The sequence below is a fragment of the Pseudomonas lyxosi genome (assembly GCF_047758685.1).
GTDB classification, from domain to species: Bacteria; Pseudomonadota; Gammaproteobacteria; order Pseudomonadales; family Pseudomonadaceae; genus Aquipseudomonas; species Aquipseudomonas lyxosi.
The window spans coordinates 1,820,689-1,936,031 of record NZ_CP180481.1; the positions used below are offsets into that span (position 1 = coordinate 1,820,689).

99 protein-coding genes and 2 pseudogenes (2 of these 101 only partly in view) are annotated in these 115,343 nt (G+C 60.3%); 50 read left to right on the plus strand and 51 right to left on the minus strand.

Annotated elements, in window-relative coordinates:
• From ACMXYI_RS08590 to ACMXYI_RS08610, 5 genes are all read left to right on the plus strand, one after another.
• Positions 1-1,241, plus strand: the 3' portion of a protein-coding gene (locus tag ACMXYI_RS08590) for a glycogen/starch/alpha-glucan phosphorylase (RefSeq protein ID WP_415772803.1). It extends 1,210 nt beyond the left edge of the window; only the last 1,241 of its 2,451 coding nucleotides appear in the window; its start codon lies off the left edge, out of view; its stop codon occupies positions 1,239-1,241.
• 222 nt (positions 1,242-1,463) lie between these two features.
• Positions 1,464-5,036, plus strand: a complete 3,573-nt coding sequence (locus ACMXYI_RS08595; protein WP_415772804.1) for a DUF2339 domain-containing protein — start codon at positions 1,464-1,466, stop codon at positions 5,034-5,036.
• On the plus strand, positions 5,033-6,406 hold the full coding sequence (locus tag ACMXYI_RS08600) for a DUF3999 domain-containing protein (RefSeq protein WP_415772806.1): 1,374 nt from the start codon (positions 5,033-5,035) through the stop codon (positions 6,404-6,406). The genes ACMXYI_RS08595 and ACMXYI_RS08600 overlap by 4 nt, the downstream gene beginning before the upstream one ends.
• Before the next feature lie 160 nt (positions 6,407-6,566).
• On the plus strand, positions 6,567-7,577 hold the full coding sequence (locus ACMXYI_RS08605) for a class 1 fructose-bisphosphatase (protein ID WP_415772808.1): 1,011 nt from the start codon (positions 6,567-6,569) through the stop codon (positions 7,575-7,577).
• A gap of 3 nt (positions 7,578-7,580) precedes the next feature.
• Positions 7,581-8,183 carry a DUF924 family protein gene (locus tag ACMXYI_RS08610; protein ID WP_415772810.1) on the plus strand — a complete coding sequence of 201 codons (603 nt, stop codon included), beginning with the start codon at positions 7,581-7,583 and terminating at the stop codon, positions 8,181-8,183.
• 125 nt (positions 8,184-8,308) lie between these two features.
• Here the strand turns inward: ACMXYI_RS08610 and ACMXYI_RS08615 are convergent.
• Together ACMXYI_RS08615 and ACMXYI_RS08620 are read right to left on the minus strand one after the other, a co-directional pair.
• A pseudogene (locus ACMXYI_RS08615) lies at positions 8,309-10,200 on the minus strand (methyl-accepting chemotaxis protein).
• Positions 10,201-10,278: 78 nt separating this feature from the next.
• The gene (locus tag ACMXYI_RS08620; protein ID WP_415772812.1) at positions 10,279-10,431 is read right to left on the minus strand and encodes a hypothetical protein; all 153 of its coding nucleotides are present in this window, start codon (positions 10,429-10,431) and stop codon (positions 10,279-10,281) included.
• 30 nt (positions 10,432-10,461) lie between these two features.
• On the opposite strand from ACMXYI_RS08620, the gene ACMXYI_RS08625 reads away from it, so the two are divergent.
• Positions 10,462-10,716, plus strand: coding sequence for a lipoprotein (locus tag ACMXYI_RS08625; protein WP_033055306.1), 255 nt, complete (start codon positions 10,462-10,464; stop codon positions 10,714-10,716).
• 33 nt (positions 10,717-10,749) lie between these two features.
• Positions 10,750-11,319, plus strand: coding sequence for a lipocalin family protein (locus ACMXYI_RS08630; RefSeq protein WP_008149464.1), 570 nt, complete (start codon positions 10,750-10,752; stop codon positions 11,317-11,319).
• A 131-nt stretch (positions 11,320-11,450) separates the two neighbouring features.
• Here ACMXYI_RS08630 and ACMXYI_RS08635 read toward each other — a convergent pair whose 3' ends face one another.
• Complete coding sequence (locus tag ACMXYI_RS08635) at positions 11,451-12,815, minus strand: formimidoylglutamate deiminase (protein ID WP_309675691.1); 1,365 nt, start codon at positions 12,813-12,815, stop codon at positions 11,451-11,453.
• A 200-nt stretch (positions 12,816-13,015) separates the two neighbouring features.
• On the opposite strand from ACMXYI_RS08635, the gene hutC reads away from it, so the two are divergent.
• The 21 genes from hutC to ACMXYI_RS08740 all read left to right on the plus strand — a co-directional run bounded on the left by hutC (position 13,016) and on the right by ACMXYI_RS08740 (position 38,935).
• Positions 13,016-13,684 carry a histidine utilization repressor gene (hutC, locus tag ACMXYI_RS08640; protein WP_236713266.1) on the plus strand — a complete coding sequence of 223 codons (669 nt, stop codon included), beginning with the start codon at positions 13,016-13,018 and terminating at the stop codon, positions 13,682-13,684.
• On the plus strand, positions 13,681-14,250 hold the full coding sequence (locus tag ACMXYI_RS08645) for a HutD/Ves family protein (RefSeq protein WP_415772814.1): 570 nt from the start codon (positions 13,681-13,683) through the stop codon (positions 14,248-14,250). Before hutC ends, ACMXYI_RS08645 begins: the two co-directional genes overlap by 4 nt.
• 451 nt (positions 14,251-14,701) lie before the next feature.
• On the plus strand, positions 14,702-16,390 hold the full coding sequence (gene hutU, locus ACMXYI_RS08650) for a urocanate hydratase (protein WP_033055312.1): 1,689 nt from the start codon (positions 14,702-14,704) through the stop codon (positions 16,388-16,390).
• Positions 16,391-16,522: 132 nt separating this feature from the next.
• Positions 16,523-17,995 (plus strand): purine-cytosine permease family protein, encoded by a 1,473-nt coding sequence (locus tag ACMXYI_RS08655; RefSeq protein WP_415772816.1) that lies wholly within the window; start codon positions 16,523-16,525, stop codon positions 17,993-17,995.
• Positions 17,996-18,064: 69 nt separating this feature from the next.
• Complete coding sequence (locus ACMXYI_RS08660) at positions 18,065-19,033, plus strand: ABC transporter substrate-binding protein (RefSeq protein ID WP_415772817.1); 969 nt, start codon at positions 18,065-18,067, stop codon at positions 19,031-19,033.
• A gap of 70 nt (positions 19,034-19,103) precedes the next feature.
• Positions 19,104-19,955, plus strand: a complete 852-nt coding sequence (locus tag ACMXYI_RS08665; protein ID WP_415772819.1) for an ABC transporter permease — start codon at positions 19,104-19,106, stop codon at positions 19,953-19,955.
• Positions 19,952-20,782, plus strand: coding sequence for a quaternary amine ABC transporter ATP-binding protein (locus tag ACMXYI_RS08670; protein ID WP_008149478.1), 831 nt, complete (start codon positions 19,952-19,954; stop codon positions 20,780-20,782). Before ACMXYI_RS08665 ends, ACMXYI_RS08670 begins: the two co-directional genes overlap by 4 nt.
• A 170-nt stretch (positions 20,783-20,952) precedes the next feature.
• Entirely contained in the window at positions 20,953-22,476 is a 1,524-nt protein-coding gene (gene hutH, locus ACMXYI_RS08675; protein WP_415772821.1) for a histidine ammonia-lyase, read from the plus strand.
• A 114-nt stretch (positions 22,477-22,590) separates the two neighbouring features.
• The gene (gene hutH / locus ACMXYI_RS08680; protein ID WP_415772823.1) at positions 22,591-24,123 is read left to right on the plus strand and encodes a histidine ammonia-lyase; all 1,533 of its coding nucleotides are present in this window, start codon (positions 22,591-22,593) and stop codon (positions 24,121-24,123) included.
• Positions 24,124-24,264: 141 nt separating this feature from the next.
• The gene (locus ACMXYI_RS08685) at positions 24,265-25,674 is read left to right on the plus strand and encodes an amino acid permease (RefSeq protein ID WP_415772825.1); all 1,410 of its coding nucleotides are present in this window, start codon (positions 24,265-24,267) and stop codon (positions 25,672-25,674) included.
• A gap of 17 nt (positions 25,675-25,691) precedes the next feature.
• Complete coding sequence (hutI, locus tag ACMXYI_RS08690; protein WP_415772826.1) at positions 25,692-26,897, plus strand: imidazolonepropionase; 1,206 nt, start codon at positions 25,692-25,694, stop codon at positions 26,895-26,897.
• Positions 26,898-26,907: 10 nt separating this feature from the next.
• A complete protein-coding gene (gene hutG / locus ACMXYI_RS08695) occupies positions 26,908-27,708 on the plus strand; it encodes an N-formylglutamate deformylase (protein ID WP_415772828.1) in 801 nt (266 codons plus the stop codon).
• Positions 27,709-27,947: 239 nt separating this feature from the next.
• Positions 27,948-28,895 carry a choline ABC transporter substrate-binding protein gene (locus ACMXYI_RS08700; protein ID WP_415772829.1) on the plus strand — a complete coding sequence of 316 codons (948 nt, stop codon included), beginning with the start codon at positions 27,948-27,950 and terminating at the stop codon, positions 28,893-28,895.
• On the plus strand, positions 28,895-29,815 hold the full coding sequence (locus tag ACMXYI_RS08705) for an alpha/beta hydrolase (RefSeq protein ID WP_415772831.1): 921 nt from the start codon (positions 28,895-28,897) through the stop codon (positions 29,813-29,815). The genes ACMXYI_RS08700 and ACMXYI_RS08705 overlap by 1 nt, the downstream gene beginning before the upstream one ends.
• Before the next feature lie 113 nt (positions 29,816-29,928).
• Positions 29,929-30,900, plus strand: a complete 972-nt coding sequence (gene pip, locus ACMXYI_RS08710; RefSeq protein WP_415772833.1) for a prolyl aminopeptidase — start codon at positions 29,929-29,931, stop codon at positions 30,898-30,900.
• Positions 30,897-31,334 (plus strand): D-aminoacyl-tRNA deacylase, encoded by a 438-nt coding sequence (gene dtd / locus ACMXYI_RS08715; protein WP_415772835.1) that lies wholly within the window; start codon positions 30,897-30,899, stop codon positions 31,332-31,334. Before pip ends, dtd begins: the two co-directional genes overlap by 4 nt.
• A 321-nt stretch (positions 31,335-31,655) precedes the next feature.
• Positions 31,656-33,506, plus strand: coding sequence for a glucan biosynthesis protein G (locus ACMXYI_RS08720; RefSeq protein ID WP_415772837.1), 1,851 nt, complete (start codon positions 31,656-31,658; stop codon positions 33,504-33,506).
• Positions 33,499-36,069, plus strand: a complete 2,571-nt coding sequence (gene mdoH / locus ACMXYI_RS08725; protein ID WP_415772839.1) for a glucans biosynthesis glucosyltransferase MdoH — start codon at positions 33,499-33,501, stop codon at positions 36,067-36,069. The genes ACMXYI_RS08720 and mdoH overlap by 8 nt, the downstream gene beginning before the upstream one ends.
• A gap of 208 nt (positions 36,070-36,277) precedes the next feature.
• Positions 36,278-37,075, plus strand: coding sequence for a transporter substrate-binding domain-containing protein (locus ACMXYI_RS08730; protein ID WP_415772840.1), 798 nt, complete (start codon positions 36,278-36,280; stop codon positions 37,073-37,075).
• Between the two features lie 173 nt (positions 37,076-37,248).
• The gene (locus ACMXYI_RS08735) at positions 37,249-38,208 is read left to right on the plus strand and encodes an amino acid ABC transporter permease (protein WP_415772841.1); all 960 of its coding nucleotides are present in this window, start codon (positions 37,249-37,251) and stop codon (positions 38,206-38,208) included.
• The gene (locus ACMXYI_RS08740) at positions 38,201-38,935 is read left to right on the plus strand and encodes an amino acid ABC transporter ATP-binding protein (protein ID WP_046045596.1); all 735 of its coding nucleotides are present in this window, start codon (positions 38,201-38,203) and stop codon (positions 38,933-38,935) included. The genes ACMXYI_RS08735 and ACMXYI_RS08740 overlap by 8 nt, the downstream gene beginning before the upstream one ends.
• Positions 38,936-39,092: 157 nt before the next feature.
• Here the strand turns inward: ACMXYI_RS08740 and ACMXYI_RS08745 are convergent, their stop codons facing one another.
• The 11 genes and pseudogenes from ACMXYI_RS08745 to ubiE all read right to left on the minus strand — a co-directional run bounded on the left by ACMXYI_RS08745 (position 39,093) and on the right by ubiE (position 47,183).
• Positions 39,093-39,956 (minus strand): methyl-accepting chemotaxis protein, encoded by an 864-nt coding sequence (locus ACMXYI_RS08745; protein WP_415773875.1) that lies wholly within the window; start codon positions 39,954-39,956, stop codon positions 39,093-39,095.
• Positions 39,948-41,009 (minus strand): annotated as a pseudogene (locus tag ACMXYI_RS08750) (methyl-accepting chemotaxis protein); the annotation flags it as partial. The pseudogene ACMXYI_RS08750 and the gene ACMXYI_RS08745, both read right to left, overlap by 9 nt.
• Before the next feature lie 107 nt (positions 41,010-41,116).
• Positions 41,117-41,824 (minus strand): 16S rRNA (uracil(1498)-N(3))-methyltransferase, encoded by a 708-nt coding sequence (locus ACMXYI_RS08755; RefSeq protein ID WP_415772842.1) that lies wholly within the window; start codon positions 41,822-41,824, stop codon positions 41,117-41,119.
• Complete coding sequence (gene tatC, locus ACMXYI_RS08760) at positions 41,821-42,615, minus strand: twin-arginine translocase subunit TatC (protein ID WP_415772843.1); 795 nt, start codon at positions 42,613-42,615, stop codon at positions 41,821-41,823. The genes ACMXYI_RS08755 and tatC overlap by 4 nt, the downstream gene beginning before the upstream one ends.
• Complete coding sequence (tatB, locus tag ACMXYI_RS08765; protein WP_415772845.1) at positions 42,612-43,073, minus strand: Sec-independent protein translocase protein TatB; 462 nt, start codon at positions 43,071-43,073, stop codon at positions 42,612-42,614. Before tatB ends, tatC begins: the two co-directional genes overlap by 4 nt.
• Positions 43,074-43,083: 10 nt before the next feature.
• Positions 43,084-43,356: a twin-arginine translocase TatA/TatE family subunit gene (locus tag ACMXYI_RS08770; protein ID WP_415772847.1), complete on the minus strand. Its 273-nt coding sequence runs from the start codon at positions 43,354-43,356 to the stop codon at positions 43,084-43,086.
• Positions 43,357-43,381: 25 nt separating this feature from the next.
• Entirely contained in the window at positions 43,382-43,714 is a 333-nt protein-coding gene (locus ACMXYI_RS08775; protein ID WP_007899279.1) for a phosphoribosyl-ATP diphosphatase, read from the minus strand.
• On the minus strand, positions 43,707-44,108 hold the full coding sequence (gene hisI / locus ACMXYI_RS08780) for a phosphoribosyl-AMP cyclohydrolase (RefSeq protein WP_007899278.1): 402 nt from the start codon (positions 44,106-44,108) through the stop codon (positions 43,707-43,709). Before hisI ends, ACMXYI_RS08775 begins: the two co-directional genes overlap by 8 nt.
• Before the next feature lie 80 nt (positions 44,109-44,188).
• A complete protein-coding gene (ubiB, locus tag ACMXYI_RS08785; RefSeq protein ID WP_415772849.1) occupies positions 44,189-45,793 on the minus strand; it encodes a ubiquinone biosynthesis regulatory protein kinase UbiB in 1,605 nt (534 codons plus the stop codon).
• Positions 45,790-46,413: a ubiquinone biosynthesis accessory factor UbiJ gene (locus ACMXYI_RS08790; protein ID WP_111449382.1), complete on the minus strand. Its 624-nt coding sequence runs from the start codon at positions 46,411-46,413 to the stop codon at positions 45,790-45,792. Before ACMXYI_RS08790 ends, ubiB begins: the two co-directional genes overlap by 4 nt.
• Positions 46,413-47,183 (minus strand): bifunctional demethylmenaquinone methyltransferase/2-methoxy-6-polyprenyl-1,4-benzoquinol methylase UbiE, encoded by a 771-nt coding sequence (gene ubiE, locus ACMXYI_RS08795; protein WP_007948968.1) that lies wholly within the window; start codon positions 47,181-47,183, stop codon positions 46,413-46,415. Before ubiE ends, ACMXYI_RS08790 begins: the two co-directional genes overlap by 1 nt.
• A 155-nt stretch (positions 47,184-47,338) precedes the next feature.
• On the opposite strand from ubiE, the gene ACMXYI_RS08800 reads away from it, so the two are divergent.
• The 3 genes from ACMXYI_RS08800 (at position 47,339) to ACMXYI_RS08810 (ending at position 49,114) form a co-directional block, all read left to right on the plus strand.
• Positions 47,339-47,614 (plus strand): polyhydroxyalkanoic acid system family protein, encoded by a 276-nt coding sequence (locus ACMXYI_RS08800; RefSeq protein WP_415772851.1) that lies wholly within the window; start codon positions 47,339-47,341, stop codon positions 47,612-47,614.
• 248 nt (positions 47,615-47,862) lie between these two features.
• Positions 47,863-48,285 carry a phasin family protein gene (locus tag ACMXYI_RS08805; protein ID WP_415772852.1) on the plus strand — a complete coding sequence of 141 codons (423 nt, stop codon included), beginning with the start codon at positions 47,863-47,865 and terminating at the stop codon, positions 48,283-48,285.
• A 10-nt stretch (positions 48,286-48,295) separates the two neighbouring features.
• Positions 48,296-49,114 (plus strand): phasin family protein, encoded by an 819-nt coding sequence (locus tag ACMXYI_RS08810; RefSeq protein WP_415772853.1) that lies wholly within the window; start codon positions 48,296-48,298, stop codon positions 49,112-49,114.
• Positions 49,115-49,293: 179 nt separating this feature from the next.
• Here ACMXYI_RS08810 and ACMXYI_RS08815 read toward each other — a convergent pair whose 3' ends face one another.
• From ACMXYI_RS08815 to ACMXYI_RS08860, 10 genes are all read right to left on the minus strand, one after another.
• Positions 49,294-49,914 (minus strand): TetR/AcrR family transcriptional regulator, encoded by a 621-nt coding sequence (locus ACMXYI_RS08815; RefSeq protein ID WP_415772855.1) that lies wholly within the window; start codon positions 49,912-49,914, stop codon positions 49,294-49,296.
• Positions 49,915-49,973: 59 nt separating this feature from the next.
• Entirely contained in the window at positions 49,974-51,656 is a 1,683-nt protein-coding gene (gene phaC / locus ACMXYI_RS08820) for a class II poly(R)-hydroxyalkanoic acid synthase (protein WP_415772856.1), read from the minus strand.
• 129 nt (positions 51,657-51,785) lie between these two features.
• Positions 51,786-52,640, minus strand: coding sequence for a poly(3-hydroxyalkanoate) depolymerase (phaZ, locus tag ACMXYI_RS08825; protein WP_046052139.1), 855 nt, complete (start codon positions 52,638-52,640; stop codon positions 51,786-51,788).
• Between the two features lie 62 nt (positions 52,641-52,702).
• Entirely contained in the window at positions 52,703-54,382 is a 1,680-nt protein-coding gene (gene phaC / locus ACMXYI_RS08830) for a class II poly(R)-hydroxyalkanoic acid synthase (RefSeq protein ID WP_415772859.1), read from the minus strand.
• Positions 54,383-54,639: 257 nt separating this feature from the next.
• Positions 54,640-55,020 (minus strand): gamma-butyrobetaine hydroxylase-like domain-containing protein, encoded by a 381-nt coding sequence (locus tag ACMXYI_RS08835; protein ID WP_033055352.1) that lies wholly within the window; start codon positions 55,018-55,020, stop codon positions 54,640-54,642.
• 45 nt (positions 55,021-55,065) lie between these two features.
• Positions 55,066-56,406, minus strand: coding sequence for an ATP-dependent protease ATPase subunit HslU (gene hslU, locus ACMXYI_RS08840; protein WP_415772861.1), 1,341 nt, complete (start codon positions 56,404-56,406; stop codon positions 55,066-55,068).
• A gap of 55 nt (positions 56,407-56,461) precedes the next feature.
• The gene (gene hslV, locus ACMXYI_RS08845; protein ID WP_007899242.1) at positions 56,462-56,992 is read right to left on the minus strand and encodes an ATP-dependent protease subunit HslV; all 531 of its coding nucleotides are present in this window, start codon (positions 56,990-56,992) and stop codon (positions 56,462-56,464) included.
• Positions 56,993-57,212: 220 nt separating this feature from the next.
• On the minus strand, positions 57,213-57,917 hold the full coding sequence (locus tag ACMXYI_RS08850; protein WP_033055354.1) for an SPOR domain-containing protein: 705 nt from the start codon (positions 57,915-57,917) through the stop codon (positions 57,213-57,215).
• A gap of 1 nt (position 57,918) precedes the next feature.
• A complete protein-coding gene (argS, locus tag ACMXYI_RS08855) occupies positions 57,919-59,655 on the minus strand; it encodes an arginine--tRNA ligase (RefSeq protein WP_415772863.1) in 1,737 nt (578 codons plus the stop codon).
• A 210-nt stretch (positions 59,656-59,865) separates the two neighbouring features.
• Positions 59,866-62,085: a primosomal protein N' gene (locus tag ACMXYI_RS08860; protein ID WP_415772865.1), complete on the minus strand. Its 2,220-nt coding sequence runs from the start codon at positions 62,083-62,085 to the stop codon at positions 59,866-59,868.
• Positions 62,086-62,375: 290 nt separating this feature from the next.
• Between ACMXYI_RS08860 and rpmE the strand changes: the two genes are divergently transcribed.
• The 3 genes from rpmE (at position 62,376) to ACMXYI_RS08875 (ending at position 64,873) form a co-directional block, all read left to right on the plus strand.
• The gene (gene rpmE, locus ACMXYI_RS08865; RefSeq protein WP_008080648.1) at positions 62,376-62,606 is read left to right on the plus strand and encodes a 50S ribosomal protein L31; all 231 of its coding nucleotides are present in this window, start codon (positions 62,376-62,378) and stop codon (positions 62,604-62,606) included.
• 14 nt (positions 62,607-62,620) lie between these two features.
• Positions 62,621-63,421, plus strand: a complete 801-nt coding sequence (locus tag ACMXYI_RS08870; protein WP_415772867.1) for a thermonuclease family protein — start codon at positions 62,621-62,623, stop codon at positions 63,419-63,421.
• Positions 63,422-63,604: 183 nt separating this feature from the next.
• The gene (locus ACMXYI_RS08875; protein WP_223431115.1) at positions 63,605-64,873 is read left to right on the plus strand and encodes a malic enzyme-like NAD(P)-binding protein; all 1,269 of its coding nucleotides are present in this window, start codon (positions 63,605-63,607) and stop codon (positions 64,871-64,873) included.
• A gap of 242 nt (positions 64,874-65,115) precedes the next feature.
• Here the strand turns inward: ACMXYI_RS08875 and ACMXYI_RS08880 are convergent, their stop codons facing one another.
• Complete coding sequence (locus tag ACMXYI_RS08880; RefSeq protein ID WP_415773876.1) at positions 65,116-67,557, minus strand: penicillin-binding protein 1A; 2,442 nt, start codon at positions 67,555-67,557, stop codon at positions 65,116-65,118.
• Between the two features lie 218 nt (positions 67,558-67,775).
• Between ACMXYI_RS08880 and ACMXYI_RS08885 the strand changes: the two genes are divergently transcribed.
• The 11 genes from ACMXYI_RS08885 to hemE all read left to right on the plus strand — a co-directional run bounded on the left by ACMXYI_RS08885 (position 67,776) and on the right by hemE (position 83,599).
• On the plus strand, positions 67,776-68,840 hold the full coding sequence (locus ACMXYI_RS08885; protein ID WP_415772869.1) for a pilus assembly protein PilM: 1,065 nt from the start codon (positions 67,776-67,778) through the stop codon (positions 68,838-68,840).
• Positions 68,840-69,406, plus strand: a complete 567-nt coding sequence (locus ACMXYI_RS08890) for a PilN domain-containing protein (RefSeq protein WP_415772870.1) — start codon at positions 68,840-68,842, stop codon at positions 69,404-69,406. The genes ACMXYI_RS08885 and ACMXYI_RS08890 overlap by 1 nt, the downstream gene beginning before the upstream one ends.
• Positions 69,403-70,026, plus strand: coding sequence for a type 4a pilus biogenesis protein PilO (pilO, locus tag ACMXYI_RS08895; RefSeq protein WP_415772872.1), 624 nt, complete (start codon positions 69,403-69,405; stop codon positions 70,024-70,026). The genes ACMXYI_RS08890 and pilO overlap by 4 nt, the downstream gene beginning before the upstream one ends.
• On the plus strand, positions 70,023-70,550 hold the full coding sequence (locus ACMXYI_RS08900; protein WP_415772874.1) for a pilus assembly protein PilP: 528 nt from the start codon (positions 70,023-70,025) through the stop codon (positions 70,548-70,550). The genes pilO and ACMXYI_RS08900 overlap by 4 nt, the downstream gene beginning before the upstream one ends.
• A 13-nt stretch (positions 70,551-70,563) precedes the next feature.
• A complete protein-coding gene (gene pilQ, locus ACMXYI_RS08905; RefSeq protein ID WP_415772876.1) occupies positions 70,564-72,654 on the plus strand; it encodes a type IV pilus secretin PilQ in 2,091 nt (696 codons plus the stop codon).
• A gap of 4 nt (positions 72,655-72,658) precedes the next feature.
• Complete coding sequence (gene aroK, locus ACMXYI_RS08910; protein WP_010464421.1) at positions 72,659-73,177, plus strand: shikimate kinase AroK; 519 nt, start codon at positions 72,659-72,661, stop codon at positions 73,175-73,177.
• A 151-nt stretch (positions 73,178-73,328) separates the two neighbouring features.
• Positions 73,329-74,429 (plus strand): 3-dehydroquinate synthase, encoded by a 1,101-nt coding sequence (gene aroB / locus ACMXYI_RS08915; RefSeq protein WP_123366938.1) that lies wholly within the window; start codon positions 73,329-73,331, stop codon positions 74,427-74,429.
• 10 nt (positions 74,430-74,439) lie between these two features.
• Positions 74,440-76,035: an AAA family ATPase gene (locus ACMXYI_RS08920; protein ID WP_415772878.1), complete on the plus strand. Its 1,596-nt coding sequence runs from the start codon at positions 74,440-74,442 to the stop codon at positions 76,033-76,035.
• A 350-nt stretch (positions 76,036-76,385) separates the two neighbouring features.
• Positions 76,386-80,831, plus strand: a complete 4,446-nt coding sequence (gene gltB / locus ACMXYI_RS08925; protein ID WP_415772880.1) for a glutamate synthase large subunit — start codon at positions 76,386-76,388, stop codon at positions 80,829-80,831.
• A 33-nt stretch (positions 80,832-80,864) separates the two neighbouring features.
• Entirely contained in the window at positions 80,865-82,283 is a 1,419-nt protein-coding gene (locus ACMXYI_RS08930) for an FAD-dependent oxidoreductase (protein ID WP_415772882.1), read from the plus strand.
• 248 nt (positions 82,284-82,531) lie between these two features.
• Positions 82,532-83,599, plus strand: a complete 1,068-nt coding sequence (gene hemE, locus ACMXYI_RS08935; protein WP_095078029.1) for a uroporphyrinogen decarboxylase — start codon at positions 82,532-82,534, stop codon at positions 83,597-83,599.
• 47 nt (positions 83,600-83,646) lie between these two features.
• Here the strand turns inward: hemE and ACMXYI_RS08940 are convergent, their stop codons facing one another.
• On the minus strand, positions 83,647-84,873 hold the full coding sequence (locus ACMXYI_RS08940; protein ID WP_415773877.1) for an MFS transporter: 1,227 nt from the start codon (positions 84,871-84,873) through the stop codon (positions 83,647-83,649).
• 166 nt (positions 84,874-85,039) lie between these two features.
• On the opposite strand from ACMXYI_RS08940, the gene ACMXYI_RS08945 reads away from it, so the two are divergent.
• Both ACMXYI_RS08945 and ACMXYI_RS08950 read left to right on the plus strand, forming a co-directional pair.
• On the plus strand, positions 85,040-85,942 hold the full coding sequence (locus tag ACMXYI_RS08945; protein WP_201183980.1) for a LysR family transcriptional regulator: 903 nt from the start codon (positions 85,040-85,042) through the stop codon (positions 85,940-85,942).
• 515 nt (positions 85,943-86,457) lie between these two features.
• Positions 86,458-86,715 (plus strand): DUF6124 family protein, encoded by a 258-nt coding sequence (locus ACMXYI_RS08950; protein ID WP_415772885.1) that lies wholly within the window; start codon positions 86,458-86,460, stop codon positions 86,713-86,715.
• 141 nt (positions 86,716-86,856) lie between these two features.
• Here ACMXYI_RS08950 and ACMXYI_RS08955 read toward each other — a convergent pair whose 3' ends face one another.
• The 20 genes from ACMXYI_RS08955 to ACMXYI_RS09050 form a co-directional block, all read right to left on the minus strand.
• Positions 86,857-88,083, minus strand: coding sequence for a beta-ketoacyl-ACP synthase (locus tag ACMXYI_RS08955; RefSeq protein ID WP_123366929.1), 1,227 nt, complete (start codon positions 88,081-88,083; stop codon positions 86,857-86,859).
• Complete coding sequence (fabG, locus tag ACMXYI_RS08960; RefSeq protein WP_134419685.1) at positions 88,083-88,811, minus strand: 3-oxoacyl-ACP reductase FabG; 729 nt, start codon at positions 88,809-88,811, stop codon at positions 88,083-88,085. The genes ACMXYI_RS08955 and fabG overlap by 1 nt, the downstream gene beginning before the upstream one ends.
• The gene (locus ACMXYI_RS08965) at positions 88,808-89,269 is read right to left on the minus strand and encodes a hotdog family protein (protein WP_008149597.1); all 462 of its coding nucleotides are present in this window, start codon (positions 89,267-89,269) and stop codon (positions 88,808-88,810) included. The genes fabG and ACMXYI_RS08965 overlap by 4 nt, the downstream gene beginning before the upstream one ends.
• Positions 89,266-90,462 carry a beta-ketoacyl-[acyl-carrier-protein] synthase family protein gene (locus tag ACMXYI_RS08970; protein WP_415772886.1) on the minus strand — a complete coding sequence of 399 codons (1,197 nt, stop codon included), beginning with the start codon at positions 90,460-90,462 and terminating at the stop codon, positions 89,266-89,268. The genes ACMXYI_RS08965 and ACMXYI_RS08970 overlap by 4 nt, the downstream gene beginning before the upstream one ends.
• Positions 90,459-90,941, minus strand: coding sequence for a hypothetical protein (locus ACMXYI_RS08975; protein ID WP_415772888.1), 483 nt, complete (start codon positions 90,939-90,941; stop codon positions 90,459-90,461). Before ACMXYI_RS08975 ends, ACMXYI_RS08970 begins: the two co-directional genes overlap by 4 nt.
• Positions 90,941-91,666, minus strand: a complete 726-nt coding sequence (locus tag ACMXYI_RS08980) for a class I SAM-dependent methyltransferase (protein WP_415772890.1) — start codon at positions 91,664-91,666, stop codon at positions 90,941-90,943. The genes ACMXYI_RS08975 and ACMXYI_RS08980 overlap by 1 nt, the downstream gene beginning before the upstream one ends.
• Positions 91,663-92,910: an NAD(P)/FAD-dependent oxidoreductase gene (locus ACMXYI_RS08985; protein WP_415772892.1), complete on the minus strand. Its 1,248-nt coding sequence runs from the start codon at positions 92,908-92,910 to the stop codon at positions 91,663-91,665. The genes ACMXYI_RS08980 and ACMXYI_RS08985 overlap by 4 nt, the downstream gene beginning before the upstream one ends.
• Positions 92,897-94,057, minus strand: coding sequence for a sodium:proton antiporter (locus ACMXYI_RS08990; protein WP_415772894.1), 1,161 nt, complete (start codon positions 94,055-94,057; stop codon positions 92,897-92,899). The genes ACMXYI_RS08985 and ACMXYI_RS08990 overlap by 14 nt, the downstream gene beginning before the upstream one ends.
• The gene (locus ACMXYI_RS08995) at positions 94,054-96,393 is read right to left on the minus strand and encodes an MMPL family transporter (RefSeq protein ID WP_415772896.1); all 2,340 of its coding nucleotides are present in this window, start codon (positions 96,391-96,393) and stop codon (positions 94,054-94,056) included. Before ACMXYI_RS08995 ends, ACMXYI_RS08990 begins: the two co-directional genes overlap by 4 nt.
• Positions 96,377-96,943, minus strand: a complete 567-nt coding sequence (locus ACMXYI_RS09000) for an outer membrane lipoprotein carrier protein LolA (RefSeq protein WP_415773878.1) — start codon at positions 96,941-96,943, stop codon at positions 96,377-96,379. The genes ACMXYI_RS08995 and ACMXYI_RS09000 overlap by 17 nt, the downstream gene beginning before the upstream one ends.
• 170 nt (positions 96,944-97,113) lie before the next feature.
• Entirely contained in the window at positions 97,114-97,539 is a 426-nt protein-coding gene (locus ACMXYI_RS09005) for an acyl-CoA thioesterase (protein WP_033055401.1), read from the minus strand.
• Positions 97,532-99,076, minus strand: coding sequence for an HAL/PAL/TAL family ammonia-lyase (locus ACMXYI_RS09010; protein ID WP_415772898.1), 1,545 nt, complete (start codon positions 99,074-99,076; stop codon positions 97,532-97,534). Before ACMXYI_RS09010 ends, ACMXYI_RS09005 begins: the two co-directional genes overlap by 8 nt.
• Complete coding sequence (locus ACMXYI_RS09015) at positions 99,057-100,004, minus strand: glycosyl transferase (protein ID WP_415772900.1); 948 nt, start codon at positions 100,002-100,004, stop codon at positions 99,057-99,059. The genes ACMXYI_RS09010 and ACMXYI_RS09015 overlap by 20 nt, the downstream gene beginning before the upstream one ends.
• Positions 100,001-100,735 (minus strand): glycosyltransferase family 2 protein, encoded by a 735-nt coding sequence (locus ACMXYI_RS09020; protein ID WP_415772902.1) that lies wholly within the window; start codon positions 100,733-100,735, stop codon positions 100,001-100,003. The genes ACMXYI_RS09015 and ACMXYI_RS09020 overlap by 4 nt, the downstream gene beginning before the upstream one ends.
• Before the next feature lie 163 nt (positions 100,736-100,898).
• A complete protein-coding gene (locus tag ACMXYI_RS09025) occupies positions 100,899-102,578 on the minus strand; it encodes an AMP-binding protein (protein WP_415772903.1) in 1,680 nt (559 codons plus the stop codon).
• The gene (locus tag ACMXYI_RS09030; RefSeq protein WP_415772905.1) at positions 102,575-103,120 is read right to left on the minus strand and encodes a hypothetical protein; all 546 of its coding nucleotides are present in this window, start codon (positions 103,118-103,120) and stop codon (positions 102,575-102,577) included. Before ACMXYI_RS09030 ends, ACMXYI_RS09025 begins: the two co-directional genes overlap by 4 nt.
• Positions 103,117-103,371 (minus strand): acyl carrier protein, encoded by a 255-nt coding sequence (locus ACMXYI_RS09035; RefSeq protein ID WP_007992314.1) that lies wholly within the window; start codon positions 103,369-103,371, stop codon positions 103,117-103,119. The genes ACMXYI_RS09030 and ACMXYI_RS09035 overlap by 4 nt, the downstream gene beginning before the upstream one ends.
• 9 nt (positions 103,372-103,380) lie before the next feature.
• Positions 103,381-103,641 carry a phosphopantetheine-binding protein gene (locus ACMXYI_RS09040; RefSeq protein WP_008149626.1) on the minus strand — a complete coding sequence of 87 codons (261 nt, stop codon included), beginning with the start codon at positions 103,639-103,641 and terminating at the stop codon, positions 103,381-103,383.
• Positions 103,622-104,431 carry a lysophospholipid acyltransferase family protein gene (locus ACMXYI_RS09045; RefSeq protein WP_415772907.1) on the minus strand — a complete coding sequence of 270 codons (810 nt, stop codon included), beginning with the start codon at positions 104,429-104,431 and terminating at the stop codon, positions 103,622-103,624. The genes ACMXYI_RS09040 and ACMXYI_RS09045 overlap by 20 nt, the downstream gene beginning before the upstream one ends.
• The gene (locus tag ACMXYI_RS09050; protein ID WP_415772908.1) at positions 104,407-105,132 is read right to left on the minus strand and encodes a beta-ketoacyl synthase chain length factor; all 726 of its coding nucleotides are present in this window, start codon (positions 105,130-105,132) and stop codon (positions 104,407-104,409) included. The genes ACMXYI_RS09045 and ACMXYI_RS09050 overlap by 25 nt, the downstream gene beginning before the upstream one ends.
• Positions 105,133-105,486: 354 nt before the next feature.
• Between ACMXYI_RS09050 and ACMXYI_RS09055 the strand changes: the two genes are divergently transcribed.
• Positions 105,487-106,257 (plus strand): ParA family protein, encoded by a 771-nt coding sequence (locus ACMXYI_RS09055; protein WP_415772910.1) that lies wholly within the window; start codon positions 105,487-105,489, stop codon positions 106,255-106,257.
• A gap of 10 nt (positions 106,258-106,267) precedes the next feature.
• On the opposite strand, the gene trxC is transcribed toward ACMXYI_RS09055, so the two are convergent.
• The gene (gene trxC, locus ACMXYI_RS09060; RefSeq protein WP_056741233.1) at positions 106,268-106,702 is read right to left on the minus strand and encodes a thioredoxin TrxC; all 435 of its coding nucleotides are present in this window, start codon (positions 106,700-106,702) and stop codon (positions 106,268-106,270) included.
• Positions 106,703-106,921: 219 nt separating this feature from the next.
• Between trxC and ACMXYI_RS09065 the strand changes: the two genes are divergently transcribed.
• On the plus strand, positions 106,922-107,194 hold the full coding sequence (locus ACMXYI_RS09065; protein WP_415773879.1) for a type II toxin-antitoxin system HigB family toxin: 273 nt from the start codon (positions 106,922-106,924) through the stop codon (positions 107,192-107,194).
• Positions 107,191-107,592: a helix-turn-helix domain-containing protein gene (locus tag ACMXYI_RS09070; RefSeq protein ID WP_415772912.1), complete on the plus strand. Its 402-nt coding sequence runs from the start codon at positions 107,191-107,193 to the stop codon at positions 107,590-107,592. The genes ACMXYI_RS09065 and ACMXYI_RS09070 overlap by 4 nt, the downstream gene beginning before the upstream one ends.
• A 6-nt stretch (positions 107,593-107,598) precedes the next feature.
• Here ACMXYI_RS09070 and selO read toward each other — a convergent pair whose 3' ends face one another.
• The 4 genes from selO to ACMXYI_RS09090 all read right to left on the minus strand — a co-directional run.
• Positions 107,599-109,062: a protein adenylyltransferase SelO gene (gene selO, locus ACMXYI_RS09075; RefSeq protein WP_415772914.1), complete on the minus strand. Its 1,464-nt coding sequence runs from the start codon at positions 109,060-109,062 to the stop codon at positions 107,599-107,601.
• 48 nt (positions 109,063-109,110) lie between these two features.
• Positions 109,111-112,461 (minus strand): mechanosensitive channel MscK, encoded by a 3,351-nt coding sequence (mscK, locus tag ACMXYI_RS09080; RefSeq protein ID WP_415772916.1) that lies wholly within the window; start codon positions 112,459-112,461, stop codon positions 109,111-109,113.
• A 34-nt stretch (positions 112,462-112,495) separates the two neighbouring features.
• A complete protein-coding gene (locus tag ACMXYI_RS09085) occupies positions 112,496-114,238 on the minus strand; it encodes a potassium/proton antiporter (RefSeq protein WP_415772918.1) in 1,743 nt (580 codons plus the stop codon).
• A gap of 286 nt (positions 114,239-114,524) precedes the next feature.
• Positions 114,525-115,343 carry the 3' portion of a methyl-accepting chemotaxis protein gene (locus ACMXYI_RS09090; protein WP_371925560.1) on the minus strand. 54 nt of this gene lie beyond the right edge of the window, so only the last 819 of its 873 coding nucleotides appear in the window; its start codon lies beyond the right edge, outside the window; its stop codon occupies positions 114,525-114,527.

The window sequence follows — 115,343 nt, forward strand, 5'->3', positions numbered from 1 at the left end:
TCCATGACTTCGAGGTCCTGCGCGCGGTATCGCTGATCGAGGAAGACAACGGTCGCCGCGTGCGCATGGGCAACCTCGCGTTCCTTGGCTCCCACAGCGTCAACGGCGTGTCCGGCCTGCACACGCAGCTGATGCGCAAAACGGTGTTCTCCGAACTGCACAAGCTCTACCCGGACCGGATCAACAACAAGACCAACGGCATCACCTTCCGCCGCTGGCTCTACCAGGCCAACCCGGAGTTGACCTCGATGATGGTCGACGCCCTCGGCCCGGATTTGCTGGACAACCCGGAAGAACGTTTGCTCGGCCTGGAACCGTTTGCCGAGAAAGCCGCGTTCCGCAAGGCGTTCGCCGAACAGCGCCTGCACAGCAAGAAAGCCCTGGCGTACATCATTCATGAGCGACTTGGCGTTGCGGTCAACCCGGCCGCGATGTTCGACGTGCAGGTCAAACGGATCCACGAATACAAACGTCAGTTGCTGAACCTGTTGCACACCGTTGCGCTGTATCAGGCGATTCGTGCCGAGCCGGAAATCGATTGGGTGCCGCGGGTGAAGATCTTCGCCGGCAAGGCAGCGGCCAGTTATCACCAGGCCAAGTTGATCATCAAACTGACCAACGACATCGCCCGGGTGGTGAACAACGACCCGACCGTGCGCGGTTTACTGAAAGTGGTGTTCTTGCCCAACTACAACGTCAGTCTGGCGGAGAGCATCATTCCGGCAGCGGATTTGTCGGAGCAGATTTCCACCGCAGGCTTCGAAGCCTCGGGCACCAGCAACATGAAGTTCGGCCTCAACGGCGCGCTGACCATCGGCACCCTGGACGGGGCCAACGTGGAAATGTGCGAACGCATCGGCGCCGAACACATGTTCATCTTCGGCCTCAGCGCTCAGCAGGTTGAAGCGCGCAAGCAGAGCCATGAGTTCAACGCGACGCCGGATATTGCCGCATCCCACCGGCTGAATGACGTGCTGCAAGCGATTCGCGGCGGGGTGTTCTCGCCGGATGATCCTTCCCGTTACACAGGATTGATCGATTCGCTGATCGACTACGATCGCTTCCTGGTTTGCGCCGATTTCGACTCTTACTGGGACGCGCAGATGCGCGTTGAAGCCCATTGGCACGATTCGAAGGAATGGTGGCGTTCGGCGGTGTTGAGCACCTCCCGGATGGGTTGGTTCTCGTCCGACCGGACCATTCGCGAGTACGCCACGGATATCTGGAAAGCGCTGGAGTAATTTTTAGCAATAATTGCGAGCAAGGCCCGACGGTTGTTGGGCTTGGCCGATATACTCAGCACCAGTTTCAGTGAGCGCTGCGCGCTCAATCGCGGGCAAGCCACGCTCCCACAGGATTTTCATGGGTCGCAAGACCGATATATGACCTGTGGGAGCGAGGCTTGCCCGCGATGACGTCAGCGCAGACGCCACAAGGCAATGGGCCGCTTAGGGATATCGACCATGCAATGGATGTTCATGCTGATTGGGCTGGTGCTGGGCTGGGTACTCGACGAGTCGTTCAGCGATGCGCTGTTGGGCGCGTTGCTCGGGTTGGGTATTGGCCAGGCCATTCGCATCGGCCGCTTGGGTTCACAAGCTGACGAGCAACGTAAGCTACTTGATCAGGCTCAGATCGCGCTGAATGCGGTGCAGCAACGGCTGTCATTGCTGGAAGTGTCAGGCGTCAAGACACCGGAAACCCACGAACCCACGCCGTCTCCTGAGTTCACACTCGACGAAATCCCTGCCGAGACCCCGGAGCTGATCTGGGAACTCCCACCCGAACTCGAACCGGTCACCTCAGCCGCCGCTGAAGCGAGCCGTCCAGTGCCCGTCGATGCCTGGAAACCCGAACCGGTCGCCCGCGAACCGCAACAACCCGCCATCCCGCGCGGCCCGAACCTCGTCGACCGCGCCATCAGCGGCGCCCGCAACTGGCTGTTCGGCGGCAACACCGTGCTGCGAGTCGGTGTGGTGCTGTTGTTTCTCGGCTTGGCCTTCCTGCTGCGTTACGCCACCGAAGGCATGGTGGTGCCGATCGAGTTGCGTTACGCCGGTGTTGCGGCGGCGGCATTGGGTCTTCTGGGGCTGGGTTGGTGGCTCAGAACACGCAACAGCAATTACGCGTTGATGTTGCAGGGCACCGGGATCGCGGTGTTGTACCTGACCGTGTTTGCCGCGATGCGCCTGCATCCGCTGCTTGATCCTACTGCGGCGTTAGGCCTGCTGGTCGCGGTGACGGTGTTCTCGGCGATCCTCGCCATCACCCAGGATGCGTTGGGCCTGGCTGCCGCTGCAGCGTTGGGCGGTTTTGCCGCGCCGATCCTGACCTCCACCGGAGCCGGCAACCATGTCGCGTTGTTCAGCTACTTCGCCTTACTCAACACCGGCATCCTCGCCATCGCCTGGTTCAAGGCCTGGCGGCTGCTCAACCTGATCGGTTTCGTCGGCACCTTCGGCATCGGTTTCGCCTGGGGCCTGCGTTCCTATACCCCGGAACTGCTATGGAGCACCGAGCCGTTCCTGATTGTGTTTTTCCTGATGTATCTGGCCATCGGTCTGCTGTTCGCCCGGCGCAAGTTGCTGGAAATGAGCGACGCACCCGAGGACGACAGCCGTGAGGCGCTGCTGCACTGGTCCGCGCGCAAGGGCGATTACGTCGACGGCACGATGCTGTTCGGTCCTCCGTTGGCGGGCTTCGGCTTGCAGTTCGCGTTGGTCCAGCACTTGGAATTCGCCGCAGCCTTCAGCGCGTTGGCGTTGGGCATGATTTACATGGGCCTGGCGCGGTTATTGATGGGCGGACGAGCGTTGCTGCTGGCGGAAACCTGTCTGGCGCTGGGGGTGATCTTCTCCAGCCTCGCGATTCCGTTGGGGCTCGATGCGCGCTGGACTGCGGCTGCCTGGGCCGTCGAAGGTGCCGGCATCTTCTGGCTCGGCCTGCGTCAGCAACGACCGCTGGCCCGAGCCTTTGCCTTGCTGCTGCAATTGGGCTCGGCGCTGGCCTTCCTCAGTGAACTGCGGATCGGTGAAAGCAGCCTGCTCGACGGTGCGCCGCTCGGTGCGTTGATGCTCGGCGTGGCGTTGTTGTTCAGCTTCTACCAGTTGCGCAAAGCCTTGCCCGAGCAGACGTCGGAATGGGAGCGCAAAGGGTTGCCGGTGTTGGCCTGCCTCGGTCTGACCTTCCTCTATCTGCTGGCGCCGTTGTTTTTCTTCACTCACGGCACGGCGATCAGTTGGGCGCTGGCGGGGTTGGCGACCTTGTTCGTTGGCTTGCGTCTGCAATCGCGCACGTTCCTGTTCACCGCGTTCGCCGTGCAGTTGCTCGGCGGTGCGTTGTTCCTGCTGCGGCTGCAGGGGGCGAGCGGTGAGTCCGCCGCTGTGTTCAACGCGGGTTGGAGCGGTTTGCTGAGCGCCTCGTTGATCGGTCTGGCGCTGATTGCTGGCATGTTGCTGGCGGCGCGCGACGAGATGGTCCGAAGCGACGTGAGATTGCTGCGCGGCTTGTCGGTGGTGTTGCTCGCCGGTCTGGTGTTGATCAATCTGGCGGTGCTGTTCGTCCTGCCTTGGCAAACGGCGAGTGCCGTATGGGCGGCCAGCGGTTTGTTCATCATCTGGCTGAGTCTGTACCTGAAGCAGCGCGTGAGTTTTGTCTTCGGTCTGCTGTTGCAGGTGATTGGCGGCGCGGCGTTCCTGATGGCCGGGCCTGATTTGCTCGGGCCGCTTGCGAGCGAAGGATTGAAGCCTCTGGCTCACAGCGGTTTCTGGACGCCGCTGGTGTTGGGTTTGGCTGCGATGGTTGGCGCCTGGCGTTTGCAGCTCGGTAATCATGCTTCGGCCTTCGATGTGCTGAGCTTGCAGCGTTTGTCCGAAGTGCTGCTGGTGTGGGGCGCGGGTTGGTGGGCGCTGGCGTGGGTCAGTGAGGTGCTGCGCTTTGCACCGTTGAATCTGCAAGCGACGTTGTTACTGGCGGTTGCGGCGCTGAGTGTGGCGCTGTGGACGGTATTGGCACTGCGCCTGAAATGGTCGTCGCTGGGCTTGCTCTGCACCTTGCTGATGCCTGCTGCCGGTTTGGTGTTGCTGGCTGCGTGGCACTCGCGTTATCACCCGGCGGCCAATTTTGGTTGGCTGGTATGGGCGGCCGTGTTCGTTGTGCACTTCATCTCCCTGCGGCGTTTGGTGCCGATGTTGCCCGCGCGCGCCCTCAGTACCGCGCACGTGCTCGGCTGCTGGCTGTTGATCGGTGTGTTGGCCCTGGAGCTGCGTTACGGCTTGTTGCTGCTGTCCGAGCAGTACAATGCCTGGCGCTGGTTGGGTTGGGCGATTCTGCCGAGTCTGTATCTGGTGCTGATGGCGGCACCCCGTGCCTGGCCATGGCCGGTGTCGGCTTATTCGCGCGAATACCGCGTGTACGCTGCGGCACCGCTGGCGTTGCTGATGCTCGGCTGGTTCTGGCTGGCGAACGTTGTCAGCGACGGCACCGCCGAGCCGTTGCCTTACGTACCGCTGATCAACCCGCTGGAGTTGGGTCTGCTGTTTGCGCTGTTCGGCGTCTACGTGTGGTCTCGCAGCGCCGTGACGCAACTGTCGGTCCGCAAGGACTACTCGGATCACGCCACGCAACTGATCGCTGGCGCCTCGCTGTTTGTGTTCTTTACTGCGTTGGTGATGCGCACTGCCCACCATTGGGGCGGTGTGCCGTTCGAGCTGGAGGCGTTGCTCGAATCCATGCTGGTGCAGGCCGGTCTGTCCATCGTCTGGACCTTGATGGCCCTGAGTCTGATGATCGGCGGCCATCTGCGTCATCGCCGCGAAGTCTGGCTGATCGGTGCGGCGCTGATCGGTGTGGTGGTGGCCAAACTGTTCTTTGTCGAATTGAGTAACCGCGGCGGACTCGCCCGGATCGTGTCGTTTATCGGCGTTGGCGTGTTGCTGTTGGTGGTGGGCTATTTCGCCCCGTTGCCGCCCAAGCGCTTTGATGCTGTGCCGGAGGCTGAAAAACCGGCCCCGCAAACCGAAGGAGTGTCGTCTTGAGTCAGAAGCTGAACCTTGTCTGGTTGGGCGCTGTTGCGCTGGGTGTGGCGTTGTCGGCCAGTGCTCAGGAAAAACTGGCGGACTTCGCCACGCAAGTGCCGTTGTCGGTCAGTGGTGAAGGTCCGTGGTATCGCCTCGAATTGCCGTTGAGCGTGCAATTGAATGCGCGGCAAACCGATCTCAGCGATGTGCGCGTGTTCAATGCTGCCGGTGAGGCTCAGGCGTATTCCTTGGCTCGTGCGCCGGCGCAGACCAGCGACAACCGCACCCTGACCGACGTGAAATGGTTCCCGCTGTACAACTCGGCGGATTCGACTGAGCACGCACCGGGCGTAAGGGTGCAATCGAGCGCCAACGGCACGCTGGTCGAAGTACAACCGTCTAGTCAGCTGGAGGTGGGCGAAGAAATGCTGCGCGGTTGGTTGCTTGACGCTAGCAGCATCAAAGCACCGTTGCAGCAGTTGATCCTCGACTGGACCAGCGAACGCGATGGTTTCCAGCGTTTCACCATCGAAGCCAGTGACGACTTGCAGCATTGGCAGTCATGGGGCGAAGGACAGGTGGCGCGCCTGACGTTCGCCGACGAACGGGTCGAGCAACATGAAGTCGCTCTGCCGGGTCAGTCGGCCCGTTATCTGCGTTTGCTGTGGAGCACGCCGCAATCGGCCCCGACATTGACCTCGGCGCAACTGCAAAGCGCCAAGACCCGCAGCCTGCCGCTACCGCTTGTCTGGTCGCAACCGCTGGCCGGCAGCAGCGTGAAGGCCGGTGAATACACATGGCAATTACCGATGGGGCTGAATGTCGAGCGCTTGCAGGTCGAGTTGAGTCAGCCCAACAGTTTGGCGCCCGTAACCTTGTCCGGTCGTCGGGAAAGCAGCTTGCCTTGGCAGCCGCTGAGCAGCGGTTTGCTCTATCGCCTGACCCAGAGTGGCCAGGACGTGGTGCAGAACGAATTGCAGCTGTCGGGGCAAACCGTGCAGCAGTTGAAGCTGACGGTGGACGAGCGCGGCGGCGGTCTGGGTGCCGAGGCACCGACAGTGCGATTCGCCGTGCGCTCCATTCAATTGGTGTTCCTGGCACGCGGGGCGGGGCCTTATACGCTCGCGCTGGGAAGTGCCACGGTGAAGGCGGCGAACCTGCCGCTGTCTACGTTGATTCCGGATTACAGCGCTGCAAAGTTGGCGACATTGGGCAAGGCTACGGTGGATGGCGGGGCGGTGGCCACGCCGGCATCGACAGTGACAACGGCTGCGACGACGGACACAAACTGGAAGAAGTTCGGGTTGTGGGCGGTGTTGCTGCTCAGCGTTTTGTTTCTGGCCGCGATGGCGTTCAGTCTGTTGCGCAAGCCGCCAGTCAAGCCTTGAAACTGGCAGCAACGCCCTGTGCACATCCGGGCGGTTTCGAACTACGCTCAACCGGGCGCATGAACTCTATTGGGTGTAACACGTCTGATAGGAGGAAATGCGCCCCGACTCGCGTTAAACTGCGCGGGTTTTTAGCCCCCCCATTCCACCGGAGCCTTCCATGTCCCGCGTTACCCTGAGTCGCTATTTGATTGAGCAGACCCGTAGCAACAACACCCCTGCCGATCTGCGTTTCCTGATCGAAGTGGTGGCGCGCGCCTGCAAGGAAATCAGCCACGCCGTGTCCAAAGGCGCCCTCGGTGGTGTTCTGGGCAGCATGGGCACCGAAAACGTCCAAGGCGAAGTGCAGAAGAAACTCGACGTGATCTCCAACGAGATCCTGCTCGAAGCCAACGAATGGGGCGGTCACCTGGCCGGCATGGCGTCCGAAGAAATGGACAATGCCTACCAGATCCCGGGCAAATACCCGAAAGGCGCCTACCTGTTGGTGTTCGACCCACTGGACGGCTCGTCGAACATCGATATCAACGCACCGGTCGGTACTATTTTCTCGGTGCTGCGTTGCCCGAGCGAATACCTGAGCCAGAACGAAGCCTTGAACGAAAAGGCTTTCCTGCAGCCAGGCACCGAGCAGGTAGCCGCCGGTTATGCCATCTACGGCCCGCAAACCATGCTGGTGCTGACCCTGGGCGACGGCGTAAAAGGCTTCACCCTGGACCGCGAAATGGGCAGCTTTGTGCTGACCCACGAAGACATCACGATCCCGGAGTCCACTCAGGAGTTCGCGATCAACTCGTCCAACCAGCGTCACTGGGAAGCCCCGGTACAACGCTACGTCGGCGAATTGCTGGCGGGCGATGAAGGCCCACTGAAAAAGAACTACAACATGCGCTGGGTCGCCGCGATGGTCGCGGACGTGCACCGCATCCTGACCCGTGGTGGCTTGTTCATGTACCCACGCGACAGCCGCGAGCCATCGAAGCCAGGCAAACTGCGCTTGATGTACGAAGCCAACCCGATGTCGTTCCTGGTCGAACAGGCTGGCGGCGCGTCCACCGATGGCCATCAGCGCATCCTCGACATCAAGCCTGACGGCTTGCACCAGCGTGTCGCCGTATTCCTCGGTTCGAAAGAAGAAGTCGAACGCGTCACGGCTTACCACAAGGAATAAACCATGACCGCGCCCTGGCAGCCGTTGCTCGAATGGTGGTTCGGAACCCTCGAATCCCCCAACGAAATAGCGGCTGACAAGGGCAAGTTATGGTTCGGCAAGCGCGACAGCCAGGACCTCGAAGCGCGCACGCGTTTTGGGGGCTGGGTCGAGCAGGCACTGGCCGGCGGATTGACCGAATGGGCGCAACGCCCCGAAGGTTGGCTGGCTCTGGTGCTGTTACTCGATCAACTCCCGCGAATGATCTTTCGCGACACTCCCAAATCCTTTTCAGGCGATCTCAGGGCTCAGGCACTGGTGGCGCAAGGCATTGCTGCGGATTTCGATCGGCAGTTGCGGCCGATCCAGCGGGTATTTATCTACCTGGTGTTTGAGCACTGCGAGAATCTGGCGGTGCAGAACGAAGCGGTTTCGCGGTTTATCGATCTGGTGGCGCAGCAGCCTGAGGCTGATCGGGCGGTGTTTGCCGATAACCTGGATTATGCCGAGCGGCATCAGAAGATCATTGCGCGGTTTGGGCGGTTTCCGCATCGCAATGCGGTGTTGGGAAGGGAGTCTACGGCTGAGGAGTTGGCGTTTCTTTCAGGGCCTGGATCTCGGTTCTAACTGATCGTTCCCTCGCTCCGCGTGGGAATGCAGCCCGGGACGCTCCGCGTCCCTTTCAGAGCCGAACGCGGAGCGTCCGTTGAGGCATTCCCACGCAGAGCGTGGGAACCATCAGCGCTCGGTAGTTAAATCCGGAAGCTACCCACCAACTGCTTCAACCGCGCCGCCTGCTGCTCAAGGTCTGAACACGCACGCAACGTCGACTGCAAGTTCTCCACCCCCTCCTGATTCAGCGTGTTGATCTCGGTGATATCGACATTGATCGACTCCACCACCGCCGTCTGCTCTTCCGTCGCAGTGGCCACCGACTGGTTCATTCCGTCGATCTCACCAATACGCTGAGTCACGCTGCCCAGACGTTCGCCCGCCTGGTTGGCGATGCCGACGCTGCTTTCGCTCTGGCGCTGGCTGTCGGTCATGGTGATCACGGCTTCCCGGGCGCCGACTTGCAGTTCCTCGATCATCTTCTGCACTTGCTGCGCCGAATCCTGAGTACGGTGCGCGAGGTTTCGCACTTCGTCCGCTACCACGGCAAAACCACGACCGGCTTCACCGGCACGGGCCGCTTCGATGGCGGCGTTGAGTGCCAGCAAGTTGGTCTGCTGGGAGATGCTGGTGATCACTTCCAGAATCTGCCCGATGTTGACCGTGTTGCTGTTGAGCGTTTCGATGTTGCCGCACGAATCGCTGATCTTCGCCGAGAGCTGCTGCATCGCCGCGATGGTTTTATCGACGACTTGCTGGCCATCCTCGGCCAATGCGCGAGCATCGCTCGAATGCTGAGAGGCGAGGGCGGCGTTCTGGGCGATTTCCTGGGCGGCGGCGCCCAGCTCGTTGATGGCGGCGGCGACGCTGCTGGTGCGCGAGGCTTGCTGGTCGGAGTTGTACATCGACGAGTTCGACGCGGCAACCACACGCAAGGCGACTCGTTGACCTGGCCGGTGGCCGAGGACACTTCGCGAATCGAGGTGTGAATACGCTCCACAAAGCGGTTGAACGAAGTGCCCAGGGCACCGAATTCGTCGTGGCCGTGAATGGTCAGGCGTTTGGTCAGGTCACCTTCGCCTTCGGCGATGTCATGCATCGCGCGGCCCATGGTCAGCAGCGGCTGCATCAGGAAGCTGATCAGCATGCCCAGCAACGCGATGATGATCACCACGGCAATGACCATGGCGATGATCGCCGAGGTGCGGAATTCGCTGAGCATCGAGAACGCGGTGTCCTGATCCAGCACCAGCGCCACGTACCAGTCTGCCGAGGGCACACCGTTGACGTGGGTAAATGAGATGAATTGGGTCTTGCCGTCGATCTCGACTTCTTTCATTCCCGGGCTGACTTTCGGCGCGCCGTTCGGGTAGGCGTCGGTCAGGCTCTTGAGCACCAGTTTGCTGTCCGGGTGGATCAGGATTTTGCCGTCGGCACTGACGATGAACGCGTGGCCGTGGCCGCCGAAGTTCAGCGAGTTGATGATCGCGCTGACGCTGGACAAGTCGATGTCTGCGCCGGCGACGCCGATCATTTGATTCTGATGTTTCACCGGGGTGGCGACCGTAATCACCAGTTTTCCCGATGACGCGGCGATGTAGGGTTCGGTGACGATGGTCTGTTGCGCACCGTTGGCCGCCTTGTACCAGCCACGGGCGCGCGGGTCGTAATCCGCCGCACGATTGCCAGCCGGGACCGAGAACATCACGCCGTCGGTGCCACCGAAGTAGCTCAGCTGAAAATTACTGGTGTAGGCCGGCAGGTCGATGGCGCGCTTGAGGTTGGCCAGGGCGCTGCCATCCACGGCGATCTGCTGGGACAGCGATTGCAGCAACTGCATGCGGCTTTCCAGCCACGTCTGGATGTTGCTGGTGGTCAGGCTGCCGAGTTCCTGCATCGAGGATTCGGTACTGCTGCGCAGGGTTTGCCGCTGTCGGTAGTCGTTGAAGAGGATGAAGCAAGCGAATGCAACGGCCACCACGAGGGCGGCAGCCAACAAGATCTTGTGGCTGAACTTCATGTTTCTGGTCATTAAATGAGCTACCGCGGAGGGGGCTGGTCAAAAAAGGCGTCTTGCGTTGCTTTTATGTCGACCAGCCGGCGCCAAAGATTAGGCGGCTTTTGCGAAAACCGACGAAATACCCAATAGCGAAAGAAAGTTGCTGATTTTTCGAAAAAAGGCAGACGAGCGGCCTGATAAATAGCCGGCCGGCCAGGGAACCAGAAAGGGGTTTTCTCTTCTAAGCTTCAGCTTGGCAGCCATGCCATTCCCCTTCGCCCCAGGAGCTACACCATGTCGCTGCGTTCTATCGCCCTGCTTTCGTTCTGCGTGTTGTTGGCCGCTTGCAGCAAGATCAATCAGGAAAACTACTCGAAGCTGTCGTCAGGCATGCCCAAGGCCGAAGTAGAAACCTTGCTGGGCAAACCTGCCGATTGCTCGGGCGCGCTCGGCATGTCCAGCTGCACCTGGGGCGACAAGAACAGCTTTATCAGCGTGCAGTACGCCGGTGACAAAGTGCTGATGTTTTCCGGCCAAGGCCTGAAGTAATCCGGGGCGATACGCCCACGGGAGAAAAACAAAATGAAACGGTTACTGATAGTCCTTTTAGCCGGCCTGGTATTGGCCGGCTGCGCCACTTCCGGCGTAGATCCGTTGGCACCGAAAACCGCCAATAGCGTCAATCTCAAGAAGTACCAAGGGACCTGGTACGAGTTGGCTCGTCTGCCGATGTATTTCCAGCGCAACTGCGCGCAATCCGAAGCCCATTACACGCTCAAGCCTGACGGCAAGGTGTTGGTGCTCAATCGCTGCCTGACGGCAGACTGGCAATGGGAAGAGGCCAAAGGCGTGGCCTGGCCACAGGAACCGGGAAAAACCGACAAGCTGTGGGTCGAGTTCGATACCTGGTTTTCGCGGCTGATTCCGGGTGCGGCGAAGGGAGAGTACTGGGTGTTGTACGTCAGCGATGACTACAAGACCGCCATTGTTGGCGATCCGAGCCGCAAGTATCTATGGCTGCTGTCACGGACCCCGACGGTCAATGGTGTAGTGCGTGAAGAGTTGCTGAGCAAGGCGCGTCAGCAGGGCTACGACACTACGCGGCTGATCTGGCGCGCGACCGATACGCAGATGGCCAAAACTTCGAACTGATTACTCCGCTACTGATCGTTCCCACGCTCCGCGTGGGAATGCAGCCCGGGACGCTCCGCGTCCCAACAGCGGACGCAGAGCGTCCATTGAGGCATTCCCACGCAGAGCGTGGGAACGATCAGTGGGGGGCGTTAGCCCAGAAGATCGCGCAGGACTTGGGTGAACGCCCGATTGCTTTCTTCTTCGCCCGCATGACGCCCGTCGCGCACAACCCACTGGCCATTGACCAGCACATCTCGCACCTGACGATCGCCACCGGCAAACAACCAACGATTGAGAATCCCGTCGCCACTGGCTGTCGCCAGGTACGGATCGTTGCCATCCAGCACCAGCCAATCCGCACGCTTGCCAACTTCCAGCGCACCAATCGGCTGCCCCAGCGCCTGAGCCCCGCCATCCAGCGCCGCGTCGTACAGCGTGCGGCCAACCATCGGCTGATCCGCGCCATACAAACGATTACGGCGTTGATCGCGCAGACGCTGGCCGTATTCCAGCCAACGCAATTCTTCCACCACGCTCAATGACACATGGCTGTCGGAACCGATGCCCATGCGCCCGCCCTGAGCGAGGAAATCCACCGCCGGGAAAATCCCGTCGCCAAGGTTGGCTTCGGTGGTCAGACACAAGCCGGCGATGGCGCGACTCTTGGCCATCAGCGTGACTTCTTCCGGGTTGGCGTGGGTCGCGTGAACCAGGCACCAGCGCTGATCGACTTCGGTGTTTTCGTACAGCCATTGCAGCGGACGACGACCGCTCCAGCTCAGGCAGTCATCGACTTCCTTCTGTTGTTCGGCGATGTGGATGTGCACCGGGCACTGCTGGTCGCTGGCGGCCAGCACTTCGCTGATCTGCTGCGGTGTTACCGCGCGCAACGAGTGGAAACACAAACCCAGCGACTGCGCCGGTTGCTGCGCCAGGATCGGCTGCAAGCGCGACTGAAGCTTGAGGTAGTTTTCGGTGCTGTTGATAAAGCGGCGCTGGCCTTCGTTCGGGGCCTGGCCGCCGAAACCGGAATGGCTGTAGAGCACCGGCAGCAGGGTCAGGCCGATCCCGGCGGAACTGGCTGCCTGGCTGATGCGCAGCGCCAGTTCGGCCGGGTCCGCGTAAGGCTGGCCGTTGGTGTCGTGGTGTACATAATGAAATTCCGCGACCGAGGTGTAACCGGCCTTGAGCATTTCGATGTACAGCTGACGGGCGATGACGCCGAGTTGATCCGGGCTGATTTTTCCGACGAGGCGATACATCAAATCGCGCCAGGTCCAGAAACTGTCATTCGGATTACCCGCCACTTCCGCCAGCCCGGCCATGGCCCGCTGGAAGGCGTGGGAGTGTAGATTCGGCATTCCCGGCAGCAGCGGACCGCTAAGCCGTTCGGCGCCATCTGCGTTGGAATCGGCCTGGATATGGGTCAACACGCCATCGGCGCTGACCTCAAGACGTACATTGTTGGCCCATCCACTAGGCAGCAGCGCGCGTTCGGCAAAGAAGGCGGACATGGTTCAGCACCCCATCGTGTGTTATTTGTATATACATATACAGACGTTTGCCTGCTCGGTAAACTCCGGCAAGCTAGTAGCCCTCAACAAATGAACAAGGATTAACCGTGCCAACTCCGTCTGCCACATTGCCGCCGAATGCCAATCTGAGCGCCAATCTGGGCGACAGTCCGGCGCCCTTGTACGCCCGCGTCAAACAGATGATCACCCAGCAAATCGACAGTGGAAACTGGCCGCCGCACTACCGCGTTCCGTCGGAAAGCGAGCTGGTCAACCAGCTGGGTTTCAGCCGCATGACCATCAACCGCGCCCTGCGCGAAATGACCGCCGACGGTCTGCTGGTGCGCATGCAGGGTGTCGGCACGTTCGTCGCCGAGCCGAAAAGTCAGTCCGCGCTGTTTGAAGTCCACAACATCGCCGACGAAATCGCCTCCCGTGGCCATCGCCACACCTGCAAGGTCATCACCCTCGAAGAAGAGGCCGCCGGTTCCGAGCGGGCACTGGCGCTGGACATGCGCGAAGGCCAGAAAGTCTTTCACTCGCTGATCGTGCATTTCGAAAATGATATTCCGGTGCAAATCGAAGACCGTTTCGTCAATGCGCTGGTGGCGCCGGATTACCTCAAGCAGGACTTCACCCTGCAAACGCCATACGCCTATCTGAACCAGGTCGCGCCGCTGACTGAAGGCGAGCACGTGGTCGAGGCGATTCTGGCCGAAGCCAGCGAGTGCAAGTTGCTGCAGATTGAAAAGGGCGAGCCGTGCCTGCTGATTCGTCGCCGCACCTGGTCCGGCCGTCAGCCAGTGACCGCCGCCCGTTTGATCCACCCTGGTTCCCGTCATCGTCTGGAAGGTCGGTTTCACAAATGAGTCAGTCAAAGGTTTTACGCGCAAAAGATTACCCGCGCATGCCGTGGAAAAACGGCGGCGGCAGCACTGAAGAAATCACCCGTGATGGAGGTGCCGGCCTTGAGGGTTTCGGCTGGCGTCTGTCGATTGCCGACATCGGCGAGTCGGGCGGTTTCTCGACATTCGCCGGCTATGAGCGGGTGATCACGGTGCTGCAAGGCGACGGCATGACCTTGCGGGTTGATGGTCAGGACACAAAGCCACTGTTACCGCTGGACCCATTTGCTTTCAGCGGCGAGAGCCAGGTTTCCTGCACATTGCTCGGTGGGCCGATCCGCGACTTCAACCTGATTTATGCACCGCAGCGTTATAGCGCGCGGTTGCAGTGGATGGACGGCGAGCAGCGGTTTTTCAGCTCGGCAGGCACCGTGCTCGTATTTAGTGTCACCGACGAGCTTGAAGTGATGGTTGGTAACAGTGCCTCACAACTCGGTCGCCATGATTGCCTGCAACTCGACGGTAACGCCGGCCTGCTGGAAGTCTCCGTCAGTGGCCAATGCTGCGTGATCGAGCTGATCGCACGCTGATCCAGAACTCAAGCGACATTATCGCGGGCAAGCCCGCTCCCACAGGATCTTCACCGGACCTGTGGGAGCGGGCTTGCCCGCGATGCTTTTCGTCACCGCAAATCCGTTCCCGAATGCGCACCACTTTGTTACCGAACGCCCCAGCGTGGCGCAAAACCACGCCCAAGTAACAGCGGTCACACCCCTCGCAAAATCCCCCCGAAAAATTTCATCTTTGCCAGAACCCTTGATACAGGCGCTTTCCAGGCCTTTCAAAACTTTTCTTGAACACTCCTCCAGCAAGTTGGCCGCTTGATTGCATATGCTTGTATGTACAAGTAAAGACGTATGCGTATGAGTCGATCGAGACTCCTCGCAACGTCCACTGATTCGCTTGTGGCGCAACAATGCGCACAGGCTGGCTTACCCACCGCCAGGGTTGGTTTGGATTGATCGCTGAGGAGTCTTTTTCGTGACTGACAATACCCAGAAACCTACGAAGTATCGTAACGTCGAAATCCGCGCCGCTCGCGGTAACAAGCTGACCGCCAAGAGCTGGCTGACTGAAGCGCCGCTGCGCATGTTGATGAACAATCTCGATCCGGAAGTCGCCGAGAACCCTAAAGAACTGGTGGTTTACGGTGGTATCGGTCGTGCGGCGCGTAACTGGGAATGCTACGACAAGATCGTCGAAAGCCTGACCAACCTGAATGACGACGAGACCCTGCTGGTGCAATCCGGCAAGCCGGTCGGCGTGTTCAAGACCCACAGCAACGCCCCGCGCGTACTGATCGCCAACTCCAACCTGGTACCGCACTGGGCGAGCTGGGAGCACTTCAACGAACTCGACGCCAAAGGCCTGGCCATGTACGGCCAGATGACTGCCGGCAGCTGGATCTACATCGGCAGCCAGGGCATCGTTCAGGGCACCTACGAAACCTTCGTCGAAGCCGGTCGCCAACACTACAACGATGACCTGAAAGGTCGTTGGGTCCTGACCGCAGGCCTCGGCGGCATGGGCGGCGCTCAACCTCTGGCCGCGACCCTGGCCGGCGCTTGCTCGCTGAACATCGAATGCCAGCAGGTCAGCATCGATTTCCGTTTGAACAGCCGTTACGTCGATGAGCAAGCCACCGACCTCGACGACGCTCTGGCCCGCATCGCCAAATACACCAAGGAAGGCAAGGCGATTTCCATCGCCCTGCTCGGCAACGCAGCTGAAATCCTTCCAGAACTGGTCAAGCGCGGCGTGCGCCCGGACATGGTCACCGACCAGACCAGCGCCCACGACCCGCTCAACGGTTACCTGCCAGCTGGCTGGACCTGGGAAGAGTACCGCGCTCGCGCCAAGACCGAGCCTGCTGCCGTGGTAAAAGCCGCCAAGCAATCGATGGCCGTGCACGTTAAAGCGATGCTCGAATTCCAGAAGATGGGCATTCCAACCTTCGACTACGGCAACAACATCCGTCAGATGGCCCAAGAAGAAGGCGTCGAGAACGCATTCGACTTCCCGGGTTTCGTACCGGCTTACATCCGTCCGCTGTTCTGCCGCGGCATCGGTCCGTTCCGTTGGGCTGCACTGTCGGGCAACGCCGAAGACATCTACAAAACCGACGCTAAAGTAAAAGAACTGATCCCGGACGACGCTCACCTGCACAACTGGCTGGACATGGCGCGCGAGCGCATCAGCTTCCAGGGTCTGCCGGCACGTATCTGCTGGGTTGGCCTGGGCTTGCGCGCCAAGCTCGGTCTGGCGTTCAACGAAATGGTTCGCAGCGGTGAATTGTCCGCGCCAATCGTGATCGGTCGCGACCACCTGGACTCCGGTTCGGTAGCCAGCCCGAACCGCGAAACCGAGTCGATGCAGGACGGTTCCGATGCTGTGTCCGACTGGCCACTGCTCAACGCTCTGCTCAACACCGCGAGCGGCGCGACCTGGGTTTCCCTGCACCACGGCGGCGGCGTCGGCATGGGCTTCTCCCAGCACTCGGGCATGGTAATTGTCTGCGACGGTACTGACGAAGCGGCCGAGCGTATCGCTCGCGTCCTGCACAACGACCCGGCGACCGGTGTCATGCGTCACGCCGATGCGGGTTATCAGATCGCGATCGACTGTGCCAAGGAGCAGGGGCTGAACCTGCCGATGATTACCGGTAAGTAATGCTTGCCCGTAGGAGCAAAGCTTGCTCGCGATGAACGATAACGCTGTGCATCAGATACACCGCTATCGCGAGCAAGCTCGGCTCCTACAGGGACCGAGTGAATTCCAATAACAATCCACAGAGGTTGAATCATGGCTGTTAACAGCGATCGTGCAGGCAGTAAACCGTTGATCGAGAAACGTTCGATCGACTACATCCCGGAAGCGGAGAGACACGGTCGTCTGTTGAGCCAGTTCACCCTGTGGATGGGTGCCAACCTGCAAATCACCGCGATTGTCACCGGGGCCCTGGCCGTGGTGTTGGGCGGTGACGTGTTCTGGTCGTTGATCGGTCTGTTGATCGGTCAACTGCTCGGCGGTGGAGTAATGGCGCTGCATGCAGCACAAGGGCCCAAGCTTGGCCTGCCGCAGATGATCTCCAGCCGTGTCCAGTTCGGCGTGTATGGTGCGGCCATCCCGATCGTGCTGGTCTGCCTGATGTACCTCGGCTTCACCGCAACAGGAACCGTGCTTTCCGGCCAGGCGCTGGGCCAGTTGTTTGGCGTCAGCGACAGCGTCGGTATCCTCATCTTCGCCAGTGTCATCGTGCTGGTCACGGTGCTCGGTTATCGGGTGATTCATTTCATCGGCCGTGTCGCCAGTGTCATTGGCGTGATTGCCTTTGTTTACCTGTTCAGTCGCCTGATGACCCAGACTGATGTTGGCGCACTCTTGCAAATCCGCCACTTCAGCTGGACCAGCTTCCTGCTTGCGGTGTCGCTTGCGGCGTCCTGGCAGATCGCCTTTGGCCCTTACGTGGCTGACTATTCACGCTACCTGCCGAGCAAGACTTCCTCGGTGAAGACCTTTTTCGCCGCAGGCGCAGGTTCGGTCATTGGCGCACAGGTGGCGATGATTCTCGGCGTGCTTGCCGCCGCCTCGGCCAACGGGCAGTTCGCCGGCCACGAAGTGGCCTACATCGTGGGGTTGGGCGGTACCGGTGCCACCGCTGCGCTGCTGTACTTCAGCATCGCGTTCGGCAAGGTCACCATCTCCACGCTGAACTCCTACGGCAGCTTCATGTGCATTGCGACCGTCATCAGCGGTTTCCGTGGTGACCTGCGGGTAACGCGCTTGCAGCGTCTGGTCTTCGTGCTGGTCATCGTCGGCACTGCGACCCTGATCGCGTTGCTCGGTCAGCACTCGTTCCTCGGTGCGTTCAAGTCCTTCATCCTGTTCTTGCTGGCGTTCTTTACGCCATGGAGCGCGATCAACCTGGTGGACTACTACTGCATCACTCGCGAGCGCTATGACGTGCCGGCGCTGGCCGATCCGAACGGTCGCTACGGCCGCTGGAACCCCCTCGGTATCAGCGTCTATGTCTTCGGTGTGCTGGTGCAACTGCCGTTCATCTCTACCAAGTTCTACACCGGTCCGCTGGTGGACGCTCTGGGTGGTGTGGATATTTCCTGGATCATCGGTCTGGTGCTTCCCGCAGGCCTGTATTACGTGTGCGCAAAAAAATGGCACAGCGCAGTACCCGATCACCTGATTCTGCCGGTCGAGCAGGACAGCGATGCAGCACCTATAAAAAGCGGGGCCGGTCGCGCTGCGGCGCAGGCCTGATTGGACGTGGACAGGGCTGGATGCCTCTTGACTGCCGTAAGCCAACTCATGATTAGGAGCGTCACTACAATGAAATCGAACAAGACCCTGCTGACCACATTGCTTTCCATGGGCCTGCTGGCCAGTGCCGGCGCCACTCAGGCGGCGGGTTGGTGCGAGTCGGGCAAACCGGTGAAATTTGCCGGCCTGAACTGGGAAAGCGCCATGCTGCTGACCGACGTGCTGCAAGTCGTGTTGGAGAAAGGCTACGACTGCAAGACCGACAGCCTGCCGGGCAACTCCATCACCATGGAAAACGCCCTGAGCAGCAACGATATTCAGATCTTCGCCGAAGAGTGGGTCGGTCGTAGCGAAGTCTGGAACAAGGCTGAGAAGGCCGGCAAGGTTGTCGGTGTCGGCGCGCCTGTCGTGGGTGCTGTCGAAGGCTGGTACGTGCCGCGTTACGTGATCGAAGGCGACGCCAAGCGCAAGCTGGAGCCCAAAGCCCCGGACCTGAAAGCGATCGCCGATCTGGGTAAATACGCTGCAGTGTTCAAGGATCAGGAAGAGCCATCCAAGGGCCGTTTCTATAACTGCCCGGCCGGCTGGACCTGTGAGCTGGATAACAGCGAAATGCTGAAAAGCTACGGCCTGGAAAGCACCTACACCAACTTCCGTCCAGGCACCGGTCCGGCACTGGATGCCGCGGTGTTGTCGAGCTACAAACGTGGCGAGCCGATCCTGTTCTACTACTGGTCGCCAACCCCGCTGATGGGCCAGGTTGACCTGGTGAAACTCGAAGAGAAACCAGGCGTGGACAAGCGCGTGACGATCAAGGTCGGCCTGTCCAAGACCTTCCACGAGCAAGCCCCGGAACTGGTGGCGGTGCTGGAAAAGGTCAACCTGCCAATCGACCTGCTCAACCAGAACCTCGGGCGCATGGCCAAAGAGCGGATCGAGTCACCAAAACTGGCGAAAATCTTCCTCAAGGAACATCCTGAAGTCTGGCACGCATGGGTGAGCGAAGACGCAGCCAAAAAGATCGACGCGGCCTTGTAGGTTGAGCCTCTCCGACTGCCGGTAGCGGCAGTCGGATGCTTGATCGCAACCCCTTGATTGAGAGTCTCTTATGTTTCCCGAAAGCTTTACCTTTTCCATCGCCGACTGGGTCAACAGTTGGGTCGATACGCTGGTCACCAACTACGGCGACGTGTTCCGGCAGATCTCTGACACGCTGCTGTGGGCCATCGTCAACCTTGAAGGCCTGCTGCGGGCGGCACCCTGGTGGTTGATGCTCGCCATCGTCGCGGGCGTTGCCTGGCACGCGACCCGCAAAGTCGTGACCACCGCCGTGATCGTAGGCTTGTTGTTCCTGGTGGGTGCGGTCGGCCTCTGGGACAAGCTGATGCAGACCCTGGCGCTGATGATGGTGGCGACCATCATTTCGGTGATGATCGGCATTCCGCTGGGCATTCTTTCGGCACGCAGCAATCGCCTGCGTTCGATATTGATGCCGCTGCTGGACATCATGCAGACCATGCCGAGTTTCGTGTACCTGATCCCGGTGTTGATGCTGTTCGGCCTGGGCAAGGTCCCGGCGATTTTCGCCACCGTGATCTACGCCGCACCACCGCTGATCCGCCTGACAGATCTGGGTATCCGCCAGGTCGACGGTGAAGTGATGGAAGCGATCAACGCCTTCGGTGCCAACCGCTGGCAGCAACTGTTTGGCGTGCAACTTCCGCTGGCCCTGCCGAGCATCATGGCCGGGATTAACCAGACCACCATGATGGCCCTGTCGATGGTAGTGATTGCCTCGATGATCGGTGCTCGTGGCCTGGGTGAAGACGTGTTGGTGGGGATTCAGACCCTCAACGTTGGACGTGGTCTTGAGGCGGGTCTGGCGATCGTGATTCTGGCAGTGGTTATCGACCGTATTACTCAGGCGTATGGTCGGGCACGGCATGAGGTGAGCAAATGAACAACGAAGCCATCAGCAAGATCGAAGTCAAAAACGTCTTCAAGATTTTCGGCAACCGCTCCAAGGATGCGCTGGCCATGATTGGTCAGGGCAAAACCAAAGATCAGGTGCTGTCCGAAACCGGCTGTGTGGTCGGCGTGAACGACTTGTCCCTGAGCATCGGCACCGGCGAGATCTTCGTGATCATGGGCCTGTCGGGTTCCGGCAAATCGACCCTGGTGCGCCACTTCAATCGCCTGATCGACCCGACCAGCGGCGCGATCCTGGTAGACGGCGTGGACATCCTGCAATACGACATGGAAGCCCTGCGCGAATTTCGCCGGCACAAGATCAGCATGGTGTTCCAGAGCTTCGGCCTGCTGCCGCACAAGACCGTGGTGGATAACGTCGCCTACGGCCTGAAAGTGCGTGGCGAGACCAAGCAAATGTGCTCCGAGCGCGCGCTGCACTGGATCAACACCGTGGGCCTCAAGGGCTACGAAAACAAATACCCGCATCAGCTCTCGGGCGGCATGCGTCAGCGTGTGGGCCTGGCTCGCGCCTTGGCGGCAGACACCGACATCATCCTGATGGACGAAGCCTTCAGTGCCCTCGACCCGCTGATTCGCGCGGAAATGCAGGACCAGTTGCTGGAACTGCAAAAGACCCTGCACAAGACCATCGTCTTCATCACCCACGACCTCGACGAGGCCGTGCGCATCGGCAACCGCATTGCGATTCTCAAGGATGGCCGCCTGATTCAGGTGGGTACGCCAAGAGAGATCCTGCATTCGCCGGCGGATGAGTATGTCGATCGGTTCGTACAGCGTCGGGCTGCGGTGGTTTAAAGAGATTTGCGGTGTTCGGGCGGGCCTCATCGCGGGCAAGCCCGCTCCCACAGTGTTCTGTTGTGTGAATAAAATTTGTGCACCACAACAATCCCTGTGGGAGCGGGCTTGCCCGCGATGAGGCCGGTAGAGCTGCATCAAATATTCAAGTTGTACGCACGAGGTTGAAGATGTCCCAGGCTGAAAAAATCGTTATCGCTGACGCCCCGTTGCGTTGGCAGGATGTGGTCGCCGTCGCCCGCCATGGCGCACAGCTTGAGCTGTCGCCACAGACCTGGGAGCGGATCGAAAATGCCCAGGCGATCGTCCAGCGCATCGTCGTCAGCGGCGAACGCGCCTATGGCGTCAACACCGGCCTTGGCGCGCTGTGCAATGTCTCGCTCAAAGACGAGCAACTCAGCCAACTGTCGCGCAACACCCTGCTCAGTCACGCCTGTGGCGTCGGCGCACCATTGGCCGACGAACAGACCCGCGCAATCATCTGCGCCGCCATTCGCAACTACAGCCATGGCAAATCCGGTATTCATCGCCGGGTCGTCGAAGGTCTTCTGGCGCTGCTCAATCGCGGCATCACCCCGCAAGTGCCGTCCCAGGGTTCGGTGGGCTACCTGACCCACATGGCCCACATCAGCATCGCGCTGCTGGGTGTCGGCAATGTCAGCTATCGCGGGCAGATCGTTTCCGCGCAGCAAGCCCTGGCCGAAGAAGGTCTACAACCGGTTCAACTGGGTGCCAAAGATGGCCTGTGCCTGGTCAACGGCACGCCGTGCATGTCCGGCCTCAGCTGCCTGGCACTCGCCGACGCCACGCGTCTGCTGCAATGGGCCGACGTGATCGGTGCCATGAGCTTTGAAGCTCAGCGCGGTCAGATTGCCGCTTTCGATGCCGAGATCATCGCGCTCAAACCGCATCCAGGCATGCAGCAAGTCGGCATCAACCTGCGCGCGTTGCTCGATGGCAGTGAAGTGATCGCCAGCAGCAAAGGCATTCGTACTCAGGATGCATTGAGCATCCGTTCGATTCCGCAAGTTCACGGCGCCGCTCGCGATCAGCTTGAACACGCGAAAAAACAGATCGAAACCGAACTCAATTCTGTCACCGACAACCCGATGCTGCTGGGTACGCCGGACGACTTCCGGGTGGTGTCCCAGGCCAACCCGCACGGTCAATCCGTGGCCTTGGCGGCGGATTTGCTGGCCATCGCCATGGCGGAAATCGGCTCCATCGCCGAACGTCGCCTCGACCGCTTGATCAACCCGCATGTCAGCGGTTTACCGGCATTCCTGGTGGCCAATCCGGGGGTGAACTCCGGGATGATGATCGTCCAGTACGTCGCCGCTTCGCTGTGTGCGGAAAACCGTCAGTTGGCGCAACCGGCGGTACTCGACAACTACGTCACCTCGGGCCTGCAGGAAGACCACCTGAGCCTGGGCACCAACGCTGCGCTGAAGCTGCATCGCGCCTTGGAAAACTGCACCCAGATCCTCGCCATCGAGTACCTGCTGGCGTCTCAGGCGTTTGAATTTTTGAAAGAGCAACGCTTCGGCGCCGGTACCGATGCCGCCTGGCGTCTGCTGCGCGAGCGAGTTCCGGCCTATGACCAGGACCGTTGGCTGGCACCAGACATCGCCAGTGCCGCCGCCGTTTTGAAAGACCCGTTTTTGCTGCACAAAGTGTTACCGAATCTGAACTGATTTCCACCACACCAGCGTGCCAAGGCGCGGCTCCCCAAAAGCGAGACGCGACGGACAACGGACATCTCCGGAGCGTCTGGTGAGTTAATGACAAACTCTCAAAAGGAGCACGAAATGACTGCGTTAAACCTTATTCCCGGCCAACTGAGCCTTGCCCAACTGCGTGATGTCTATCAGCAGCCGGTCAAAATCACCCTTGATGAAAGCGCTGCGGCCCAGATTGAAGCCAGCGTTGCCTGCGTGGAACAGATCCTCGCCGAGAACCGCACCGCTTATGGCATCAACACCGGTTTCGGCCTGCTGGCTTCGACCCGTATCGCCAGTGAAGACCTGGAAAACCTCCAGCGCTCGCTGGTGCTGTCCCACGCCGCCGGTGTCGGCGAGCCGATCAGCGACGCGCTGGTTCGCTTGGTCATGGTGCTCAAGGTCAACAGCTTGAGCCGTGGCTTCTCCGGCATTCGTCGCAAGGTCATCGACGCGCTGATCGCCCTGATCAACGCCGAGGTTTACCCGCACATTCCATTGAAAGGTTCGGTCGGTGCATCCGGTGACCTCGCGCCTTTGGCCCACATGTCGCTGGTGCTGCTGGGCGAAGGCAAGGCCCGCTACAAAGGCGAATGGCTGGAAGCGACCGAAGCGCTGAAAGTGGCCGGTCTGACCCCGCTGACCCTGGCCGCGAAAGAAGGTCTGGCGCTGCTCAACGGCACTCAGGTGTCCACCGCTTACGCGCTGCGTGGTCTGTTCGAAGGTGAAGATCTGTTCGCTGGTGCTGTGGCGCTGGGCGCACTGACCGTTGAAGCCGTGCTGGGCTCGCGCTCGCCGTTCGACGCACGTATCCACGCCGCTCGTGGCCAGAAAGGCCAGATCGATGCCGCTGCCGCTTACCGCGATCTGCTGGGCGAGCGCAGTGAAGTGTCCGATTCGCACCAGAACTGCGAAAAGGTCCAGGATCCGTACTCCCTGCGTTGCCAGCCGCAAGTCATGGGCGCTTGCCTGACCCAGTTCCGTCAGGCCGCCGAAGTGCTCGCCATCGAAGCCAACGCCGTTTCGGACAACCCTCTGGTATTCGCTACTGAAGGCGACGTGATTTCCGGCGGTAACTTCCACGCAGAACCGGTCGCCATGGCCGCCGACAACATGGCCCTGGCCATCGCTGAAATCGGTTCCCTGAGCGAACGTCGTATCTCGCTGATGATGGACAAGCACATGTCGCAACTGCCGCCGTTCCTGGTGGCCAATGGCGGCGTGAACTCCGGCTTCATGATCGCCCAGGTGACCGCTGCGGCATTGGCCAGCGAGAACAAGGCACTGTCCCATCCGCACTCGGTGGACAGCCTGCCTACTTCCGCGAACCAGGAAGACCACGTTTCCATGGCGCCGGCTGCCGGCAAGCGTCTGTGGGAAATGGCCGAGAACACTCGCGGTGTTCTCGCGGTGGAATGGTTGGCTGCGGTCCAGGGTCTGGATCTGCGCGATGGTCTGAAGACTTCTCCGAAGCTGGAAGAGGCTCGCGGGATTCTGCGTGCGCAAGTGCCTTTCTATGAGAAGGATCGCTTCTTTGCGCCGGACATCAACGCGGCGAGCGAGTTGTTGGCGACCCGTTGCCTGAACGCGCTGGTACCGGCGAAGTTGCTGCCTAGCTTGTAAGCCTGATGATCGTTCCCACGCTCCGCGTGGGAATGCAGCCCGTGACGCTCTGCGTCACTGGACGCGGAGCGTCCCTTGAGGCATTCCCACGCAGAGCGTGGGAACGATCATGTCGCCAATAAAAATAATTAAGGACGAGCAATGCAACAGTCAGAAAAGGGTTTGAAACGCGGGCTCTCTGCCCGACATATTCGCTTCATGGCGCTGGGGTCGGCGATCGGCACTGGGCTGTTTTACGGTTCTGCCTCGGCCATTCAAATGGCCGGGCCTGCGGTACTGCTCGCTTACCTGATCGGTGGCGCGGCGGTGTTCATGGTCATGCGCGCCCTCGGTGAGATGGCCGTGCACAACCCGGTGGCGGGTTCTTTCGGCCACTACGCCAGCACTTATCTTGGGCCGATGGCGGGCTTCATCCTCGGTTGGACCTACGCGTTTGAAATGGTCATCGTCGGCATGGCCGACGTCACCGCGTTCGGTATTTACATGGGCTTCTGGTTTCCGGAAGTCGCCCGCTGGATCTGGGTGCTGGGCATCGTTTCGGTGGTCGGCGGCTTGAACCTGTGCAACGTCAAAGTCTTCGGTGAAATGGAGTTCTGGCTGTCGCTGCTCAAGGTCGCGGCCATCGTCGCGATGATCCTCGGTGGCTTCGGCATCATGTTGTTCGGCATCAGCACGGCGCCCGGCGCCCAGGCGACCGACATCAGCAATCTCTGGAGCCATGGCGGCTTCATGCCCAATGGTGTGGGCGGTTTGATCGCTTCGTTCGCGGTGGTGATGTTTGCGTTTGGCGGCATTGAAATCATCGGCGTAACGGCCGGTGAAGCCAAAGACCCGCAGCGCGTGCTGCCCCGGGCGATCAATGCCGTACCGTTGCGTATCCTGCTGTTCTACGTGCTGACGATGTTCATACTAATGTCGATCTTTCCATGGCAGCAGATCGGCAGCCAAGGCAGCCCATTCGTGCAGATTTTCGACAACCTGGGAATCAGTTCGGCGGCGACCATTCTCAATATCGTGGTGATCTCGGCGGCAGTGTCGGCGATCAATAGTGACATCTTCGGCGCTGGCCGCATGATGTACGGTCTGGCCCAGCAAGGGCATGCGCCGAAGGGCTTCGCCCGCTTGTCGCGCAACGGTGTGCCATGGATGACCGTGGTGGTAATGAGTGTCGCGTTGCTGTTGGGCGTGCTGCTGAACTACCTGATTCCGGAGAACGTATTTCTGTTGATCGCCTCCATCGCCACCTTTGCGACGGTGTGGGTCTGGTTGATGATTCTGTTCACCCAAGTGGCGATGCGTCGCTCCATGAGTGCCGAGCAGGTCGCGCAACTTAAATTCCCGGTGCCGTTCTGGCCTTATGCGCCAATGGCAGCGATTGCCTTCATGCTGTTCATTTTTGGCGTGCTGGGCTATTTCCCGGACACCCAGGCGGCGCTGATCGTCGGCGTGGTCTGGATTGTATTGCTGGTGCTGGCCTACCTGACGTGGGTGAAACCGGCGGCAGGGAAGGCAGTACCCGTGGAGCGGGAACCTTCTTTTTCTCATCGATAACCTAACGGAGGCCACGGATGAAAACTCTCTGGCAACACTGCCACGTCGCAACCATGGCGCAAGGCGCCTACTCGATCATCGAGGATGCGGCCATCGTGACGTCAGGAGCGCACATTGAGTGGATCGGCCCACGCGCTGAACTGCCGTCGGGCGAGTACCCGGCAGTCAATGATCTGAAAGGGGCCTGGGTGACGCCGGGCCTGATCGACTGCCACACCCACACGGTGTTCGGCGGTAACCGCAGCGGTGAATTCGAACAGCGTCTGCAAGGCGTCAGCTATGCAGAAATCGCAGCGGCTGGCGGTGGCATCGCCAGCACCGTGCGCGCCACTCGCGCGGCCACTGAAGACGAGCTGTTCGCCAGCGCCGCCAAGCGTCTGAAGAGCCTGATGCGCGACGGCGTGACCACCGTCGAGATGAAATCCGGCTACGGCCTGGACCTGGCCAGCGAACGCAAGATCCTGCGGGTCATCCGTCGTCTCGGCGCCGAACTGCCGGTCAGCGTGCGCAGCACCTGCCTGGCTGCTCACGCCTTGCCGCCGGAATACGCGGACCGTGCAGACGACTACATCGATCACATCTGCGCCGAGATGCTGCCGGCCCTGGCCGCCGAAGGGCTGGTGGATGCGGTTGATGCATTCTGCGAATACCTGGCGTTTTCGCCGGCGCAGGTCGAGCGGGTGTTCATCACCGCGCAACAACTCGGTTTGCCGGTGAAGCTGCACGCCGAACAGTTGTCGTCGTTGCATGGTTCGAGTCTGGCCGCGCGTTACCACGCACTGTCGGCCGATCACCTGGAATTCATGACCGAAGACGACGCCATCGCCATGGCCAAGTCCGGTACCGTCGCGGTGTTGCTGCCCGGCGCCTTCTACTTTCTGCGAGAAACCCAATTGCCGCCGATGGAGGCCCTGCGCAAGCACGGCGTGAAAATCGCCATCGCCAGTGACCTCAACCCAGGCACCTCACCGGCACTGTCGTTGCGTTTGATGCTGAACATGGCGTGCACCTGTTTCCGCATGACCCCGGAAGAAGCGCTGGCGGGTGCAACGATTCATGCCGCCACGGCGCTGGGCATGGCTGAAACCCACGGTTCGCTGGAAGTCGGCAAGTGTGCAGATTTCGTCGCCTGGCAAATCGATCGTCCGGCCGACCTGTCGTACTGGCTGGGCGGTGACCTGGAAAAACGCGTCGTGCGTCACGGCGTTGAAGTGAGCATTTAGGAGAACAGTTGTGGATAAGGTTCTGAACTTCAAACAAGGTCGCGTACCGCTGCTGATCAGCATGCCCCACGCCGGCCTGCGCCTGACCCCGACGGTCGAAGCCGGGTTGATCCCCGACGCGAAAAGCCTGCCGGACACTGACTGGCATATCCCGCAGCTTTACGAATTTGCTGCCGAGCTGGGCGCCAGCACCTTGGCCGCCGAGTACTCGCGTTTTGTCATCGACCTGAATCGACCGTCTGACGACAAGCCTTTGTATGTCGGCGCGACCACCGGCCTGTATCCGGCGACGCTGTTCGACGGCATTCCGTTGTTCCGCGAAGGGCATGAGCCGTCAGCGGCGGAACGCGCGACTTACCTGGAGCAGATCTGGACGCCGTACCACAGCACTTTGCAGAACGAGCTGGCGCGACTGAAGGCCGAGTTCGGCTACGCGCTGCTGTTCGATGCGCACTCGATCCGCTCGATCATCCCGCACCTCTTCGACGGCAAACTGCCGGACTTCAACCTTGGCACCTTTAACGGCGCCAGTTGCGATCCACAGTTGGCCACTCAGCTGGAAGCCATCTGCGCGCGCCACGGCGATTACAGCCATGTGCTGAACGGTCGTTTCAAGGGCGGCCACATCACCCGGCATTACGGCAATCCGGCTGAGAACATCCATGCGGTGCAACTGGAGTTGGGCCAGTGCACGTACATGGAAGAGTTCGAGCCGTTCCGTTATCGCCCGGACCTGGCGGCGCCGACGCAGGTGGTGCTCAAGGAATTGCTGCAAGGGCTGCTGGCCTGGGGCGAGAAACACTACCGGTAACTGATCGTTCCCACGCTCCCGCGTGGGAATGCCTCAAGGGACGCTCCGCGTCCAGTGACGCGGAGCGTCACGGGCTGCATTCCCACGCAGAGCGTGGGAACGATCGATCAGGACAGTCGCCACCGTGCAAAACACGGTCGCCACAGTTCGCTTTTACCCTCTCGACGCTGCGTAATGTTCTGGGCACGGTGCACGAAGACACCGGCCCTCACAATAATCTGCCGCACGAGACTCCCCCAATGAAAAGACTGTTCACCCGCTGTCTCTCAATCCTCTGCGGCACTGCTCTCCTGAGCACCAGCGTTCTGGCCAGTGACGACGCTTCCTGCAAGGCCGTGCGCATGGGCGTGGTCAACTGGACCGACGTGATCGCCACCAGTGGCATGGCCGACGTGCTGCTCAATGGCCTCGGTTACGAAAGCAAGCAAACCAGCGCCGTGCAGCAAATCATCTTCGCCGGCATCCGCGACAAGCGTCTCGATATCTTCCTTGGTTACTGGAAACCGGCGATGGACAAAAACATCGCGCCGTTCGTGGCCGCCAATCAAGTGAAGGTCATGGACAAACCGAGCCTGGCCGACGCCCAGGCAACCCTCGCCGTACCTGAGTATGTCGCCGAAGCGGGTCTGAAAACCTTCGCCGATATCGCCAAATTCAAGGATCAGCTCGGCGGCAAGATCTACGGCATCGAGCCGGGCAGCGGCGCCAACACCACCATTAAAACCATGATCGAGACCAATCAATTTGGCTTGAAGGATTTCAAGCTGATCGAGTCGGGTGAGGCCGGCATGCTTGCCGCCGTTCAGCGGGCGGTGAATCGCAAAGAGTTCGTGGTGTTCGTCGGCTGGACCCCGCACCCGATGAACATCAACATGAAGATCGCCTACCTGACCGGCAGCGAAGACGTTTACGGCCCGAACGAGGGCGCCGCCACCGTTTCCACCGTGACCGCCCCGGACTACGCCCAGCGCTGCCCGAACGTAAACCGTCTGCTGGAAAACCTGACCTTCACAGCGGCCCAGGAAAGCCAGTTGATGGTGCCGATCATGGAGCGCAAGACGCCGCAGGATGTCGCCAGACAATGGCTGCGAGATCATCCCGAGGATCTGCAGCGCTGGCTCGGCGGTGTCACCAGTTTTGATGGTAAGGATGGCGTGGCGACCGTTCAGACCAGTTTGAAGCTTTGATGAGTTCCTATCCGTTATCCGGGCAAATGGCGGCTTTCGTCGAGAGAACCGTCAGCTTCAACAGCACCGACAGCAGCCTCAACGGTTTGCGTCAGGCCTACAGCGAAATGTGCCGGGCGTTCACTCCGTCACGTCCCGCCGGGCTTTATGTGGTGGATTTTGAATTGGCCGGCGTGCCGGTGCGGTCTTATCAACCGCCGGTTTCGCCACCGACCAGTGGTTGTCCGTGCATCGTGTATCTGCACGGCGGTGGGTGGGTGGTGGGGGATCTGGACTCCCACGAATTCATCTGCGCCGAACTGGCGTCGACGCTCGGTGTGCTGGTGATCGCCGTCGATTATCGGTTGGCGCCGGAACATCCGTTTCCGGCGGCGTTCGAGGATTGTCTGGGTGTCTGGCGCGCGCTACGGACCGGGCCATTCCGGCTCGATCCCGAGCGAACGCTGGTGGCCGGGGACAGCGCAGGTGGCAACCTTGCGGCTGCGTTGTGTCTGGCGTTGCGCGATGCGGGCGAGCCATTGCCGGCGGCTCAGGTGCTGATTTATCCGGGACTGGGCGGTGATCACCGATTGCCGTCGCGCAGCGAATGTGTCGATGCTCCCTTGCTCAGCAGCAGCGACCTGGATTGTTATCACGCCCTGTACTTGCGCGGCACTGGACAGCCAAGTGCCTATGCGATGCCGTTGCTCGCCGAGGATTTCAGGGGGTTGCCGCCGGCCTTGATCGCCGTGGCGCAATTCGATCCGTTGCGCGATGACGGCATGCTCTACGCCGAGCGACTGAACGCAGCAGGCGTGGCAGCGACGCTCTATTACGGGGAGGGGTTGGTTCACGGCTGTTTGCGGGCTCGGGGGCAGGTCGCCGAGGTCGACGCACTCTATGAAACGCTGCTCGGCTATTTGTCTGAAAAAACGGGCTGAGAAACTCTGACTCTGCAAGGCATGCTCATTGGCGTAATTCGGGTTTATGATGCCGGACGGCAGAATAATAGATGTCCCCCCAGGGATGACCTCGACCCCTTACGGAGCGCGCAATGCAGACTTTGTACCCGCAGATCAAACCCCACGCCCGGCACGATCTGGCCGTCGATGAAACCCACACGCTGTATGTCGACGAAAGCGGTTCGCCGGAAGGTTTGCCGGTGGTGTTCATCCACGGCGGCCCCGGCGCCGGGTGTGATGCCCAGAGCCGTCGGTATTTCGATCCGAACCTGTATCGCATTGTGACCTTCGACCAGCGCGGTTGCGGTCGTTCCACGCCCCACGCCAGCCTCGAAAACAACACCACCTGGGATCTGGTCGCCGACCTTGAGCGAATTCGCCAGCACCTTGGCATCGAAAAATGGGTGTTGTTCGGCGGTTCGTGGGGCTCGACCCTGGCGCTGGCCTACGCGCAAACCCACCCGGAGCGTGTGCACGGTCTGATTCTGCGCGGGATTTTTCTCTGCCGTCCGCAGGAAATCGAGTGGTTCTACCAGTGTGGCGCCAGTCGTCTGTTCCCCGATTACTGGCAGGACTACATCGCGCCGATCCCGCTGGACGAGCGCGAAGACTTGCTCTCGGCTTTCCACAAGCGCCTGATCGGTAACGATCAGATTGCCCAGATGCACGCGGCCAAGGCCTGGTCCACCTGGGAAGGCCGGACCGCCACCCTGCGCCCGAACCCGATGGTGGTCGATCGTTTCTCCGAGCCACAGCGCGCACTGTCGATTGCCCGTATCGAATGTCACTACTTCACCAACAATGCGTTCCTTGAGCCCAACCAGCTGATCCGCGACATGGGCAAGATCGCCCATTTGCCTGGCGTGATCGTCCACGGTCGCTACGACGTGATCTGCCCGCTGGATAACGCCTGGGAACTGCATCAGAACTGGCCGAACAGTGAATTGCAGGTGATCCGTGACGCCGGCCATGCCGCCTCCGAACCTGGCATTACTGACGCACTGGTTCGCGCCGCTAATCTGATGGCCCGTCGTCTGCTCGACCTGGCCCCTGAAGAAGCATGAAGGGCCTGCTGCAACGCGTGCGTGGCGCGCGAGTCGAGGTAGCAGGGGAGGTGGTTGGCGCCGTCGATCAGGGTTTGCTGGTATTGGTGGCGGTCGAGCCCGAGGATACTCGGGCCAGCGCCGACAAACTTCTGCAGAAACTGCTTAACTATCGTGTATTCAGTGACGCCGAGGGCAAGATGAATCTGTCCCTGGCAGATGTAGGCGGTGGGTTGCTGCTGGTCTCACAGTTCACCCTGGCCGCCGATACCAAGAGCGGGTTGCGTCCGAGTTTTTCGACCGCTGCCCCTCCGGCCCTTGGCGAGGAACTTTTCGACTATCTATTAAGCAAAGCGAAACAGGTGCATGGCACTGTGGCATCAGGTAGATTCGGCGCGGATATGCAGGTGCACCTGGTCAACGACGGCCCGGTAACCTTCCTGTTACAGACCTGAAAGCGCTTGAAACATGTTTTTAAGGGCATTTCGACTGAAAACAGGCGTTTTTCGCGATAAATACTTTGTTACCCCTGATGCGTTGTAACGCGGCCTACTAGATAATCGCGCGCTACGGGGATCAGCGTTCGTTGGTCCATTTTGACTTAGGTAGAGACTTGTCCTGGACCTCTTGGGGAATCATTTAGCCCCATAGGAGTCGGAACAATGCTCGCCAACTTGGCAAGAGTGGTCTGTAGGGTCGGTTTTTTCATGCCGCACACCTCACAGGCACTTTAACTGGCCGTTGGTTTTTTGATCTGTTTTCGGCGAGGGTTGCTCGTGATTGTTAGTCCCTGTAATGCACCAAAATTGTCTGCCAAACGGTTACGAAGCGCTCTGGTAGCGGGCTCTGCACTGCTCTGCCTGCTCAGCGCCGGTCAGCTTTGGGCATTCAATCTGGATGATGTATCGGTCAAGGCAAAAGAGCTGGCCGGGCAGAAATACGAAGCTCCGCGCAGTAACCTGCCGAACGAGTTCCGCGAGATGAAATTCGCGGACTATCAAAAAATTCGCTTCCTGACCGAAAAAGCCGAGTGGGCCGATCAGAAGACTCCGTTCAAGCTGTCGTTCTATCACCAGGGTATGCATTTCGATACGCCGGTGAAAATCAACGAAATCACAGCTAACACCGTCGAAGAGATCAAATACGACCCAAGTCGTTTCGATTTTGGCGACGTGAAGTTCGATCCTAAAGCCACCGAGCAACTGGGTTATGCCGGTTTCCGTGTGCTGTACCCGATCAACAAGGCTGACAAGCAAGACGAAATCATGACCATGCTCGGCGCGAGTTACTTCCGCGTTGTCGGCAAGGGTCACACCTATGGCTTGTCCGCTCGCGGCATGGCCATCGATACCGCGTTGCCATCCGGCGAAGAATTCCCGCGTTTCACCGAGTTCTGGATTCAACAGCCAAAACCGGGTGACAAGCACCTGGTGATCTTTGCCCTGCTGGATTCGCCACGCGCTACCGGTGCCTATCGCCTGACCCTGCGTCCGGGCAGCGACACCGTTGTCGACGTCAAGGCCAAGATGTTCCTGCGTGACAAGGTCACCAAGCTTGGCGTTGCGCCGCTGACCAGCATGTTCCTGTTCGGCGCCAATCAGCCGTCGAAAGTGCTGAACTACCGTCGCGAACTGCATGACTCCAGCGGTCTGTCGATCCATGCCGGCAATGGCGAGTGGATCTGGCGCCCACTGAACAACCCGAAACACCTGGCGGTCAGCAACTTCTCGATCGAGAACCCGCGCGGTTTCGGCCTGCTGCAACGTGGCCGCGACTTCAGCCACTACGAAGACCTCGACGACCGCTACGACAAGCGCCCAAGTGCCTGGATCGAACCAAAAGGCGATTGGGGCAAGGGCTCCGTCGATCTGGTAGAGATTCCGACTGCCGACGAAACCAACGACAATATCGTTGCGTTCTGGAGTCCGGAAAAACTGCCTGAGCCTGGCCAGCCGCTGGACGTCGCTTATCGCATGCACTGGACCATCGACGAAGCCGCGCTTCACGCACCGGACAGCGCCTGGGTCCAACAGACCCTGCGTTCCACGGGTGACGTGAAACAGTCCAACCTGATTCGTCAGCCGGACGGCAGCGTCGCCTATCTGGTGGACTTCGAAGGCCCGTCCCTTGCGGCATTGCCGGATGATACGGACGTTCGTAGCCAGGTCAGCGTTGGTGAGAATGCCGAGCTGGTCGAGAACAGCGTACGTTACAACCCTGAAACCAAGGGCTGGCGCCTGACGCTGCGAATGAAAATCAAGGATCCGGGCAAGCCTACCGAGATGCGTGCTGCACTGGTCAAGAACATCGTGACTGCCGACCTGGCCAAAACATCGTATCCGGCATCCAATTCTTCCGTCGCCAAGGCTGACAAGATTGCCGCTCGGCAGCAGGAGAAGCTGGACAAGGAAGCCAAGGAAGCGAAGGAAACCAAACAGGCTGAGGCCAAGCAGGTTGAAGCCAAGCCGGCGGCCGAAGCCAAGCCAGCCGCAGATTCCAAGGACAAGGACAACAAAGACGCCAAGCAGCCTGTTGCTGCCGAGGCGGCCCCAGCCACACCGGAATCGGTACCGACTGAAGAAGTCCTGACCGAGACCTGGAGCTACCAGTTGCCTGCCGATGAGTAATTCTCAAGTACAGCCAGAGACTCTTGCCGAGTATCTGGCGCATCTGCCAATGACCGACGAGCAGCGCGCGGAACTCGCGGGCTGCCAGTCTTTCAGCGAATTGCATGAGCGCCTTTCGTCCTCGACGTTCGACGCGCCGACCGAGGCTGCTCAAGCTTCGGTGGGCCGGCGCCTGACCCTGAACACTGCCGAAGAACTGGCCGACGCTGAAATGCTGGTGCTCGACGCCAGCGGCCGGGTCTGCCTGCGGGCAACCCCGCCGATTCGTCGGACCAAAGTCGTGCCGGAACCGTGGCGCACCAACATTCTGGTGCGTGGCTGGCGTCGTCTGACCGGTCGCACCAATCCGCCGGCCCCGCCGAAGGATGAGCGTGTGCTGCCGGCTGCTCGCTGGCGCACCGTCGGTTCGATCCGCCGCTACATTCTGTTGGTGCTGATGCTCGGCCAGACCATCGTCGCCGGCTGGTACATGAAAGGCATCATGCCGTACCAGGGCTGGTCGTTCGTCGACCTGAACGAAGTGCTGCATCAACCGCTGTCGCAAACGGCTACGCAAGTGCTGCCGTATGCACTGCAAACCAGCATCCTGATCTTGTTCGGGATTCTGTTCTGCTGGGTGTCGGCCGGTTTCTGGACCGCGTTGATGGGCTTCCTCGAGTTGCTCACCGGTCACGACAAATACCGCATTTCCGGTAAAAGCGCCGGTAACGAGCCGATCCCTACGGACGCTCGCACCGCCCTTGTAATGCCGATCTGCAACGAAGACGTGCCACGGGTGTTTGCCGGTTTGCGAGCGACCTTCGAGTCGGTTGCGGCCACGGGTAATCTGGATCGCTTCGACTTCTTTGTCCTCAGCGACAGTAACGACGCCGATATCTGCGTCGCCGAGCAACAAGCCTGGCTGGACGTTTGCCGTGAAGCCAAGGGCTTCGGCAAGATCTTCTATCGCCGCCGCCGTCGTCGCGTCAAACGTAAAAGCGGTAACCTCGACGACTTCTGCCGTCGTTGGGGCGGTGATTACAAGTACATGGTCGTGCTCGACGCGGACTCCGTGATGAGCGGCGATTGCCTGACCAGTCTGGTGCGCTTGATGGAAGCCACCCCGGACGCCGGGATCATTCAGACCGCGCCGCGCGCTTCGGGCATGGACACGTTGTATGCACGCATGCAGCAGTTCGCCACCCGCGTGTACGGTCCGCTGTTTACCGCCGGTCTGCACTTCTGGCAGTTGGGCGAATCCCACTACTGGGGCCACAACGCGATCATCCGCATGAAGCCGTTCATCGAGCACTGCGCCTTGGCGCCGTTGCCTGGTAAAGGCGCGTTTGCCGGTGCAATTCTGTCCCACGACTTCGTTGAAGCGGCGCTGATGCGTCGTGCCGGCTGGGGCGTGTGGATTGCCTACGACTTGCCGGGCAGCTACGAAGAATTGCCGCCGAACCTGCTGGACGAACTCAAGCGTGACCGTCGCTGGTGTCACGGCAACCTGATGAACTTCCGGCTGTTCCTGGTAAAAGGCATGCACCCGGTGCACCGTGCGGTGTTCCTGACGGGCGTGATGTCTTACCTGTCGGCGCCGTTGTGGTTCTTCTTCCTCGTGCTGTCGACGGCGCTGCTGGCGGTCAACACGCTGATGGAACCGCAGTACTTCCTTGAGCCACGCCAGCTGTATCCGTTGTGGCCACAATGGCACCCGGACAAGGCGATCGCGCTGTTCTCGACCACCGTCGTGCTGCTGTTCCTGCCGAAGTTGTTGAGCATCATCCTGATCTGGGCCAAGGGCGCGAAAGAGTTCGGTGGCAAGTTCAAGGTGACGTTGTCGATGCTGCTGGAGATGCTGTTCTCCATGCTGCTGGCGCCGGTGCGGATGATTTTCCACACCCGGTTCGTACTCGCCGCGTTCCTCGGCTGGGCCGCGACCTGGAACTCGCCGCAACGTGACGACGATTCCACGCCATGGAGTGAAGCGGTAAAACGCCACGGTCCGCAAACCTTGCTGGGCTTCTTCTGGGCCCTGCTGGTGATCTGGCTGAACCCGAGCTTCCTCTGGTGGCTGGTGCCGATCGTCGGTTCGTTGATGCTGTCGATTCCGGTGTCGGTGATCTCCAGTCGAGTTGGCCTGGGCCTCAAGTCCCGTGACGAAAGCCTGTTCCTGATCCCTGAGGAATACAATCCGCCACAGGCGTTGCTGGCGACCGACCAGTACACCCACGAAAACCGTTGGCATGCGCTGAACGACGGCTTCGTCCGGGCAGTGGTCGATCCACAGCAGAACGCCTTGGCGTGCTCGCTGGCGACTTCACGCCACCGTGAGGCCGAGCCGATCGAATGGTTGCGGATCGAACGGGTGCGTCATGCGCTGAAAGCCGGGCCTGAGGGTCTGAGCAACAATGAGCGCGTGGAACTGCTCAGTGACCCAGTGGCATTGGGTCGTCTGCATGAGCAGATCTGGAACGAAGGTCACCCCGAGTGGCTGGAGGCGTGGCGTAAATCGGTGAAAGCCGATCCCCATGCGCCGCTGTTGCCGCTCAAGCCGCTGAGTGCGCAGCCTCAGTTGGCCTAATAAAAAACCCCGCGAAAGCGGGGTTTTTTTTGCGCAGATCAGCGTCGTACAACAATTCCTGCTTAAACCCTTGTGCAAACGAACGAGTGCGTTAGCATCCGTCCCCGAATTGGTGCGCCCGGACAACTTTCTGTTCGTATCTGCCGGTTTTCCAAGGGAAATCCGCGGTTTGCGCGCCTCACAACGCGATGGTTTTGGGGACTTGATGATGAAGAAGTATCTCTCGATGCTGCTGGTCGGCGTCACGGCATTGGTTGCAGTCAACGCGGCGCACGCCGGTGCCATCGATGACGCGGTCAAGCGCGGCACGCTGAAAGTCGGCATGGACCCGACCTACATGCCGTTCGAAATGACCAATAAGCGCGGCGAGATCATCGGCTTCGAAGTCGACATCCTCAAAGCCATGACCAAGGCCATGGGCGTCAAGCTGGAGATGGTTTCCACCGGTTACGACGGCATCATCCCGGCCCTGCTCACCGACAAGTTCGACATGATCGGCAGCGGCATGACCCTGACCCAGGAACGCAACCTGCGCCTGAACTTCAGCGAACCGTTCATCGTGGTGGGCCAGACCCTGCTGATCCGCAAAGAGCTGGAAAGCACCATCAAGTCCTATAAAGACCTGAACACCGCTGACTACCGCATCACGTCCAAGCTCGGCACCACCGGCGAGATGGTCGCCAAAAAGCTTATTTCCAAAGCCAACTACCACGGCTACGACAACGAGCAGGAAGCCGTGCTCGACGTGGTCAACGGCAAGGCCGACGCTTTCATCTACGACGCACCTTACAACGTCGTGGCCGTGAACAAGGTCGGTGCTGGCAAGCTGGTGTTCCTCGACAAGCCTTTCACCTACGAGCCACTGGCCTTCGGTCTGAAGAAGGGTGACTACGACAGCATCAACTTCATCAATAACTTCCTGCGCCAGATCCACGAAGACGGCACCTACGATCGCATCCATGACAAGTGGTTCAAAGACACCGCTTGGCTCAAGGACATGGAATAAGGATTTCTGCAGCGGTGTGTCAGTAACACCGCGCCGCTCCAATCGCGAGCAAGCTCGCTCCCACAGTTGATCGATGTGAACACAACCTTTGTGTCCGGCGCAGACCCTGTGGGAGCGAGCTTGCTCGCGATGGCGCCCTCCTTGGCGACACAAATTTCGGAATCTGCTTACAGATGAAACAGAAAAAAGCCCAATGGCCGTGGCACGTATTAACCGTGCTGCTGCTGATCGGCCTGGCCGGCGCGTTGTATTACGCCACCTCGCTGATGTCCTACGAATGGCGCTGGAACCGTGTGCCGCAATACTTCGCCTATCACGCCGAAGAGTCCCAGCGTGCCGCCGATATCTCCACCGTCAGCGAACTGGTGCGCAAGGGTGACAAGGCTGAAGTCACCCTGCGCAGTGATGCCGGTGTCGAGCAGCACCTGACCGTCGACGACAACAGCCTGCAAGTCGCCCAAGGTGATGACGTGGCCGAAGGCGACGTGATTGGCGTGACCCGCCATTGGGCCGCCGGACCGCTGATGTGGGGGCTCTGGACCACCTTATGGTTGTCCGTGGTTTCAGGTGTGCTCGGCCTGCTGATCGGCCTGGCCACGGGCCTGTGCCGACTGTCAAGCAACCCGACCCTGCGCGATCTCTCGACGATCTACGTCGAACTGGTGCGCGGTACGCCGCTGCTGGTGCAGATCTTCATTTTCTACTTCTTCATCGGCACCGTGATGAACCTCTCCCGGGAGTTCGCCGGGATCGCCGCGCTGTCGCTGTTCACCGGCGCTTATGTGGCGGAAATCATCCGTTCCGGCGTGCAATCCATCGCCCGTGGCCAGAACGAAGCCGCGCGCTCCCTGGGTCTGAGCGCTGGTCAGTCGATGCGCCACGTGGTGCTGCCGCAAGCGTTCAAACGGGTGCTGCCACCGCTGGCCGGTCAGTTCATCAGTCTGGTCAAGGACACCTCGCTGGTGTCGGTAATCGCCATTACCGAGCTGCTGAAAAGCGGTCGCGAAGTCATCACCACCTCGTTCTCGCCGTTCGAAATCCTGTTCTGCGTGGCCGGTCTGTACCTGTTGATCAACCTGCCGCTGTCGAAAATCGCCAGCCGGCTTGAGCGGAGGCTCGCGCAAAGTGATTGAAGTCCGCGATCTGGTAAAAGTTTTCGACACCCGCGGCCACGTGGTTCGCGCGGTGGATAACGTTTCGACGCACGTCGCCAAGGGCGAAGTGCTGGTTGTGATCGGCCCGTCCGGTTCCGGCAAGTCGACCTTCCTGCGCTGCCTCAACGGCCTGGAAGAGTTTGACTCGGGCTCGGTGAGCATCGATGGCCTGCAACTGGCCGACCCGAAAACCGACGTGAATGCCTATCGCCGCGAAGTCGGCATGGTGTTCCAGCATTTCAACCTGTTCCCGCACATGACCGTGCTGGAAAACCTCTGCCTGGCCCAGAAAGTCGTGCGCAAGCGCGGCAAGAAAGAGCGCGAGGCCAAGGCCTTGGCGTTGCTGGAAAAGGTCGGAATTGCACAGAAGGCCAACGAGTTTCCGTCGCGCCTGTCCGGCGGTCAGCAACAGCGCGTGGCCATCGCCCGGGCATTGGCCATGGAGCCGAAGGTCATGCTGTTCGATGAGCCGACCTCGGCGCTCGACCCGGAAATGGTCGGCGAAGTGCTGGACGTGATGAAAACCCTGGCGGTGGAAGGCATGACCATGGTTTGCGTCACCCACGAAATGGGCTTCGCCCGGGAAGTGGCGGATCGGGTGCTGTTCTTCGATCACGGCAAATTGCTGGAAGACGCCTCACCGGCCGAATTCTTCGATGCGCCGAAGGATCCGCGGGCACAGGCCTTCTTGCGGCAGGTTCTCTAACCTCAGCGCCTGACGAACCGCATTCGCGAGCAAGCCCGCTCCCACATTGATCGGCAGCGCACACAAAACTTGTGTCTGACGCTTAACCCCTGTGGGAGCGAGCTTGCTCGCGATGGCATCACCTCGGTCCTAAGCGGACTGAGGCCCTCGCATCACCTCAAACCTTGAACTTGCCCACCAGCGTCTGCAAATGCGTCCCCAACCGCGCCAGCTCGACGCTGGAGGCCGCGGTCTGTTCAGTAGCTGCCGAGGTCTGCTCGGACACGTCGCGCACGTTCAGCACGCTGCGGTTGATCTCTTCGGCCACGGCGCTTTGCTGCTCAGCTGCAGCGGCGATTTGTTGGTTCATCGCCTGAATCGCTGAGACGGTACGGGTGATATTGGTCAACGAACCTCCGGCGCGGCGAGTCAGTTCGACGCTGCTTTCGGTCAGGGTGCGGCTGTTGTCCATGATAGTGGCGACTTGCTGGGTACCGTTTTGCAGGCCGCCGATCAGTTCTTCGATTTCTTCGGTAGATTTCTGGGTGCGCTGGGCCAGGCTGCGGACTTCATCGGCAACTACCGCGAAACCACGTCCGGCCTCACCAGCACGGGCGGCCTCGATGGCCGCATTGAGGGCCAGCAGGTTGGTTTGCTGGGCCACGGATTTGATCACGTCGAGCACGCTGCCGATTTTGTCGCTTTCGCGCTTGAGATGGCTCATGGCCTCGGTGGAGTTGCCGACTTCCTTGGCCAGGCGTTCGATTTGCGCGATGGCCTCGCCCACCACCTTGTCGCCTTCACGGGCCTGTTGGTCGGCGGCGACAGCAGCTTCGGAGGCTTCTTCGGCGTTACGCGCGACTTCCTGCACGGTGGCGGTCATTTCGTTCATGGCGGTGGCCACTTGGTCGGTCTCGATTTTTTGGCTGTTGACCCCTGCACTGGTCTGTTTAGTGACGGCTGACAGCTGTTCGGAGGCGCTGGCGATCTGCGTCACTCCTTGGCCGATGCCGCTGATCAGTTCCCGCAGGTTGGCGGTCATGCGCTGTATGGTGCTTTGCAGTTGGCCGAGCTCGTCGCGGCGCTGGACATCAAGGTCCTGACTGAGATCGCCGGATGCCACGCGTTCGACCACTTGGAGGGTCTGCTGCAGCGGAATGATGATCTGCCGGGTAATGCTCCACGCGGCGAGAATCCCGAGCAGCAGCGCCAGAGCGGCGGCGATGCTCAGCATGATCTTGGCCTGCCGGGCTTCGTTGTCGCGTTTGCTGGTTTGTATCGCGTTCATTTGTGTATTCAATTCGAACACACGCATGACCTTCTCAGCCATCTGTTTGAAGGCTTGCGTACTGCTGATCAGTGCGTCGTGGTATTGGCCGACGGCACCACGGTAGGCTTTCAGTGCTTCGCCAGCCTGTTGCAGGTTGGTACCATATTGCTCAGGCAGTTTGCCCGACAAGCTGGCGATGCTGCTCAGGGTCTGATCGATGGCATCCAGGGCAGGCTGTTCCGCTTCGGTCTTGCCGCTGTAGGTGTAGCCACGAACCTGGAAGCGTGCTTGTTGGATGAGTTTGCTCAGTTCGATAACGCCGTTGTACTGCGCAATGTTTTCGCTCTGCAATAGCGTTTTTTCAAGCTCGCCAATCAGCAAGACGGCGCGGTCTGCGTTGGTACCAAGGTTGCTGCGGCTGGTTTCGCGGTTCTGTACCGCCGCGGTCAGGTTGTTGAGGTCGTTTTTGTAGTCGCGTAGCAAGACTGACTCTTCATCAAGCATGGCGCGGTCTTTCGGGTCTTGCAGAAGCTGGCGAAGTGCTTGCCCGTCTTGTTCAAGTTTGTCCCGCAGGCGAGCGATTTCAGCGGAGCCTTCAAGGCCCTTCTGCAGTTCAAAACTCAAGCGGGCGACACGCAGGTCTTTACTCAACTCACTCAACTGCGATATGGCCGCAAACTTTTCGCCGCGGTCGATCAAGGTGCTCAGACCCATCCAGCCAGTGGTAGCAATCAGCAGGGTCAGCAGCAATACCAGACCGAATCCCATACCGAGCTTTAGACTGACGCTTACGTTTCCCATACTCTGGGTTAACCATCGAGACATGTGAAGTACTCCATCGCGAACAGACGAAAGCCGGGCTTGGCCGCAGTTTCTTGTTGTTACAACACTGTGTCGGCAGGGCACGCTCGAACTGAAGCGTCCGGGGGAATTCAGAACAAGCGTGAGAGGAGGGCGGTCACGGCGGTTTCGACCCGCAGGATGCGGTCGCCGAGCTGCACCGGTTGCAGGCCGGCCTTGCCCAGCAGGTCGATTTCGTAAGGAATCCAGCCCCCTTCGGGGCCGATGGCCAGGGTCACCGGTTCGTCCAGGCCGCGAGGGCAGGGTGGATAATTTCCGGGGTGGCCGACCAGGCCGAGGGTGCCCTCGGTGATCGCCGGCAGACGGTCTTCGACGAACGGCTTGAAGCGCTTCTCGATGACGACTTCCGGCAGCACGCTGTCCCGGGCCTGTTCGAGGCCGAGGATCAATTGCTCGCGAATCGCCTCGGGCTCCAGGAACGGGGTTTGCCAGAAGCTCTTCTCGACGCGATAGCTGTTCACCAGAATGATTCGTGGCACACCCATGGCCGCCACAGTCTGAAACACCCTACGCAGCATTTTCGGCCGCGGCAGGGCCAGCACCAGGGTCAGCGGCAGCTTGGCCGGTGGTGGCTGGTCGAGGGTGACGCGCAATTCGGCTTCATCGGCGTCCAGGCGCAGCAGTTCGGCCGAGCCCATCAGCCCGCCGATACGGCCGACACGCAGGCTGTCGCCGACAACCGAACGGTGGACTTCCTGCATGTGCGTCAACCGGCGATCACGCAGGATCGCCCGGTCGGCCGCAATGAAGTCGGCCTCTTCGAGAAGCAGCAGGTTCACGGTTGAGTCGCTGGCGGCTGGTCGTTGTGATCGTCGGCCGGTTGGTCGTCAGGGTGCTCGCCGCGCTTGGTGATCAGGCTGCCGAACAGGATGCCGATTTCAAACAGCAGCCACATCGGTACGGCCAACAGCGTCTGCGAGAAGATGTCCGGTGGCGTCAGGATCATGCCGACCACGAAGCAGCCGATGACCACGTACGGGCGGATTTTCTTCAGGTAAGCGACGTTGACCACGCCGATCCACACCAGCAGCACCACGGCCACCGGAATCTCGAAGGCTACGCCGAAGGCGAAGAACAGCGTCATGACGAAGTCGAGGTAGCTGCTGATGTCGGTCATCATTTCCACTCCGGCCGGGGTGGCAGCGGCGAAGAATTTGAAGATCAGCGGGAACACCAGGTAATAGGCGAACGCCATGCCGGTATAGAACAGCAGGATGCTGGACACCAGCAACGGCACCGCAATGCGTTTCTCATGCTTGTACAGGCCTGGCGCGATAAAGCCCCAGATCTGATGCAGGATCACCGGGATCGCCAGGAACAGCGAGACCATCATGGTCAGCTTCAGCGGCGTCAGGAATGGCGACGACACGTCGGTGGCGATCATCGTCGCACCCACGGGCAGGTACTGACGTAGCGGCGTGGAGACGAAGGTGTAGATCTGCTGGGTGAAGGCAAACAACCCGGCGAAGATGATGAAGATCGCGGCTACACAGCGCAGCAGACGGGTACGCAACTCGGTGAGGTGCGAAACCAGCGGCATGTGCTGGTCATTTTCGGGGAGATCGCTCATGAGACTCGCGGCGGCAAAGTGGTGTCGTGAGGAGCCGGCGTTGTCGGCGCGGCAGCAGGAGCAACAGGTTCTACGGACGCGACAACCGGCGCTGGTTCAACAGCTTTCACCGTTTCCGTCGGTGCCGCGGCAGGTGCAGCTTCTGCAATCGGAGCATGAATCGTCTGCTCCGCCACAGGTTCAACCGGCTGAACCGGTGTGGCCTCCTGCTGAGTCGGCGTGAAAATCTTCCGCGCCTCCTGCTCCAGCGACAGAATGTGCTCGTTGTGCAGCTGCCGACGAATCTCGTCGGCACCGATTTCACGTTCAACTTCCGTTTTGATCGCGTTGAAGCTGCGCTTCAGGCGGCCGACCCACAGGCCGGCGGTGCGCGCAGCCCCCGGCAGCCGCTCGGGGCCCAGCACCAGCAGGGCCACGAGGCCGACGAGCAGCAGTTCAGAGAAGCTGATACCAAACATTAGTCAGTGCTCACACGTCTTTGCGGATCGGCTCTTCGACTTTTTGCGCTTGCACGTCGATGGTGTGCGGCTGGTTCACCGAGGACTGCGGCTGAACCGGCGGTACCGGTTGGGCCGGGGTAACGGTCGGATCGGCCGGTTTTTCGTCGTCGTTCATGGCTTTCTTGAAGCCCTTGATCGACTCACCCACGTCAGTGCCCAGGTTTTTCAGTTTCTTGGTGCCGAACACCAGCACGACAACAACCAGGATGACGATCCAGTGTTTCCAGTCAAAAATGCCCATGTTGCTGCTCCTCTCTAATAGTTGTTCAAGCGGACGGGCGCGAGGCTTTCTCGGCGTGTCCGGACAGACCGAAACGACGGTCCAGTTCATCGAGTACAGCCTGTGGATGCTGCCCCAGTTGGGCGAGCATGACCATGCTGTGGAACCACAAATCGGCGGTTTCGTAGATCACATCGCTGCAGTCACCGCTGATGGCGGCATCCTTGGCGGCAATGATGGTTTCGACCGACTCTTCGCCGACTTTTTCCAGAATCTTGTTCAAGCCCTTGTGGTACAGGCTGGCGACATACGAGCTGTCGGCGGCGGCGCCTTTGCGCTCTTCCAGCACTTGGGCCAGACGGGTCAGAGTGTCACTCATGTGTGTGTCCTGCGGAATAGATGGCGTGCGGGTCCTTGAGCACCGGGTCGACAGTTTTCCAGTCGCCGTTCTCGAAGACGCGGTAGAAGCAGCTCTGACGGCCGGTATGGCAAGCGATGTCGCCGATCTGCTCGACCATCAGGATGATCACGTCGGCGTCACAGTCCAGGCGCATCTCATGCAGGGTTTGCACATGCCCGGACTCTTCGCCCTTGCGCCACAGCTTGCCGCGGGAACGAGACCAGTAAATGGCGCGGTTCTCGGCAGCGGTCAGTTCCAGCGCTTCACGGTTCATCCAGGCCATCATCAGGACGCGCCCGGTCTTGTGATCCTGGGCAATCGCCGGCACAAGGCCATCGGCGTCCCACTTGATCTCGTCCAGCCAGTTTTTCATCTTCGACTCCGACAGCGGTTCCACACTTCATGAGTAGAACCCAAGCGTTGAAACAGTGTGCCAGCGTGCGGGGGCGCTGGCTATCGGCGAACGACCAGATACAAACCGACGGCCACCATGATGCCGGCCGGCCAATGACCCAGTTCGTTCAGCGGCCCACCGGCAGCCAGTATGGTGCCGCCGGCCAGGTGCGCACAGCCGAGCAGTCGCAGCAGCCAATCGTCCTTGCGCCGGTGCCACGGTGGCGGCGGGTCGTAGGCGTGGGGCTGGGACATGCGTTCGAGCAGGTCGCGGGCCATGTTGGCCAGGTGCGGCAGCTGTTCGAACTGGCTTTGCACGTTGCCGATCAAGGCTTTGGGGCTGACTCGTTCGCGCATCCAGCGTTCGAGGAACGGCTGGGCGGTGTTCCACAAATCGAGGTCCGGGTACAACTGACGGCCCAGGCCTTCGATGTTCAGCAGGGTTTTTTGCAGCAATACGAGCTGCGGCTGCACTTCCATGTTGAAGCGTCGAGCGGTCTGGAACAGGCGCATCAGCACCTGACCGAAGGAAATATCTTTTAACGGTTTTTCGAAGATCGGCTCGCACACGGTGCGGATCGCCGCCTCGAATTCATTGAGTTTGGTTTCCGCCGGTACCCAGCCCGAATCGATGTGCAGCTGCGCGACACGACGGTAATCACGCTTGAAGAACGCGAACAGGTTGCGCGCCAGGTAGTCCTGGTCTTCCGGGGTCAGGCTGCCGACGATGCCGCAGTCGATCGCAATGTATTGCGGGCTCCATGGCTGTACGGTGCTGACGAAAATGTTGCCGGGGTGCATGTCGGCGTGGAAGAAACTATCGCGGAACACCTGGGTGAAGAAGATCTCGACGCCGCGCTCGGCGAGCATTTTCATGTCGGTGCGCTGGTCGGCCAGGGTCGCCAGATCGGTGACCTGAATGCCGTAGATGCGCTCCATCACCAGCACTTTCGGCCGGCACCAGTCCCAATAGACTTGCGGCACGTAGAGCAGCGGCGAACCGTCGAAGTTACGCCGCAACTGGCTGGCGTTGGCGGCCTCGCGCAGCAGGTCGAGTTCGTCGTAGATGGTTTTTTCGTAGTCCTGGACCACGTCCACCGGGTGCAGCAGGCGCGCGTCGGCCGAGAGTTTTTCGGCGGCGCGGGCGAGGATGAACAGCCACGCCAGATCCTGCGCGATGATCGGCTTGAGGCCTGGGCGGATGACCTTGACCACCACTTCTTCACCGGTTTTCAGCTGCGCGGCATGCACTTGCGCCACCGAGGCCGAGGCCAGCGGTTCGACGTCGAAGCGGCTGAAGACTTCGCTGATCTTTTTGCCGAGCTGTTCTTCGATCAGATTGACCGACACTTGCGAGTCGAACGGCGGCACGCGGTCCTGCAGCTTCATCAGCTCATCGGCGATGTCTTCGGGCAGCAAGTCGCGGCGGGTGGACAGGATTTGCCCGAACTTGATGAAAATCGGTCCCAGGTCCTGCAACGCCAGACGCAATCGCGCGCCACGGCTCAGGTCCAGCGTCCTGCGCGGGAACCAGCGCCACGGCAAGGCGTAGCGCAACGCCAGCAGAAACCATGGCAGTGGCAGGGCGAACAACAGGTCATCGAGGCGGTAGCGAATCACAACGCGCTGGATGCGCAACAAACGGCGGACGGCAAGCAGCTTCATGCGTTATCGCTTGGGTCGAGGGATCGGGAAAGGCGCTCGAAACGCGCCTCGAGACGTTCCAGATCGAGTTTGATCTGGTCCAGTTCACTGAAACGGGCTTCCGCTTCGCGTTGACCGACGAGGGTGCGCGATTCTTCGGCCAGGTACTCGCCAAGGTTCTGATTGAGGCTGGCGAACCCTTGCTGATACCAGCGTGCACGACTGCGCAGGTGACCGCCGAGCAGTTGCGTGGCGACCGGTCCCAGCCAGCGCGAGAGTTCGTACTCCCAGTCCAGTTCAAGGTCCTGAAGGATCGCCGCCAGTTCCAGCAGCACGCCACTGTCGCCGTCGAGTTCGACTTCAGGAGCATGCAGGACCGAAGTCTTGTCCTTGCTCATTGCCAGTTTCAGCAGGCTGGAGGCCGGTGCGCGCAAGGTGCAGTCGGCGCCGGTTTCCCAGTGGGAAGCCAGCATCAAGCCTTCGTCGCTGGGCAGGATGAACACTTGCAGCGCCGGGCTGCGACAATCGACGGCAATCACCTTGCCACTCAAATGCGCCAGCCGCGGCAACGCCGTGCTGTCGAGACGCAGCACCCGGTTCAGACCGAGTTCAACGCTGGCGAGCAGGCCGGCCAGCAACATCAGGGCTTGATGCCACGGTGCAGGGCGACGATGCCTGCGGTCATGTTGTGGTAGGTCACGCGGTCGAAACCGGCCTCGACCATCATCGACTTCAGGGTTTCCTGATTCGGGTGCATGCGGATCGATTCGGCCAGGTAGCGATAGCTTTCCGAGTCGTTGGTGATCAGCTTGCCCATCAGCGGCATGAAGGCGAACGAGTAGGCGTCGTAGGCTTTGGACATCAGCGCGTTGGTTGGCTTGGAGAACTCCAGCACCAGCAAACGGCCGCCCGGTTTCAGCACGCGCAGCATCGAGCGCAGGGCGTCTTCTTTATGGGTAACGTTGCGCAGGCCGAAAGCGATGGTCACGCAGTCGAAATGGTTGTCCGGGAACGGCAGCTTTTCAGCATCGGCCTGGACGAATTCGACGTTGCCGGCCACACCCAGATCCAGCAGGCGGTCACGACCGACCTTGAGCATGGATTCGTTGATGTCGGCCAACACGACCTGGCCGGTCGGGCCAACGAGGTGCGAGAACTTCTTGGTCAGATCGCCGGTGCCGCCGGCGATGTCCAGCACGCGGTTGCCGGTGCGAACGCCCGACAGCTCGATCGCGAAACGCTTCCACAGACGGTGCATGCCGCCCGACAGGAGGTCGTTCATCAAGTCGTACTTGGCGGCTACCGAGTGGAAAACTTCAGCGACTTTTTCCGCTTTTTGGCTTTCCGGAACGTTTTTGAAGCCGAAGTGAGTGGTGGGTTCGGCATCGCTGCCTTTGCGCTGATCAGTCATATCGCTGTCACCAAAAGAGAATGCGGGACATTCTAATCCCGGTGGCCTGCTTTGTCTTGGCAAGGCTGCAGGTAAGATAGGTAACCACCGGGACGTTTTGCCGCAGTAGCGGTCAAGATGCTTCAGGAAAGTATTCATAAAGCAGGAGTCATTCGATGGCCCGTATTAGTGTTGAGCGTTCCCACGGCCTGGGTAAGGAAGCGGCCCGCGAGAAGGCCGACAAGTTGGCGCAGAAACTGTCCGATCAATATGGCCTGGAGCCGCAATGGTCCGGCGACACGCTGAACCTCAGACGCTCCGGTGTGAAAGGCGCGGTGTATGTGGGCGAGGATTCGATCAAGGTCGATGTCGAACTTGGCCTGTTGATGTCGGCCATGAGCGGCACGATCAAATCGGAAATCGAAAAGGCCCTCGATAAAGCGTTGGCTTAACTCTGTCTTGTTTTGGAATGCGATCACTGTGGGAGCGAGCCTGCTCGCGAAAGCGGTCATTCAGTCGACAGCAATGTTGAATGTGCCGACCTCTTCGCGAGCAGGCTCGCTCCCACATTTGTTTTGTGGCGTGACCAGGGTTTTGTGTCAGTTGTTAGGGTGCCGTTTCTAATTATTCTCACTACTTTGTGCCTGAGCCCGACTCTTTCGCGGGCAGTTCCTCAAACCTTCTGCGCGTGAGGTGCACCATGGCCAAAGTTATTTTGAAGAAAAAAATCGACGCTTCGACGACTGCTCTGAGCGACGTTAAATCGTATGCCCGCAAGATCTGGCTGGCAGGCCTGGGTGCCTACACCAAGGTCGGCCAAGAGGGCGGCGAGTACTTTCAAGAGTTGATCAAAGCTGGTCAAGACGTTGAAAAGAAAGGCAAAAAAGTAGTTGCCGAGAAACTTGAAGCAGCGAATGCCGAGATCGATGAAGCCAAGAGTGAAGTCACTACTTTCAAAGGTAAGGTCGAACTTCAACTCGACAAGGTCGAGAAGGCTTTTGACTCGCGTGTCGCAAGTACCTTGAATCGTATCGGCATTCCGTCTAAACATGACGTTGAGACACTCTCTGCCAAGCTCGATGAGCTGACGGCATTGCTCGAACGCGTCGCGCGTAAATCTTAAGGAGAACGGGATGGCTGGCAAAAAGAATACTGAAAAAGAAGGCAGCTCGTGGATCGGGAAAGTCGAAGACTACTCCCGCAAAATCTGGCTGGCTGGTTTAGGCGTGTACTCGAAGATTGACACTGACGGCAGCAAACTCTTCGATACATTGGTTAAAGACGGCGAGAAAGCCGAGAAGCTCACCAAGAGCGCTGTCGGCAAGAAAGTCGATGCTGCCAAGGACTCTGCTTCGACGGCCAAGTCGCGCATCAGCGGCGTGAAAGATCGCGCACTGGGCAAGTGGGATGAGCTGGAAGGGGCTTTCGACAAGCGTCTGAACAGCGCCATTTCGCGCCTGGGTGTACCGAGCCGCAATGAAGTCAAAGCACTGCACAGCAAGGTCGATACCCTGACCAAGCAAATCGAAAGACTCACCGGTGCCAAGGTCGCGCCTGTTGCGGCGAAAACCGCGGCGGCCAAACCTGCAGTGAAGTCCGCTGCCAAGCCACTGGCTAAAGCTGCCGCTAAACCGGCTGCCAAACCAGCGGCCAAAACTGCCGCAGCGAAACCTGCAGCAGCCAAAGCAGCAGCAAAACCAGCCGCTAAACCGGCTGCCAAAACTGCAGCGGCCAAACCCGCTACCAAGCCAGCGGCCAAACCTGCCGCAGCGAAGAAGCCAGCGGTGAAAAAGCCGGCAGCTCCGAAAGCGGCTGCACCAAAACCAGCAGTGGCTGCTGCTAAACCGGCAACCCCGGCGCCGGTCAGCACATCGAACTCCGCTACTGCGCCGACCCCTGCTGCAACCCCGACTGCCGCGTCAGCTCCTTCGACGCCAACCAGTCAGTCCTGATTTTCAGGGCTCAAGAAAACGCCCGGCCTGCAAAGGTCGGGCGTTTTTGTTTGTGCGCGGTTCCGGGAACACTGCAGTTCCCTGTAGGAGCCGAGCTTGCTCGCGATGGCGGCGTGTCAGTCGGTATTAATGTTGGCTGACACACCGCCATCGCGAGCAAGCTGGGCTCCTACAATGGGTTACTCGTGTTCTTCGAGATACTGTAAAGCCAACTGCTCCGTCGCCACCTTGATCGGCGGCAACAAATGCGGCGCCACCAGCATCATGATCTGATACACCACCAATCTCACCTCACCCTCGCGATCAAGAATCCGCTGATAGTCCAGCGAGAACAGCAGCGTCATGGTGATCTGTTCCACCAGCTGCCCCAGCGCCTGGGTATCGCTGACCAATTGCCCCTGAGCCTTCAATCGAGCGAGCAACGAAGCTAGTGTGCGCTTCAACGCGTTGAGCAGGTTACGTATGCCCTTGGCCAGTTTCGGCAAGCGCCCGGCGAGGTTCGACAGGTCCTGGAACAGAAACCGGTAGTGGGCCAGGCGTTCGACGATCAGGTGCAGGAACAGCCAGTAATCTTCCGGTGCAAGTTCCACATCGGCTGGTGGATCGAGCAGGGGCGTCAGTTCGGCCTGGAAGCGCTCGAACAGTCCGAGAATCAACGGTTCCTTGCCGTGGAAGTGGTAGTAGAGGTTGCCCGGGCTGATGCCCATTTCGTTGGCAACTTCCATGGTGGAGACGTTCGGCTCGCCCTTCTGATTGAACAACTGCAAAGCACATTCGAGAATCCGGTCGCGGGTTTTCATCCAGTCTTCTTAATGGTCGAGTCATGCCACGGCCGGCGCCGGCCGTGGTTCGTTGTCAGTCAGCGCACGCGCACATAGGTGCCGGGTGCCGCTTCCATCGGTGGATAGTTCTGGTTGCCAAGCGCCATGTGGGTTTCTTTTAGCGCGCCTGAACGTTCTTGAATCCAGCCCAGCCACTGAGTCCACCAACTGCCGTCGACTTGCTTGGCGTCGTAATACCAGGCCCGTGGGTCGGTGCTCAGCTTCGTGCTCTCGACGAAGTTGGCTTTCGGGTTTGATGGTGGATTGAGAATGCTCTGTACATGACCGCTGTTGGACAACACGAAGCGTCGCTCGCCACCCAGCAGCAGGGTCGAGCGATACACCGCATCCCACGGGGTGATGTGGTCATTGATGCCCGCCACGCTGAAACTGTCGACGTTGACTTTCTGCAAGTCGATCGGCGTGCCGCACACTTCCAGACCACCCGGATGACTCAGCGGGTTGTGTTTGAAGAAGTCCAGCAAGTCGCCATGCAAGGCTGCCGGTAAACGTGTGTTGTCGTTGTTCCAGTAAAGTATGTCGAATGCCGGCGGCTCCTTGCCCAACAGGTAGTTGTTAACGAAATAGCTCCAGATCAAATCGTTGGGGCGCATCCAGGCGAAGACCTTGGCCAGGTCGCGACCGTCCAGCACGCCTTTCTGATAGGAGCGACGCTTGGCCGCTTCAAGCGTCTGTTCGTCGGCGAAGAGGGTCGCAGGCGAGTCCATCTGACTGTCGAGCAGGCTCACAAGATAGGTCGCGCTGGACACCCGCCGCAGTTGTCGCTTGGCCTGTAAGTGACCTTGCAGGGCGGCGATGGTCAGCCCGCCCGCGCAGGCGCCCATCAGGTTGACCTCACGAGCACCGGTGATCGCCCGGCACACATTCATCGCTTCTTCCACGGCTTCAACGTACGTCGACAGCCCCCATTCGCGATGACGTACATCCGGATTGCGCCAACTGATCATGAAGGTTTGCAAACCATTCTTCAGGGCGAACTGGACGAAGCTGTTGTGCGGGCTCAGGTCGAAAATGTAGTACTTGTTGATCTGTGGCGGCACCACCAGCAGCGGTTTGGAATACTGCTTTTCGCTCATGGGCTTGTACTGGATCAACTCCAGCAGATCATTGCGAAACACCACGGAGCCCGTAGTGGTGGCGACCGTTTTGCCGACCTCGAAAGCTTGCTTGGTGACTTGTCTGGGCAGGCCGTCGTTGTGCAGGAAGTCGTCGACCAGGTGGCTGATACCTCGCACCAGACTGTTGCCGCCGGAGTTGAAGATTTCCTTGATCGCCAGCGGATTAAGCAGGCTGTTGGACGGTGCCATGGCGTCGTTGAGCAAGGCGAACGCGAAGTGCGCGCGGGCGCGATCGTCCGTGGTCATGTTGCTGTCGTCGATCCAGTGTTTGACCTGCTTCTGCCAGCTCAGGTAGGCCTGCAAGCTGCGGCGATAAAAAGGGTTGAGGCTCCACGCCGGGTCGGCAAAGCGATTGTCGTGCGGATTGGTCGGGTGCAGGGTTTCGCCCAGCAGTACGCGGCCCAGTTGACCGCCCAGCTTCAAGGCGTGTCGGGCGGTGTGCACCGGGTTGCGCAAACCATGGGCGGCAACGCTGCGCAGGGTGGAAAACAGATCCCGGCCACGCAGGCCGGTAATCGCACTCTGTGCGTTGATGAACGCGGCGGGAGTGGGCAAAAATTCCCTCGCTGGTTTTTCGCGCATGAATCAACACTCCTTCGTCTTCAGGCCAAATACAGATACACCGAACCAGAACACCATAGACGCTGTTGCGGATTGTTGCGCGGCGCTGCGTCTTCCCGACCCCTTTTTGTTAACAAAAGCCAGGGCCGATTAGCCTCCCAATGGCGCCGGATGCGGATGCATCACGGCACGCTGACGTTCTTCCTCGAGAAACTTCATGATGATCGGTGCCACTGCTTCGGCCCGGGTAATCAAGAACAGATGCCCGTCATCGATGATGTGCAACTGGGCGTTGGGAATCCGCCAGGCCAGTAACCGCATGTTGACCAACGGAATCAGTGGATCGTCGTCACCGGCCAGCACCAAGGTTGGCTGGTGGATCTTGTGCAGCCAGTGAATGCTGGTCCAGCCGAGGCCGGCGAACAGCTGCCAGTAGTAACCGAGTTTGCCGGCCGAGCGGACCTTGGCGGCATGGCTGGCGGCGAGGGTTGGATCGCGACGGAACGCACCGCCATAGATCATCGGCGCAATGCGAATCACGTGAGACGGCTGGATGTAGCGTCGTGGGCTGGCCATCATCCACAGGACTTTCGGCTTGCCCGGCACCATCACCGTGCCAGCCGCCGTGGCCGCCAGAACGAGTTTCTTGCAGCGCTCGGGATAGTCGTAAGCGAACTGCTGGGCGAGGGCGCCCCCCCAGGAAACCCCGATTACGTTGACTTGCCCGTAGTCGAGATAGTCGAGCATACGCGCCGTGAGTTTCGCCAGGCCCGGAAAGCGATACGGTCGCCTTGGCGTCGACGAACCGCCGACACCAGGGACGTCGAAGGCGATGACTTCCAGGTCCGGGTCCAGCGCCGCGACAAACGGAAACACCAGCTCCAGGTTGGCGCCGATGCCATTGAAAATCAGCAAGGGCGTCAAGTGAGGCTTGCCGGGGCGTACCGCCGTGCGGAGGGTCTGGCCATCCAGGTCGACGGTACGAAATATGAACGGTTGCGGCATGCACGGAGCCCTGTAGGTGTGTATGGGAGCAGGCTTGCCGGCTCCCACGTGTGTTACTTCAATTACCGCTCATGCACGTAGGTGCCCGGCGCAGCTTCGCCCGCCGGATAAGCCTTGTTGCCCAGACTGCCCGGAGACTTTTTCAGCTTGCCCGAACGCTCGGCTTGCCATCCCTGCCAGTGCAGCCACCAGGAATCGGTGTGCTTGGTGGAGTTCTCTTGCCATTCCTCGGCCTTGACCGGCATCTCGGTGCTGGTCATGTAGCGCGATTTCGGATTGCCCGGCGGGTTCAGAATGCTCTGGATATGCCCGCTGCTGGACAGCACGAATTCAACCTTGCCACCGAACAGTTGCGCCGACTTGTAGCAGGACTTCCACGGGGTGATGTGGTCGTTGGTGCCGGCCAGGGAGAAGATGTCGGCAGTGACCTGCTTCAGATCGATCGGCGTGCCGCACACTTCCAGTGCGTCAGGACGGATCAACGGGTTGGTTTTGAACATCTCGATCAGGTCGCCGTGGAACGCTGCGGGCAACCGTGTGGTGTCGTTGTTCCAGAACAGGATGTCGAACACCGGCGGCTCGTTGCCCAGCAGGTAGTTGTTGACCCAGTAGTTCCAGATCAGGTCGTTGGGGCGCATCCAGGCGAAAACTTTCGCCATGTCGCGGCCTTCCAGGACGCCGGCCTGATAGGAGTGGCGCTTGGCGGATTCGAGGGTCTGCTCGTCGACGAACAGTGCCACGTCGCTGTCCAGGGTGGTGTCCAGCACGCTGACCAGCAGCGTCAGGGCGTTGACCTTGCTCTCGCCGAGCGCGGCGTAGTGGCCCAGCAGGGCGGTGCAGGTGATGCCGCCGGAGCAGGCACCGAGCATGTTGATGTCTTTGCTGCCGGTGATCGCGGTGACCACGTCGACCGCTTCCTTGAGCGCTTCTATGTAGGTCGACAGACCCCACTCGCGCTGCTCCTTGGTCGGGTTGCGCCAGCTGACGATGAACGTCTGCATGTTGTTGCGCAGGCAGAAGCGCGCCAGGCTCTTGTCCGGGCTCAGGTCGAAAACATAGAACTTGTTGATCTGCGGTGGCACCACCAACAGTGGGCGCTCGTGCACCTGCTCGGTGGTCGGGCGATACTGGATCAGCTCCAGCACATCATTGCGAAACACCACCGCGCCTTCGGTGACGCCCAGGCTCTTGCCGACCTCGAACGCGCCCATGTTGACCTGGCTCGGCATGCCGCCGTTGTGCACCAGGTCCTTGGCCAGATGGGAAAGGCCGTCGAGCAGGCTTTTGCCGCCGGTTTCGAAGAAGCGTTTGACCGCCGCCGGGTTGGCCGCACTGTTGGTCGGGGCCATGGCTTCGGTCATGAGGTTGATCACGAAATGCCCGCGTGCGACGTCCTTGGGCGAGAGGTTGCTTTCGCCGATCCAGTCGTGGAGCTCCTTGCGCCACGCCAGGTAAGTTTGCAAATAACGTTTGTAGAGCGGGTTCTGACTCCAGGCCGGATCGGCGAAACGACGGTCATCGCTTGTCGGTTGCAGCGCGGATTTGCCGAACAGCACGTTCTTCAGTTCGAGGCCGAAATGAGCGACATGCTTTGCGCTGTGAATCGGTTGTTTGATGGCCTGGGTCAGCACCATTCGGGCAGAGCCCAACAGATCTTTTCTCCGCAGTCCAACGACCGGATTCAGCCCCAAGGTATTTTCCGAGGCCTGTACTTTCAGGTCATCGTTATTCTTGTTACTCATCTACGACGCTCCATTGTCCTGAGACGAGTACCTGGGTCCAGCTGTGCAGTCCACAGCCAATGCCAGGTACTACTGCTCGGGTGACCGTTAATTCTGCATCGCTGCTTTTTAGTTCAGAGAGCACTGCAGGTACCTTGCCAGCTCCATTGGTTACCCGAGTTTAATTTTTTTCGCAAGCAGGCCTATCGTCGGCCGGGAAGCGGAGCATTCAAACAGATGGAATTAGAAAATGCCTTCTAATGAGCGAAAGGCCTGATTTAGAGCATCAGCTTGACGATGGATTCGTTCGGATCGCGGGTCTTTCCGGCAGCTTTGAGTTCGGCAAGATAATCGTTCCAGAGATCCTCTTGGCGCACGCCCAGCTGGTACAGATATTCCCAGGTGAACAGGCCGCTGTCGTGGCCGTCGTCGAAGGTCAATTTCAGTGCGTACTGACCGGCCGGTTCTACCTTGGTCAGGCCTACGCCGATCTTGCCAAATTGCAGGATAGGTTTGCCGTGGCCTTGGACCTCGGCGGAAGGAGAGTGCACACGCAGGAACTCGGCGGGCAGGTGATGTTCCTCACCGGACGCGTATTTCAGCGACAGGGTTTTCGAGGCTTTGTGCAGTTTGATGTCGGTGGGGAGTTGGGTCGTCATTTTGGTTCAGGGCCGCAAGCGGCCCTGCCATGTAGAGAATGAGACCTACAGGATATAACGGGACAGGTCTTCGTTCTGCGCCAATTCGCCCAAGTGGCTGTTGACGTAATCGGCGTCGATCAGGATCGCCTTGTCGTCGTGGGCGCTGGCCAGATCACCGGCGCTGAACGACACCTCTTCAAGCAGACGCTCAAGCAGCGTGTGCAGGCGACGGGCACCGATATTCTCGGTCTTCTCGTTGACCTGCCAGGCGATCTCGGCAATACGCTTGATACCATCCGGCTGGAACTCGATCACCAGGCCTTCGGTTTTCAGCAGGGCACAGTACTGCTCGGTGAGCGACGCGTGCGGTTCGCTGAGAATGCGTTCGAAATCTTCAGGCGTCAGCGCCTTGAGTTCGACCCGAATCGGCAGGCGACCTTGCAGCTCAGGCACCAGATCGCTCGGCTTGCTCAGGTGGAACGCACCGGACGCGATGAACAGGATGTGGTCGGTCTTGACCATGCCCAGTTTGGTGTTGACGGTGCAGCCTTCGATCAGCGGCAGCAAGTCGCGCTGTACGCCTTCACGGGAGACGTCGATGCCACCGGAGTTGCCGCGCTTGGCGACCTTGTCGATTTCGTCGATGAACACGATGCCATGCTGCTCGACCGCTTCCAGTGCCTTGGCCTTCAACTCTTCTTCGTTGACCAGGCGACCGGCTTCTTCGTCACGCACCAGCTTCAGTGCTTCCTTGACCTTGATCTTGCGGCTTTTCTTTTTGCCCTTGCCCATGTTGGCGAACAGGCTCTGCAACTGGTTGGTCATTTCTTCCATGCCCGGTGGCGCGGAGATATCGACGCCGGCCATTTCGGCGACTTCGATTTCGATCTCTTTGTCATCCAGCTGACCTTCGCGCAGGCGCTTGCGGAACAGCTGACGGGTGTTGGAGTCGGCCGACGGTGCGGCGTCGTCGTTGCTGAAGCCCATGCGTGCCGGTGGCAGCAGGGCGTCGAGGATGCGTTCTTCGGCGGCGTCTTCGGCGCGGTGGCGAACCTTGGTCATTTCCTGTTCGCGCAGCAGCTTGATCGCTGCGTCGGCCAGGTCACGAATGATCGATTCAACGTCGCGGCCGACATAGCCGACTTCGGTGAACTTGGTCGCTTCGACCTTGATGAACGGCGCGTTGGCCAGTTTCGCCAGGCGACGAGCAATCTCGGTTTTACCGACACCGGTCGGGCCGATCATCAGGATGTTCTTGGGTGTTACTTCAACACGCAGCTCTTCCGGCAGCTGCATCCGGCGCCAGCGGTTACGCAGCGCGATGGCGACGGCGCGCTTGGCATCGTCCTGGCCGATGATATGGCGATTGAGTTCGTGGACGATTTCACGGGGAGTCATGGACATAGTAATTGGCGGTCCTCAGGTAAAAGTGAGCCGTGGCATGGTGGCCAAAACAGGCTTACTCAGCGAGGTCCTGCTCCTCAATGGTGAAGGTGTGGTTGGTGAATACACAGATGTCGCCGGCGATGCCGAGGGCGGTTTCGACGATTTCCCGGGCCGACAGATCGGTTTTCTTCAGCAGCGCGCTGGCGGCGGCCTGGGCGTAACCGCCGCCGGAACCCATGGCGATCAGACCTTCTTCAGGTTCGACCACGTCGCCGTTGCCGGTGATGATCAGAGAGGCGTCTTTGTTCGCGACCGCGAGCATGGCCTCGAGGCGGCTGAGGGAGCGGTCAGTGCGCCATTCTTTGGCGAGTTCGACAGCGGCGCGAACCAGGTGGCCCTGATGTTTCTCAAGCTGGCCTTCGAAACGCTCGAAGAGGGTGAAGGCGTCAGCGGTGGCCCCGGCAAAACCGGCGATAACCTGGCCGTGGTACAGGCGGCGAACTTTCTTCGCGTTGCCTTTCATCACGGTATTGCCGAGAGAAACCTGGCCGTCGCCGCCCATGACGACTTTGCCGTGGCGGCGAACTGAAACGATGGTGGTCAAGGGAGAGTCTCCACGCAGCGGGGCGAAAATGCCTTATGCCAACTCATATGGGGGTGGTGGAGCGTATTTCAACTGTAGGAAGGGAGAGGGGACGAGCGGTGCGCGTATTGATCGTTCCCACGCTCTGCGTGGGAATGCAGCCCGTGACGCTCCGCGTCACTGGACGCGGAGCGTCCCTTGAGGCATTCCCACGCAGAGCGTGGGAACGATCAGTGGAGGGTCAGCGGCTTTGGCGTTGTTGTAACAACAGGTTGCTGAACCCGCTGCCGGCCAGTTGTTTCTGGGCCGTGGTCAGTTGCTCGCGGTTGCTGAACGGTCCGACCAATACCCGATACCAGGTTTCGTCTTTCACGGTGCCGGATTCAACCGCCACGGCCTGACCCAGCAAAATGATCTGCGCTCGAACCTTGTCCGCATCAGCCTCCTTACGGAAGGACCCTGCTTGCAGGAAGAACTTGGTCACTGGCGCCGCTTTGGACACCGGTGGCGCTGGTGGCGGAGTAATCCCGGCCAGTGCTGCCTGAGCGCGCGCGGTATCGATCTTCGCCGCTTGCTCTGGCGTAACCGGCGTCGTCGGAATGGCCGGCACTTGTGGCGTCGGCAGGGTTTTCTCCGGCACGGCATCCGGCGGCACGATGACTTCCGATTCCGGCAGCAACGTGTAGAAGTCGTACTTCGGCTTCACCGGTTGCGTCGGGCTCGGCGGAGTCTTGTTGGCCTCGACGATCTTGGCTTTCTGCTGCTCGATCTTCTCGCGCTTGACGCTCTCGCTGCCCTTGCCCGGTTCCAGCTTCATCAGGAACACAATAAACGCGCCGACCGTCAGGCCGATGGCCATCCACAGCCAGCCCGGGATCGGTTGCTTTGCAGGAGCTTGGTAACGGCTGGCGCCACGCTTGGGTGCAGGTTTTTTCTTGGCAGCCAACTTACATACGCTCCAGAGTTTCCAGACCCAAGAGTTCCAGGCCTTGCTTGAGAGTGCGGCCGGTCAGCGCGGCGAGGCGCAGGCGACTCTGCATTTGCGCCGGGGTGTCGGCGCTGAGGATCGGGCAGTTCTCGTAGAAGCTGGAGAACAGGCCGGCAACATCGTACAGGTAGGTGCACAGGATGTGCGGCGTGCCTTTGTCGGAAACGTTGTTCAGCACTTCGCCGAACTGCGCGAGTTTCGCCGCCAGTTCGTGTTCGTGCGGCGCTTCGAGGACGATCTGGCCTTCGACTTCACTGAAGTCCTTGCCGAGTTTGCGGAACACGCCGGCCACGCGGGTGTACGCGTACAGCAGGTACGGTGCGGTGTTGCCTTCGAAGTTCAACATCAGGTCGAAGTTGAAGCTGTAGTCGCTGGTGCGGTGCTTGGACAGGTCGGCGTATTTCACCGCGCCAATGCCCACGACCTTGGCGATGTTGCGCAGTTCGTCTTCAGCCAGTTCCGGGTTCTTTTCTTTCACCAGGTTGTAGGCACGTTCCTGGGCTTCGGTCAGCAGGTCGATCAGCTTCACGGTGCCGCCGTCACGGGTCTTGAACGGACGGCCATCGGCGCCGTTCATGGTGCCGAAGCCCATGTGTTCCATTTCCATCGGATGGGTCACGAAGCCGGCCAGGCGCGCGACCTGGAATACTTGCTGGAAGTGCAGGGCCTGACGCTGGTCGACGAAGTACAGCGCGCGATCAGCCTTCAACTTGCCGCTGCGGTAACGCACGGCCGCCAGGTCGGTGGTGGCGTAGAGGTAGCCGCCGTCAGCCTTGACGATGATCACCGGCAGCGGGTCGCCGTCGGCGTTCTTGAATTCGTCGAGGAATACGCACTGGGCACCGTTGCTCTCGACCAGCAGGCCGGCGGCCTTGAGGTCGTTGACCACGTTGATCAGGTCGTCGTTGTAGGCGCTTTCGCCCATCACGTCGGCCATGGTCAGTTTGACGTTCAGCAGTTCGTAGATTTTCTGGCAGTGGGACAGCGAGATGTCTTTGAACTTGGTCCACAGTGCCAGGCAGTCCGGGTCGCCGGCTTGCAGCTTGACCACCAGGCCACGGGCGCGATCTGCGAACTCTTCGGATTCGTCGAAGCGTTGCTTGGCGGCGCGGTAGAAGTTTTCCAGGTCCGACAGCTCGTCGCTGGTGATCGGGTTTTCCTGCAGATACGCCATCAGCATGCCGAACTGGGTGCCCCAGTCGCCGACGTGGTTCTGACGGATCACTTCGTCGCCGAGGAATTCCAGTACGCGAGCCACGCCGTCGCCGATGATGGTCGAGCGCAAGTGGCCGACGTGCATCTCTTTGGCCAGGTTCGGTGCCGACAGGTCGACGACAGTGCGCTGCAGCGGGCCGGCCTTGCGCACGCCGATGTGCTCGTCGGCCAGGGCGGCGTCCAGGCGAGTGGCCAGGGCTTGGGTGTTCTGGAAGAAGTTCAGGAAGCCGGGGCCGGCGATTTCGGTCTTGGTGACGTTTTCGTCAGCCGGCAGCGCGGCGATGATCTTCTCTGCCAGGTCACGCGGCTTCATGCCGGCCGGTTTGGCCAGCATCATCGCGATGTTGCTGGCGAAGTCGCCGTGAGTCTTGTCGCGGGAGTTTTCCACCTGGATCGCCGGCGACAGGCCTTCAGGCAACACACCTTCGTTGACGAGTTGGGTGATGGCTTGTTGGATCAGCTGGCGAATGGTGTCTTTCATGGTGTTCTCTTTCGACCGCAAGCGCGGCGGCGCCTGGATGCGCTAGTGGAAAAACTGGGCATTATCCGTTGCGAAGACGGGCTTGCCAACTATAGCGGGCAGGTTATGGATATGTGGTGACAAATAGTCAGCCTTCGCGAGCAAGCTCGCTCCGACATTGGAATGCATACCCCTGTGGGAGCGAGCCTGCTCGCGAAAGCGATCTCAAAATCAATACAAATCTACAGGATCGACATCAAGGGACCAGCGTACCGCCCGCCCACTCGGCATCTGCTCCAACACCAGCAGCCAGCTGCTTAATAGTCGATGCAGCGGCGCCCGAGCCGTCGCTTGCAGCAACAACTGCGCACGATAACGCCCAGCCCGGCGCTCCATCGGCGCCGGGACCGGCCCGAGCAACTCGATCCCGGTCAGGTTCTGTTCGGCCAGCAAACGCTCGGCCTCGCTGCACGCCTCATCGAGAAAACCTTCAGCTTGCCCCGGCTTGTGCGCTTCGGCCCGCAGCAGTGCCAAGTGCGCAAACGGCGGTAGACCCGCCGAGCGACGTTCGCTCAACGCCTGTTCGGCAAAGGCGAAATAGCCCTGTTCAGTCAATTGCACCAGCAGCGGATGGTCGGCCAGGTGCGTCTGGATGATCACTTTGCCCGGCTCTTCAGCCCGGCCCGCGCGCCCGGCAACCTGGACGATCAACTGCGCCATGCGCTCGCTGGCGCGGAAGTCGCCGGAAAACAGCCCGCCGTCGGCGTCGAGAATCGATACCAGGGTCACCCGTGGAAAGTGATGCCCTTTGGCAAGCATTTGCGTGCCCACCAGAATGCACGGTTGGCCCTTCTGGATGGTCGCGAACAGCTGATTCATCGCGTCTTTACGCGAAGTGCTGTCGCGGTCGACCCGCAGCACCGGGACGTTCGGAAACAAAATCCCCAATCGTTCTTCGGCGCGCTCGGTGCCGGCACCGACCGGCCGCAAGTCAACCTTGCCGCACTTCGGGCAATGCCGAGGCACACGTTCGACGTAGCCGCAATGGTGACAACGCAGTTCGCCGGAGCGCTGGTGCACGGTCATGCGCGCATCGCAGCGCTGACACTCGGACATCCAGCCGCAGTCGTGACACAGCAAGGTCGGCGCAAAGCCGCGACGGTTGAGGAACACCAAAACTTGTTGACCCGCGGCCAGCGTCTGACCGATGGCCTGCTGCATCGGCCCGGAAATGCCGCTGTCCAGCGGACGGCTTTTCACGTCCAGGCGCAGGAAGCGCGGTTGCTTGGCGCCACCGGCACGCTCGTTTAATCGCAGGAGACCATAACGACCGGTGTAGGCGTTGTGCAGGCTTTCCAGCGAAGGCGTGGCGGAGCCGAGGACTATCGGGATGTTTTCCTGGCGTGCGCGCACCAATGCCAGGTCGCGGGCGTGATAGCGCAAGCCTTCCTGCTGTTTATAGGAACCGTCGTGCTCTTCATCGATGATGATCAGGCCGGGGTTCTTCATCGGCGTGAACAGCGCCGAGCGGGTGCCGATAATAATGTCGGCGTCACCGTCGCGGGCGGCGAGCCAGGCTTCGAGGCGCTCGCGGTCGTTGACCGCCGAATGGATCAGGGCGATGCGTGCATTGAAGCGCTGCTCGAAGCGCGCCAGGGTCTGCGGGCCGAGGTTGATCTCCGGGATCAGCACCAGCGCTTGTTTGCCAGCCTCGAGCGTTTCGCGGATCAGTTGCAAATAGACTTCGGTCTTGCCGCTGCCGGTGACGCCGGCCAGCAGGAACGCGTGATAACTGTCGAATCCGGCGCGAATCGCTTCATAAGCGGCGCGTTGCTCAGGGTTGAGCGGCAACTCCGGCTGCGCCAGCCAGTGTTCGTGGCGGGCGTCGGGGGCGTGCTTGCGGATTTCGACTTGCACCAGATCCTTGGCCAGCAGCAAATCCAGGCTGTCCTTGCTCAGCATCAGTTTGCTCAACAACTGATGGGCGACGCCGTGGGGATGTTGGGCCAGGGTCGCCAAGGCCTCCCGTTGACGCGGGGCGCGAGCGATGCGCGGGTCATCAAGGCTGGCGCCGGGCGCGGCGGACCAGAAGCGCTCCTGCCGTGCTTCGGCTAGTTCGCCTTGTCGCAACAGTACCGGGAGCGCCCAGCTCAAAGTGTCGCCGAGGCTGTGCTGGTAATACTGAGAGGTCCACAGGCACAGTTTGAACAGCGCTGGCGGCAGCGGCGGCGTGGCATCGAGCAGGGCCAGGGCCGGCTTGAGCTTTTCTACCGGCACTTCGCTGTGATCGGTCACCTCCACCAGAATCCCGATCATCTCCCGTCGGCCGAACGGCACCCGCAGGCGCATGCCCGGCTGCAACTGGGCACGCAGGACCCCGGCCGGGGCACGGTAATCGAACAGACGGCGCAGGGGCGAAGGCAGGGCGAGGCGCAGAATAGCGTTGGGCACGCGGGGGGATCTCGATAAGCGGGCAGTAAAAGAAGTCGGACGCCTATTAATTGTGGGAGCGGGCTTGCTCGCGAATACGGTGTGTCAGGCAACGATGATGTGTCTGATGCACCGTATTCGCGAGCAAGCCCGCTCCCACAAAGGGTGCGTATCAGGCCGGGAGCCTAGCAGACGGTCGGTCTCAGTGACAGCTTGCGTGATTGGCATTGTCTGGTAGAATCCGCGGCCTAATTATGTGCGGTATTCAACAATAGTGTTGAGTGGCGGCACACTAGCCTGAGGAATACACCATGAAAGCCGATATCCATCCAGCGTACGAAACCATCGAAGTAACTTGCAGCTGCGGCAACAAGTTCGAAACTCGTTCGAACCTGTGCAAGCCACTGGGTACTGACGTATGCAACGAGTGCCACCCGTTCTACACCGGTAAGCAGAAGACTCTGGATACTGGCGGCCGTGTACAGCGCTTCGCAGACCGCTTCGGTGCTTTCGGCAAGAAAGCTCCTGCTGCTGCAGAGTAAGGTTGCAAAGCCCCATGGGCTTTACCTTGCTGATGAAAAAGGCGTCCCTCGCGGGCGCCTTTTTTGTGTCTGCGATTTGGCTTTCCGGTGCCCAGGCCTTCTGCCCGGTGCCGAGCGGGCTGACATCCGTTGTGGTGCAGCGGGTGGTGGATGGTGACACGCTACGCCTGAGCGATGGCCGCAGCGTGCGTATGATCGGTTTGAATACGCCGGAGCTGGGCAAGAAAGGCCGTTCCGACGAGCCGTTCGCGGTGGCGGCACGCCAACGTCTGGAGGCTCTGGTGGCCGCCAGCGACGGACGGGTCGGTTTATTGCCCGGTAAAGAAAGCAAAGACCATTACGGTCGCACCTTGGCCCATGTCTACAGCGCTGATGGCGCCAACCTTGAAGCGCAGATGCTCGCTGAAGGACTCGGTTTCCAGGTAGCGGTTGCGCCGAATGTCGATCTGGTCGACTGCCAGCAAGCGGCGGAACACAGTGCCCGTCAGGCCGGACTCGGGTTGTGGCGTCAATCCCCTGTACTGAAAGCGGAGCAGATCAACACGTCCGGTTTCGCTGTGCTCAGCGGTCGTGTGAGCAAGGTTCAGCGCAATCGCGGCGGGGTTTGGATCGAGTTGCAGGATTCGGTTGTCCTGCGCGTTGCACCCAATTTGCTGGGGCAGTTCGATGTGGCGAATCTCGAGCGGCTGAAGGGCAGGCAGATCGAGGCCCGTGGCTGGGTGCTGGACCGTTCGCGGCGTGGCGGACTGAAAGAAGGGCAAGCGCGCTGGCTTCTGCCATTGACCGATCCGGCGATGCTTCAGATGGCGCAGTGATAAAAAATTGTAGACATTTTTAATGTGGATTGTGAACAGTCAATCCCTTGTGTTCCGCGGCTCTTGGTCCAAAGTCGTAGGGCCGGGTGCTTGACAGGGGTGACCGGTCAGTCTTGTAGGGACTTTGCGACACGAGTATCCTCGGCGGTCCGTCTGTCCCACAGTAAAAAGCGGAATGCCCATATGTCTGATTTGAAAACTGCCGCTCTCGAATATCATGCCCATCCTCGTCCAGGGAAGCTGAGCGTCGAGCTCACCAAAGCCACCGCTACCGCCCGCGACCTGTCGCTGGCCTACAGCCCCGGTGTAGCCGAACCAGTCCGCGAAATCGCCCGCGACCCTGAACTCGCCTACAAGTACACCGGCAAGGGCAATCTGGTTGCAGTCATTTCCGATGGCACCGCAATTCTTGGCCTGGGTAACCTCGGCCCATTGGCTTCCAAGCCAGTGATGGAAGGTAAAGGCGTGCTGTTCAAGCGCTTCGCTGGCATCGACGTTTTCGACATCGAAGTCGACTCCGAAAGCCCGCAAGCCTTCATCGACACCGTCAAGCGCATCTCCATCACCTTCGGTGGCATCAACCTGGAAGACATCAAGGCACCTGAGTGCTTTGAAATCGAACGTGCTCTGATCGAGCAATGCGACATTCCGGTATTCCACGATGACCAGCACGGCACCGCGATCGTTACTGCGGCCGGCATGATCAACGCCCTGGAAATCGCTGGCAAAACCCTGGCTGACGCCAAGATCGTCTGCCTGGGCGCCGGTGCTGCCGCCATCTCGTGCATGAAATTGCTGGTGAGCATGGGTGCCAACATCGAAAACATCTTCATGGTTGACCGTACCGGCGTGATCCACTCCGGCCGTGACGACCTGAACCAGTACAAGGCTGTTTTCGCTCACTCGACTGAAAAACGCACGCTGGCCGACGCCCTGAAAGGCGCGGACGTGTTCGTTGGTCTGTCCGGCCCGAACCTGCTGAGCGCTGAAGGCCTGAAATCCATGGCGGCCAACCCGATCGTGTTCGCGTGCTCCAACCCTGATCCGGAAATCTCCCCGGAACTGGCTCACGCCACCCGTGACGACGTGATCATGGCGACCGGCCGTTCGGACTACCCGAACCAGGTCAACAACGTGCTGGGCTTCCCGTTCATCTTCCGTGGTGCCCTGGACGTTCGCGCCAAGCGCATCAACGAAGAAATGAAAGTGGCTGCGGCCAACGCCCTGCGCGAACTGGCCAAGCTGCCGGTTCCACAGGAAGTGTGCGACGCCTACGGCGGCATCAAACTGGAATTCGGTCGTGAGTACATCATTCCGAAACCAATGGATGCCCGTCTGATCACCGTGATCTCCGATGCCGTGGCCAAGGCTGCGATCGAGACCGGCGTAGCGACCCTGCCGTATCCGAAGAACTACCCGCTGAAAAGCGTGGATGACGTGTTCAACGGCTAAGTCGTTGTAGCGCTTCAACACAAAGCCCCGGCTCGAATGAGTCGGGGCTTTTTTATTGCCTGCAGATGATCGTTCCCACGCTCTGCGTGGGAATGCAGCCCGGGACGCTCCGCGTCCCTTTCCAGAGCTGGAACGCGGAGCGTCCCTTGAGGCATTCCCACGCAGAGCGTGGGAACGATCGATCGGCCAAAAAAAACCCCGCTCTTTTTTCAAAGGCGGGGCTTTTTTGCAGTTTCAGGCGATCAGAACAAATCGATCGGCGCCGCTTCGTCCGCAGGCAGTGGGCTGCCCGGCGCAGTGCCGTTGCCCAGTTCGTTCGCCGACGGTGGCGTGTCTTCGGCCTTGAACAACTCGAAGTAGGCACCTGGCGTGCCAGGGGTGGCTGCACGGCCACTGATCGGGTCGACTCGAAGGCTGAGTATGCCTTCCGGCTCTGCCTGCGTATGGGGCGGCAGCCCTTTGAGTGCAGCGCCCATGTAACTCATCCAGATCGGCAGGGCGACGGTGCCGCCGAATTCCTTGCGGCCCAGGCTTTCAGGCTGGTCGAAACCGGTCCAGACAGTGGTCACATAATCGGCGTTGTAGCCCGAGAACCAGGCGTCCTTGGACTCGTTGGTGGTACCGGTCTTGCCCGCAATGTCGCTGCGGCCCAAGGCCAGGGCACGGCGGCCGGTGCCGAGTTTGATCACGTCCTCGAGCATGCTGTTGAGGATGAACGTGGTGCGACCATCGACGATGCGCTCGGCCAGGGCCGGCGTTTGTGGCGCTGGCTGGGTGGTCAAGGCTTCGCCCGGAGTTGCGTTGACGGTGAAGGCGTTGGCCACGACAGGGGCGGCGATGCCGTCGGTGGCGACGTTGCCTTTCGGGACGCTCGGCGGGTTGGCGACGAATAGCGTGTCGCCATTGCGGCTTTCGATCTTGTCGATGATGTAGGGGGTGATCTTGTAGCCGCCGTTGGCGAAAGTGCTCCAGCCGGTGGCGATTTCCATTGGCGTCAGCGTCGCGGTGCCCAGTGCCAGGGACAGGTTGCGTGGCAGGTCCTGCTTGTTGAAGCCGAACTTGCTGATGTAATCAATGGTGCGGTCGACACCCAGCGCCTGCAGCAAGCGGATCGACACCAGGTTGCGCGACTTGTAGAGCGCCTCACGCATACGGATCGGGCCGAGGAAGGTGTTGGTGTCGTTCTTCGGGCGCCAGACCTTGTCCAGGTACTCGTCGACGAACACGATCGGTGCGTCGTTCACCAGGCTGGCGGCGGTGTAGCCGTTATCCAGTGCGGCACTGTAGACGAACGGCTTGAAGCTCGAACCCGGCTGGCGCTTGGCCTGCATGGCGCGGTTGTAGTTGCTCTGTTCAAAGGCGAAGCCGCCGACCAGGGAGCGAATGGCACCGTTTTGTGGATCGAGTGAAACCAGCGCGCCCTGAGCCTGCGGGATCTGGCTGAATTTCAGCGAGTTGTCCGGCTGGCGTTGCACACGAATCAGGTCGCCGACCTGGGCGACGTCCGAAGGCTGCTTCGGATTGGCGCCCATGCTGTTGGTATTCAGGAATGGACGCGCCCATTTCATGCTGTCCCAGCTGACGTGTTCGTCACCGGTACGGGTCATCACTTGCAGGCCGGTCTTGTCGACCTGGGTGACGATGGCGGGCTCAAGGCTGCTGATGGTACGTTGCTTGGTCAACTCGGTTGTCCAGGCCTCGCGAGTCTTGCCCGGCAGGCGCGACTCCGGACCGCGATAACCATGACGCTGGTCGTAGGTCATCAACCCTTCGTGGACCGCGGTGTTGGCCATTTCCTGCAGGTTGCTCGGCACCGTGGTGGTGACGCGGAAACCCTCGGTATAGGCGTCGCTGCCATAACGGCCGACCATTTCGGCGCGGGCCATTTCAGCGATGTACGGTGCGTTCACTTCCGGGGTCGGCACGTGATAACTGGCGTTCAGCGGCTCGTTGATCGCGGTGGTGTAGTCGGCTTCGGTGATTTTGCCGAGCTTGTACATGCGCCCAAGGATCCAGTCGCGACGTTCCTTGCTGCGGGCCGGGTTGGCCAGCGGGTTGAAACGTGAAGGGGCTTTTGGCAGGCCGGCGATCATCGCCATCTGCGCCAGGCTGACATCACGTATCGACTTGCCGTAGTAAACCTGCGCGGCGGCCTCGATGCCGTAGGCGCGGTTGCCCAGATAGATCTTGTTGACGTAGAGCTCGAGGATCTCGTCCTTGGTAAGCTGCCGTTCAATCTGCAGGGCCAGGAGGATTTCGGTGGTTTTGCGTGAGAAGCTGCGTTCGCTGGTCAGGAAGAAGTTCTTCGCCACCTGCATGGTGATGGTGCTGCCGCCGGACTGAATGTGTCCGCTTTTTACCAACTGGGTGGCCGCGCGCATCAGGCTGCTGGGGTCGACGCCGTAGTGGTTGGCGAAGTTGTCGTCTTCAGCACTTAGTAACGCATTAATGAAATTGGGGGGAATGTCGGCGAACCGGATCGGTGTGCGGCGCATTTCGCCAAATTCTGCGATCAGCTTGTTGTCGCTGCTGTAGACCCGCAAAGGAATCTGCAACTGGATGCTTCTCAGCGCCTCCACGGATGGCAAACCCGGACTAAGGTAGAGAAAGGCGCCGCTAAGACCGAGGAGCAGTCCGCAGAAAACGGCGACGATGGACCAACCGAAAAATTTCAGCAGACGAATCAAGGCTTTTGGACATCCAGGGCAAAGAATGAATTTGGCATCAGGGTTCAGATAAACAGGGAACGACCCGCGCTTGAAGTAAAAACCGGAAAAAAACGCTGGGCATTATAAGCATTTTTCCGTCGAGGGCGTCATTTGCGCTGCTGTCAAGACGGGTGGTTTGAACGCAACTGATATTACAGAGTCCGTAAGACACGGATAGTCATAGGGAATTGGTAGTGCTAGGACTCTTCAATAAAAAGGCCAATACGCTTCTGGGGATCGACATCAGCTCCACGTCGGTCAAGCTTCTGGAGCTAAGCCGCCAAGGCGACCGCTATCGGGTCGAGGCCTATGCGGTGGAACCTTTACCCACCAACGCGGTGGTCGAGAAAAATATCGCCGAGCTCGAAGGCGTAGGGCAGGCACTCGCGCGCGTGCTGCTCAAGGCCAGAACCAACCTCAAGAACGTCGCCGTGGCCGTGGCCGGTTCGGCCGTGATCACCAAGACCATCGAGATGGACGCCGGTCTTTCCGACGACGAAATGGAAAACCAGCTGAAGATCGAGGCCGATCAATACATCCCTTATCCATTGGACGAAGTGGCCATCGACTTTGAGGTCCAGGGCGTTTCTGCGCGCAACCCAGAGCGAGTCAATGTGCTGCTGGCCGCCTGTCGCAAGGAAAACGTCGAAGTGCGGGAAGCGGCCCTGGCTCTCGCCGGCCTGACAGCCCGCGTAGTCGACGTCGAGGCCTATGCGCTGGAGCGTTCCTACGGATTGCTGACGAGGCAACTGGCGGCTTCTCAGGAGCGTCTGACGGTAGCGGTGGTCGATATCGGCGCCACCATGACCACCCTGAGCGTGCTGCACCAGGGACGGATCATCTACACCCGCGAGCAATTGTTCGGTGGTCGTCAACTGACCGAGGAAATCCAGCGACGTTATGGCCTGACCGTTGAGCAGGCGGGGCTGGCGAAGAAGCAGGGTGGTTTGCCGGACGATTACGTCAGTGAGGTGCTGCAGCCGTTCCGCGATGCGCTGGTGCAGCAGGTGTCGCGTTCGTTGCAGTTTTTCTTCGCCTCTGGTCAGTACAACTCGGTTGATCACATTCTGTTGGCCGGCGGTACCGCATCGGTCCCGGGACTGGACCGGTTGATCGAGCAGCGATTGGGTACGCCGACGCAAGTGGCCAACCCGTTCTCCGACATGGCCCTGAGCAGCAAGGTCAACGCCGGTGCCCTGGCCAGTGATGCGCCGGCACTGATGATTGCCTGCGGGCTGGCCCTCAGGAGTTTCGACTGATGGCGCGGATCAATCTTTTACCCTGGCGCGAAGAGCAGCGTGAAGCGCGCCGCAAACGCTTTTTGCTGGCGCTGGTCGGTGTGATGGTGGGGGCCGCTGGCGCGGTGCTGATCGCGAACCAGGCCATCAGTGGCGCTATCGATCGGCAAGTGGCTCGTAACGATTACATCGGCAAACAGATTGCCGTGGTCGACGAGCGGATTGAACAGATCAGCGATTTGAAGGCCCGTCGCCAGCAACTGGTCGAGCGCATGCGCATCATTCAGGACCTGCAAGGCAACCGTCCGATCAGCGGGCGGATCTTCGATCAGTTAGCGCGTACCTTGCCGGACGGGGTGTACTTCACCGAGGTGAAAATGGCCGGCAAAACCCTTTCCATTACGGGCGCGGCAGAATCCAACAATCGTGTTTCGGACCTGATGCGTAATCTGGATGCGTCGGACTGGTTCAATGCGCCGACCCTGACGGAAGTCAAAGCGACGACCGCCGGTCAGCTGGATCAGGCCAACGTCTTTCAGCTGACCGTTCGTCAGACTCAGCCCGCCGCTGCGGAGGGCGGCAAATGAGGCTGTCTGACTGGTTCGAAGGCCTGCGCAAGATCGATATCAATGACCTGGACACCAATAACATGGGTTCCTGGCCGCCAGCCATCAAGGCACTGGCGGCTGTCCTGCTCATGATTCTGGTGCTTTCGCTGGGCTACAGTTTTTCCATCAGCGACCTTCAGAGCCACCTCGAACTCAAGCGTGAGGAAGAGTCGACCCTCAAGGAGCAATTCGCCAACAAAGCCCATATGGCGGCGAATCTGGAGCTGTATACGCAGCAGATGAAGGAAATGGAGAACTCTTTTGGCGTGCTGCTGCGGCAATTACCCAGTGACACCGAAGTGCCCGGCCTGCTGGAGGACATCACTCGCACCGGCCTGGGCAGTGGCCTGGAGTTCGAAGAGATCAAACTGCTGCCGGAGAACACGCAGCAGTTCTACATCGAGTTGCCGATCCAGATCACCGTCACCGGTGCTTATCACGACCTTGCCACCTTCGTCAGCGGCGTCGCCGGGCTGCCAAGGATTGTCACCCTGCATGACTTCGACCTTGCGCCGGCCAACCCGGAAGGTGGGCCGAAGTTGCGCATGAGCATCCTCGCCAAGACCTACCGCTACAACGACAAGGGGCTGCAGAAATGAGTCCGATTCGTTGTTTTTCGATGGTTGTGTTGGTCGCCGGCCTGGCTGGTTGCGGCAGCGGTAATGACTTCAGCGACCTGGACGCGTACATGAACGAAATGCGTTTGCGTGCGCCCGGCAAGATTGAACCAACGCCGACATTTCGGTCTTACCCAACATTCACCTACAGCGCCGCCAACCTGCGAAGCCCGTTTTCCCGACAGATCAGAGTCGATCTGGCCGGCCAGAAACACGGCTCGCGCAACGTCAAACCTGACCCGAATCGGGTCAAGCAGTACCTCGAAGGTTTCAACATCGAGCAGTTTGAAATGGTCGGAACGATCGCCAATGCGACCGGCTCCTTTGCGCTGTTGCGCGGGGCGGGCGGGGTGCATCGGTTGAAAGTCGGCGATTACCTGGGGCGTAACGATGGGCGGATCGTCGCCATCAGTGGCTCGCAGGTCGATGTGGTCGAAATCGTTCCCGACGGCGAAGGCGCCTGGCTGGAGCGGCCGCGGACCATCCCTTTGAAAGAACACTCATAGTGGAACTCGAATAATGAACAGGATTTTCTCAACCTTCGGTATTTCGCTATGGATAGCGTTGCTGTCGCCGATGGTACTAGCGGCCAACCTCAAAGCGCTGGATGTCGCCGCGCTGCCGGGGGACCGCGTCGAGTTGAAGTTGTCGTTCGATGGGCCGCCGCCGCCGCCCCACGGTTACACCACGGAATCGCCTGCACGGATTGCGCTGGATCTGCCTGGCGTCGTCAGTCAGCTAAAAAGCAAAAATCGTGAACTGGGCGGCGGAAATGCCCGCAGCGCCACGGTGGTGGAAGCCAAGGACCGTACGCGGCTGATCATCAATCTGACCCAGTTGACTCCGTACAACACACGGGTCGAAGGCAACACGCTGTTCGTGGTGGTCGGTCAAGGTGCCAACAAAACGGCCTCCAGCCCGGCGCCCAAAACGCCGCGCGCCGCGACTGCAACGCCAGCCCCGGCAAAAGCCTATGCGCCAGTGGGCAAGGCTATCCGGGGCGTGGATTTCCAGCGCGGCACCCAGGGCGAAGGCAATGTGGTCATCGATCTGTCGGATCCGTCCATCGCCCCGGACATTCAGGAACGCGACGGCAAGATCATCCTCGGTTTCGCCAAGACCCAATTGCCTGAGCCGTTGCGGGTACGTCTGGACGTCAAGGATTTCGCCACACCGGTGCAGTTCGTCAACGCCAGCGCCACGGGCGATCGGGCCACGATCAGCATTGAGCCCAGCGGCGCCTTCGATTATTCGACTTACCAGACCGACAACAAGCTGACCGTCAGCATCCGGCCAATGACCGTCGACGACTTGCAGAAACGCAGCACCGAGCGTTTCGCCTACACCGGTGAAAAGCTCTCGCTGAATTTCCAGGACATCGATGTACGTTCGGTGCTGCAACTGATCGCCGATTTCACCAACCTCAATCTGGTGGCCAGTGACACGGTGCAGGGCGGTATCACGCTGCGTTTGCAGAACGTACCGTGGGATCAGGCGCTGGATCTGGTGTTGAAAACCAAGGGCCTGGATAAACGCAAGATCGGTAACGTTCTGCTGGTGGCGCCGGCCGATGAAATTGCTGCCCGAGAGCGCCAGGAGCTTGAGTCGCAGAAGCAGATTGCTGACCTGGCGCCCCTGCGTCGCGAGTTGTTGCAGGTCAACTACGCCAAAGCTGCCGACATCGCCAAGCTGTTCCAGTCAGTGACCAGTGCCGAGGCAAAAGCCGACGAGCGGGGCTCGATCACGGTTGATGAGCGGACCAACAACATCATTGCCTACCAGACCCAGGATCGCCTCGACGAACTGCGCCGTATCGTCGCGCAACTGGATATCCCGGTGCGTCAGGTGATGATCGAGGCGCGCATCGTCGAAGCCAACGTCGACTATGACAAAAGCCTCGGCGTGCGTTGGGGCGGTTCGTTGCAGAACAAGGGCAACTGGAACACCTCGGGCGTCAGCAACAATGGGGCTAATGCTTCGTCGACCATCGGTACGCCTGGCAGCACCAGCACCAACTCGCCGTTCGTCGACCTGGGCACCGCCGCCAACACCTCGGGGCTTGGCATTGCGTTCATCACCGACAACGTGCTGCTGGATCTTGAGCTGACGGCCATGGAGAAGACCGGTAACGGTGAAATCGTCTCGCAGCCCAAGGTGGTCACCTCGGACAAGGAAACCGCGAAAATCCTCAAGGGCACGGAGATTCCCTATCAGGAAGCCAGCTCCAGCGGCGCTACCTCGGTGTCATTCAAGGAGGCCTCGCTGTCGCTGGAAGTGACGCCGCAGATCACTCCGGACAACCGGATCATCATGGAGGTCAAGGTCACCAAGGACGAACCGGACTATCTGAACAAGGTGCAGGATGTGCCGCCGATCAAGAAAAACGAGGTCAATGCCAAGGTCCTGGTCAACGACGGCGAGACCATCGTGATTGGCGGAGTTTTCTCAAATACTCAGAGCAAGGTTGTAGATAAGGTGCCATTTCTCGGTGATGTGCCGTATCTTGGCCGCCTTTTCCGGCGTGACGTGGTTTCGGAGAAAAAATCCGAGCTGCTGGTATTTCTCACTCCGCGTATCATGAATAACCAGGCGATTGCTGTGAGTCATTGATTCTGTGCGAAATTTGATTCTTGTTGGACCGATGGGGGCTGGAAAAAGCACCATCGGCCGGTTGCTGGCCAAAGAGCTGCGCCTGCCGTTCAAAGATTCCGATAAGGAAATTGAATTGCGCACGGGCGCCAATATCCCGTGGATTTTCGATAAGGAAGGCGAGCCGGGCTTTCGTGACCGCGAGCAGGCGATGATTGCCGAGCTGTGCGGGTGCGACGGCGTGGTGCTGGCGACCGGTGGCGGCGCGGTGATGCGCGAGGCCAATCGCCGGGCGCTGCACGCCGGCGGTCGGGTGGTCTATCTGCATGCGTCTGTCGAGCAGCAGGTGGGCCGCACGTCCCGCGATCGCAATCGACCCCTGTTGCGTACTGCCGATCCGGCCAAGACCCTTCGGGATCTGCTGGCGATCCGCGATCCGCTTTATCGTGAAATCGCCGATCTGGTGGTGGAAACCGATGAGCGGCCGCCGCGAATGGTGGTGCTCGATATTCTCGAACGCTTGCAGCAGCTACCTCCCCGTTAAAGCGCAGCGCGAAATGCGCTATCCTCGGCGTCCTGTCATGGCCGCTCAAGGTTGTGGCGGATGGCTACCGAACGGCGTCACACCAGCAGACGCCGTGGACATTCGTTAACTCAAGGCAGGACGCCTGATTCCATCTTCACTGTGGGGACACATGCAGACACTCAAGGTCGATCTAGGCGAGCGCAGCTACCCGATTCATATTGGCGAAGGTTTGTTGGATCAGCCTGAGCTGCTGGCCCCGCATATTCGCGGACGGCAAGTGGCGATCATCTCCAACGAGACCGTTGCGCCGCTCTATCTCGAACGTCTGACCCGCAGCCTCGCGCAGTTCTCGGTGGTTTCCGTGGTGCTGCCGGACGGCGAAGCGTTCAAGACCTGGGAAACCCTGCAATTGATTTTCGACGGTCTGCTGACCGCACGGCACGATCGCCGTACCACGGTCATCGCCCTCGGTGGCGGTGTGATTGGTGACATGGCCGGTTTTGCGGCCGCCTGCTACCAGCGCGGTGTCGATTTCATCCAGATCCCGACCACGCTACTGTCGCAAGTCGACTCTTCGGTGGGCGGCAAGACCGGGATCAACCATCCGCTGGGCAAGAACATGGTCGGCGCTTTCTATCAGCCGAACGTGGTGCTGATTGATACCGCTACCCTCAATACCCTGCCGGCCCGCGAACTGTCCGCCGGGCTTGCCGAGGTCATCAAATACGGGCTGATCTGCGACGAACCGTTCCTGACCTGGCTTGAAGACAACGTCGATCGCCTGCGCGCCCTGGACCAGGTCGCCCTGACTTACGCCATCGAGCGCTCTTGCGCGGCCAAGGCTGCGGTGGTCGGTGCCGACGAACGGGAGACCGGTGTTCGCGCCACGCTCAACCTGGGTCACACCTTCGGCCACGCCATCGAAACCCACATGGGCTATGGTGTCTGGCTACATGGTGAGGCGGTCGCTGCTGGCACCGTAATGGCCTTGGAAATGTCCGCGCGCCTGGGCTGGATCAGCGAGCAAGAGCGCGATCGCGGCATTCGTCTGTTCCAGCGTGCCGGCCTGCCGGTCATCCCGCCTGAAGAGATGACCGAAGCCGATTTTCTCGAACACATGGCAATTGACAAGAAAGTGATCGACGGTCGTTTGCGCCTGGTGCTGCTGCGCCACATGGGCGAAGCGGTGGTGACCGACGATTATCCGAAAGAGGTTTTACAGGCCACGCTGGGAGCGGATTACCGCGCTCTGGCTCAGCTTAAAGGTTAATAAGATCCCGATGACTAGTTTGCACGCCGACGAGGCTTTCCTCGGCCATTACCAGTTGAGTCATGACCCTTTTTCTCCACGGGTGCCTGGCTTCAAATTCTTCCCGGCCCAGCGCAAACCGGTGCTGGGGCAACTGCATCACCTGGCACGCTACAGTCAGTTGCTGCTGGTCGTCACTGGCCCGCAAGGCAGTGGCAAGACGCTGTTGCGTCAGGCCCTGGTGGCCAGTACCAACAAACAGTCGGTGCAGAGCGTGGTGGTTTCCGCCCGTGGTGCCGGTGATGCGGCCGGCGTGCTGCGTCAGGTGGCTCAGGCGCTGAACGTCGCCCAACCCGAGATCGGCGCGATTCTGGCTCAAGTGGTGCAGCTTGCACTGACGGGGCAGGAAGTCTATTTGCTGGTGGATGACGCCGAGCAACTCGACGAGTCCGCGCTGGAAGCCTTGCTGGCCCTGGCCGCCGGTGCACCGGAAGGTCGTCCGCATGTGTTCCTGTTCGGTGAGTCCTCGCTGATTGCTCAACTGGAGGCGCTAACCCTCGAGGAAGAGCGTTTCCACGTCATCGAGTTGCAGCCGTACACCGAAGAAGAAACTCGCGAATATCTGGAGCAGCGGCTCGAAGGCGCTGGCCGGGGTATCGAACTTTTCACCGCAGATCAGATCTCTGATATTCACGAAAGCTCCGACGGTTGGCCTGGCACCATCAACCAGGTTGCCCGCGATGCAATGATCGAAGCCATGATTGCCAGCCGCTCAGCGGTGAAGCGTCCAAGTATGGGGTTCAACATGCCGAAGAAACACGTATTGGCGATTTCCGCCGTTGTCGTGGTCGCGGTAGCCGCCGCCTGGTTGATGCCGGGTCGCAGCAAAGCACCGACCACTGGCGCACCTGTCAACGAGCAGGCGCAACTGCCGCTCGGCCAGGGCACGCCACAACCTAACAGCGGCGGCGCGCCTGCCGTCGAATTTGCCGGTAACTCGCAACCGATGCCATTGCCGCTGGTCGGCAACTCGCAGCCGGTCATGCGCGGTCCGCTGGCCGAAGCCGCCGGCGGCATCACCGAAGGCGACGACGGTGTACCGATCGAAGGTTCCAGCGCTACACCGCCAACCGTGACCACCGCCGCGCCTCCAGCGGGTCTGTCGGCCGGTCCTGCGCCGACGCCAGCCGCCAAGCCAGTGCCTGCGCCGACTCAGGTCGCAACCGCCAAGCCAGTCCCGGTTGCGCCTGCGGTGAAGCCAGCTCCAGTGCCAGCCAAACCAGCCGCCGCTGCTGCCGCCAAACCTGCCGAGAAACCAGCCACCGTGGCCAAGGCCGCTGGTGGCACCTGGTACGCAGGGCAAGCGCCGGGTAACTACGTGGTGCAGATCCTCGGCACCAGCTCCGAAGCGGCCGCGCAATCCTTCGTCAAGGAGCAGGGCGGCGAGTACCGTTATTTCAAGAAAGTCCTCAACGGCAAGCCGCTTTACGTCATCACTTACGGTAGCTTCGCCAACCGCGATGCAGCCGTTACCGCCATCAAGGCCTTGCCAGCGAAGGTTCAGGCTGGTAAACCTTGGCCTCGCACTGTCGCCAGCGTCCAACAGGAACTGGCTACAGCTCGCTGATGATTCGGCGGCCTTACCCAGGCCGCCTCTCCCAGCACCTCAAAATTTCTACAAGCGCATGCCGCCTCTACAGGCCGCGTGCCTTGTGGTGTCTGCGTCACAGTAGTCTTTGAGTCGTTGCGGTCAAAATTAAAAAAGTTTTGACTAGCACAGCATATCGCTTTAAACCTTTCACAAATGCGACATAGATTTGCGACATTTCGTCGTCAAATTTGTGAGCCTCTGTGTCGGTGTGTACAATGACCTCCCTTTTGCCCCCGCAAAGCTGGCGTACGTTCGGCGCGGATGGTAAGTGGTTGAATTGAAAAGAAATTTGCCTCGACAAGAGGCAGCCTGGTGAGAAAGTGTCTATGAAAGCAGGTCTGTACCAACCAGATGAATTCAAGGATAACTGCGGTTTCGGCCTGATAGCCCATATGCAGGGCGAGCCCAGTCATACCCTTTTGCAAACGGCCATCGAGGCCCTGACCTGCATGACCCACCGCGGTGGGATCAACGCCGACGGCAAGACCGGTGACGGTTGCGGTCTGCTGATTCAAAAGCCGGATGTGTTCCTGCGAGCGATCGCCCAGGAAACCTTCGGCGTCGAACTGCCCAAGCAATATGCGGTGGGCATGGTCTTCTTCAACCAGGACCCGGTCAAAGCCGAAGCCGCTCGCGAGAACATGAACCGCGAGATCCTCGCTGCTGGCCTGACCCTCGTCGGCTGGCGCAAAGTGCCGATCGACACCAGCGTCCTCGGTCGCCTGGCCCTTGAGCGCCTGCCGCAGATCGAACAAGTGTTCATCGCCGGCGATGGCCTGAGCGATCAGGACATGGCCGTCAAGCTGTTCACCTCCCGTCGTCGCTCGTCCGTGGCCAACGCCGCCGACGCCGATCACTACGTCTGCAGCTTTTCGCACAAGACCATCATTTATAAAGGCCTGATGATGCCGGCGGATCTCACCGCCTTCTATCCAGACCTCAGCGACCAGCGCCTGCAAACCTCGATTTGCGTGTTCCACCAGCGCTTCTCGACCAACACCCTGCCGAAATGGCCGCTGGCTCAGCCGTTCCGCTTCCTCGCTCACAACGGCGAGATCAACACCATCACCGGTAACCGCAACTGGGCCGTGGCCCGTCGCACCAAGTTCACCAATGATCTGATGGATCTGGAAGAACTCGGCCCGCTGGTCAACCGTGTCGGTTCCGACTCCTCCAGCATGGACAACATGCTTGAGTTGATGGTCACCGGTGGTATCGACCTGTTCCGTGGCGTGCGAATGATCATTCCGCCTGCGTGGCAGAACGTCGAAACCATGGACCCGGACCTGCGCGCGTTCTATGAATACAACTCGATGCACATGGAACCGTGGGACGGCCCGGCCGGCGTGGTAATGACCGACGGTCGCTACGCGGTGTGCCTGCTCGACCGTAACGGCCTGCGTCCAGCGCGTTGGGTCACCACCAAGAACGGTTTCATCACTTTGGCGTCCGAAATCGGTGTCTGGAACTACCAGCCTGAAGACGTGATCGCCAAGGGCCGCGTTGGCCCGGGCCAGATCTTCGCCGTGGACACCGAAACCGGCCAGATCCTCGACACCGACGCCATCGACAACCGCTTGAAGTCCCGTCATCCGTACAAGCAATGGTTGCGCAAGAATGCCCTGCGCATTCAGGCGACCATGGAAGACAACGACCACGGTTCGGCTTTCTACGACGTTGATCAGCTCAAGCAGTACATGAAGATGTACCAGGTCACTTTCGAAGAACGTGATCAGGTGCTACGTCCGCTCGGCGAGCAAGGCTACGAAGCCGTTGGTTCGATGGGCGACGATACGCCGATGGCCGTGCTGTCCCAGCGCGTTCGTACGCCGTACGACTATTTCCGTCAGCAGTTCGCGCAGGTCACCAACCCGCCGATCGACCCGCTGCGTGAAGCCATCGTCATGTCGCTGGAGATCTGCCTCGGTGCCGAGCGCAACATTTTCCAGGAGTCGCCGGAACACGCCTCGCGTGTGATCCTCAGCTCGCCGGTCATTTCCCCGGCCAAGTGGCGCTCGCTGATGAACCTCGATCGTCCGGGCTTCGAGCGCGCGATCATCGACCTCAACTACGACGAAAGCGTCGGCCTCGAAGCGGCGATCCGCAACGTCGCCGATCAGGCTGAAGAAGCTGTGCGCTCTGGTCGTACCCAGGTCGTGCTGAGTGACCGTCACATTGCCCCGGGCAAGTTGCCGATCCACGCTTCCCTGGCCACCGGCGCGGTGCACCACCGCCTGACCGAAAAAGGTCTGCGTTGCGACTCCAACATCCTCGTGGAAACCGCGACGGCTCGCGATCCGCACCACTTCGCCGTGTTGATCGGTTTCGGCGCTTCGGCGGTCTATCCGTTCCTGGCCTACGAAGTGCTGGGCGACCTGATCCGCACCGGTGAAGTCCTGGGCGACCTCTATGAGGTGTTCAAGAACTACCGCAAAGGCATCACCAAAGGTCTGCTGAAGATCCTGTCGAAGATGGGCATCTCGACCATTACGTCGTACCGCGGTGCGCAGTTGTTCGAAGCCATCGGCCTGTCTGAGGAAGTCTGCGATCTGAGCTTCCGTGGTGTACCGAGCCGCATCAAAGGTGCGCGTTTCGTCGACATCGAAGCCGAGCAGAAGGCCTTGGCCGCCGAAGCCTGGAGCCCGCGCAAGCCAATCCAGCAGGGCGGTTTGCTGAAGTTCGTCCACGGTGGCGAATATCACGCGTACAACCCGGACGTGGTCAACACCCTGCAAGCCGCTGTGCAGCAGGGCGACTACAGCAAGTTCAAGGAATACACGGCGCTGGTGGACAACCGTCCGGTGTCGATGATCCGTGACATGTTCAAGGTCAAAACCCTGGACACGCCGCTGGACATCAGCGAGATCGAACCGCTGGAATCGGTGCTCAAGCGCTTTGACTCCGCGGGCATCTCCCTCGGCGCCTTGTCGCCGGAAGCTCACGAAGCCCTGGCCGAAGCCATGAACCGCCTCGGTGCGCGTTCCAACTCCGGCGAAGGCGGCGAAGACCCGGCGCGTTACGGCACCATCAAGAGCTCGAAAATCAAACAGGTTGCGACTGGCCGTTTCGGTGTGACCCCGGAATACCTGGTCAACGCTGAAGTGCTGCAGATCAAAGTCGCTCAGGGCGCCAAGCCCGGCGAAGGTGGTCAGCTGCCAGGTGGCAAGGTCAACGGTCTGATCGCCAAGCTGCGTTACGCAGTGCCGGGCGTGACCCTGATCTCGCCTCCACCGCACCACGACATCTATTCGATCGAAGATTTGTCGCAGCTGATTTTCGACCTGAAACAAGTCAACCCGAAGGCTTTGGTCTCGGTGAAGCTGGTTGCAGAAGCGGGCGTCGGCACCATCGCCGCCGGTGTGGCCAAGGCCTACGCGGACTTGATCACCATCTCCGGCTACGACGGCGGCACCGGTGCATCGCCACTGACCTCGATCAAATACGCGGGCGCTCCGTGGGAACTCGGCCTGGCCGAAACTCACCAGACCCTGCGCGGCAACGACCTGCGCGGCAAAGTGCGGGTACAAACCGACGGCGGCCTGAAAACCGGCCTCGACGTGATCAAGGCAGCCATCCTCGGCGCTGAAAGCTTCGGCTTCGGCACCGCGCCAATGATCGCGCTGGGCTGCAAATACCTGCGTATTTGCCACCTGAACAACTGCGCCACCGGCGTTGCGACTCAGAACGAGAAGCTGCGTAAGGATCACTACATCGGGACCGTCGACATGGTGGTGAATTTCTTCACCTACGTCGCCGAAGAAACCCGTGAGTGGCTGGCCAAGCTGGGCGTGCGCTCCCTCGAAGAGCTGATCGGCCGCACTGATCTGCTGGAAATCCTCGAAGGCCAGACCGCCAAGCAGAACCACCTGGACCTGACGCCATTGCTCGGCAGCGATCACATCCCGGCAGACAAGCCTCAGTTCTGCCAGGTCGACCGCAACCCGCCGTTCGACAAAGGCCTGCTGGCCGAGAAAATGGTCGACATGGCCACCTCGGCCATCAACGACATGAGTGGCGCCGATTTCGCCCTGGACATCTGCAACTGCGACCGTTCGATCGGCGCGCGGATCTCCGGTGAAATCGCTCGCAAGCACGGCAACCAAGGCATGGCGAACGCGCCGATCACCTTCCGCTTCAAAGGGACGGCCGGTCAGAGCTTCGGTGTGTGGAACGCTGGCGGCCTCAACATGTACCTGGAAGGCGACGCCAACGACTACGTCGGCAAAGGCATGACCGGCGGCAAGCTGGTTATCGTTCCGCCGAAGGGCAGCGTCTACAAAACTCAGGACAGTGCCATCATCGGCAATACCTGCCTGTACGGCGCCACCGGCGGCAAGCTGTTCGCCGCCGGTACCGCCGGCGAGCGTTTTGCGGTGCGTAACTCCGGTGCTCACACCGTGGTGGAAGGCACTGGCGATCACTGCTGCGAGTACATGACCGGTGGTTTCGTCTGCGTACTGGGCAAGACCGGTTACAACTTCGGCTCAGGCATGACCGGCGGTTTCGCCTACGTGCTCGACCAGGACAACACCTTCGTTGACCGGGTTAACCACGAACTGGTGGAAATCCAGCGGATCAGCGGTGAGGCGATGGAAGCCTATCGCAGCCACCTGCAACGCGTGCTGAACGAATACGTCGAGGAAACCGACAGCGAGTGGGGTCGTAACCTCGCTGAAAACCTCGATGACTATCTGCGTCGTTTCTGGCTGGTCAAGCCCAAGGCTGCCAACCTGAAATCGTTGCTTTCCAGCACCCGTGCCAACCCGCAGTGATATGCGCCTGAAGAGTTTGATGAGGTTTTAACAATGGCTGAACGTCTGAATAACGACTTCCAGTTCATCGATGTCGGGCGCAAAGATCCGAAGAAGAAACTGTTGCGTCAACGCAAGAAAGAGTTCGTGGAGATCTACGAACCGTTCAAACCCCAGCATTCGGCCGATCAGGCTCACCGCTGCCTGGGTTGCGGTAACCCGTATTGCGAATGGAAGTGCCCGGTGCACAACTTCATTCCGAACTGGCTGAAGCTGGTGGCCGAGGGCAACATCCTCCAGGCTGCCGAGCTGTCGCACCAGACCAACACCCTGCCGGAAGTGTGCGGCCGGGTGTGCCCGCAGGATCGTCTGTGCGAGGGTGCCTGCACCCTCAACGACGGCTTCGGCGCGGTGACCATCGGTTCGGTCGAGAAGTACATCACCGACACCGCGTTCGCCATGGGCTGGCGTCCGGACATGTCCAAGGTCATACCGACCGGCAAGCGTGTTGCGGTGATCGGTGCAGGCCCGGCAGGCCTTGGCTGTGCCGACGTGCTGGTACGCGGCGGCGTGACCCCGGTGGTGTTCGACAAGAACCCGGAAATCGGCGGTCTGCTGACCTTCGGTATCCCCGAGTTCAAGCTGGAAAAGACCGTGCTGAGCAATCGTCGCGAAGTCTTCACCGGCATGGGCATCGAGTTTCGTCTGAACACCGAAGTGGGCAAGGACGTGACCGTCGAGCAACTGCTCGAAGAGTACGATGCCGTGTTCATGGGCATGGGCACCTACACCTACATGAAGGGCGGCTTTGCCGGTGAGGATTTGCCGGGCGTGCATGACGCGCTGGACTTCCTGATCGCTAACGTCAACCGCAACCTGGGCTTTGAAAAGTCGCCGGAAGATTTCGTCGACATGAAAGGCAAGAAGGTGGTGGTACTGGGCGGCGGCGACACGGCGATGGACTGCAACCGTACTTCGATTCGCCAGGGCGCCAAGTCGGTAACCTGCGCTTATCGTCGTGACGAAGCGAACATGCCGGGCTCGCGTAAAGAGGTGAAGAACGCCAAGGAAGAAGGCGTGAAATTCCTCTACAACCGCCAGCCGATTGCGATCGTCGGTGAAGACCGCGTCGAAGGCGTGAAGGTGGTCGAGACCCGTCTCGGCGAACCGGACGCCCGTGGCCGTCGCAGCCCCGAGCCGATTCCGGGTTCCGAAGAGATCATCCCGGCTGATGCCGTGGTCATCGCGTTCGGTTTCCGTCCGAGCCCGGCGTCGTGGTTCGAACAGTACAGCATCCAGACCGACAGCCAGGGCCGCGTTGTGGCCCCGGAACAGGGTCAGTACAAGCACCAGACCAGCAACCCGAAAATCTTCGCCGGTGGCGACATGGTTCGCGGTTCTGACCTGGTGGTAACGGCGATCTTCGAAGGCCGTAATGCTGCCGAAGGGATCCTGGATTACCTGGGCGTCTGATCACGTTCCACCTGATTGAAATGCAATACCTGTGGGAGCTGGCTTGCCAGCGATAGCATCACCTCGGTCAGTCTGACAAACCGAGTTGTCTGCATCGCAGGCAAGCCAGCTCCCACAGTGCTTTGCGGTGTGACGAAACTGCATTCTCGCCGCGACAAATTGACCCGATAGACAAAAGGCTGACCTGCAACCGTGCCTTTTGCGTCGCGCTCTGAGAAAATGCCCGCACTTTTTTTCCGGATGCCGACATGACTGCCCTGAAGAACGACCGTTTCCTTCGCGCCCTGCTCAAGCAACCCGTAGACGTCACGCCTGTCTGGATGATGCGTCAGGCCGGTCGCTACCTGCCGGAATACCGCGCCAGCCGTGCCAAGGCCGGCGACTTCATGAGCCTGTGCATGAACCCGGAGTTCGCTTGCGAAGTCACGATGCAGCCGCTCGACCGTTATCCGCAACTGGACGCGGCGATCCTGTTCTCCGACATCCTGACCATCCCCGATGCCATGGGCCAAGGCCTGTACTTCGAAACCGGTGAAGGTCCACGCTTCAAGAAAGTCGTCAGCACGATGGCTGACATCGAAGCGCTGCCGATTCCTGATCCGCACAAAGACCTCGGCTACGTCATGGACGCGGTCAGCACCATCCGCCGCGAACTGAACGGCCGCGTGCCGCTGATCGGCTTCGCCGGCAGCCCATGGACCCTGGCCACCTACATGGTCGAAGGCGGCTCGTCGAAAGACTACCGCAAGACCAAAACCATGCTCTACGACAACCCGCAAGCCCTGCACCTGCTGCTGGACAAGCTCGCGCAGACGGTCACCAGCTACCTGAACGGCCAGATCATGGCCGGGGCGCAAGCGGTGCAGATCTTCGACAGTTGGGGCGGCAGCCTTTCGGCGGCGGCGTACCAGGAATTCTCCCTGGCCTACATGCGCAAAATCGTCAGCGGCCTGATCCGCGAGCACGAAGGCCGCAAAGTGCCGGTCATCCTGTTCACCAAGAACGGCGGTCTATGGCTGGAAAGCATCGCCGACGCCGGCGCTGATGCACTGGGACTGGACTGGACCTGCGACATCGGCAGCGCCCGTGATCGCGTCGGCAGCAAAGTCGCGCTGCAAGGCAACATGGACCCGACCGTGCTGTACGCCAAGCCAGAAGCCATCCGCACCGAAGTCGGCCGCATCCTCGCCAGCTATGGCAAAGGCAGCGGCCACGTGTTCAACCTCGGCCATGGCATCACGCCTGAAGTCGATCCGGAACACGCTGGCGCCTTCCTGCGCGCGGTGCATGAACTGTCGGCGCAGTATCACGAGTGATCGTTGCCCGATAAAAAACGCCCGGCTTATGCCGGGCGTTTTTGTTTTCAGGCCTTCACGCCGGCCAGCGGTGGCAACTTCGCCAGTTTCAACGCCACCAGCAACGCAATCACCAGCAACCCGCCAATGAACAGTCCGATTCCGTTCCATCCACCCATGTGCCAGAACACCCCGCCCGCCGTCCCGGCGATGCTCGACCCTGCGTAGTAGCTGAACAAGTACAGCGACGACGCCTGCCCCTTGGCCTTAATAGCACGACGCCCAATCCAGCTACTCGCCACCGAATGAGCGCCGAAGAAACCGAATGTGAAGATCAGCATCCCGATGATCACCACCGGCAGCGGCGTCAACATAGTCAGTGCAAGGCCTGCGAGCATCAGCACGATGGTCGCCCAAAGCACTTTGCGCCGGCCCAGCTGGTCAGCCAGGGCGCCGATTTTCGCTGAGCTGTAGATACCCGACAGATACACCACCGAGAGCAGCCCGACGAAGGCCTGATCCATGTGGTACGGCTCGGCCAGCAGGCGATAACCGATGTAGTTGAACAGGGTGACGAAAGCGCCCATCAGCACGAAAGCTTCAAGGAACAGCAGCGGCAGGCCGGCGTCGCGAAAGTGCATGGTGAAGCCGTCAATCAAGCTGCGCGGGTGCAATGAGCGGGCGCGGAAGTTGCGCGACTCGGGGAGGATTTTCCAGAACACCGCCGCCGCGATCAGCGCCAGACCACCAATCACCAGCATCGCCGTGTGCCAGCTGACGAAGTCGATCAACACGCCAGTGATCAAGCGTCCGCACATCCCGCCAATCGCGTTGCCGCCGATGTACAAGCCCATGGCCAGACCGATGTGCTGCGGGTGGATCTCTTCGCTCAGGTAAGTCATGGCGACTGCTGCCAGACCGCTCAACGACAACCCCACCAGCGCGCGCATGACCAGCACACCCTGCCAGCTCGGCATCATTGAGCTGGCGATTGTGCAGAGTGCGGCGGCAAACAATGCCGCGACCATCACCGGTTTGCGCCCGATGCGATCAGAGATCGGGCCGGTGATCAGCAGGCCGATGGCGAGCATGCCGGTGGCGACCGAGAGGATCAGGCTGCTCTGCGCTGCATTGATGGAGAATTCGTGGGACAACAGCGGCATCATCGGTTGCACGCAATAGAGCAGGGCGAAGGTCGCGAAGCCGCCGGAGAACAGCGCCAACACCGTGCGCATGAACATCGGTGTGCCTTTTTCGATGTAGATCTCCTTTAGTTCGGCGACAACATCGTCCACCGCTGCGGGCGGAACTTCATGGGCAAGTGGAGCAACAGCAGTTTTCACTTCGGACCTCGGAGGGCGCAGCCGGTCAGGCAATGAAAAAAGCATATAGCTGCCTAATGATTCAATCCAATATATTGTTCGACCTGTTTGATAGGTTTAACGACCTAATGGAGTTTTCATGGAATTGCGTCACCTGCGCTACTTCATTGCTGTTGCCGAAGAACTGCACTTCGGCCGCGCCGCCCAGGTGCTGGGCATCTCGCAACCGCCGCTGAGTCAGCAGATTCAGGCGCTGGAGCAGGAGGTGGGCGCGCGGTTGTTCGAGCGCACCAATCGTCGGGTCGAGCTCAGTGAAGCGGGTCGATTGTTTTTGGAAGAGGCGCGATTGGTACTGGCGCAGGTCGATAAAGCGGCAGACGTGGCACGGCGGGCGCAACTGGGTGAGTTGGGTGAACTGAAAATTGGCTTCACCTCGTCGGCACCGTTCAACTCAACGATCCCTCAGGCGATTTTTTCGTTTCGCCAGCGATTTCCGGCGGTGCACCTGAACCTGCGGGAGATGAGCAGCACCCAGGTCGCCGACGCGTTGGTGGATGAGTCGATTGAAGTCGGGATCATGCGGCCGCTTGGGTTGCCGGACTCGCTCAGCGTGGTGGAGCTGATGCGTGAGCCGCTGGTGGCGGTACTCAGCTCCAAGCATCCATTGGTGACCGATAGTGAGGAAGGCTTGTTTCTGTCAGCCCTGGCCCTCGAGCCCTTTGTATTTTTCCCACGCAGTTATGGCAGTGGTCTGTACGCGCAATTGCTCAGCCTGGCGCGGGATGCGGGGTTTAGTCCGCACTTTGCCCAAGAGGCTGGCGAGGCGATGACGATCATTGGTCTGGTGGCGGCGGGGTTGGGTGTTTCGGTGCTGCCGGCGTCTTATCAGCGGATGCGCATCGACGGGGTGGTCTATCGGCCTCTGCTCGATCCAGAGGCGGTGTCGGCGGTGTGGCTGGTGCAGCGCAAGGATCAGAAGTCGCCGATGGCCAAGGCGTTTGTTGAGTTGTTGACGCGTAAGGTTGAGCCGTTGAAGGCGTGACTGCTTCGCAGTCAATCGCGGGCAAGCCCGCTCCCACAAAGTCCAGCAGCGTGCCGAAACGGGTGTTCACACCGCTGAACCCTGTGGGAGCGGGCTTGCCCGCGAAAGCGTCCGCAAGTCCACCGAAAAAGGTGCAGTTGCCTATGCCAAAGCGGACGCTTCGCTGATGAGCGTGGGACATTTCCGAACTACCTTAGGAAGGCTTCAGCGACTTGCTGCATTGCCTACAACTAATCCAGAATCCGCCGGCTTGTGCGCTTTGGGGGCCATCGGTAACTTCGTTCGCATCACTGATTTCCAGTGATCGGGTTTAGTAGCCCGGTTTTCCCTCCCAAACGAATGCACAAGCGTCGTTCAGTCAGGCATACGCCTGCACTTGACGGTAGCTGTGCGCATGGCGCCCTTGGGTGCGCCGGATTTGGGTCGGTGTCCGGTCTACTAACTTGCGCACAGCTGCCACCCTTCCGTTTAGTAGCGAGACAGGTTGCGGCCCTACTAACAGGAAGACCTTCCCAATGTACAAGCCAACTCCGAACCCGCCGGATTCCGAAACACGTACACCTAGCAAAATCTTCCTCATCGCCCCCGATATCGACAACCAAACTTTGCTGGAATACGCCTGTGAATCCCTGGCATCAGCCAACGTCATGGCAAGCGATTTCGCGAGGTACCTGAAAGGATCGCAAAGCAACACACTGCTGGGGATTCAACAGTCGATCATGCTGGGAGAATTGGCGGTGAACCGGGTGTTGGATAACCTCGATCCACTCTGAGCGACCCAACCGATCGTTCCCACGCTCCCGCGTGGGAATGCCTCAACGGACGCTCCGCGTTCGGCTCTGGATGGGACGCAGAGCGTCCCGGGCTGCATTCCCACGCAGAGCGTGGGAACGATCCATCACCGTACTTCCCTGTTACGACCAGCGCCGGAAGATCAGCGAAGTATTAACCCCACCAAACGCAAAGTTGTTGTTCATCACGTACTGGTTGCTCATCTGCCGGAACTCGCCGCGCAGGTAATCGAGCTTGCCACAGTGCGGGTCGACGTCGTCGAGGTTGAGGGTGTGGACATACAGGTCGCGGTTCATCATTTCGATGCTGAACCAGGATTCCAGCGCACCGCAGGCTCCGAGGGTGTGTCCGAGGAAACTCTTCTGCGAACTGATCGGCATGTGCTCGCCGAACAACGCGCTCGTGGCCAGTGTTTCGGCAATGTCGCCCTGTTCAGTCGCGGTGCCGTGACCATTCACGTAGCCGATGTCCGAAGGCTGTAACCCGGCGTCTTCCAGCGCCAGTTCCATGGCCCGGCGCATGGTGACCTGCTCGGGACGGGTGGCGTGCTGGCCGTCGGCGTTGCTACCGAAACCGACGAGTTCAGCGTGGATGTGCGCACCGCGAGCCAATGCGTGCTCGAGTTCTTCGAGCACCAACATGCCGCTGCCTTCACCGATCACCAGGCCATCGCGGCCGCTGTCGTAGGGGCGTGGGGAAGTCTGCGGCGCGTCGTTTTTCAGGCTGGTGGCGTAGAGCGCATCGAAGACCATCGCTTCGGTGGGGCACAGTTCTTCGGCACCGCCGGCGAGCATCAATGGCAGGCGACCAAACTTGACCGACTCGTAGGCATAACCGATGCCCTGACTGCCGCTGGTGCAAGCGCTGGAGGTCGGGATCAGCCGACCGGTGAGGCCGAAGAAGATGCTGATATTCGCCGCCGTGGTGTGCGGCATCATGCGCACATAGGAGTTGGCGTTGAGGCCCTCGGCCACCGAGTTGAGCAGCATGTTGCCGAACGCCTTGATCTCGTCGGTGCTGCCGGTGGATGAGCCGCAGGAAACGCCCATGCGCCCATCCTTGATCGATTCGTCACCCAACAACCCGGCATCGGCCAATGCCTGTTCCGCCGCGCCGACCGCCAGGCGCGAGACGCGGCCCATGCTGCGCAATTGCTTGCGGGTCCAGTGGCTCGGCACTTTGAAGTCATCGATCGGCCCCGCCAGGCGCGTGTTGAGTTCGGTGAAGCGATCCCACTCGTCCATCCGCCGGATACCGCTGCGGTTGGCCGCGAAGTTAGCGGCGATGGTGTCCCAATCGCTGCCGAGTGAGGTGATGCCGGCCATGCCGGTGACGACGACGCGCTTCATCAGCATAGGCCTCCGTTGACGGCCAGAACCTGCCGGGTGATGTACGACGCTTCCGCCGACATCAGGAAATTCACCGCGCTGGCCACCTCTTCCGGGGTGCCCATGCGTTGTGCAGGGATCATTTTCATCATTTCTTCCACCGGCACGTTTTCATCGAGCATCGCGGTGTCGATCAAGCCGGGTGCGACACAGTTAACGGTAATTTTGCGCTTGCCCAATTCAATCGCCAACGCCTTCGCCGCGCCTATCAACCCGGCCTTGGAGGCGCTGTAGTTGACCTGGCCACGGTTGCCGATCAACCCGGAAACCGAGGTGATGCAAACAATCCGTCCGGCCGCGCGACGGCGAATCATCGGCATCATCACCGGGTGCAGCACGTTGTAGAAACCGTCGAGGTTGGTGCGCATCACCATGTCCCAATCATCCTCGCTCAAGGCCGGAAAAGCACCGTCGCGGGTCAGGCCGGCGTTCAGCACCACGCCGTAATAGGCGCCGTGAGTTTCCACGTCGGCTTCGAGAATGGCTTTGCAGCTGGCGCGATCGGACACGTCGAATTGCAGAATGCGCACGTTGCGCCCCAAGGCTTCGATTTCGGCCTTCACGGCTTCAGCGTCCGCCAGGCCACTGCGGCAATGCAGCACGATGTCATGCCCGGCCTGAGCCAGACGCAAAGCGATAGCGCGGCCGATGCCACGGCTGGAACCGGTGATCAGTACGGATTCAGTCATGGCTGGGTTCCTTGGGTTTCATGAAGGTATTGAGCGGCCTGAGGCGGACGGAACACGTTCAGACGAGCGGTGGCGTGAATGCCGGGGGCGGTGATGTGGCATTCGAACACGCCCATGCCGTTGTCGTCTTCCAGTGAGCGGATGCCGTGGATGGTTAGCTCGGTGCCGGCGGGGAAGTGCTCGACGTTGCATTCGAATTTACGGGTGCCGAGCAGAAACCCCAGCTCCACCGCATCGCCACGCTGGCGCGCATGGCAACCGGCGTAGGCGGCGACGCTCTGGGCCATCAGTTCGATGCCGACCCAGGCCGGCAGGCTACCGTCCGGGCGGTTGAACAGGCCATCGGGTTTGACCGTGAGGCGGGTGTAAATCTGCTCGTCATCGAACGACAGGATCTGTTCGATGAAGATCATGTCGCCAGCATGCGGCAGCAGTTCGGCGATCGGCCAGTCAATCATGGGGCGTCTCCGATAATCAGGCTGACGTTGTTACCACCGAAGGCAAAGGAATTGCTCATCAGATAGCGAGGTGCAATGGACGTCAGGCGATTGGCCGGGGTCACCCAATCCAGGGCTGGCAATTCGGGGTCCGGTTGGCCGTCCCAGACGTGAGGCGGCAGGGCGTGCTCGCGGTTGCCTGCACTCAGGCTTAACCAGCAGAACGCCGCTTCCAGAGCGCCGGCCGCACCGAGGGTGTGGCCGGTCATGGGTTTGGTCGACGAACACGGCACACCCGTCGGGAACAACGTCGCCACCGCCAGGCTTTCCATGGCGTCGTTGTGTTGGGTGGCGGTGCCGTGCAGGTTCAGGTAGTCGATCTGTTGCGGTTGCAGTTGTGCTCGGCTCAAGGCTTTGCGCATCGCTTGCAGGGCGCCACGGCCGCTGGGTTCCGGTGCGGAAATGTGGTGTGCATCGGAGCTCGCGCCACTGCCGAGCAGGGCAATCGGTTGGCCATCGTCGACATTTTTGCTCATCAAAAACAGCACCGCCGCTTCGCCAATGTTGATGCCGTTACGGTTCACCGAAAACGGGTTGCAGCGTTGCCCGGACACCGCTTCCAGCGCCGAGAACCCATTGAGGGTCAACTTGCACAGGCTGTCGACACCGCCGCACAGCACCGCATCGCAAATGCCCAGGTCCAACAGTCGCTGAGCACTCATCAGCGCTCGGGCGCTGGAGGTGCAGGCCGTGGAAATCACATAGGCCGGGCCGCTCAGTTGCAGCCAGTCGGCGAGGAAGGTCGCCGGCGCGCCGAGTTCCTGTTGCTGATAGTCATAATCGGCCGGGAACTGATGCTCGCGGATGTAATGGGCCAGGCCGCGACTGGCTTCGTCGATGCCCGAGGTGCTGGTGCCCAGAACGATACCGATGCGGTCGCGGCCGTAGGTCTGGATCGCCTGGTCGATGTCTTCGCGAATTTGCAGCGCGGCTTCCAGCAGCAATTGATTATTACGAGTGTCTTGCGGCGCAAGCTCAGCCGGGATCGGCGCCAGTTCGCCATGGACCGCGGCCACGGGCAACGACCGTTCCGCCACCCAGCCGGTCTCATTGCGCATGCCCGAGCAGTCACCGGCAAACAGGTTGCGGGCGACTTCGTGCTTGTCACGGCCCAGGGCGCAGATCACCCCGAGGGCGTTCAGGTAGGCCGTCATGGCGTGTCCCCGCTGAGCGGCGTGACTTGATATTTCGGGCCTTTGGGCAGGTTCAATTCAAAGCTCATGGGTTGTGAGTAGCGGACTTCCCAGTGCGCTGGCAAGGATCGTTGCGAGCCATGCTGCCACGCGGCGGGATAGTTGCCCGACAGTTCATCTTTGGGGGTCAGCGCAAACAGCAGCGCGGCGAACAGCTCTCGCGCTTCCGGATTGGGCGGCAGCAGACCGTCAGCCTGCCACTCGCCATCGACCAGTTTCTGGCGTGCCTGTGGAATGCCCAGCAAGTCCATCATCGACCAGCGAATGCCTGGGCCTTCACGCTGGATCACCAGCACCCAATCCTGACGTTGATCGGCCACCAGGCGCTGGATATGCAATTGCAGCGGCAACGACAGGTTCGGGGTTTGCTCGGGCAGCGGCGCCCGGCTGGCACAGGCGCTCAGCAACAGGACGCAACCCAAAAGCAGAAAACGGACCATCAGGCACACCTATCAAGAGGTTTGCGCGCGACCACATTGACCAGGGTTTCTTCCCGTTGGCCAAAGGGCTTCGGCCGGCGCAGACCCAAGCGTTCAAACAGGCCGAAATCCTTGGCGCGGCTCCACCACAAGTATGGATAAGACACGTTTTGCGGGCCGAGTTCGAAACCCTGCTGGCGAATCATGTGCAGATACCCGGCGGCGCTCTTTTGCACGTGCATCGGATGGCGGAACAACCAGCGGATCACCCAGGTATCAATGTAAGCCTCGGTGGATTCGGCGAACAGCAGATAGCCACCGGGCTTGAGCACGCGGTAGAACTCGGCCAGCGCCTGTTCCTGCTGCACCAGGTGATGGAAGGTCTGGTGACAGAACAGCAGATCGACGCTGGCGTCCGGGACGTTGATGTTCGCGCAGTCGCTGCCGGTCAACTCCACCTCCATGCCCTGACGGACAGCTTCTTCGCCGGCCAGGTTCAGGCTGTGAGGGTCAGCGTCCAGACCGATCAGGCGCTGGGGGGCAAAGGTCTGACGCAAGTACTGGAACGACTTGCCCTGACCACAACCGGCATCCAGCAGCACCGGGTTGCTCGGCGGTGTTTCGCTGAACAGGCCGCGAAGGTCACTGATCGCCACTCGCAACACATGGTGCTGCCAGGTGTGGCTGCGCAGGAACCAGAAACCAAAGCGGGTTTCTTCGACGTAGGTGTCGCTCAAGTAGCTCATGTGGCATCCCTTGCACAGAGCTCCGAGAGCATCCGCAGCCGGCGCTTGGGTTCGGCAACGAACGGATTACGCTCGTCCCAGGCATAACCGGCCAGAATCGAACTGATCATGCGGCGAATATCGGGCGAGCCGCCCTCATGGTAAATCACATCCTGGAACGTCCCGGCGTACCAGCCTTCAACGTAGCAACGGAACGTGTCGACGCCGCGCTTGAGCGGGATGGCGAACTCAGTCTGCCAATCGACATTTTCGCCCTGCAGTTGGCGATGCAGAACCGCGGCGGCCATGCTCGCCGAGCGCATGGCGATGGTCACGCCGGAGGAGAACACCGGGTCGAGGAATTCCGCCGCGTTGCCGAGCAGGGCAAAGCCTGGCCCGTGGAGGGTTTTGACGTTGGCCGAGTAACCGCCGATGGTTCGAGCAGGCGTATCCCACACGGCGTTGTTCAACACGCCGGCCAGGCTTGGGGTTTCAGTGATAAACCCTCGCAGGCACTCGTCCAGATTTTCCATGCGGCCTTCGAAGTGTTCGGCTGCCGCGACCACGCCCACCGAGCAACGGCCGTTGCTGAACGGGATGGTCCAGAACCAGATGTCGCGGTGGATCGGATGGGTGGTGATGAGGATTTTTTCCCGCTCGAAGGCCGGGTTGTCGATGTGGTCTTCGACGTGGGTGAACACGGCCTGGCGCACCGGGAAATCCGACGGTGCTTCAAGGTCGAGCAAGCGCGGCAACACACGGCCGTAGCCGCTGGCATCCAGCACGAAATCGGCTTCGACGCGGTACTGGCTGCCGTCTTCGCGAAGCACGTCGAGCTGCGGTTTCGGCAGGGTGAAATCGACGCTGACAATGGCTTCGCCGTAGCGAACTTCCACACCTTGCAGCGCGGCTTGATCGGCCAGCAGCTTGTCGAAATCGGCACGCAGGACCTGGAAGGTGGTCGGCTTGCCGTTGCTGAAAGTCTCGCCGAAATCAAAGGCGCTGTATTGCTCGCCCCAAGCGAATGCCGCACCGTTTTTCAACTGGAATCCGGCGGCGTTCACCGCCTCGAGCATGCCGGCTTCTTCGACGAAATCCAGGCAGTGAGACAGCAGGCTTTCACCGATGGAAAACCTTGGGAAATGCTGGCGTTCGATCATCAATACATCGTGACCTTTGCGCTTGAGCAGCGCGGCGGCGATGGCGCCCGATGGACCTGCACCGATCACCACGACCTGGCGATGTTCCATTTCAACTGTTGGCACGGGGGCTCCTTGCCGGGACGGCGATGTTCAGAGGGGTTCGGTGCATGCCGGCGAGTGCCGGCAGCAGTGTCGCGATCAGGCCCATCACCATCAGCGCGAAGTACAGCGCCGGGCTGATGAGTTGTTGTTGCAGCAGCAGGTTGAGAAAGACGATCTCGCTCAAGCCACGAATATTCAGCAGGACACTTTCCCGCCAGCGACTGGCGCCTTCAAACGAGGCGCCGGCCCAGCCGAGGCCCAGCCAGTTGCCCAGCAGTTTACTGGCAATCGGGAACAGCAGTAGCGCCGCCAGTTGCACCCAACCGAGGCTGGCCATGGCCGCATGGACGTTGATCTGCACGATGCCGAACGTGAGGATCAGCGGGATCGCGATATACGTCTGCAAGTGACTCATCCAGATCACCGGCAACGGCAGCACCAGCGGCACTTTGAGCGCGGCCATCCACAGCAGGTAACCGATGCCGAAAATCAGCGCATTGAGCTTGAAGTGTTCCGCCACGACCAGCAATGCGAAGAAGCAACCGCTGTGCAGCAACGGTTGGCGCAAGCGGAGCAGACGCAGCAGCAACGGCAGGCAGGCGCCGGCCAGCGGCAGCAGGAGGCTGCTCAGGTGCAGGCTGCCCTGGGCGATGGCAAACAGAGTCCAGCAAGTGAGGTCGATGAGGATCGCGGTCTGCACCAGTCGCCGGGTCGCGGCAGGCGGGTATTTGATGTGCCGCAGATACAAATACAACACCGGAATCGCGGTGATGGCGAACAGCAGGCCGACCGCCAGCGAACTGATCCAGGGTTGCGGCGGTAGCAGCCAGACCGCTGTTGCGAGGCCGCAGGCAAACGGAATACAGAAACTCGGCACGGCGATTTTCAGGCTTTGACGGTCGAGTCGCAGATCGATCACGTCACTGAGAATATGCCCCAGCAACAAGGCAAAGCTCAGGCTGTAGACGTTTTTCAGCCAGGTCGGCGCGACCAGCGCGGCGCCGCTCAATTGCCACTGGGGTTCGATCCAGAAGTACATCAGCAGCGGCAGGCCGAAGGTGGCCAGCAGCAACTGGCTGACAATCGGGATCACGCCGAAGTGACGACCGACACGGGTGGCCACGGCGAACAGCGCCAGGGCCATGACCCAGAACACGGCGATCATCATATGGCTGACTCCGTGACCGGGGCGGCGTGAACCTGGCGTCCGGCCCACGGTGCAAGGATGAAGCTGAACGCCAGGCCCAGGCTCACCGACAGACCAAAGTTGCTCACCGCCGGCGTGCTGGACACCGCCAGCAAACCGAACGACAGCCACGTGGTCACCGCCGCCAGCAAAGTGCCCAGCAGGCTCACGGCAGCGCCGCCGACCTGTTCACGCATGAGGATCGCGTAATCGACGCTGATGGCCGTCACCAGCAGCAGGCCGAACAGGCTGAACAGCGTCAGCGGTTGCCCCATCCAGCCGAGACTGGCCAGGCTGCACAGCGCGGCCAGCAGCGGCAGGGAGACGATCCGCAGCGCGCCGCCGAAGCCGAACGGCAGGATCAGCACCAGCACGATCAGCACACAGGAAGCGAGTTTCAACTCTGCGGCACTGATCTGGGTGTCGGCGAACACCTTGTTCAACTCGCCGAGGCGATCCACCAGTTCCACGCCCGGCAAATCCAGCGCCTGGACGCGTAGCAGAGAGGGGTTGTTCAGGCCTTGCAGGCTGACCATCGCCGCCACACCGTCATCGGTCGGTCCCAACCACAGCGTGCGATAGGGCTCGGCCAAAGGACCGACCAGCGCCGCGTCGATGTCTTCGGTGGGCAGTGCCTGCAATTTCGTGAGCTCTGCTTGCAGCGCCTCGGCCGGCACGCCGACATCGAGTAGCGGTTGCCAGAACTGCGGCAACTTGTTCAGCGCTTCACGCACTTTCCGCTGTTCGGTGGGTTGGCTGACCAATTGATTGAGCGACAGATAACCCTGGAGTTTTTCCAGGTTGACCAACTGATCCAGTCGCTCGCTCAGCGCGGTTTGGCGTTCCAGCAGTTGCTGCTGATTGGCCGCGCGCACCAGGAAGAACTGGCTGGTGGGTTGATAGCCAGTGATGCGTGCAATGGTTTGTGCTTCGTCAGTCAGTTGCTGCGGTGCGCCGACCCACTGGCGAATGTCGTTTTTGGTGTCGAGCTGCAACAGACCGCCCACACAAAAGGCAATCAGCAGCGCCAGCAGCACCGGCGTACTCGCGAGTTTGAGCAGCGCTTCACGGCGCCCCAGAAAATACTCGGCCACCCGCAGCGGCCACTGCGCTGGACGCAGGTCTGTACCCTTGAGCAGTGCCGGCAGCAGGCACACCGCGGACAAATAAGCGCCGAGCAGACCGGCGGCAGAGAACACGGCGATCTGGGTCAGCGCCGGGAACGGTGTCCAGGCCAGGGCCAGGTAACCGATGCAACTGGTGATCAGGCTCAGCGTCAGGCCCGGCAACGTCAGGCGCAGGGCCGGCCAACTGTGCCAGGGTTTCAGGCTCCAGCTCTTGGACAGGTAATGCAGCGGGTAATCGACCGCTACGCCGATCAGGCTGGAACCAAGCACCAGCGTCATCACGTGCATATGGCCGAACAGCGCGACACAGGCCACCGCGCCGAAGAGCATGCCGACCAGCACCGGAACGAAGGCCAGCAACACTCGCCAGCGCCGGAAGGCCAGCAGCAACAGCATCAGAATGCCCGCCGTGGCGCCGCCACCGACCCAGGTCATTTCCCGGGTGGCTTGCTTTTGCCCACTGGCCGCATAGAGCAAGCCGCTGGCGGCAAGCAACTGAACGTTTGCCTGAGCGGCTTCTTCACGGCTGTGCTGGAGCAGGTCGGCCACTTGCAGCGGCAGGTTCATGTCGAAGGCGTTGCCCGTGGTGCGCGAGCGCAGCAGCACCCAACTCTTGCCGTCGGCATCGGCGACCAGCGCACCGCTGCCGATGTCCAGTTGCACCGAACCGTGCTGCGGCTGACTGTTCTGGATGCGCCCGGTCAGGCCCAGCCAGTCATCCTGGCTCGGCACAAGGCTGAAACCGGTGAAAGGGTCGAACAGCGCTTGTACTCGCTGATGGATAAAGGCGTCGGGATGCTCAATCAGTTGCTGCCGGTCAGCCGCTGAGAGCATCGCCAGTCGGCCATTGAGCAATTGCGTGCGCAGCGCCGGCAGGTCGGCTTGCAGGTTCCACTGGACCTTTTCGAACAAGCCGCTGGCCTGCCACTGCTCACCCAGTTTCTGCGCCATGGCGACCGCTTGCTGGCGATCGGTGTGGCCGACCAGCACCAGCATTTCGCGGTTCAGCGGCTCTTGCATGCGTTGTTCGGCGCGCAGTTCCAGCGCGTCTGGCGCCGTGCCCGGCACCAGTTCCATCAGGTTGGCCGACAGCGGTGCGCCGTCACGCCATTGCCAACCGGCGAGCGCGAGCACCGCCAGCAGCAGGATCAGAAATAGCCGCGGAAGACTCCGTTCACTCGGCAAAGTCATGTTGCTCCGCATCGCTCAACGGTTGGGTGCTGGTGCTGTCCTGCATGCGCAAAAGCGTGCTGTCGCCTTGAGTTTCGAGCAGCTCGATGCTGTGCACCAGTTCGCCGCCGGCAATGTTGATTTGAGTGAACACCTGCTTGAGCAGCATGGAACGCGGGGTCAGCGTCAGCTTCCAGTTCTGCGTATCGCCGCTCAGTGAAAGCTCGAAATCCCGTTGCAGCCCGCTGCTGTCGCCTTGCAGTACCGCAAGGAACAAACGGTTCTGCTCGGCGCCGGCACTCTTGCTCGGCAGCATTTGCCAACCGCTGGCGTCACGCCGGGCGATGCCTTTGGCGCTGATGCGGTAATCCTGTTGCAGCGGGGTTTTCAGCAGCCAGAGCAAACCGTGGTTTTTAGCGAGAACGAAAGTGCCCTTGCTGGTCAGCGGCTGGGGCAGGGCGCGCAGGTGTTTTTCCTGGATGAAGTTGCCGTGGATCACGTCAGGTTTTGCCAATTGATCGCTGAGCTGCTGCAAATCAAAAGCCTGCGCCAGCGAAGAAAACCCCAGCATCAATACCAGCCCCGCTACGAACCCGTAGCAGCTGCCGAGCCCGCGAGGCTGCGTTCGGCGGCGAAGCCGTCGTAAAACCTGCGCTTGTGATGCATCAGGAGAAACGCTGGGCGATTGCTGCGCAATCGAACGCAGGCTTCGCCAGCTGCTACAGACGGTTTTCAGCAGGTTCATGCGAGCATCCTTTCAACAGCGTCGGTGAAGACCTTGGGTGAGGCCAACTGCATTTCGCGGCTGCTCATGTCGACGGCGACCTGCACGGAACTGGCGCGGGTCAAGCGTTCGCCGGTTTCCAGATCGCTGATCAGATAGCTGATCTTCAGACGGTTCTCCCATTCCACCAGATTGGCGCGCACGTTCAACTTCTGGCCGAACACTGCGCCGCGCACATAACGCAATTGCAGATCGATCACTGGCCACGCATAGCCTGATTCGACCATGGCCGTGTAGTTGTGGCCGATCTTGTCCAGCAGCGCGCAGCGGGCGACTTCCAGGTATTTGATGTAATGGCCGTGCCAGACAACGTTCATGGTGTCGACATCAAAGAACGGCACGAGGATTTCCGTATCGGTGTGAAGCACTCCCTTGCTACGCATGCAGCCTCCAGTGTTGCTCGGCGATGCGGTGCAGGCACAGGCGCAATTCACCTTCCAGCGCGCGGTCTTCGATGACCGGCGGGAAGTCCTTGGCCAGTTCTTCGTGCATGGCGGCCAGTGCTGGCGGCAATGGACGTGCATCCTCGGCCTTGCTGCGCAGCCAGACGCCTTGGTTGGCGGCCAGCAGGGTGGCGGCGGCGACCTGTTCGGTCAGCTCCAGCACGCGGATCGCATCGCGGGCGGCGATGGTGCCCATGCTCACTTTGTCCTGGTTGTGGCACTCGGTGGAGCGCGAGAAGACGCTGGCCGGCATGGTGTTTTTCAGCGCTTCGGCGGTCCAGGCGCTGGTGCCGATCTGCACGGCTTTGAAACCATGGTTGAGCATTGCGCGATCCGCGGTGGCGCCGGACAAGTTGCTCGGCAAACCGTGGTTGTAACGCTCGTCTACCAACAGGGCGAGTTGACGGTCGAGCAGGTCGGCGACGTTGGCCACCAGGTTTTTCAGGCTGTCCATGGCGAACGCAATGTGGCCGCCGTAGAAGTGCCCGCCGTGCAGCACGCGCTCGGCTTCGGCGTCGATAATCGGGTTGTCGTTGGCGCTGTTGAGCTCGATCTCGATGAACGAGCGCAGCCAGTTCAGGCTGTCGGCCAATACGCCGAGGACGTGGGGTGCACAACGCAGTGAATAACGGTCTTGCAGGCGATGCAGCGGCGCGGTCGGCGTGTCGATCGCCAGATCCTTGCGCAGCCACGCGGCGACTTGCATCTGCCCCGGATGCGGTTTGGTGGCGAACAGGCGCTCGTCGAAGTGCTCCGGGTTGCCTTGCAACGCGACCACGTTCAACGCGGTGATGCGAGTCGCCAGTTGCAGCAGGTAATCGGCGCGGGCATAGGCCAGGCACGCGAGGCCGGTCATGACGGCGGTGCCGTTCATCAGCGCCAACGCTTCTTTGGGGCGCAGAACCAGCGGCTCCCAACCCAGTTCCCGGTGCACGTCGGCGGCTTGTCGGCGTTCGCCACGGAACATCACTTCGCGCTCGCCGGACAGGGTCGCGGCGACATAGGACAACGGCGTCAAATCACCGCTGGCGCCCACCGAGCCTTCTTCAGGGATCAGCGGCAGAATGTCGTGTTCGAGGAAGGCTTGCAGGCGTTCCAGCAGTTCCACACGCACCCCGGACACGCCGTGGCACAGCGACTGTAAACGCGCCGCCAGCACCGCTCGAGTGGCCTGAGCATCGAGCAGTTTGCCCAAGCCGCAGCCGTGAAACGTGTACAGATGACGGGGCAACGCCTCGACGTGATGCAGCGGCACCGCGACCACGCAAGAATCGCCGTAGCCGGTGGTCACGCCGTAGATCACGCCTTCCTTGTCCAGCAGGGAGTCCAGGAATCGCGCACCCTTGGCGATACGCTCGCGGTACGCAGGGTCGCTTTGCAACTGCGTCGGCACCTGACGGTTGGCCAGGGCCAGCACGTCTTCGATGCGCAAAGGGAGTTCGCCGAAGGTTACCGGCTCAAGCGTTGGCGTCGTCATCGGTCTTCCAGAAAGGGTAAAAGTTGAACCATTGTTGGGGCGCTTCAAGGCAATAGTGACCCAAGCGTTCGGCATAGCGGGAGGCCCACTGATGAATGACCTGCTCGCGGTCGCTGCGCTTCCACACCACGGCCTCGGCGAACGGTTCGAGGGTCAGTCGATAGTCGCCCGTCGGCTTCTTCAGGCACAGCATCAGGTTGATCGGGCATTTCAGCAGGCCGGCCAGCAACCATGGCCCCTGGGGGAACGCGGCTTGATGACCGAGGAAGTCCACGGTCACGCTACGCCCGCCATGCAGCGGCACGCGATCGCCAGCAATCGCCAGCCACTCGCCGCGCTCCAGGCGTTCATGGAGTTGCAGCATGATTAGCGGGTCCAGCTCGCTGACCTGAATCAGCCGCAGATTGGTCGCGCCGGCTTCACCCAGCAAACGGTTGAATTGTTCAGCGTGCTTGGTATGCACCAGCACGTTCATCGTGACTTTTTCACCGATCTCCGCCAGCGCGCGACAGACCTCGAGATTGCCCAGGTGCGCGCCCACCAGCATCTGCCCGCGGGTGCCGCGCAGTTGATTGCGCAGCAAGGCCGGGTCGATTATTTCGATCTGCTCGATGCTCAGCTTGCCGTTCCATACGTCGAGCTTGTCGAGCATGGAATCGGCGAAGGCCATGAACTGGCCGAAGACTCGCCAATGGGTCGGGCGCAATTCATTGCGACCGCTCCAGTCGGCGAGCCGCTGCTGGTATTGCCAGGCGCTGCGGCGAGCGCTGCGCCCGAACAGGAAAAAGTACAGAACGATGCCGTACAGCAGCGGGCTCAGCAGCCGCCGGCCCAGCACTTTGGCGCAGAGTGCGGTGAATTTCATCAGCCAGAAGCTGCCGCGCTCTTCGCGGTCAGCCCAGTGCTTTTTATCCGCGTCAGTGCTCATGCTCGCCACCGTCGCCAGAGGATCACTGGTGCCCGCAGCAACATGCCGAAGAACAACCGGGTGTGCATGCTCGTAATCAGCACGTTGTCGTGGAACAGGCGGAAATGCGAGACGCCATCCAGCGGGTAATGGACTTTGGTTTGCAGCCATTGCATGGGGAGATTGCGCCAGGCCAGTCGTACGAGAATGTCCGAGTCGAAGTCCATGCGCTTGCCGATCTTCGCCGAATCGATCAGCGCCAGGGTCGGTGGTAACGGATAGACACGGAAGCCGCACATGGAATCGCGAATCTGCAACGACAGGGTGTTGATCCAGACCATGACGTGAGTCAGGTAACGGGCATACAAACGACCTTTCGGCACGCTGGCGTCGTATCGCGGATAGCCGCAGATCACCGCCTCGGGATGGGCGCGTGACAGTTCGATGAAGGTCTGGACGTCTTGCAGGTCATGCTGACCGTCGGCGTCCACCTGCAAGGCATGGCTGAAGCCCAGGCGCGAGGCTTCGCGAAAACCGGTCATGACCGCGCCACCCTTGCCCTGGTTGGCGCCGAGTCGAATCAGGAACACCTTGTCGCGCAGGGCCAGTTGATCGAGCACCTTTGCGCAGGCCGGGCTACTGGCATCGTCCACCAAAATGCATGGCAGGCTGCTGGCGAGCAGCGCATCAACCACCGTGGTGATGGCGGTTTCGTGGTTGTAGACGGGGATGATTGCGCAGGGGTTATGCATGTTGGCTCACACCTCGCCCTTGTAGCAGCTGGCGAAGCCTGCGTCCGACCGCGAAGCGGTCGTAAACCGGTTTTGAAGATCTTTCAGATTAACCGGGGTGCTCCAGACGCGAGCGCTTCGCGCTCGAACGCAGCCTTCGGCAGCTGCTACAGGGGATCTCAACTTATCCACAATCCGCCTCCAGCAAGATCCGCCCACTGGAGCAGGTCGCGGTCTCGTTGCGATAGGTGAAATACAACTTGCTGCGCGTCGGATCGAAGCGCAGGTGCAGTTGGACTTCATCGCCGGGGCGTACCAGTTGCTGGAATTTCAGCACTTCCATACCGGCGAATTTTGCCGGCAGGTCCATCAATTGCTGACCCAGCGTTAACGCCCATTCCACTTGCACTACACCGGGCAATACCGGCGCCTGAGGGAAGTGACCGCTGAAGTAGGCGAGGTCGGGTGGTACCGCCAGTTGCAGGCTCCATTCGCCATCGACTTCGACCTGATCCAGCACTTCCGGCGCCTTTGGGCGCGGCGCCAGCAGCAGGGCTTCAACGGTGGCCTGGGGTAGTTTGCCCTGAGCGTTCAGCGGCATTTGCCGCAACAGGCGCCAGCGTCGTGGCAACGCCAGGGCTTCGCAATGCTGGCTCAAATGCTGACGCAATTCTTGCGTGAGGGTGCGTCGACCCTGATTGCGCAACGCATGCAGGCCTGACTCGGTCAGCACCAGCAGCGCACCCAATGAAGCGCGGTTTTCCTGAACCACGCCAAGACGCGCTTCGGCGACCCAGTCGTGGGCCATCAGGGCCTGTTCCAGCATCGGTAGTGAGATACGTTTTTCTTCCAGTTTGACGATCCGGTCCAGCCGTCCGAGCAGTTCGAATCGGCCGTCGGCAGCGATTCGCGCGGCATCCGCGGTGTGTTCGATATGCCCGGGAGGCAAGTACGGTGAAGCAATGAGCAGGGCGCCGTCGCTGTCCTGGCTCAACTCGATATCAGCAAAGGGCTGCCAGAGCGCGTGGCCCTGACGCCAGGCGATGCCGCCGGTTTCCGAGCTGCCGAGGATTTCCGTCGGCCACTGCTGCAGGCGTTGCTGAAGGCTTTGTGCGGCCTCGGCCGGCAGGGCGCCGCCGGAGGAAAATACCCGGCGAACTGCACTTAACGCGGGCCAGTCGAGGTTGTCGCCCATGCGCTTGAGCAACGCCGGGCTGGCGACCCAGGCGAATACCGGGTGTTCGCGGCTGGCGCGCTGCAGGTCTTCAGGGAATGCCAGCTGCTTGCGCACGAACGAGCGCCCGGCGCACAGCGGCCACAGCACTCGAAACAATAATCCGTAGATATGTTGAGTGGCGACGCTTCCGATGATGCAAGCCGCGCCAAGATCGGCGCCCCAGAGCCGCTCCAGCGCTTCGACTTCATTGGCCAGTTGGCGCAGGGTTTTGTCGATGCGCTTGGGCTCGCCACTGGAACCGGACGTGCACAGGCTCAGCGAACAGCGATCCAGATCCAGTGCTGCCGCCATCAACGGCGGATGCCGATAATCGCTCAGGTGTGCGTCATCGGCCTGATCGGTCAGCCACAGATCGACTTCGGTCGACCAGCGCTGGCGCGTCTGGGCTTGCAGGTCTGCGGGCAGCAGCACGCTGACCCCGGCACGCCAGGCACCGAGCAGGGCAATCGCCAGGTCAGCGGCGTCCTCAAGGTGCACGGCAATACGCCGTGCACCCTGGGCTTGCAGGCCCGCGGCGAGGCTTAAAGCCTGTTCGCAAAGCTGTGCGTGATTGAGTGCCGGTTCGGCCGTCACGGCACGTTCCGGTTGCGCCTTGAGCAACAGGTGCTCAAGTTTTATCCAATTCATGGGTGGCCTCGTACCCGTTGTCGTATAAGCCATTCAATGGCAAACAGCAGGCCCATCAATCCGTAGGAAATCAGGCCGGTGTACAACATCCACCAACTTAGCGGCGCCCAGAGGGTCAGGGCGGCGGCGAGCAAACCGTTAAAGAGAAAAAACACGCACCAGACGATCGTCACCTGGCGGGTATAAACAATCGCCTTGGCCGGCAGTTGCGGTTCGCGCAAACGCGCCAGGCGTTCGATGATCGGCGGGCCAACTATCAAGCTCAGGCCAAACAGCCCGAGCATGAACGCGCTGATCAGCACCGGGTACCAGCGCAGCAGCAGCGGGCTATCGAACAACGCCAGCAACAGGCAAAAAGCAATCGCGGTGACTGCCATCCACAAACTGCCGGGTTTGCGCGTACCGAGCAGTGCCCGGGCCAGCCACAGGCTGCCCAGCAGCAGACCAAACTGCCACGGCGCGAAATGTTCCATGCCGAAATACACCGCGAAGGGGTACAGCAGGCCCGCCAGCAGCAGGCCGAGGCCGATCAGTCGGCTCATGCGGCCGGCTGAACCAGACGGTAGACCGCCTCGACCACGTCGCTGACGGTGCGCACCGATTTGAACTCTTCGGCAGCGATTTTCTTGCCGGTCTGGCGCTTGATGTGATCGATCAGGTCGACCGCGTCAATGCTGTCGATTTCCAGGTCCTGATACAGGTTGGATTCGAGGCTTACGCGCTCGGGGTCCAGCTCAAAGAGTTCGACCAGAGCATCGCGCAGGGTGTTGAAGATGTCGTCACGAGTTTGCATGGTCCGGTCTCAAGCTGCCTGTTTTGCAGTGACGAACGCCGCAAGGCTCGCCACGTTGCTGAAGTGATTGCGGGTGTCTTTGGCGTCGGCGTCGATTTTGATGCCGTACTTTTTCTGGATGGCCAGGCCGAGTTCCAGGGCGTCTACCGAATCCAGGCCCAAGCCTTCGCCGAACAGCGTCTGGTCGTCGCCGATGTCTTGTGCGCTGATGTCTTCAAGGCCCAGTGCGTCGATGATCAGTTCTTTGATTTCACGGTGTAGATCGCTCATCTTCGGCGAGCTCCTTAATATAGTAATGATGCAAATAGTCATTGAGCTTGCGCGAGGCCTGAGGAGCAGGGCCCAGCGAGGCGAAGGCTTGTGGGTCTATATCGGCCCCGATACGGAAACTGAAGTGCACACGGCGTTTGGGGATCCGATACCAGGGCTCGGCCTTGGTCAGCGTGGTCGGGCTGACCTTGATGATCACCGGGGTGAGGATTTTCGCACCGCGCAGAGCGATTGCCGCAGCGCCCCGATGGAAGGCTGGCGCCTGACCGGGCTGAGTGCGGGTGCCTTCAGGAAAGATGATCAGGGTCTGGCCGCTTTTCAGCGCGTCGGCAGCGGCATCGAGCATGTCCATGCTGCCGTCGTTGCTGATGTATTCGATGCAGCGCAGCGGGCCGCGGGTAAAAGGGTTCTCCCAGAGGCTTTTCTTGACCACGCAGTTGGCGTGGCGCACCAGGCCGATCAGGAACACCACATCAATCAGCGACGGGTGATTGGCGATGATCATTTGCCCCGGCCGACCGAGTTTTTCGGCGCCCTGGATGTCGTAAGTCAGCACGCCGGTGCGAGCCATGAATCGCACAAAAAACCAGAACAGACGGGCGACGGTGTGCCGCGCTCGCCGCCGGTGTGTCCGGGCATCGCCGGGCAGGCAGTTCAGCAACGGGAAAACTACAAGCCGCAGGCACAGCCCGCCCAACCCGAACAGGGTGAAGCTTGCGGCGGTAGCCAGCAGGCGCCAGTAATAGGCGTCGCGGTTTTTTTCGGTTACAGGTTGCGTTGCCAGGTCCATACACGATTTTTCCAGGCATGTTGGCAGGTTGTCTGCTGGCCGAGCAGGGTACTCAATAGGTTCAGGGCATGGGGCCAACGGGCTTTGGACAACTCATCCGAGGCGCTGTTCAGGGACAGCTGCCAGTCATTTCCGGGGGTGATCAACAAACCGACCGCGTAAGGGAATGGCACGTCGTCGATCCACGTCGAGTAGGCTTCGGGCGGTTGCTCTTCGGTGACAATCAGCAGTACTGCGGGAGCGCCTTCGGAAAGCAAAGCCGCGGCCTCTAGCATGCCGTGTTCAAGGCCATCGCCGGCTGCAGCGAGGGCCGTCATTTCGCTGGTTTCGCCGCGCATGATCGACCACAGGCCGATGATCGCGTTGTGCACGGACAGGCTGAATTGAGTCGGCGACAGCGGCTGATCGGCAGCCAGATCGCTGAGAATATCGAACGTGCGCGGGGTTTCGCCGTGGCGAGAAATAAAGACCAACGGTAGGTCCTGGCGGCCATCGGCCAAGGGCCAGCCGACACTGAACGCCATCCGCGCCAGACGACTGAGTCGCCGGCGCTGCATGGCCGGCAGAAACGAGACGTCGGGTGCGGCATCGCTGCTCGCAAGCACGACCGGTTGTCGGCTCCAGGCCCGCCAATCGTCCACGCTTTCGAGCCCAGGGGCCCACGCGCGCCATTGGGCGATGTTGAAATTGATCACAGACATTCATCCCGCCCCTGCGGGCTTCCTTGACGCGGTGAGTCGCAAAAAACGCGAACTACCTTACGTAGCGCTTAGCGCCGAGTGGCGCGCATTATCCCGTTGCGGCGGGCGTGTAGCAAATGATGGTTACATTTTGCTCAATGAAATGTACCGGTTGGTTCGTGCATGGCTGTCACTTGGCCATTATCCACATCATGGTGGGCATGTCTGTCGGCTCTGTCAGTGGTCAACGACAGAGTTAGCGGCTTTTTTATTGAGAGATTGCCGATGACTGTGTAGTCCCGATGCTGGCGAGGTAGCTAAGCAGCGCCGTGGACTACTACACTCGGTCATTCTTTGATACACGGAGGTTTTGACATGCGGCGCGTGGTGTTCAATCAGAAAGGTGGCGTAGGCAAATCCAGCATTGCCTGCAATCTGGCGGCGGTCAGTGCTAGCGAGGGCTATCGCACCCTCTTGGTGGATCTCGACGCCCAGGCCAACTCCACTCAGTACCTGACGGGCCTCACCGGTAATGACATTCCGATGGGGATCGCCGATTTTTTCAAACAGACCCTGTCTTCCGGACCGTTTTCCAAAAAAAGCCAGGTCGATATCTACGAAACCCCGTTCGACAACCTCCATGTCATCACTGCCACTGCCGAGCTGGCTGACTTGCAGCCCAAGCTTGAGGCCAAACACAAGATCAACAAGCTGCGCAAATTGCTCGAGGAGCTGGACGGTGATTACGACCGGATCTACCTCGATACCCCGCCAGCGTTGAATTTCTACGCGGTATCTGCGTTGATTGCCGCTGATCGTGTGCTGATCCCCTTCGATTGCGACAGCTTCTCGCGTCAGGCGCTGTACGGCCTGTTGGCGGAAATCGAAGAATTGAAGGATGACCACAACGAAGGGCTGGAAGTCGAAGGGATCGTCGTCAACCAGTTCCAGGCTCGCGCCAGTCTGCCTCAGCAAATCCTCGATGAATTGATCGCCGAAGGCCTGCCGGTATTACCGGTGTACTTGGGAAGCTCGGTGCGCATGCGTGAATCCCACCAGGCCAACACGCCGCTGATCCACCTCGATCCGCGTCATAAGCTGACGCAGCAATTTGTCGATCTGCACAACCTCCTAGAAAACACCTGACAACTGGTCGTCAGATCCCTTGGCTACGCAACCAGCTCATCAACTGCGGTAACGGGAAGGCCCCGCTCTGACGCGCCACTTCCCGGCCGTTCTTGAACAGAATCAGACTCGGAATCGAACGGATCCCCAGCTGCGCCGACAACTGCTGGTTTGCCTCGCTGTCCAGCTTGGCCAGTCGACACTTGCCCGCCAATTGCACCGCGGCCTGCTCGAACACCGGCGCAAACGACTTGCACGGTCCGCACCACTCCGCCCAAACGTCCACCAGCAACGGTAGATCGCCTTTGATCTGGCTGGCGTAATCGCTTTGCTTCAGTTCGAAGGGTTTATTCAACAGGACTTCGGCTTTGCAGCGGCCGCATTTTGGATGGTCGTTGAGGCGTTCGGCGGGGATGCGGTTGAGGCCGTTGCAGTGGGGGCAGGGGATGAGGAGTGGGTCGGTCATGCGGATGATCCTGTAAAGAAGCCGATCATCTCTATGTGGAGACGTCTGCTCACATTTTCAATCGTGCAGCGTCCGGCGATAAAACTAGGCTGAGTCGTACTGGGCGAGACCGTTGGTCTGCTCAGGATTATCGCAACTTGCGATATTTTTGGTCTGTGATTAACTCCCCATAGCAGAATGCGATAAGGATGTTGCATGCATGTCATCACCGAAAAATGAATACGTGAAGCCAAGACTAAATGGCCAAAGGCAGCTTCCGCATTGGATCATTGGTATCAAGTGGCCAAAGGAAGCAAGCCGCCGGATTTCGCGGCGATGAGGGCCCTGTTTCCTGCTATCGACAAGGTGGGTGAGTTTCACGTTTTTGACATCGGTGGCAACAAGTTGCGGCTGATCGCTTTTGTCAGGTATCGATCGCAAAAGCTTTATATCAAGCATGTGTTGGATCACCGCGAATATGGACGCGGAAAATGGAAGGAGGAAAGAGCATGAGTGTTCTTATCAAAAAAGCTGCCGAGCATTGGGAGTTCGTCTCACCTGTGCTGCGCAAACCAAAAAATGAAGATGACTATGACATGTTGGCGCAGGCGCTAGACGAGTTGCTCGAGATGACGGGCGATGATGAGTCCCATCCGCTGATGAGTCTGGTGGATATCATCGGTGACTGGATCGAGGAATGGGATCACAAGCATCACCCAATGCCGAAGCCCAGCGGTGTCGACGTTCTCGGCTACATGATGCGCGAACACGGATTGAGCCAAAGCGAGCTGCCCGGCGTCGGCACCCAGTCAGTGGTATCCGAGATCTTGAGCGGCAAGCGTCAGCTCAACCTGCGGCAGATCCGCTGGTTGGCCGAGCGCTTCGGAGTGTCGGTAGAGACCTTTATCTGATCGGATTCAGGAAGAGCAACTGATCTCCAGATGCTTGCCCCACTCTGGCGGCCGCTCGGCATAACTCTCCATCCCCGGCTGCTCCTCGAACGGATTGCTCAGCACTGCGTGCAGCCGACGTACCTCTGAATAGTCGCCGCTCTCCGCCGCATCAATGGCTTTCTGCGCCAGGTAGTTGCGCAGGATGTAGAGCGGATTGACCGCATGCATCCGTTTGCGGCGTTGTTCTTGATCAACCTCGCCTTCACGCGTCACTCGGGCGATGTAGAGCTCACCCCAGGCATCGAAGCCCTTGATGTCGACGAAGTCATCGCGCAAGCGGGCGACGGCCAGTTCGGGTGATTCTTCACCCAAACGACGGAAGAACAGGCTGTAATCGACGCCGCTGTTCTGCATCAGTTGCAGCAGGTGCTCCAGCAGTTTCTGGTCATCGTCTTCGGCCGTGGTAAAACCGAGGCGGCGGCGCATCAGGTCCAGGTAATGGGCCTGGTACAGCGGGAAGTACAGACCGAGGGTTTCACGCAGGGCTTCGACGCTGATGAACGGCGTCAGGGCCTGGGCCAGGGCGCTGAGGTTCCACTGGCCGATCGGCACCTGGTTGCTGAAGGAGTAACGACCCTGGTCATCGGAGTGGTTGCAGATGAAGTGGGCGTCGAAGTCGTCGAGGAACGCGAACGGGCCATAGTCGAAGGTAATCCCGAGGATGGACATGTTGTCGGTGTTCATCACGCCGTGGCAGAAACCGTAGGCTTGCCATTTGGCGATCAGCTCGGCATTGCGCTCGACGATTTCGCGAAACATCGCCAGGTACGGTTCCGGTTGTTCCAGGCATTCCGGGAAATGCATGGTCAGCACGTGGTCGCCGAGTTCTTTCTGTTTCTCGGGACGTTTGGTGTAGTAGAAATATTCGAAATGCCCGAAACGCACATGGCTCGGCGCCATGCGCAGGACCATGGCCGCGCGTTCCTGCTTCTCGCGCCACACCGGCGTGTCGGAGCCGATTACGCATAGAGCGCGGGTGGTCGGGATGTTCAGGGCATACAGCGCTTCAGAGGCAAGAAATTCGCGGATCGAGGACCGCAGCACCGCCCGTCCATCACCCATGCGCGAAAAGGGCGTCTGGCCGGCACCCTTGAGGTGCAGGTCCCAATGCTCGCCGGCCTCGTTGTAGACCTCGCCCAGCAACAGACCGCGACCATCGCCCAGTTGTGGGTTGTAGGAACCGAACTGATGACCTGAATAGACCATCGCTCTCGGGATCGCGTCAGCCCAGAGCTTATGGCCGCTGAACAGTTCGGCGAACGCCGGGGTTTCGGCCACGTCAGGGTCGAGATCGAGCAGCGCCATGGCGGCGGGGCTGGCCACCACCAGGCGCGGGTTGTCGATCGGCTCGGGCAGCACGTGGGTGGAAAACGTATCGCCCAGGCGGGCGAAACGATTATCGAAGGTCAGTTCGTCGAGGGCTTTCAACGGCCATCTCCAGCAGAATGTCCGAGCATTCTGCTAGGGATAGGCCGCTTAGTCGAGCTTGGCCGATGGTGGCTGCAACGGTGATTGGCCATCCACCAGCGGCACAATGGTTTTGGCTTCCGGATCGACCGGCACCATTCTGTATTCCTGACCCTGGATGTTCTTGAGGTAAACCTCCATCTGCCGGAACGAGATGTTGATGTGCTGTTTCTTGAACTCGCGATTAATGAAGCGGTTGACCTCATCGAGCACCGGGTTACGGTCACCGAGGTCGCGCACATGCATGCGCAACTCGTGGTCGAGGGTGCTTTCGCCGAAGTTCAGGAAGTACACGTGGGGCTCCGGGTCTTTCAACACTCGCGGGTTATCGCGCGCAGCCTTGAGCAGCAATTCCTTGACCAGGTCCAGGTCCGAGCCGTAATCGACACCGAGCTTGAGGGTCACTCGGGTGATGGTGTCGGTCAGGGACCAGTTGATCAGTTGTCCTGTAATGAACGTCTTGTTCGGGACAATGATGTCCTTACGATCGAAGTCGGTGATGGTCGTGGCGCGGATGCGGATCTTGCTCACCGTGCCGGACAGGTTGCCGATGGTGATGGTGTCGCCAATCCGCACCGGACGTTCGAACAGAATCATAATCCCGGAGATGAAGTTCGCGAAGATTTCCTGCATTCCGAAGCCGAGACCCACCGACAGCGCCGCCACCAGCCATTGCAACTTGTCCCAACTCACGCCGAGTGTCGACAGGGTCGAGACGAAACCGATGCCAGCGATCACGTAGGACAGCAACGTGGTGGTGGCGTACGCACTGCCCTGAGCCAGGTTCAGCTTCGACAGCACCAACACTTCCAGCAGCCCCGGCAAGTTACGCGCGAGGGCGAAGGTGATGCCGATGATGATCAGCGCACCGAGCATGTCGCCAATGCTGATCGGCACCATGCTCATGTTGGCGCCGGTGCCGCTGGTGTATTCGTAGAGGGTGACGTTATCCAGGTACGAGAACACAGATATCAGGTCCGACCAGACCCAGTACAGCGCCGCGATGAAACCGCCAAGCAGTGCCAGGCGGATCAGGCGCAGGGACTGTTCGTTGACCTTCTCGATATCCAGCGTTGGCTCTTCGATCACCGCTTCGCCGTCGCCGGCCTCTTTTGCGGCCTGGCGTTTGGCCAGGGCGCGTTGGTAGGCCAGACGGCGTGCCGCAACGCTGAGACCGCGCACGAAGGTGGCCTCGATCACCAGCCAGAACATCAGCAGGTAAAGGGTGTTGATCAATCGGTCACTGAGCTTCAGCGCGGTGTAGTAATAGCCAAAGCACACCGCCACGAACAGCGCGACAGGCAGGACGGTGAACATGATCCCCACGGCCTTGCGGAACAGCGAAGCGTTCTGGTGAGTCGGGCTGCTGATCAGCAGGCGGCTGAGCAGCCAGGCCATCAACGCGTAGCAGGTCAGCACCACCGGCATGCCGAGTACGTCATCGGCCAGGGTCGCGGGTTGCAGTTCGGCGACTGCCACCACCGCGACCAACGCCATGACCACCAGCCCGAGTCGACGGACCCAGCCCTGCAGGAATTCGACCTGAGGTTTTTCCCAGCGGAAATGCAGTTCGGCCACGCCGCCCGGCGCGAGGACCCGGTAAGCGGTGTAGAACACTAGCCACGCCTGGGCCATTTGCAGCAGTGCCGCACCCATGTTCGCGTTCTGTCCGCGGGCGTCGATTTGCAAGGCCAGGCCACACAAGGCCAGACCCAGTGAGACCGGCATCGCCAGCAGAATGTTGATCAGGATTGCCTGCGGCGTGTGCCACTGGCTGTCGCGCTTGAAGTGGCCGATGTCCTGGTGAACCTTGCTCAGTCGGGCATACAGGCTTTTGCGCCGCCACAGCAGGGCACCGATCAACAGTGCCAGGGGCAGGAACAGCAGCGGCCGTTGAGTCAGGCCGTCACTTAATTCGCTCAGGCTGGAAGCCCACGGCAGCGTGGTGACCTGACGTTCCAGGCGCTCCGGCACGGCGCGCATCCATTCCAGGTCCAGCGGCTTGTTGCTGGGAATCCAGAACATCTGCTCATCGAGGGTCGCCCGCAGGCTTTGCGCGGTGCTGAGCAGTTGTTTCTGATTGAGCTGCAGGGTAATGGATTCGTTGAGCACCGCACTCAGTTCGCGGTTCAGCCGCTCCAGCAGGTCGGCGCGGGTCGTGGCCAGTTCCAGCAGGCTCTTGCGCAGTTGCGGGGTGACTTGCTCGGGGGGCTGAGTCGACAGCAGGTTGTCGACGTAGGTCGCCGGGTTGCTGAGCAGTTCCCGTTGCTGGCTGACTTCGAACTGATACAGGCGAATGTCGGCGATCTGGTCGGCCAGGTCACGGTCGAGCTTGAGGCGTGGCAGGGACTGTTTCTGTTTGTAGAGAATCTTGGAGAGCAGCAGGCTGCCCTTGAGCACGTTGATTTGCTCGTCCAGCGCCGAATCGCTCTGGGTCACGTTGTCCAGCTGCTGCTTGGTCTGCAGGTTCTGCTGGGTGACTTCGTTGAGGCGATCGGTACTTTTGAGCAGGTAGTCTGAAAGCTTCAGGTTGGCCGCGCTCTCGGTAGCCAGCAGGGTGCTGCCGCCGGACTTCTGCGCTTCGATGGACTGCTGCGTCACCGTCTCTTGGGACTGGGCCAGGCGCTTCTGGTTGATCAGGGTTTGCAGCTCCTGGATTTCCTGATCCAGACGATCGGATTTTTCCGAGAGCAAGTCATGTTGACTGTTACCCAAGTCCTGCAACTGGTTGTTGCCGGCCAGTTCCTGGCGACGCAACGGGATCAGGGCATTCAGTGCTGCGAGTTCGGCGTTGAGCAGGTCGCGTTGCTCAGGGGTCAAGGTCTTGCCGGCGTCTTTGCCGATCTTGAGGATGTTGTTGATCTGCTGGATGCGAGTCTGGCTGGTCGAAATTTCGGCCTGTGCGCGCTCGGGGCGGGTCTGGGCAGTAATCACCAGACTGTTGGCCTCGGCCAGGGCTTTTTGCAGATCGCTTTGCTGGGTGGAGCGCTCGGTGAGCATTTGTTCCAGTTGCTGGATAGGCTCTTTGGCATAGCGCTGCGGTACTGGCAGCACTTTGCTGGCTTTGAGCTTGGCCAGTTCTCGCTGGTTCTCGATGTTCTGCTTCGGGGCGTTGGCCAGTTGCTGCTTGAGATCGGCCAGTTTCTGCTCGTAATCACGCTTGTTGTTGAGCTGTGTCAGCGTGCTTTGCAGGATGCTCTGCAGGGCTTTCTGATCGGCTTCCGGCAATTTGCGGTCGGCGATCTTGTTCAGGTTCGCCTGCACGGCTTCGCTGGACGGCGGTTCGGCCGCTTGCAATGTACCGACAGAAAGACTCAAGCCCAGCAGGGCCGTGATGATAAACGTGCGCAGGGTTGACATAGAGACCGATCAAAAACGAGACGAAGTGTGGAGTTTAGAGGAACAAGCCCGGACCGGGGCGACTTCCTTCGGGGAATCTGACGCCTACTTTACCGATCTTGTTCCCTTCCATGACCGCGACGGTCCAAATGGTGTTGTTCCACTCCACCTGGTCACCGACTACGGGTGCACCGCCCACTTTCTGGGCAATGAAGTGGCCGAGCGACATGTCCGGATCGATGCCTTCCACTTTCAATCCGTACAGCGCCGCAACCGCAGCCAGCTGGGCGTCTCCTTCGAGTACGAAGTCGCCGAAGAAGCGCAAATCGAGGCCCCGTTGCGGTGCCTGACTGAAGAGTTTTCCGAGGGCCGGAAGGTTGTGTTCATGGCCGATTACGCACAGCAAATCGTCGACTTCGAGCACCGTACTACCCGACGGATGGAGCAATTGTTGGCCACGAAACAGTGCCGCAATCCGGGTGCCTTCGGGCATTTTCAGTTCGCGAAGGGGCGAGCCGATGCACCATTTCTCGGCACCGAGGCGATAAACGAACAGCTCCCACTCACTGGTGACGTGCACTTCCAGGGCTGCGCGGGAGATCGGCGCCGGCTCCGGCGGAACGGTCACTTTCAAAAGCTTCGCGACCCACGGCAGGCTCGTGCCCTGCACCAGCAGCGACACCAACACGATAAAGAAGGCGAGGTTGAAATAGAGCTGGGCGTTGGGCAGGCCGGCCATCAGCGGGAACACCGCCAAAATGATCGGGACCGCGCCGCGTAACCCGACCCATGAAATGAACGCCTTCTCGCGCCCATGGAACGCCTTGAAGGGCAGCAGGCCGACCAAAACCGACAATGGCCGGGCAAACAGAATCATCCACAGCGCCAGGCCCAGAGCGGGCAGGGCAATCGGCAACAAGTCGTGGGGCGTCACCAGCAGCCCCAGCACCAGGAACATGCCGATTTGCGCCAGCCAGGCCATGCCATCGAGCATGTGCAAAATGCCGTGGCGGCTGCGCACCGGGCGGTTGCCGATGACCAGGCCGCACAGGTAAACCGCCAAAAAGCCGCTGCCGTGCAAGGCGTTGGTCAGGGCGAACACGACCAGTCCACCAGCAATGACCAGGATCGGATACAGGCCGGTGGCCAAGTGGATGCGGTTGACCAGTTGCAGCATGAGCCAGCCGCCGCCGAGGCCGATGACGGCACCGATACCGAACTCGCGCATCAAGTGCCCGAGCAGGCTCCAGTGCAGACCGGTCTGGCCGCTGGCGAGCATGTCGATCAGGGTCACGGTCAGGAACACCGCCATCGGGTCGTTGCTGCCGGACTCGATCTCGAGGCTGGCGGTGACTCGTTCGTTCAGGCCTTTGCCGCCGAGCAGCGAGAACACCGCCGCGGCGTCGGTGGAGCCGACAATAGCGCCGATCAGCAGGCCCTGAATCAGGTTCAGGTTGAACAGCCACGCGGCTGCCATGCCGGTCAGCCCGGTGGTGATCAACACTCCGACTGTCGCCAGCGACAGCGCCGGCCATAACGCCACGCGGAAGCTGGAAACCCGGGTGCGCAAGCCGCCATCGAGCAGGATGACGGCCAGGGCGAGGTTGCCGACCAGATAAGCCGTTGGGTAGTTATCGAAAATAATGCCGGCGCCATCGACGCCGGCCGACATGCCCACCGCGAGGATGATCACCAGAATCGGGATACCGAGGCGCGATGAAAGTGAGCTCACCAGAATGCTTGCACCTACCAGCAACGCGCCGATCAAGAACAGGCTGTTGATGGTCGTCGCATTCAAAGGCAGTACTCCAGAAAGCTGAAAGGCGGGCGCAAACTGACCATGCAGTCTGCGTGCCAGCGATTCTAACCTGTTGAAATGTGATGCTGTCAAAAAGCTTTTTGCAATGACACAGCAGTGGCACGACCTGCCCCTGTAGCAGCTGGCGCAGCCTGCGTTCGGCTGCGGAGCAGTCGTCAAATTGTGATTCGCGGTACGTCAGACGGATCCAGTACGCTGGAATCGCGACTGCTGCGCAGCCGAACGCAGGCTGCGCCAGCTGCTACAGGGTTCGGTGCATTGGCTGTTAAAGGCTAAACCGCCCAACCATGTTGTTCAGGTCCAGCGCCAATCGCGACAGCTCATTGCTCGCGGCACTGGTCTGATTCGCCCCGGTCGCCGACTGCACCGACAGATCACGAATGTTCACCAGGTTGCGATCCACTTCGCGAGCGACCTGCGCCTGCTCTTCGGCTGCACTGGCAATGACCAGGTTGCGTTCGTTGATTTCGACGATCGCGCTATTAATAGTGTCCAGCGACATACCTGCACCACGAGCGATGTTCAAGGTCGATTCAGCACGCTCGGTGCTGTTGCGCATCGAATCCACTGCGTGTTCGGTACCGCTCTGGATGCTGCCGATCATGCGTTCGATTTCGCTGGTCGACTGCTGGGTGCGGTGGGCCAAGGCACGAACCTCGTCCGCTACCACGGCGAAACCACGACCGGCTTCACCGGCACGGGCCGCTTCGATGGCCGCGTTCAATGCCAGCAAGTTGGTCTGGTCAGCCAGACCGCGAATCACGTCCAGCACTTTGCCGATGTCACGGGACTCGTTGGCCAGGTCGCCAATCAGGGTCGCGGTGCTCTGCACATCGGCGCTCATGCGTTCGATGGCGCTGACGGTTTCCTGCACCAGGTCACGGCCATCACCGGCGGAGGTAGTGGCATTTTTCGAGGCTTCGGACGTGCTGACGGCATTGCGCGCGACTTCTTCCACGGCGCTGGTCATTTCGTTGACCGCGGTGGCGGCCTGTTCGATTTCATTGTTCTGCTGGGTCAGGCCACGAGCGCTTTCGTCGGTGACACTGTTGAGCTCTTCAGCGGCCGACGCCAGTTGCGTGGC

Coding starts and splice junctions, on each gene's coding strand:
- ACMXYI_RS08595 (WP_415772804.1), top strand. CDS start 1,464: ATGCAATGGATGTTCATGCTGATTGGGCTGGTGCTGGGCTGGGTACTC.
- ACMXYI_RS08605 (WP_415772808.1), top strand. CDS start 6,567: ATGTCCCGCGTTACCCTGAGTCGCTATTTGATTGAGCAGACCCGTAGC.
- ACMXYI_RS08610 (WP_415772810.1), top strand. CDS start 7,581: ATGACCGCGCCCTGGCAGCCGTTGCTCGAATGGTGGTTCGGAACCCTC.
- ACMXYI_RS08620 (WP_415772812.1), bottom strand. CDS start 10,431: ATGGCTGCCAAGCTGAAGCTTAGAAGAGAAAACCCCTTTCTGGTTCCC.
- ACMXYI_RS08625 (WP_033055306.1), top strand. CDS start 10,462: ATGTCGCTGCGTTCTATCGCCCTGCTTTCGTTCTGCGTGTTGTTGGCC.
- ACMXYI_RS08630 (WP_008149464.1), top strand. CDS start 10,750: ATGAAACGGTTACTGATAGTCCTTTTAGCCGGCCTGGTATTGGCCGGC.
- ACMXYI_RS08635 (WP_309675691.1), bottom strand. CDS start 12,815: ATGTCCGCCTTCTTTGCCGAACGCGCGCTGCTGCCTAGTGGATGGGCC.
- hutC (WP_236713266.1), top strand. CDS start 13,016: ATGATCACCCAGCAAATCGACAGTGGAAACTGGCCGCCGCACTACCGC.
- ACMXYI_RS08645 (WP_415772814.1), top strand. CDS start 13,681: ATGAGTCAGTCAAAGGTTTTACGCGCAAAAGATTACCCGCGCATGCCG.
- ACMXYI_RS08655 (WP_415772816.1), top strand. CDS start 16,523: ATGGCTGTTAACAGCGATCGTGCAGGCAGTAAACCGTTGATCGAGAAA.
- ACMXYI_RS08660 (WP_415772817.1), top strand. CDS start 18,065: ATGAAATCGAACAAGACCCTGCTGACCACATTGCTTTCCATGGGCCTG.
- ACMXYI_RS08665 (WP_415772819.1), top strand. CDS start 19,104: ATGTTTCCCGAAAGCTTTACCTTTTCCATCGCCGACTGGGTCAACAGT.
- ACMXYI_RS08670 (WP_008149478.1), top strand. CDS start 19,952: ATGAACAACGAAGCCATCAGCAAGATCGAAGTCAAAAACGTCTTCAAG.
- hutH (WP_415772821.1), top strand. CDS start 20,953: ATGTCCCAGGCTGAAAAAATCGTTATCGCTGACGCCCCGTTGCGTTGG.
- hutH (WP_415772823.1), top strand. CDS start 22,591: ATGACTGCGTTAAACCTTATTCCCGGCCAACTGAGCCTTGCCCAACTG.
- ACMXYI_RS08685 (WP_415772825.1), top strand. CDS start 24,265: ATGCAACAGTCAGAAAAGGGTTTGAAACGCGGGCTCTCTGCCCGACAT.
- hutI (WP_415772826.1), top strand. CDS start 25,692: ATGAAAACTCTCTGGCAACACTGCCACGTCGCAACCATGGCGCAAGGC.
- ACMXYI_RS08700 (WP_415772829.1), top strand. CDS start 27,948: ATGAAAAGACTGTTCACCCGCTGTCTCTCAATCCTCTGCGGCACTGCT.
- ACMXYI_RS08705 (WP_415772831.1), top strand. CDS start 28,895: ATGAGTTCCTATCCGTTATCCGGGCAAATGGCGGCTTTCGTCGAGAGA.
- pip (WP_415772833.1), top strand. CDS start 29,929: ATGCAGACTTTGTACCCGCAGATCAAACCCCACGCCCGGCACGATCTG.
- dtd (WP_415772835.1), top strand. CDS start 30,897: ATGAAGGGCCTGCTGCAACGCGTGCGTGGCGCGCGAGTCGAGGTAGCA.
- mdoH (WP_415772839.1), top strand. CDS start 33,499: ATGAGTAATTCTCAAGTACAGCCAGAGACTCTTGCCGAGTATCTGGCG.
- ACMXYI_RS08730 (WP_415772840.1), top strand. CDS start 36,278: ATGAAGAAGTATCTCTCGATGCTGCTGGTCGGCGTCACGGCATTGGTT.
- ACMXYI_RS08735 (WP_415772841.1), top strand. CDS start 37,249: ATGAAACAGAAAAAAGCCCAATGGCCGTGGCACGTATTAACCGTGCTG.
- ACMXYI_RS08745 (WP_415773875.1), bottom strand. CDS start 39,956: ATGACCGCCAACCTGCGGGAACTGATCAGCGGCATCGGCCAAGGAGTG.
- tatC (WP_415772843.1), bottom strand. CDS start 42,615: ATGAGCGATCTCCCCGAAAATGACCAGCACATGCCGCTGGTTTCGCAC.
- tatB (WP_415772845.1), bottom strand. CDS start 43,073: ATGTTTGGTATCAGCTTCTCTGAACTGCTGCTCGTCGGCCTCGTGGCC.
- ACMXYI_RS08770 (WP_415772847.1), bottom strand. CDS start 43,356: ATGGGCATTTTTGACTGGAAACACTGGATCGTCATCCTGGTTGTTGTC.
- ACMXYI_RS08775 (WP_007899279.1), bottom strand. CDS start 43,714: ATGAGTGACACTCTGACCCGTCTGGCCCAAGTGCTGGAAGAGCGCAAA.
- hisI (WP_007899278.1), bottom strand. CDS start 44,108: ATGAAAAACTGGCTGGACGAGATCAAGTGGGACGCCGATGGCCTTGTG.
- ubiB (WP_415772849.1), bottom strand. CDS start 45,793: ATGAAGCTGCTTGCCGTCCGCCGTTTGTTGCGCATCCAGCGCGTTGTG.
- ACMXYI_RS08790 (WP_111449382.1), bottom strand. CDS start 46,413: ATGTTGCTGGCCGGCCTGCTCGCCAGCGTTGAACTCGGTCTGAACCGG.
- ubiE (WP_007948968.1), bottom strand. CDS start 47,183: ATGACTGATCAGCGCAAAGGCAGCGATGCCGAACCCACCACTCACTTC.
- ACMXYI_RS08800 (WP_415772851.1), top strand. CDS start 47,339: ATGGCCCGTATTAGTGTTGAGCGTTCCCACGGCCTGGGTAAGGAAGCG.
- ACMXYI_RS08805 (WP_415772852.1), top strand. CDS start 47,863: ATGGCCAAAGTTATTTTGAAGAAAAAAATCGACGCTTCGACGACTGCT.
- ACMXYI_RS08810 (WP_415772853.1), top strand. CDS start 48,296: ATGGCTGGCAAAAAGAATACTGAAAAAGAAGGCAGCTCGTGGATCGGG.
- ACMXYI_RS08815 (WP_415772855.1), bottom strand. CDS start 49,914: ATGAAAACCCGCGACCGGATTCTCGAATGTGCTTTGCAGTTGTTCAAT.
- phaC (WP_415772856.1), bottom strand. CDS start 51,656: ATGCGCGAAAAACCAGCGAGGGAATTTTTGCCCACTCCCGCCGCGTTC.
- phaZ (WP_046052139.1), bottom strand. CDS start 52,640: ATGCCGCAACCGTTCATATTTCGTACCGTCGACCTGGATGGCCAGACC.
- phaC (WP_415772859.1), bottom strand. CDS start 54,382: ATGAGTAACAAGAATAACGATGACCTGAAAGTACAGGCCTCGGAAAAT.
- ACMXYI_RS08835 (WP_033055352.1), bottom strand. CDS start 55,020: ATGACGACCCAACTCCCCACCGACATCAAACTGCACAAAGCCTCGAAA.
- hslU (WP_415772861.1), bottom strand. CDS start 56,406: ATGTCCATGACTCCCCGTGAAATCGTCCACGAACTCAATCGCCATATC.
- argS (WP_415772863.1), bottom strand. CDS start 59,655: ATGAAAGACACCATTCGCCAGCTGATCCAACAAGCCATCACCCAACTC.
- rpmE (WP_008080648.1), top strand. CDS start 62,376: ATGAAAGCCGATATCCATCCAGCGTACGAAACCATCGAAGTAACTTGC.
- ACMXYI_RS08870 (WP_415772867.1), top strand. CDS start 62,621: ATGGGCTTTACCTTGCTGATGAAAAAGGCGTCCCTCGCGGGCGCCTTT.
- ACMXYI_RS08875 (WP_223431115.1), top strand. CDS start 63,605: ATGTCTGATTTGAAAACTGCCGCTCTCGAATATCATGCCCATCCTCGT.
- ACMXYI_RS08890 (WP_415772870.1), top strand. CDS start 68,840: ATGGCGCGGATCAATCTTTTACCCTGGCGCGAAGAGCAGCGTGAAGCG.
- pilO (WP_415772872.1), top strand. CDS start 69,403: ATGAGGCTGTCTGACTGGTTCGAAGGCCTGCGCAAGATCGATATCAAT.
- ACMXYI_RS08900 (WP_415772874.1), top strand. CDS start 70,023: ATGAGTCCGATTCGTTGTTTTTCGATGGTTGTGTTGGTCGCCGGCCTG.
- pilQ (WP_415772876.1), top strand. CDS start 70,564: ATGAACAGGATTTTCTCAACCTTCGGTATTTCGCTATGGATAGCGTTG.
- aroB (WP_123366938.1), top strand. CDS start 73,329: ATGCAGACACTCAAGGTCGATCTAGGCGAGCGCAGCTACCCGATTCAT.
- ACMXYI_RS08920 (WP_415772878.1), top strand. CDS start 74,440: ATGACTAGTTTGCACGCCGACGAGGCTTTCCTCGGCCATTACCAGTTG.
- gltB (WP_415772880.1), top strand. CDS start 76,386: ATGAAAGCAGGTCTGTACCAACCAGATGAATTCAAGGATAACTGCGGT.
- ACMXYI_RS08930 (WP_415772882.1), top strand. CDS start 80,865: ATGGCTGAACGTCTGAATAACGACTTCCAGTTCATCGATGTCGGGCGC.
- hemE (WP_095078029.1), top strand. CDS start 82,532: ATGACTGCCCTGAAGAACGACCGTTTCCTTCGCGCCCTGCTCAAGCAA.
- ACMXYI_RS08945 (WP_201183980.1), top strand. CDS start 85,040: ATGGAATTGCGTCACCTGCGCTACTTCATTGCTGTTGCCGAAGAACTG.
- ACMXYI_RS08950 (WP_415772885.1), top strand. CDS start 86,458: ATGTACAAGCCAACTCCGAACCCGCCGGATTCCGAAACACGTACACCT.
- ACMXYI_RS08955 (WP_123366929.1), bottom strand. CDS start 88,083: ATGAAGCGCGTCGTCGTCACCGGCATGGCCGGCATCACCTCACTCGGC.
- fabG (WP_134419685.1), bottom strand. CDS start 88,811: ATGACTGAATCCGTACTGATCACCGGTTCCAGCCGTGGCATCGGCCGC.
- ACMXYI_RS08965 (WP_008149597.1), bottom strand. CDS start 89,269: ATGATTGACTGGCCGATCGCCGAACTGCTGCCGCATGCTGGCGACATG.
- ACMXYI_RS08970 (WP_415772886.1), bottom strand. CDS start 90,462: ATGACGGCCTACCTGAACGCCCTCGGGGTGATCTGCGCCCTGGGCCGT.
- ACMXYI_RS08975 (WP_415772888.1), bottom strand. CDS start 90,941: ATGGTCCGTTTTCTGCTTTTGGGTTGCGTCCTGTTGCTGAGCGCCTGT.
- ACMXYI_RS08980 (WP_415772890.1), bottom strand. CDS start 91,666: ATGAGCTACTTGAGCGACACCTACGTCGAAGAAACCCGCTTTGGTTTC.
- ACMXYI_RS08990 (WP_415772894.1), bottom strand. CDS start 94,057: ATGATGATCGCCGTGTTCTGGGTCATGGCCCTGGCGCTGTTCGCCGTG.
- ACMXYI_RS08995 (WP_415772896.1), bottom strand. CDS start 96,393: ATGACTTTGCCGAGTGAACGGAGTCTTCCGCGGCTATTTCTGATCCTG.
- ACMXYI_RS09000 (WP_415773878.1), bottom strand. CDS start 96,943: ATGCTGGGGTTTTCTTCGCTGGCGCAGGCTTTTGATTTGCAGCAGCTC.
- ACMXYI_RS09005 (WP_033055401.1), bottom strand. CDS start 97,539: ATGCGTAGCAAGGGAGTGCTTCACACCGATACGGAAATCCTCGTGCCG.
- ACMXYI_RS09010 (WP_415772898.1), bottom strand. CDS start 99,076: ATGACGACGCCAACGCTTGAGCCGGTAACCTTCGGCGAACTCCCTTTG.
- ACMXYI_RS09015 (WP_415772900.1), bottom strand. CDS start 100,004: ATGAGCACTGACGCGGATAAAAAGCACTGGGCTGACCGCGAAGAGCGC.
- ACMXYI_RS09020 (WP_415772902.1), bottom strand. CDS start 100,735: ATGCATAACCCCTGCGCAATCATCCCCGTCTACAACCACGAAACCGCC.
- ACMXYI_RS09025 (WP_415772903.1), bottom strand. CDS start 102,578: ATGAATTGGATAAAACTTGAGCACCTGTTGCTCAAGGCGCAACCGGAA.
- ACMXYI_RS09030 (WP_415772905.1), bottom strand. CDS start 103,120: ATGAGCCGACTGATCGGCCTCGGCCTGCTGCTGGCGGGCCTGCTGTAC.
- ACMXYI_RS09035 (WP_007992314.1), bottom strand. CDS start 103,371: ATGCAAACTCGTGACGACATCTTCAACACCCTGCGCGATGCTCTGGTC.
- ACMXYI_RS09040 (WP_008149626.1), bottom strand. CDS start 103,641: ATGAGCGATCTACACCGTGAAATCAAAGAACTGATCATCGACGCACTG.
- ACMXYI_RS09045 (WP_415772907.1), bottom strand. CDS start 104,431: ATGGACCTGGCAACGCAACCTGTAACCGAAAAAAACCGCGACGCCTAT.
- ACMXYI_RS09050 (WP_415772908.1), bottom strand. CDS start 105,132: ATGTCTGTGATCAATTTCAACATCGCCCAATGGCGCGCGTGGGCCCCT.
- ACMXYI_RS09055 (WP_415772910.1), top strand. CDS start 105,487: ATGCGGCGCGTGGTGTTCAATCAGAAAGGTGGCGTAGGCAAATCCAGC.
- trxC (WP_056741233.1), bottom strand. CDS start 106,702: ATGACCGACCCACTCCTCATCCCCTGCCCCCACTGCAACGGCCTCAAC.
- ACMXYI_RS09070 (WP_415772912.1), top strand. CDS start 107,191: ATGAGTGTTCTTATCAAAAAAGCTGCCGAGCATTGGGAGTTCGTCTCA.
- mscK (WP_415772916.1), bottom strand. CDS start 112,461: ATGTCAACCCTGCGCACGTTTATCATCACGGCCCTGCTGGGCTTGAGT.